General features: G+C 67.5%; 113 protein-coding genes (2 of these 113 only partly in view). 65 read left to right on the top strand and 48 right to left on the bottom strand.

What is annotated here, in order from left to right; all coding sequences use genetic code 11:
• Together zwf and edd are read right to left on the bottom strand one after the other, a co-directional pair.
• On the bottom strand, positions 1-1,139 hold the 5' portion of the coding sequence (gene zwf / locus ABNQ39_RS19070) for a glucose-6-phosphate dehydrogenase (RefSeq protein ID WP_376959835.1). Its footprint begins 382 nt before the window's first position; 1,139 of the gene's 1,521 nt are visible here — the first part of the coding sequence; it begins with the start codon at positions 1,137-1,139; its stop codon lies off the left edge, out of view.
• A gap of 137 nt (positions 1,140-1,276) precedes the next feature.
• Positions 1,277-3,115: a phosphogluconate dehydratase gene (edd, locus tag ABNQ39_RS19065; protein ID WP_376959834.1), complete on the bottom strand. Its 1,839-nt coding sequence runs from the start codon at positions 3,113-3,115 to the stop codon at positions 1,277-1,279.
• A gap of 320 nt (positions 3,116-3,435) precedes the next feature.
• On the opposite strand from edd, the gene ABNQ39_RS19060 reads away from it, so the two are divergent.
• The 10 genes from ABNQ39_RS19060 (at position 3,436) to pqqE (ending at position 9,916) form a co-directional block, all read left to right on the top strand.
• Entirely contained in the window at positions 3,436-4,272 is an 837-nt protein-coding gene (locus tag ABNQ39_RS19060) for an SIS domain-containing protein (protein WP_376959833.1), read from the top strand.
• Positions 4,273-4,538: 266 nt separating this feature from the next.
• Entirely contained in the window at positions 4,539-5,000 is a 462-nt protein-coding gene (gene pedF, locus ABNQ39_RS19055) for a cytochrome c-550 PedF (RefSeq protein WP_376959832.1), read from the top strand.
• A gap of 172 nt (positions 5,001-5,172) precedes the next feature.
• A complete protein-coding gene (locus tag ABNQ39_RS19050) occupies positions 5,173-5,532 on the top strand; it encodes a response regulator (RefSeq protein ID WP_376959831.1) in 360 nt (119 codons plus the stop codon).
• A gap of 98 nt (positions 5,533-5,630) precedes the next feature.
• Positions 5,631-5,822 carry a response regulator transcription factor gene (locus ABNQ39_RS19045; protein ID WP_376959830.1) on the top strand — a complete coding sequence of 64 codons (192 nt, stop codon included), beginning with the start codon at positions 5,631-5,633 and terminating at the stop codon, positions 5,820-5,822.
• Between the two features lie 122 nt (positions 5,823-5,944).
• Positions 5,945-6,433: a rhodanese-like domain-containing protein gene (locus ABNQ39_RS19040; RefSeq protein WP_376962629.1), complete on the top strand. Its 489-nt coding sequence runs from the start codon at positions 5,945-5,947 to the stop codon at positions 6,431-6,433.
• A 136-nt stretch (positions 6,434-6,569) separates the two neighbouring features.
• Positions 6,570-6,650 carry a pyrroloquinoline quinone precursor peptide PqqA gene (pqqA, locus tag ABNQ39_RS19035; protein ID WP_014249839.1) on the top strand — a complete coding sequence of 27 codons (81 nt, stop codon included), beginning with the start codon at positions 6,570-6,572 and terminating at the stop codon, positions 6,648-6,650.
• 117 nt (positions 6,651-6,767) lie between these two features.
• The gene (pqqB, locus tag ABNQ39_RS19030; protein WP_376962626.1) at positions 6,768-7,694 is read left to right on the top strand and encodes a pyrroloquinoline quinone biosynthesis protein PqqB; all 927 of its coding nucleotides are present in this window, start codon (positions 6,768-6,770) and stop codon (positions 7,692-7,694) included.
• The gene (gene pqqC / locus ABNQ39_RS19025) at positions 7,691-8,467 is read left to right on the top strand and encodes a pyrroloquinoline-quinone synthase PqqC (RefSeq protein WP_109048677.1); all 777 of its coding nucleotides are present in this window, start codon (positions 7,691-7,693) and stop codon (positions 8,465-8,467) included. The genes pqqB and pqqC overlap by 4 nt, the downstream gene beginning before the upstream one ends.
• Positions 8,464-8,760 carry a pyrroloquinoline quinone biosynthesis peptide chaperone PqqD gene (pqqD, locus tag ABNQ39_RS19020; RefSeq protein ID WP_376959829.1) on the top strand — a complete coding sequence of 99 codons (297 nt, stop codon included), beginning with the start codon at positions 8,464-8,466 and terminating at the stop codon, positions 8,758-8,760. Before pqqC ends, pqqD begins: the two co-directional genes overlap by 4 nt.
• A gap of 37 nt (positions 8,761-8,797) precedes the next feature.
• Positions 8,798-9,916, top strand: coding sequence for a pyrroloquinoline quinone biosynthesis protein PqqE (gene pqqE, locus ABNQ39_RS19015; RefSeq protein ID WP_376959828.1), 1,119 nt, complete (start codon positions 8,798-8,800; stop codon positions 9,914-9,916).
• A gap of 58 nt (positions 9,917-9,974) precedes the next feature.
• Here the strand turns inward: pqqE and ABNQ39_RS19010 are convergent, their stop codons facing one another.
• The gene (locus ABNQ39_RS19010; protein WP_376959827.1) at positions 9,975-10,151 is read right to left on the bottom strand and encodes a hypothetical protein; all 177 of its coding nucleotides are present in this window, start codon (positions 10,149-10,151) and stop codon (positions 9,975-9,977) included.
• 177 nt (positions 10,152-10,328) lie between these two features.
• Between ABNQ39_RS19010 and osmF the strand changes: the two genes are divergently transcribed.
• From osmF to ABNQ39_RS18985, 5 genes are all read left to right on the top strand, one after another.
• On the top strand, positions 10,329-11,261 hold the full coding sequence (gene osmF, locus ABNQ39_RS19005; RefSeq protein ID WP_376959826.1) for a glycine betaine ABC transporter substrate-binding protein OsmF: 933 nt from the start codon (positions 10,329-10,331) through the stop codon (positions 11,259-11,261).
• 9 nt (positions 11,262-11,270) lie between these two features.
• Positions 11,271-12,455, top strand: coding sequence for an ABC transporter permease (locus ABNQ39_RS19000; protein WP_376959825.1), 1,185 nt, complete (start codon positions 11,271-11,273; stop codon positions 12,453-12,455).
• Positions 12,452-13,411: an ABC transporter ATP-binding protein gene (locus ABNQ39_RS18995; protein ID WP_376959824.1), complete on the top strand. Its 960-nt coding sequence runs from the start codon at positions 12,452-12,454 to the stop codon at positions 13,409-13,411. The genes ABNQ39_RS19000 and ABNQ39_RS18995 overlap by 4 nt, the downstream gene beginning before the upstream one ends.
• On the top strand, positions 13,408-14,166 hold the full coding sequence (locus ABNQ39_RS18990; RefSeq protein WP_376959823.1) for an ABC transporter permease: 759 nt from the start codon (positions 13,408-13,410) through the stop codon (positions 14,164-14,166). Before ABNQ39_RS18995 ends, ABNQ39_RS18990 begins: the two co-directional genes overlap by 4 nt.
• A gap of 93 nt (positions 14,167-14,259) precedes the next feature.
• Positions 14,260-14,811: a hypothetical protein gene (locus ABNQ39_RS18985; protein ID WP_376959822.1), complete on the top strand. Its 552-nt coding sequence runs from the start codon at positions 14,260-14,262 to the stop codon at positions 14,809-14,811.
• Positions 14,812-14,830: 19 nt separating this feature from the next.
• On the opposite strand, the gene ABNQ39_RS18980 is transcribed toward ABNQ39_RS18985, so the two are convergent.
• The 4 genes from ABNQ39_RS18980 to ABNQ39_RS18965 are packed head-to-tail and all read right to left on the bottom strand — an operon-like array spanning position 14,831 to position 18,486.
• Positions 14,831-15,421, bottom strand: coding sequence for a PqiC family protein (locus ABNQ39_RS18980; protein ID WP_376959821.1), 591 nt, complete (start codon positions 15,419-15,421; stop codon positions 14,831-14,833).
• A gap of 29 nt (positions 15,422-15,450) precedes the next feature.
• A complete protein-coding gene (locus tag ABNQ39_RS18975) occupies positions 15,451-16,650 on the bottom strand; it encodes an intermembrane transport protein PqiB (protein ID WP_376959820.1) in 1,200 nt (399 codons plus the stop codon).
• The gene (locus ABNQ39_RS18970) at positions 16,611-17,168 is read right to left on the bottom strand and encodes an MlaD family protein (protein ID WP_376959819.1); all 558 of its coding nucleotides are present in this window, start codon (positions 17,166-17,168) and stop codon (positions 16,611-16,613) included. The genes ABNQ39_RS18975 and ABNQ39_RS18970 overlap by 40 nt, the downstream gene beginning before the upstream one ends.
• Complete coding sequence (locus ABNQ39_RS18965) at positions 17,161-18,486, bottom strand: paraquat-inducible protein A (RefSeq protein ID WP_376959818.1); 1,326 nt, start codon at positions 18,484-18,486, stop codon at positions 17,161-17,163. Before ABNQ39_RS18965 ends, ABNQ39_RS18970 begins: the two co-directional genes overlap by 8 nt.
• 359 nt (positions 18,487-18,845) lie before the next feature.
• Here ABNQ39_RS18965 and ABNQ39_RS18960 point away from each other — a divergent pair, with 359 nt between their 5' ends.
• From ABNQ39_RS18960 to ABNQ39_RS18900, 13 genes are all read left to right on the top strand, one after another.
• Positions 18,846-19,556, top strand: a complete 711-nt coding sequence (locus ABNQ39_RS18960; protein ID WP_376962624.1) for a GntR family transcriptional regulator — start codon at positions 18,846-18,848, stop codon at positions 19,554-19,556.
• A 65-nt stretch (positions 19,557-19,621) separates the two neighbouring features.
• Positions 19,622-20,452 (top strand): transporter substrate-binding domain-containing protein, encoded by an 831-nt coding sequence (locus ABNQ39_RS18955; RefSeq protein ID WP_376959817.1) that lies wholly within the window; start codon positions 19,622-19,624, stop codon positions 20,450-20,452.
• Positions 20,453-20,646: 194 nt separating this feature from the next.
• The gene (locus ABNQ39_RS18950) at positions 20,647-21,294 is read left to right on the top strand and encodes an amino acid ABC transporter permease (protein WP_376959816.1); all 648 of its coding nucleotides are present in this window, start codon (positions 20,647-20,649) and stop codon (positions 21,292-21,294) included.
• Between the two features lie 4 nt (positions 21,295-21,298).
• Positions 21,299-22,000 (top strand): amino acid ABC transporter permease, encoded by a 702-nt coding sequence (locus ABNQ39_RS18945; protein ID WP_376959815.1) that lies wholly within the window; start codon positions 21,299-21,301, stop codon positions 21,998-22,000.
• On the top strand, positions 22,000-22,827 hold the full coding sequence (locus tag ABNQ39_RS18940; RefSeq protein WP_376959814.1) for an amino acid ABC transporter ATP-binding protein: 828 nt from the start codon (positions 22,000-22,002) through the stop codon (positions 22,825-22,827). Before ABNQ39_RS18945 ends, ABNQ39_RS18940 begins: the two co-directional genes overlap by 1 nt.
• A gap of 279 nt (positions 22,828-23,106) precedes the next feature.
• Positions 23,107-23,742 (top strand): lysozyme inhibitor LprI family protein, encoded by a 636-nt coding sequence (locus tag ABNQ39_RS18935; protein ID WP_376959813.1) that lies wholly within the window; start codon positions 23,107-23,109, stop codon positions 23,740-23,742.
• A 252-nt stretch (positions 23,743-23,994) separates the two neighbouring features.
• Complete coding sequence (locus ABNQ39_RS18930) at positions 23,995-24,669, top strand: energy-coupling factor ABC transporter ATP-binding protein (RefSeq protein ID WP_376959812.1); 675 nt, start codon at positions 23,995-23,997, stop codon at positions 24,667-24,669.
• A complete protein-coding gene (locus ABNQ39_RS18925) occupies positions 24,669-25,319 on the top strand; it encodes an energy-coupling factor transporter transmembrane component T family protein (RefSeq protein ID WP_376959811.1) in 651 nt (216 codons plus the stop codon). Before ABNQ39_RS18930 ends, ABNQ39_RS18925 begins: the two co-directional genes overlap by 1 nt.
• 27 nt (positions 25,320-25,346) lie before the next feature.
• Complete coding sequence (locus ABNQ39_RS18920) at positions 25,347-25,895, top strand: biotin transporter BioY (protein WP_376959810.1); 549 nt, start codon at positions 25,347-25,349, stop codon at positions 25,893-25,895.
• A 22-nt stretch (positions 25,896-25,917) separates the two neighbouring features.
• Positions 25,918-27,396 carry a class I adenylate-forming enzyme family protein gene (locus ABNQ39_RS18915; RefSeq protein ID WP_376959809.1) on the top strand — a complete coding sequence of 493 codons (1,479 nt, stop codon included), beginning with the start codon at positions 25,918-25,920 and terminating at the stop codon, positions 27,394-27,396.
• Positions 27,393-28,562: a thiolase family protein gene (locus tag ABNQ39_RS18910; RefSeq protein WP_376959808.1), complete on the top strand. Its 1,170-nt coding sequence runs from the start codon at positions 27,393-27,395 to the stop codon at positions 28,560-28,562. The genes ABNQ39_RS18915 and ABNQ39_RS18910 overlap by 4 nt, the downstream gene beginning before the upstream one ends.
• A complete protein-coding gene (locus tag ABNQ39_RS18905) occupies positions 28,563-29,798 on the top strand; it encodes an MFS transporter (protein ID WP_376959807.1) in 1,236 nt (411 codons plus the stop codon).
• 283 nt (positions 29,799-30,081) lie between these two features.
• Complete coding sequence (locus ABNQ39_RS18900) at positions 30,082-31,257, top strand: calcium-binding protein (RefSeq protein WP_376959806.1); 1,176 nt, start codon at positions 30,082-30,084, stop codon at positions 31,255-31,257.
• A 58-nt stretch (positions 31,258-31,315) separates the two neighbouring features.
• On the opposite strand, the gene purT is transcribed toward ABNQ39_RS18900, so the two are convergent.
• Entirely contained in the window at positions 31,316-32,485 is a 1,170-nt protein-coding gene (gene purT / locus ABNQ39_RS18895; protein ID WP_376959805.1) for a formate-dependent phosphoribosylglycinamide formyltransferase, read from the bottom strand.
• 231 nt (positions 32,486-32,716) lie between these two features.
• On the opposite strand from purT, the gene ABNQ39_RS18890 reads away from it, so the two are divergent.
• On the top strand, positions 32,717-33,142 hold the full coding sequence (locus ABNQ39_RS18890) for a hypothetical protein (RefSeq protein ID WP_376959804.1): 426 nt from the start codon (positions 32,717-32,719) through the stop codon (positions 33,140-33,142).
• 22 nt (positions 33,143-33,164) lie between these two features.
• Here ABNQ39_RS18890 and ABNQ39_RS18885 read toward each other — a convergent pair whose 3' ends face one another.
• The 6 genes from ABNQ39_RS18885 to ABNQ39_RS18860 form a co-directional block, all read right to left on the bottom strand.
• Complete coding sequence (locus ABNQ39_RS18885) at positions 33,165-33,440, bottom strand: DUF5985 family protein (protein ID WP_376959803.1); 276 nt, start codon at positions 33,438-33,440, stop codon at positions 33,165-33,167.
• Positions 33,440-33,709 carry a DUF5985 family protein gene (locus tag ABNQ39_RS18880; protein ID WP_042702184.1) on the bottom strand — a complete coding sequence of 90 codons (270 nt, stop codon included), beginning with the start codon at positions 33,707-33,709 and terminating at the stop codon, positions 33,440-33,442. The genes ABNQ39_RS18885 and ABNQ39_RS18880 overlap by 1 nt, the downstream gene beginning before the upstream one ends.
• 102 nt (positions 33,710-33,811) lie before the next feature.
• Entirely contained in the window at positions 33,812-34,186 is a 375-nt protein-coding gene (locus tag ABNQ39_RS18875; protein WP_098737976.1) for a hypothetical protein, read from the bottom strand.
• 66 nt (positions 34,187-34,252) lie between these two features.
• Positions 34,253-36,655 (bottom strand): response regulator, encoded by a 2,403-nt coding sequence (locus ABNQ39_RS18870; protein WP_376959802.1) that lies wholly within the window; start codon positions 36,653-36,655, stop codon positions 34,253-34,255.
• Positions 36,652-41,436, bottom strand: coding sequence for a HAMP domain-containing protein (locus tag ABNQ39_RS18865; protein ID WP_376959801.1), 4,785 nt, complete (start codon positions 41,434-41,436; stop codon positions 36,652-36,654). Before ABNQ39_RS18865 ends, ABNQ39_RS18870 begins: the two co-directional genes overlap by 4 nt.
• Complete coding sequence (locus ABNQ39_RS18860; protein ID WP_376959800.1) at positions 41,433-42,578, bottom strand: HAMP domain-containing protein; 1,146 nt, start codon at positions 42,576-42,578, stop codon at positions 41,433-41,435. Before ABNQ39_RS18860 ends, ABNQ39_RS18865 begins: the two co-directional genes overlap by 4 nt.
• Before the next feature lie 238 nt (positions 42,579-42,816).
• On the opposite strand from ABNQ39_RS18860, the gene ABNQ39_RS18855 reads away from it, so the two are divergent.
• From ABNQ39_RS18855 to ABNQ39_RS18845, 3 genes are all read left to right on the top strand, one after another.
• Positions 42,817-43,230, top strand: a complete 414-nt coding sequence (locus tag ABNQ39_RS18855; RefSeq protein WP_376959799.1) for a hypothetical protein — start codon at positions 42,817-42,819, stop codon at positions 43,228-43,230.
• A gap of 134 nt (positions 43,231-43,364) precedes the next feature.
• A complete protein-coding gene (msrP, locus tag ABNQ39_RS18850) occupies positions 43,365-44,312 on the top strand; it encodes a protein-methionine-sulfoxide reductase catalytic subunit MsrP (protein WP_376959798.1) in 948 nt (315 codons plus the stop codon).
• Between the two features lie 2 nt (positions 44,313-44,314).
• The gene (locus ABNQ39_RS18845; RefSeq protein ID WP_376959797.1) at positions 44,315-45,073 is read left to right on the top strand and encodes a sulfite oxidase heme-binding subunit YedZ; all 759 of its coding nucleotides are present in this window, start codon (positions 44,315-44,317) and stop codon (positions 45,071-45,073) included.
• Here the strand turns inward: ABNQ39_RS18845 and ABNQ39_RS18840 are convergent.
• Entirely contained in the window at positions 44,985-45,662 is a 678-nt protein-coding gene (locus tag ABNQ39_RS18840) for a dienelactone hydrolase family protein (protein ID WP_376959796.1), read from the bottom strand. The genes ABNQ39_RS18845 and ABNQ39_RS18840 overlap by 89 nt on opposite strands.
• A 412-nt stretch (positions 45,663-46,074) precedes the next feature.
• Between ABNQ39_RS18840 and ABNQ39_RS18835 the strand changes: the two genes are divergently transcribed.
• The 6 genes from ABNQ39_RS18835 (at position 46,075) to ABNQ39_RS18810 (ending at position 52,514) form a co-directional block, all read left to right on the top strand.
• The gene (locus ABNQ39_RS18835) at positions 46,075-46,848 is read left to right on the top strand and encodes an amino acid ABC transporter substrate-binding protein (RefSeq protein ID WP_376959795.1); all 774 of its coding nucleotides are present in this window, start codon (positions 46,075-46,077) and stop codon (positions 46,846-46,848) included.
• Positions 46,849-46,955: 107 nt separating this feature from the next.
• Entirely contained in the window at positions 46,956-47,636 is a 681-nt protein-coding gene (locus tag ABNQ39_RS18830; RefSeq protein WP_428846402.1) for an amino acid ABC transporter permease, read from the top strand.
• On the top strand, positions 47,633-48,400 hold the full coding sequence (locus tag ABNQ39_RS18825; RefSeq protein ID WP_376962596.1) for an amino acid ABC transporter ATP-binding protein: 768 nt from the start codon (positions 47,633-47,635) through the stop codon (positions 48,398-48,400). Before ABNQ39_RS18830 ends, ABNQ39_RS18825 begins: the two co-directional genes overlap by 4 nt.
• A gap of 347 nt (positions 48,401-48,747) precedes the next feature.
• The gene (locus ABNQ39_RS18820) at positions 48,748-50,610 is read left to right on the top strand and encodes a right-handed parallel beta-helix repeat-containing protein (RefSeq protein ID WP_376962594.1); all 1,863 of its coding nucleotides are present in this window, start codon (positions 48,748-48,750) and stop codon (positions 50,608-50,610) included.
• A 186-nt stretch (positions 50,611-50,796) separates the two neighbouring features.
• Positions 50,797-51,216, top strand: a complete 420-nt coding sequence (locus ABNQ39_RS18815) for a CopG family transcriptional regulator (RefSeq protein ID WP_376962592.1) — start codon at positions 50,797-50,799, stop codon at positions 51,214-51,216.
• A 56-nt stretch (positions 51,217-51,272) separates the two neighbouring features.
• Positions 51,273-52,514, top strand: coding sequence for an extracellular catalytic domain type 1 short-chain-length polyhydroxyalkanoate depolymerase (locus ABNQ39_RS18810; RefSeq protein WP_376962590.1), 1,242 nt, complete (start codon positions 51,273-51,275; stop codon positions 52,512-52,514).
• A 52-nt stretch (positions 52,515-52,566) separates the two neighbouring features.
• Here ABNQ39_RS18810 and ABNQ39_RS18805 read toward each other — a convergent pair whose 3' ends face one another.
• The 7 genes from ABNQ39_RS18805 to ABNQ39_RS18775 form a co-directional block, all read right to left on the bottom strand.
• The gene (locus ABNQ39_RS18805) at positions 52,567-53,310 is read right to left on the bottom strand and encodes a TlyA family RNA methyltransferase (protein WP_376962588.1); all 744 of its coding nucleotides are present in this window, start codon (positions 53,308-53,310) and stop codon (positions 52,567-52,569) included.
• A gap of 95 nt (positions 53,311-53,405) precedes the next feature.
• Positions 53,406-54,437, bottom strand: coding sequence for a sensor histidine kinase (locus ABNQ39_RS18800; RefSeq protein ID WP_376962586.1), 1,032 nt, complete (start codon positions 54,435-54,437; stop codon positions 53,406-53,408).
• Between the two features lie 185 nt (positions 54,438-54,622).
• Positions 54,623-56,536, bottom strand: a complete 1,914-nt coding sequence (dxs, locus tag ABNQ39_RS18795) for a 1-deoxy-D-xylulose-5-phosphate synthase (protein ID WP_376962584.1) — start codon at positions 56,534-56,536, stop codon at positions 54,623-54,625.
• A 25-nt stretch (positions 56,537-56,561) separates the two neighbouring features.
• Positions 56,562-57,464: a polyprenyl synthetase family protein gene (locus tag ABNQ39_RS18790; protein ID WP_376962582.1), complete on the bottom strand. Its 903-nt coding sequence runs from the start codon at positions 57,462-57,464 to the stop codon at positions 56,562-56,564.
• Between the two features lies 1 nt (position 57,465).
• Positions 57,466-57,744, bottom strand: coding sequence for an exodeoxyribonuclease VII small subunit (locus ABNQ39_RS18785; protein WP_376962580.1), 279 nt, complete (start codon positions 57,742-57,744; stop codon positions 57,466-57,468).
• 174 nt (positions 57,745-57,918) lie between these two features.
• On the bottom strand, positions 57,919-58,848 hold the full coding sequence (locus tag ABNQ39_RS18780) for a histone deacetylase family protein (protein ID WP_376962578.1): 930 nt from the start codon (positions 58,846-58,848) through the stop codon (positions 57,919-57,921).
• Between the two features lie 205 nt (positions 58,849-59,053).
• Entirely contained in the window at positions 59,054-59,281 is a 228-nt protein-coding gene (locus ABNQ39_RS18775) for a sulfurtransferase TusA family protein (RefSeq protein WP_174473803.1), read from the bottom strand.
• Positions 59,282-59,617: 336 nt separating this feature from the next.
• Between ABNQ39_RS18775 and ABNQ39_RS18770 the strand changes: the two genes are divergently transcribed.
• Positions 59,618-60,007, top strand: a complete 390-nt coding sequence (locus ABNQ39_RS18770) for an ArsR/SmtB family transcription factor (protein WP_376962576.1) — start codon at positions 59,618-59,620, stop codon at positions 60,005-60,007.
• A gap of 72 nt (positions 60,008-60,079) precedes the next feature.
• Here ABNQ39_RS18770 and ABNQ39_RS18765 read toward each other — a convergent pair whose 3' ends face one another.
• Positions 60,080-60,472 carry a DUF423 domain-containing protein gene (locus ABNQ39_RS18765; RefSeq protein ID WP_376962574.1) on the bottom strand — a complete coding sequence of 131 codons (393 nt, stop codon included), beginning with the start codon at positions 60,470-60,472 and terminating at the stop codon, positions 60,080-60,082.
• A gap of 109 nt (positions 60,473-60,581) precedes the next feature.
• On the opposite strand from ABNQ39_RS18765, the gene ABNQ39_RS18760 reads away from it, so the two are divergent.
• On the top strand, positions 60,582-61,349 hold the full coding sequence (locus ABNQ39_RS18760; protein WP_376962572.1) for a glycosyltransferase family 2 protein: 768 nt from the start codon (positions 60,582-60,584) through the stop codon (positions 61,347-61,349).
• On the opposite strand, the gene ABNQ39_RS18755 is transcribed toward ABNQ39_RS18760, so the two are convergent.
• Entirely contained in the window at positions 61,340-61,567 is a 228-nt protein-coding gene (locus tag ABNQ39_RS18755; protein ID WP_376962570.1) for a hypothetical protein, read from the bottom strand. The two genes, ABNQ39_RS18760 and ABNQ39_RS18755, sit on opposite strands and share 10 nt — an antisense overlap.
• 186 nt (positions 61,568-61,753) lie before the next feature.
• On the opposite strand from ABNQ39_RS18755, the gene ABNQ39_RS18750 reads away from it, so the two are divergent.
• The 7 genes from ABNQ39_RS18750 to ABNQ39_RS18720 all read left to right on the top strand — a co-directional run bounded on the left by ABNQ39_RS18750 (position 61,754) and on the right by ABNQ39_RS18720 (position 69,491).
• Positions 61,754-62,119: a hypothetical protein gene (locus ABNQ39_RS18750; RefSeq protein ID WP_376962568.1), complete on the top strand. Its 366-nt coding sequence runs from the start codon at positions 61,754-61,756 to the stop codon at positions 62,117-62,119.
• A gap of 122 nt (positions 62,120-62,241) precedes the next feature.
• Positions 62,242-62,709 (top strand): hypothetical protein, encoded by a 468-nt coding sequence (locus ABNQ39_RS18745; protein WP_376962566.1) that lies wholly within the window; start codon positions 62,242-62,244, stop codon positions 62,707-62,709.
• Positions 62,710-62,863: 154 nt separating this feature from the next.
• Positions 62,864-64,051, top strand: a complete 1,188-nt coding sequence (locus tag ABNQ39_RS18740; protein WP_376962564.1) for a phosphoserine transaminase — start codon at positions 62,864-62,866, stop codon at positions 64,049-64,051.
• Positions 64,052-64,549: 498 nt separating this feature from the next.
• Positions 64,550-65,494, top strand: coding sequence for an SDR family NAD(P)-dependent oxidoreductase (locus ABNQ39_RS18735; RefSeq protein WP_376962562.1), 945 nt, complete (start codon positions 64,550-64,552; stop codon positions 65,492-65,494).
• A 187-nt stretch (positions 65,495-65,681) separates the two neighbouring features.
• Complete coding sequence (locus ABNQ39_RS18730) at positions 65,682-66,455, top strand: HNH endonuclease (protein ID WP_376962560.1); 774 nt, start codon at positions 65,682-65,684, stop codon at positions 66,453-66,455.
• A gap of 189 nt (positions 66,456-66,644) precedes the next feature.
• Positions 66,645-67,619: an aromatic amino acid exporter YddG gene (gene yddG, locus ABNQ39_RS18725; protein ID WP_376962558.1), complete on the top strand. Its 975-nt coding sequence runs from the start codon at positions 66,645-66,647 to the stop codon at positions 67,617-67,619.
• A gap of 78 nt (positions 67,620-67,697) precedes the next feature.
• Complete coding sequence (locus ABNQ39_RS18720) at positions 67,698-69,491, top strand: ABC transporter ATP-binding protein/permease (RefSeq protein WP_376962556.1); 1,794 nt, start codon at positions 67,698-67,700, stop codon at positions 69,489-69,491.
• Between the two features lies 1 nt (position 69,492).
• On the opposite strand, the gene gcvA is transcribed toward ABNQ39_RS18720, so the two are convergent.
• Positions 69,493-70,398 (bottom strand): transcriptional regulator GcvA, encoded by a 906-nt coding sequence (gene gcvA / locus ABNQ39_RS18715; RefSeq protein WP_376962554.1) that lies wholly within the window; start codon positions 70,396-70,398, stop codon positions 69,493-69,495.
• Positions 70,399-70,525: 127 nt separating this feature from the next.
• On the opposite strand from gcvA, the gene ABNQ39_RS18710 reads away from it, so the two are divergent.
• Positions 70,526-72,184: a thiamine pyrophosphate-binding protein gene (locus tag ABNQ39_RS18710; RefSeq protein WP_376962552.1), complete on the top strand. Its 1,659-nt coding sequence runs from the start codon at positions 70,526-70,528 to the stop codon at positions 72,182-72,184.
• A 78-nt stretch (positions 72,185-72,262) separates the two neighbouring features.
• On the top strand, positions 72,263-73,759 hold the full coding sequence (gene amaB / locus ABNQ39_RS18705) for an L-piperidine-6-carboxylate dehydrogenase (RefSeq protein WP_376962550.1): 1,497 nt from the start codon (positions 72,263-72,265) through the stop codon (positions 73,757-73,759).
• Positions 73,760-73,822: 63 nt separating this feature from the next.
• Here the strand turns inward: amaB and ABNQ39_RS18700 are convergent, their stop codons facing one another.
• From ABNQ39_RS18700 to ABNQ39_RS18690, 3 genes are all read right to left on the bottom strand, one after another.
• Positions 73,823-74,656 carry an anti-sigma factor family protein gene (locus ABNQ39_RS18700; protein ID WP_376962548.1) on the bottom strand — a complete coding sequence of 278 codons (834 nt, stop codon included), beginning with the start codon at positions 74,654-74,656 and terminating at the stop codon, positions 73,823-73,825.
• Positions 74,653-75,126 carry an RNA polymerase sigma factor gene (locus tag ABNQ39_RS18695; RefSeq protein ID WP_204562000.1) on the bottom strand — a complete coding sequence of 158 codons (474 nt, stop codon included), beginning with the start codon at positions 75,124-75,126 and terminating at the stop codon, positions 74,653-74,655. The genes ABNQ39_RS18700 and ABNQ39_RS18695 overlap by 4 nt, the downstream gene beginning before the upstream one ends.
• Before the next feature lie 209 nt (positions 75,127-75,335).
• A complete protein-coding gene (locus ABNQ39_RS18690) occupies positions 75,336-75,884 on the bottom strand; it encodes a tetratricopeptide repeat protein (protein ID WP_376962546.1) in 549 nt (182 codons plus the stop codon).
• A gap of 204 nt (positions 75,885-76,088) precedes the next feature.
• Between ABNQ39_RS18690 and ABNQ39_RS18685 the strand changes: the two genes are divergently transcribed.
• From ABNQ39_RS18685 to ABNQ39_RS18635, 11 genes are all read left to right on the top strand, one after another.
• Positions 76,089-77,147, top strand: a complete 1,059-nt coding sequence (locus ABNQ39_RS18685) for a type III polyketide synthase (protein WP_376962544.1) — start codon at positions 76,089-76,091, stop codon at positions 77,145-77,147.
• A gap of 11 nt (positions 77,148-77,158) precedes the next feature.
• Positions 77,159-77,704 carry an isoprenylcysteine carboxyl methyltransferase family protein gene (locus ABNQ39_RS18680; RefSeq protein WP_376962542.1) on the top strand — a complete coding sequence of 182 codons (546 nt, stop codon included), beginning with the start codon at positions 77,159-77,161 and terminating at the stop codon, positions 77,702-77,704.
• A gap of 238 nt (positions 77,705-77,942) precedes the next feature.
• Entirely contained in the window at positions 77,943-79,406 is a 1,464-nt protein-coding gene (gene atpD / locus ABNQ39_RS18675) for a F0F1 ATP synthase subunit beta (RefSeq protein ID WP_376962540.1), read from the top strand.
• Entirely contained in the window at positions 79,403-79,861 is a 459-nt protein-coding gene (locus ABNQ39_RS18670; RefSeq protein ID WP_376962538.1) for a F0F1 ATP synthase subunit epsilon, read from the top strand. The genes atpD and ABNQ39_RS18670 overlap by 4 nt, the downstream gene beginning before the upstream one ends.
• Positions 79,858-80,151: an AtpZ/AtpI family protein gene (locus ABNQ39_RS18665; protein WP_376962536.1), complete on the top strand. Its 294-nt coding sequence runs from the start codon at positions 79,858-79,860 to the stop codon at positions 80,149-80,151. The genes ABNQ39_RS18670 and ABNQ39_RS18665 overlap by 4 nt, the downstream gene beginning before the upstream one ends.
• A gap of 1 nt (position 80,152) precedes the next feature.
• Positions 80,153-80,467: an N-ATPase subunit AtpR gene (locus tag ABNQ39_RS18660; protein WP_376962534.1), complete on the top strand. Its 315-nt coding sequence runs from the start codon at positions 80,153-80,155 to the stop codon at positions 80,465-80,467.
• Entirely contained in the window at positions 80,464-81,138 is a 675-nt protein-coding gene (locus ABNQ39_RS18655) for a F0F1 ATP synthase subunit A (protein WP_376962532.1), read from the top strand. The genes ABNQ39_RS18660 and ABNQ39_RS18655 overlap by 4 nt, the downstream gene beginning before the upstream one ends.
• Positions 81,139-81,143: 5 nt before the next feature.
• On the top strand, positions 81,144-81,383 hold the full coding sequence (locus ABNQ39_RS18650) for a F0F1 ATP synthase subunit C (protein WP_012977203.1): 240 nt from the start codon (positions 81,144-81,146) through the stop codon (positions 81,381-81,383).
• Between the two features lie 24 nt (positions 81,384-81,407).
• Complete coding sequence (locus ABNQ39_RS18645; RefSeq protein WP_376962529.1) at positions 81,408-82,181, top strand: F0F1 ATP synthase subunit delta; 774 nt, start codon at positions 81,408-81,410, stop codon at positions 82,179-82,181.
• Positions 82,144-83,712, top strand: coding sequence for a F0F1 ATP synthase subunit alpha (locus ABNQ39_RS18640; protein ID WP_376962527.1), 1,569 nt, complete (start codon positions 82,144-82,146; stop codon positions 83,710-83,712). The genes ABNQ39_RS18645 and ABNQ39_RS18640 overlap by 38 nt, the downstream gene beginning before the upstream one ends.
• Positions 83,709-84,551 (top strand): F0F1 ATP synthase subunit gamma, encoded by an 843-nt coding sequence (locus tag ABNQ39_RS18635; RefSeq protein WP_376962525.1) that lies wholly within the window; start codon positions 83,709-83,711, stop codon positions 84,549-84,551. Before ABNQ39_RS18640 ends, ABNQ39_RS18635 begins: the two co-directional genes overlap by 4 nt.
• Here the strand turns inward: ABNQ39_RS18635 and xdhC are convergent.
• The 15 genes from xdhC to ABNQ39_RS18560 all read right to left on the bottom strand — a co-directional run bounded on the left by xdhC (position 84,502) and on the right by ABNQ39_RS18560 (position 103,718).
• Positions 84,502-85,371, bottom strand: coding sequence for a xanthine dehydrogenase accessory protein XdhC (gene xdhC, locus ABNQ39_RS18630; protein ID WP_376962523.1), 870 nt, complete (start codon positions 85,369-85,371; stop codon positions 84,502-84,504). The genes ABNQ39_RS18635 and xdhC overlap by 50 nt on opposite strands.
• 10 nt (positions 85,372-85,381) lie before the next feature.
• A complete protein-coding gene (gene xdhB, locus ABNQ39_RS18625; RefSeq protein ID WP_376962521.1) occupies positions 85,382-87,784 on the bottom strand; it encodes a xanthine dehydrogenase molybdopterin binding subunit in 2,403 nt (800 codons plus the stop codon).
• The gene (gene xdhA, locus ABNQ39_RS18620; protein WP_376962519.1) at positions 87,777-89,249 is read right to left on the bottom strand and encodes a xanthine dehydrogenase small subunit; all 1,473 of its coding nucleotides are present in this window, start codon (positions 89,247-89,249) and stop codon (positions 87,777-87,779) included. Before xdhA ends, xdhB begins: the two co-directional genes overlap by 8 nt.
• A gap of 222 nt (positions 89,250-89,471) precedes the next feature.
• Complete coding sequence (locus tag ABNQ39_RS18615; RefSeq protein WP_376962517.1) at positions 89,472-90,191, bottom strand: hypothetical protein; 720 nt, start codon at positions 90,189-90,191, stop codon at positions 89,472-89,474.
• A 105-nt stretch (positions 90,192-90,296) separates the two neighbouring features.
• Positions 90,297-90,998, bottom strand: coding sequence for a hypothetical protein (locus tag ABNQ39_RS18610; RefSeq protein ID WP_376962515.1), 702 nt, complete (start codon positions 90,996-90,998; stop codon positions 90,297-90,299).
• Between the two features lie 56 nt (positions 90,999-91,054).
• Positions 91,055-92,074, bottom strand: coding sequence for a cytochrome d ubiquinol oxidase subunit II (gene cydB, locus ABNQ39_RS18605; RefSeq protein ID WP_376962513.1), 1,020 nt, complete (start codon positions 92,072-92,074; stop codon positions 91,055-91,057).
• A 5-nt stretch (positions 92,075-92,079) separates the two neighbouring features.
• Positions 92,080-93,477 carry a cytochrome ubiquinol oxidase subunit I gene (locus tag ABNQ39_RS18600; RefSeq protein WP_376962512.1) on the bottom strand — a complete coding sequence of 466 codons (1,398 nt, stop codon included), beginning with the start codon at positions 93,475-93,477 and terminating at the stop codon, positions 92,080-92,082.
• 319 nt (positions 93,478-93,796) lie between these two features.
• On the bottom strand, positions 93,797-95,557 hold the full coding sequence (locus ABNQ39_RS18595) for a hypothetical protein (RefSeq protein WP_376962511.1): 1,761 nt from the start codon (positions 95,555-95,557) through the stop codon (positions 93,797-93,799).
• A gap of 320 nt (positions 95,558-95,877) precedes the next feature.
• Positions 95,878-96,504 (bottom strand): MarC family protein, encoded by a 627-nt coding sequence (locus ABNQ39_RS18590; RefSeq protein WP_246306991.1) that lies wholly within the window; start codon positions 96,502-96,504, stop codon positions 95,878-95,880.
• Between the two features lie 67 nt (positions 96,505-96,571).
• Complete coding sequence (locus ABNQ39_RS18585) at positions 96,572-97,264, bottom strand: DUF2161 family putative PD-(D/E)XK-type phosphodiesterase (RefSeq protein WP_376962509.1); 693 nt, start codon at positions 97,262-97,264, stop codon at positions 96,572-96,574.
• On the bottom strand, positions 97,261-97,581 hold the full coding sequence (locus ABNQ39_RS18580) for a CcdB family protein (RefSeq protein ID WP_376962507.1): 321 nt from the start codon (positions 97,579-97,581) through the stop codon (positions 97,261-97,263). Before ABNQ39_RS18580 ends, ABNQ39_RS18585 begins: the two co-directional genes overlap by 4 nt.
• On the bottom strand, positions 97,578-97,769 hold the full coding sequence (locus ABNQ39_RS18575) for a type II toxin-antitoxin system CcdA family antitoxin (RefSeq protein WP_376962506.1): 192 nt from the start codon (positions 97,767-97,769) through the stop codon (positions 97,578-97,580). Before ABNQ39_RS18575 ends, ABNQ39_RS18580 begins: the two co-directional genes overlap by 4 nt.
• A gap of 118 nt (positions 97,770-97,887) precedes the next feature.
• Complete coding sequence (gene scpA / locus ABNQ39_RS18570; protein WP_376962504.1) at positions 97,888-100,041, bottom strand: methylmalonyl-CoA mutase; 2,154 nt, start codon at positions 100,039-100,041, stop codon at positions 97,888-97,890.
• A gap of 132 nt (positions 100,042-100,173) precedes the next feature.
• Positions 100,174-102,174, bottom strand: a complete 2,001-nt coding sequence (locus ABNQ39_RS18565; protein WP_376962502.1) for an acetyl-CoA carboxylase biotin carboxylase subunit — start codon at positions 102,172-102,174, stop codon at positions 100,174-100,176.
• Positions 102,175-102,185: 11 nt separating this feature from the next.
• Positions 102,186-103,718, bottom strand: coding sequence for an acyl-CoA carboxylase subunit beta (locus tag ABNQ39_RS18560; protein ID WP_376962500.1), 1,533 nt, complete (start codon positions 103,716-103,718; stop codon positions 102,186-102,188).
• Between the two features lie 230 nt (positions 103,719-103,948).
• Between ABNQ39_RS18560 and ABNQ39_RS18555 the strand changes: the two genes are divergently transcribed.
• Both ABNQ39_RS18555 and ABNQ39_RS18550 read left to right on the top strand, forming a co-directional pair.
• Positions 103,949-105,397 carry a helix-turn-helix domain-containing protein gene (locus tag ABNQ39_RS18555; protein ID WP_376962498.1) on the top strand — a complete coding sequence of 483 codons (1,449 nt, stop codon included), beginning with the start codon at positions 103,949-103,951 and terminating at the stop codon, positions 105,395-105,397.
• A gap of 246 nt (positions 105,398-105,643) precedes the next feature.
• On the top strand, positions 105,644-106,522 hold the full coding sequence (locus tag ABNQ39_RS18550) for a response regulator (protein ID WP_376962497.1): 879 nt from the start codon (positions 105,644-105,646) through the stop codon (positions 106,520-106,522).
• A gap of 30 nt (positions 106,523-106,552) precedes the next feature.
• On the opposite strand, the gene ABNQ39_RS18545 is transcribed toward ABNQ39_RS18550, so the two are convergent.
• The 4 genes from ABNQ39_RS18545 to petA all read right to left on the bottom strand — a co-directional run bounded on the left by ABNQ39_RS18545 (position 106,553) and on the right by petA (position 109,847).
• Positions 106,553-107,104, bottom strand: a complete 552-nt coding sequence (locus ABNQ39_RS18545; RefSeq protein WP_376962496.1) for a DUF924 family protein — start codon at positions 107,102-107,104, stop codon at positions 106,553-106,555.
• A 113-nt stretch (positions 107,105-107,217) separates the two neighbouring features.
• On the bottom strand, positions 107,218-107,979 hold the full coding sequence (locus tag ABNQ39_RS18540) for a cytochrome c1 (RefSeq protein WP_376962494.1): 762 nt from the start codon (positions 107,977-107,979) through the stop codon (positions 107,218-107,220).
• Entirely contained in the window at positions 107,979-109,247 is a 1,269-nt protein-coding gene (locus ABNQ39_RS18535; protein WP_376962492.1) for a cytochrome b, read from the bottom strand. Before ABNQ39_RS18535 ends, ABNQ39_RS18540 begins: the two co-directional genes overlap by 1 nt.
• A 30-nt stretch (positions 109,248-109,277) precedes the next feature.
• Positions 109,278-109,847, bottom strand: coding sequence for a ubiquinol-cytochrome c reductase iron-sulfur subunit (gene petA / locus ABNQ39_RS18530; protein ID WP_098738145.1), 570 nt, complete (start codon positions 109,845-109,847; stop codon positions 109,278-109,280).
• A 271-nt stretch (positions 109,848-110,118) separates the two neighbouring features.
• Between petA and ABNQ39_RS18525 the strand changes: the two genes are divergently transcribed.
• Both ABNQ39_RS18525 and hemF read left to right on the top strand, forming a co-directional pair.
• Entirely contained in the window at positions 110,119-110,622 is a 504-nt protein-coding gene (locus ABNQ39_RS18525; protein ID WP_376962620.1) for a tRNA (cytidine(34)-2'-O)-methyltransferase, read from the top strand.
• Positions 110,619-111,518: an oxygen-dependent coproporphyrinogen oxidase gene (gene hemF, locus ABNQ39_RS18520; RefSeq protein WP_376962489.1), complete on the top strand. Its 900-nt coding sequence runs from the start codon at positions 110,619-110,621 to the stop codon at positions 111,516-111,518. The genes ABNQ39_RS18525 and hemF overlap by 4 nt, the downstream gene beginning before the upstream one ends.
• Before the next feature lie 29 nt (positions 111,519-111,547).
• Here the strand turns inward: hemF and ABNQ39_RS18515 are convergent, their stop codons facing one another.
• On the bottom strand, positions 111,548-111,895 hold the full coding sequence (locus tag ABNQ39_RS18515; protein WP_376962487.1) for a hypothetical protein: 348 nt from the start codon (positions 111,893-111,895) through the stop codon (positions 111,548-111,550).
• 139 nt (positions 111,896-112,034) lie between these two features.
• On the opposite strand from ABNQ39_RS18515, the gene ABNQ39_RS18510 reads away from it, so the two are divergent.
• Positions 112,035-112,435: the start of a DNA topoisomerase IB gene (locus ABNQ39_RS18510; protein WP_376962485.1), read on the top strand. 748 nt of this gene lie beyond the right edge of the window; 401 of the gene's 1,149 nt are visible here — the first part of the coding sequence; its start codon is at positions 112,035-112,037; the stop codon falls past the right edge of the window.

The following is a 112,435-nucleotide window of genomic DNA, read 5'->3' as shown; positions in this document are numbered from 1 at the left end:
GCCTGCAGCTCCCCTGCCCCTTGCGGGAAGATCGAATGGCGGATCGGCCGGAACTGGATGACGATCTCCGACATCTTGGCCGGCAGGCGCTTGCCGCTGCGCAGATAGAAGGGCACGCCGGCCCAGCGCCAGTTGTCGATCTCCAGCTTCAGCGCGACGAAGGTCTCGGTGCCGCTGCCGGGCGGAATGCCGGGCTCGTCGAGATAGCCGGGCACAGCACCACCTGCCACCGCACCGGCGCGATACTGACCGCGCACGGTGCAGCCACCGACCTCGTCCGCCCCGATGGCCTTGAGCGAACGCAGAACCTTCAGCTTCTCGTCGCGCACCAATTCCTGGGCGAGCGAGATCGGACATTCCATGCCGACCAGACAGACGAGCTGAAGCAGGTGATTCTGGACCATATCCCGCAGGGCGCCGGACTGGTCGTAATAGCCGCCCCGCTCCTCCACGCCGACCGTTTCGGCGACGGTGATCTGCACATGGTCGATGTGGTCGGCATTCCACAGCGGCTCGAACAGGGAATTGCCGAAGCGCAGAGCCAGCAGGTTCTGCACCGTCTCCTTACCGAGATAATGATCGATGCGGTAAATCTGCTGCTCGGTGAAGACGGCGCCGACGCGGTCGTTGATCTCCTGCGCCGAGGCGAGGTCACGGCCGATGGGCTTTTCCAGAACGACACGAAACTCCGGAGTGGCGAGGCCGAAGGCGCGCAGCTGATCGCTGACCGGACCGAACAGGCTGGGAGAGGTGGCGAGATAGAAGATGCGCACGGCATCGCTGCTGCGCGACGGCGGGTTGTTCAGCCGCTCCGCCAACTCGTCCCAACCATTGTCCGAGGTGGCGTCGACCGGGACATAGTCCAGCCGCTCCAGGAAACGGGCGACCAAAGCGGTATCGCGCTCGTCGGCCGGCACATGCTCGCGGATCGCTTCCTCCGCCTTGGCGCGGTAGTCGGACGGAGCCAGCGGGCTGCGCGAGACGCCGATGATGCGGCTGCCGTCGGCCACCTGCCCCGCTTTGTCGCGCAGGTAGAGCGCCGGCAACAGCTTGCGCAGGGCCAGATCGCCGGTGCCGCCGAACACCGTATAGTCGAAGGGAGGCAGTGCGGGGGCTGCACCGGTGGAGCGGGAGTGCATCTTCGGACCTCTCGACGTCGATGGCACGGTGCCTTTGGTCTGCCCGTGCGTCATGGTGCCACAGGGATGGGCCAGTCACAATGCGGGCCGGCACGGCCCGATGCCAGCCCACGGTTCCAGGATTCTGTCCTGCGGGATCACCCCAGCAGGTTGAGGACGGAGGCACCACTCTCCGCCGGGCCGGCATTGTTGCGGAACAGGGAGAACAGCTCCCGCCCGCAGCCATGGGAGGCATCCTCGCTCGGCGGCGGGGGGGCGCCGCGGCTTTCCCACTCAGCATCGTCGACCAGAGCGTTCAGCGCTCCGGCCTCGGCGTCCAGCCGCAGGATGTCGCCGTCGCGCACACGGCCGAGCGGACCGCCGCCCTTCACCTCCGGCGTGACGTGGATGGCGGCCGGCACCTTGCCCGACGCGCCGGACATGCGGCCATCGGTCACCAAAGCGACCTTGAAGCCCTTGTCCTGCAACACGCCCAGCGGCGGTGTCAGCTTGTGCAGTTCCGGCATGCCGTTGGCGCCGGGACCCTGGTAGCGTACGACGACGATCACATCACGGTCGAGTTCGCCGGCGCGGAAGGCGGCCTGGACGGCCTCCTGGCTGTCGAAGACGCGGGCCGGGGCCTCGACCAGACGATGCTCCGGCTTGACCGCCGAGATCTTGATGACGCCGCGGCCGAGGTTGCCGGTCAGCACGCGCAAGCCCCCTTCGGCGGCGAAGGGCGCCGCGGTGGTGGCGACGACCGACGGGTCGCCGCTCTGGTCGGTGGCGGCACGGGTCCAGGTCAGGGCACCGCCCTCGTCCAGTTCCGGCATGCTGCGGTACGGCTCCAGGCCGCCGTCGCCATGAATGGTGGAGATGTCGGTGTGGAGCAGACCGGCGTCGATCAGCTGACCGATGACGAAGGGCATGCCGCCGGCCTGATGGAAGCGGTTCACGTCGGCGCTGCCGTTGGGATAGACGCGGGCCAGCAACGGGACGACCGTCGACAGCTCCGAGAAATCCTCCCAGTTCAGCTCGATGCCGGCGGCGGCGGCGATGGCCGGGATGTGCAGGGTGTGGTTGGTCGAACCGCCGGTGGCCAGCAGCCCGACGATGCCGTTGACCAGCGCGCGCTCGTCGACGATGCGGCCGATGGGGGTGCCGGCGCCGGGGACGGTCATCGCCACCACCCGGCGGGCGGCGGCATCGGTCAGCGCGTCACGCAGCGGCGTGTTGGGGTTGACGAAGCTGGCGCCCGGCAAATGCAGGCCCATGATCTCCATCAGCATCTGGTTGGTGTTGGCGGTGCCGTAGAAGGTGCAGGTGCCCGGCGCGTGGTAGGACTGGGACTGCGCCTCCAGCAACTCCTCGCGACCGACCTTGCCCTGGGCATAGAGCTGGCGCGCCTTGGCCTTGTCGGCATTCGACAGGCCCGACGGCATCGGACCGGCGGGGACGAAGATCGTCGGCAGATGGCCGAAGGCAAGCGATCCGATCACCAAGCCGGGAACGATCTTGTCGCAGATGCCCAGGCACAGGACACCGTCGAAGGTTGCGTGGGAGAGTGCGACGCCGGTCGCCAGCGCGATCACGTCGCGGCTGAACAGCGACAGCTCCATGCCCTCGTAGCCCTGGGTGACGCCGTCGCACATGGCGGGCGCGCCACCGGCGACCTGCGCCACGCCACCGGCCGCGCGCACCAACTCACGGATCATCGCGGGATAGCGCTCGTAGGGCTGATGAGCGGAGAGCATGTCGTTGTAGGCGGTGACGATGCCGATCGACGGCTGCGTCTCGCCGCGCAGCGCCGCCTTGTCGTTCGCACCGCAGGCCGCAAAGGCGTGGGCGAGGTTGGCGCAGCCCAGACGTTGGCGGTGCGGCTTTCCACCGGCGTTTTCCAGCCGCGCCAGATATCCGGCACGGCGGTCGCGGCTGCGCTCCGCGATACGCTCCGTCACGCGGGCGACGACAGAATTCAGGGGGGCGGGCTTGCTCATGATCGCGTCTCGACCGTTTGTGGGAGGCGATGATTTCCGGAACGGACCATACGCCTGGGAGGAAGGGCTGTGAAGAAAAATTTTTTCATAAATGGGATGGCTCAGCTGGATTTCTCGCCATCCACGGCAAAATTCTTCATAGTGACGGCAGCGCCGCTCTGAATGCTGCCGCTTTCGCGATGGTGCGGCGGCTGGTGCCCCGCGAAATCGGCCTCCTTCCAGGGAAGTAACTTTACGCCATGACATCCCCGGTCAACAGCACAGCCGCCTCCCCTACACCATTGGATATCCTTGATGAGATCCGAAGGTTGCGAAGCGAGTTGAAACGGTCGGAAGGGCAGATCGCCGATCTGGTGCTGGCCGATCCGCGGCGGGTGCTCGACCTGAACGTCACGTCGCTGGCGCAGGCGGCAGAGGTCAGCGAGGCGACGGTGGTGCGTTTCTGCCGCAGCGTCGGCTGTGCCGGCTTCCCGGACTTCAAGCTGCGGCTTGCCAAATCCCAGGCACGCGATGCGTTGCGTGATGAGGTGCGCGGCGGCACACCCTATGTCAGCAAGGATGTCGCGCCGGACGACGATGTCGGAACACTGGCGCGAAAAATTTTTTCATCGAGCGCTGCGGCTCTGACTACGGCATCATCCACGCTGGACGATGAAGCGCTGGAGCGCGCCATCGCTCTCCTGGCGGGTGCGTCGCGGGTGTTGTGCGTCGGCACCGGCGGGTCGAGCGCGCTGGCCCAGGACGCGGCGCACAAGCTGCTGCGCTTCGGCGCCGACGCGCAGCCCTGCGCCGATCCGGTGCTGGCGCGCATGCTGCTGGTCAACATGACGGTCGGCGGGGTGCTGCTGGCGCTGTCCAACACCGGGCGCAGCGGGACGATCAACGAACTGGCGGCGGCGGCGCGGTCGCAGGGCACGGCAGTGGTGGCAATCACCGCGCCGCGGTCGCCTCTGGCCGCGATGGCGAGCGTGGTCATCGCCAGCCGCCCGGTGGAGGACACCGAGATGTACACGCCGATGGCCTCGCGGCTGGTGCATCTGACGCTGATCGACGTGCTGTCGACAGGGGTGGCGCTGCGGTTGGGCGATCCGGCGGTGCGGCAACTGGCGAAGGTGAAGGCGGCGATCAATGCCGGGCGGCTGCCGCCGCTGACCTGACGGCGGGCTCCCTGCGGATTTCCAGATAGTGCGGATTTCCAGAGGCTTGCCCTTTGCGTCATCCGACCATAGACCAAGCCGCCGCGGCGCAATTCCGACCTTGCTGGCGGGTCTCGTACCATCGTCGAATAATTAAGCGAACGAACGATTGCTATCCTCGGCCGCAATCCGGCCCTGCAACCGTCAAGCACCTCCATCAAACACGAAGTCTGCGGCGCGGCACAAAGCGGGAGCCAAAAGACGGATGCAGGAAGAGGACGCAAGAGATGACGCAGAGGCCCGCCAAGCCGCCCAACCGGTCCCGCCGGCTCGCCCCCTTCGTTGCGCTTGCGCTGGCCGGACTGTTGACGGCGGCGCTGTGCGGCCCGGTTCTCGCCCATGGCGACGTCGTCCCGCAGCCGGTGGACACCGCCGGGCTGGAGAAGCTGGGCGAGACATGGCGGGACAGCAATCCCTACCGCGGCAACCCGCGCGCCATCGAGATCGGCGCTTCGGCCTTCAACCAGAACTGCGCGCGCTGCCATGGGCTGGGTGCGGTGTCCGGCGGCATCGCCCCCGACCTGCGCTATCTGGAGAAGGGCGATGCCGGCGACGAATGGTTCAAGGAGCGCGTCATTAACGGCTCGATCCGCAACGGCGTCACCTACATGCCGAAATTCGGCGAGGCCCTGGGGCAGGAGGCGCTGTGGTCGATCCGCTCCTGGCTGGAAACCGTGCACGAGGAGTGACGGCACGCTCCAATCAAAGGGAAGTCCATCCGATGGCGGTGCGACATGTTCGCGCACAAAACAATTTGGGTCGTTCGCGTTGTTGCACCCGCCCATTTCGCTCTGACACAATGGAGGCGGGACGCTGTCCCAATCTTCATCTTTTCTGCCGCTGTGCAGGGAACCGCAGGCCATGACCCGGATCCTGATTGCCGATGACCATCCGATGGTGCGCGACGCTTTGCGCAGCGCGGTGCTCTATTCCTGCCAGGCCACCGACGTGATGGAGGCGGACCGGCTCGACAGCGTCATGCAGGCGCTGGAGGAACGGGGCGACCTCGATCTCGTGCTGCTCGACGTCAACATGCCGGGCATGAACGGCCTGGGCGGACTGCGCACGTTGCGCCAGCGCTTCCCGGCGACACCGGTCGTTGTCGTTTCCGCCCATGAGGAGCGCCGCTGGGTGCGCGAGGCGATGGAGAGCGGGCCGCCGGCTTCATTCCCAAATCGACCCCGCGCGACGCCATCGCCGCCGCCCTGCGCCAGGTCCTGAACGGCGAGCTTTACGTTCCTCCCCAAGCCGCGGAAGAGGCGACCGCCGACGAGGCCGAGGATGCCGAAACCGCGGAGATCGCACGGCGCATCTCCACCTTGACCGCGCAGCAGCTGCGGGTGCTGGAGCTTCTCGGCACCGGCAAGCTGAACAAGGAGATTGCCTTCGACCTCAGCATCACCGAGACGACGGTGAAGGCACATGTCTCGGCAATCCTGCAAAAGCTGAAGGTCTACAGCCGCACCCAGGCGGTGGTGATTGCCAACCGTGTGCTGGCCGACCGGCGGTGAGGGCCTGTAGACACTTACCCCCACCCCGCCCGGCGAGGGAGGTCGGGTGGGGTTCCAAACTCCCAGCAGTTACCGCTGTTCTTCTAACCTTCGCTCTCACCACTTCCGCCCTTGCCGCCGGGATTCCGCAGCCGGACGGCTACCGCCTGTCGGACTACCGCTCCCCCACGCCGGACGGGATCGCCGGGGCGGAGACGGTCGACACCCCAGCGGTGCAGGCGCTGCTGTCGCAAGGCCACCCCATCCCGGTCTTCGTCCAGCGTCTGGAGCGCAGCACACTGCCCGGCGGCCCCTGGCTGCAATCGAAGCCCTACCGGCAAATTCCCGGCAGCGTCTGGCTGCCCAATGTGGGGGTGGGCACCCCCGATCCGGCGACGCTGGCATGGTTGAAATTCCAACTGGACCGGCTGACCGGCGGCGACCGTTCCCGCGATCTTTTGTTCTACTGCCTGTCCGATTGCTGGCTGTCATGGAACGCGGCCAAGCGGGCGGTGTTGCTTGGCTATGCCCGTGTCCATTGGTACCCGACGGGCATCGACGGCTGGATGGAAGCCGGTCTGCCGACGGAGGAGGCGCATCCGCTGCCGCCTCCCGCTGCTCCCACTCCCTGATATCGGGGGCGGATCGGCACCGAAGGAGGTGGCGGATTACACCATGGTAGCATGGCGGCCCTCCGCCCCGGACCGCTACTCTTCATCTTGCCAACCATCCTGGTAAGCAACAGTCAGCAAGCAGGAGTATCACGCGATGAAGACCTGGCGCAAACCGAAGACCACCGAAATCGCCGTCGGCACCGAGATCAACGCCTACGCCTGCGCCGGCCTGTAAGCCGGACAAACCGGGGCCGGGGAAGCACGGCGTGACAGCTCTTCCCCGGCCCTGCCTTCCTTAGGGCCTTTTTCTCAAGGATCGCGCCCAAGACGCGCTCAAGACGGTGGCCATGAAATTCTCGTACTCGGTTCGGCAGCCGGCGGGGGCTTCCCGCAATGGAACTGCGCCTGCGAGGGTTGCCGCCGTGCCCGTTCCGGCGATCCGGCGGCCAAGCCCCGCACCCAATCGTCGCTGGCGGTGACCGCCGACGGCGAACGCTGGCTGCTGCTGAACGCCTCGCCCGACCTCGGCGCGCAACTGCTCGCCAACCCGCGGCTTCATCCCCGGAATGGCCTGCGCGGCAATCCAATCAGCGCGGCGCTTCTGACCAATGCCGACATCGACCATGTCGCCGGCCTGCTGACCCTTCGCAAATCCCATCCCTTCGCCGTCTATGCCACGCCGCGCGTCCATGGCGTGCTGGCCGGCAACAGCGTGTTCAACGTGTTGAATCCCGAGCTGGTCGCCCGCCGCCAGATGGCGCTGGGCAAGCCCTTCCAGCCCGCCGGGGCCGACGGCCGGCCGCTGGGGCTGGAGGTCGAGGCGTTCGCGGTGCCGGGCAAGGTGGCGCTCTATCTGGAGGACGTGTCGGCCGGACCCGGCTTCGGCTCCGTCGCCGAGGACACGGTGGCGCTGCGCATCCGCCCCAGCGACGGGTCCAGCGACGGCTTCTTCTACATCCCCGGCTGCGCCGGCATGCCGGGCTGGCTGGCCGACCGGCTGCACGGGGCGCCGCTCGTGCTGTTCGACGGCACCACCTGGACCAACGACGAGATGATCCGCAGCGGCACCGGGGTGAAGACGGCGGCACGCATGGGCCACATGCCGATGTCGGGGCCGGCCGGCAGCATCGCTGCCTTCGCGCCGCTGAGCGTCGCCCGCAAATACTACATCCACATCAACAACACGAACCCCGCCCTGCTTGAGGATTCGCCCGAACGGGCGGAGGCCGAGGCGGCCGGCTGGCGCATCGCCCATGACGGGCTGGAGTTGACCCTATGACTGAGCTGATGTCCCGCGAGGAGTTCCGCGCCGCGCTCTATGCCATCGGCGAGCGGCAATATCACGACCTCCACCCGTTCCATCAGCTGCTGCACGGCGGCAAGCTGCAAAAGGGGCAGATCCAGGCCTGGGCACTGAACCGCTTCTATTATCAGGTGTCGATTCCGCGCAAGGATCTGACAATCATGTCGCGCATGGACGATCCGGCGCTGCGCCGCGCCTGGTTGCAGCGCGTGCTGGACCATGACGGGCTGACCCAGACCGGCGAACTGGACGAGACCAAGGTCGGCGGCATCGAACGCTGGCTGCGGCTGACCGACGGGCTGGGGCTGGACCGCGACTATGTGAAGTCGCTGGAGGGTCTCCTGCCCGCCACCCGCTTCGCCGTGGATGCCTATGTCAATTTCGTGCGCGACCATTCGCTGCTGGAGGCGGTGGCATCCTCGCTGACCGAGCTGTTCGCACCGTCGATCCACCGCGAACGCATCGCCGGGTTCGAGCGCAACTACGCCTTCGCCAACGACAGCACGCTGTCCTATTTCCGCAAGCGGCTGGACGAGGCGCCGCGCGACGTGGAGTTCGGGCTGGACTATGTGCTGACCAATGCCCATACGGCGGAGCAGCAGCGGCAATGCCTGCGCGCGCTGCGCTTCAAGACCGAGCTGCTGTGGGCGCAGCTCGATGCCCTGCACCATGCCTATGTCACCCCCAACCTGATCCCGCCCGGCGCCTTCGTGCCGGTGGACATGGAACCGACACGGTACAGCCGGTGAACGCCGTCGCTTCCCACATTGCCGAGACCGACCGGCTGCGGCTGGCCCCCGGCGTCATGCTGCGCAACGACCGCCGCCGCGGCCAGTGGATGCTGATGGGGCCGGAGCGGCTTCTGGTGCTGGACGAGATGGCGCTGGCGGTGGTGCGCGCCTGCATCGGCGCGGAGGTCGCCGACGTGGCCGCCGGCATCGACCGGCTGACCGTGGAATACGACGCGCCGCGCACGGAGGTCGCCGCCGACGTGCTGGAGATGCTGACCGACCTGCGCAACAAGGGTTATGTCGTCACATGAGATGCCCCGGGAGGTGTGTCTCCAGGAGGTGTGTTCAATGAGCTGCGCCCTGCCCGCCTTCGCGGCATCTTCGGCCGCCGAACCGGCCCCGCCCTTCGCCGTGCTGATGGAGCTGACGCACCGCTGTCCGCTGCGCTGTCCCTACTGCTCCAACCCGGTGGCGCTCAAGTCCGCCAGCGCGGAGCTGGACACCGCCACCTGGAAGCGCGTGCTGGACGAGGCGGCGGACGTCGGTGCGCTCCAGGTGCATTTCTCCGGCGGAAAGCCCTGCGTCCGCAAGGATCTCGAGGAGTTGGTCGCCCACGCGACGGAAATCGGCCTCTACAGCAACCTCATCACCTCCGCCGTGCTGCTCGATCAACCGCGGTTGGAGCGGTTGCAGCGCGCCGGGCTTCAGCATGTGCAGATCAGCTTGCAAAACTCAGAGGCTGTTGGTGCAGACCGCATCGGCGGCTTCAAGGGCGGCCATGCCAAGAAGCTGGAGGTCGCGCAGGCGGTGGTCCGGCAGGGTATGGCGCTGACCATCAACGCGGTTCTGCACCGCCACAACATCGACCGGGTCAACGACGTCATCGATCTGGCGATGGATATCGGCGCCGGACGGATCGAAATCGCCAACGTGCAGTATTACGGCTGGGCGCTCGCCAACCGGGCGGCCCTGATGCCGTCACGTGAGCAGTTGCTGACGATGGACGCGGCGGTGCGCGGCCGGCTGCCCGAACTGGCCGGGCGGATTGTCGTCGATTACGTCGTGCCGGATTATTACGCCCGCCGGCCGAAAAGCTGCATGGGCGGCTGGGCGCGCCGTTTCATGAACGTCACCCCGCGCGGCCGGGTTCTGCCCTGCCATGCGGCGGAGACAATTCCGGGGATGACGTTCGAGACGGTGCACGACCGCAGCCTGTCCAACATCTGGCGGGACGGCCCGGCCTTCGCCCGTTACCGCGGCACCGACTGGATGCCGCAGCCCTGCCAGTCCTGCGACCACAAGGAGGAGGATTGGGGCGGCTGCCGCTGTCAGGCTTTGGCGCTGGCGGGCAGCGCCGATGCGACCGACCCGGTTTGCGAACTGTCGCCAGCCCATGCGGAGGTTGCCGTGCTGCGCGACCGCGACGCCGCGGCACTGGGGACGGAGTGGACCTATCGGGGACTATAGAGGCGTTCAGGGTTGGGGGAAGTATCGGCTTCGATCTTCCCCTACTTGACCGCCATCGTCACTTGTCGTTCCCCGACCCGCCCTTCTTGCCGCCACCATCCTGCTTGTTGACGGTCGCCCAAGCCCGGCTTTCCGCCTCATCTTTGGACACGCCGCGCTTCTCGTAACTTTCCTCGATATGCTCGGCTTTGCGCTTCTGCTTATCGGTGTATTTGTCCTTGTCGCCCTGGGACATCGGATCCTCCTGTTGGGCTGTGGGATGTTTCCCGCTCAACAGTGTCACCGGATGGGAAGTTCCTCAGGGAAATAGGCGAAAACTCATATCCGGGACAGGACAGACGGAAAGCGCGGCTTGCCGTAAGCGCAGCCGTCACCCATCCTTTTCCCAATGCTTTCAGGGGGAGGGTCCGGGGTGTTCACGATCTTCAACAAGAGCCGCGCCTATATGGGTGCGGCAATCCTGGCGGTCGGTCTCGTCGCCGGCACAGCACAGGCGGCTGATGCGGTCCGCGTCGGCTCAAAGCTGGATGCCGAAAGCGGACTGCTCGGCACCATGATCCTGCAGGTCTTGCAGGCGGGCGGCATCCCGACGGAAAACAGAATCCAACTGGGCCCGACCAAGATCGTGCGCGGCGCCCTGCTGTCCGGCGAGATCGACATCTATCCCGAATACACCGGCAACGGCGCCTTCTTCTTCAACGTCGACAGCGATCCGGTCTGGAAGAATGCCGGCGCCGGCTATGACAAGGTCCGGCAGCTCGACCAGGAGAAGAACAGCGTCGTCTGGCTGAAGCCAGCCCCGGCCAACAACACCTGGGCGCTGGCCGTGCGGCGCGATGTGGCCGACGCCAACAAGCTGAAGACCATGGAGGACTTCGCCAAGTGGGTCGGCGGCGGCGGCAAGGCCAAGGTCGCCGCGTCGGCCGAGTTCGTGGAGAGCCCGGCCGCCCTGCCCTCCTTCCAGCAGACCTACGGCTTCGCGCTCAAGCCCGACCAGATGCTGATCTTGGCCGGCGGCGACACCGCGGCCACCATCCGTGCGGCGGCCGAACAGACGTCCGGCGTCAACACCGCCATGGTCTATGGCACCGACGGCGCCATCGCGGCGCTCGACCTCGTCGTGCTGGCCGACACCAAGGGCGCGCAGATGGTGTATGAGCCGGCGCCGACCATCCGCGCCGCCGTGCTGACCGCCAATCCGAAGATCGCCGATCTGCTGAACCCGGTCTTCTCCAGCCTCGATGCCGAGACCCTGCGCGGGCTGAACGCCAAGATCTCGGTGGACGGCCAGGACCAGAAGCAGGTCGCCACCGACTACCTGAAATCCAAGGGCTTCCTGAAGTAAGCCGGCGACGTGACCAGCCGATTTCTCCTGCACAACCGCGTCGCCCTGCTGATGGTGCTGGCCGCGGCGGTCGCCACCATGGCCTTGCCCTTTCTCGGCTTCGCACCCAACCGCCTGCTGTCGGGACGGCCGGTGCCGCTGTGGGCGGCGGTGCAGGGGCTGGATGGGGCGGCGGCCCTGCTGCCGGGGTTGCTGCTGCTGGCGACGCCGGTCCTGCGGCCCACCCGTGCCGGGCTTGGCCTGACCGTCGCGGCGGGCGGACTGTTCACCGCCGGGCTGGTCTGGCTGGCGGGCGCGCAGGCGGCGGCACTGGCCCAGGGAGCGTCCGCAGCGGCGCGGACCTCCTTCGCCTCCGGCTTCTGGGTGATGGCGGCGGCGGGTCTGCTGACCGCCATCGACGCGGCGCGCCGGCTGGGGCTGGGCGCCATCGGCCGGATGGCCGTCGGCGGGGCGGTCGCCGCGCTGGTGGCGCTGCAACTGGCGTCCGGCCATCTCGACGCTCTGTCGATCCTCAAGGAATACGCCAACCGGCGTGAGATCTTCGCCGACGCCGTGCTGCGCCATGCCACGCTGGTGGTGGCGGCGCTGGTCCCGACCCTGCTGATCGGCATCCCCCTTGGCGTCGCAGCCCACCGGGTGCAGGCGGTCAGGCGCGCGGTGTTCCCGGTGCTGAATGTGGTGCAGACCGTGCCGTCCATCGCCCTGTTCGGTCTGCTGATGGCACCGCTGGCGGCGTTGGGCGCGATGCTTCCAGGGTCGGGGATCAGCGGGGTCGGACCGCTGCCGGCGGTGATCGCGCTGACGCTTTATTCGCTGCTGCCCATCGTCCGCAACACGGCGGTCGGGCTGGATGGCGTTCCCGCCCCGGTGCGGGAAGCCGCCAGGGGGATGGGTCTGACGCCGCGCCAGATCTTCCTGCGCGTCGACCTGCCGCTGGCGCTGCTGGTCTTCCTGTCGGGACTGCGCATCACCGTCGTCCAGGCGGTCGGCTTGGCGGCGGTGGCGGCACTGATCGGGGCCGGCGGGTTGGGCGCCATCATGTTCCAGGGGCTTTTCGCCAATGCGCTGGACCTCGTGCTGCTGGGCGCCGTTCCCGTCATTCTGCTGGCGGTGGCGGCCGATGCCCTGCTTTCCATCGGCATTGCCGCCGCCACCCACAGCATCGGCCTCCTGCCGGGAAAGAGTGCGCCATGATCGACTTTGAGCGGGTGACCAAGCGCTTCGGCTCCTGGACGGCGGTGGATGCCGTGTCCTTCACCGTGGCGGAAGGGGAATTCCGGGTGCTGATCGGGCCGTCCGGCTCCGGCAAATCGACGGTGCTGCGGATGATCAACCGGCTGATCCCCGCCGACGAGGGCGCCATTCGCATCGACGGCGAGGACATCGCGTCGCTGAAACCGGAAGAACTGCGCCGCCGCATGGGCTACGTCATCCAGTCGGTCGGGCTGTTCCCGCACTGGACGGTGGAACGCAACATCGCCACCGTCCCCGGCCTGCTCGGCTGGCCCAGGGCGCGGATTCGCGACCGGGTGACGGAGCTGCTGGAACTGCTGAATCTCGAACCCCGCCGGTACCGCGGCGCCTATCCGCACCAGCTGTCCGGTGGACAGCAGCAGCGCGTCGGCGTCGCCCGCGCCCTGGCGGCGGAGCCGCGCATCCTGCTGATGGACGAACCGTTCAGCGCGCTCGACCCGATCACCCGTGCCAGCCTACAAACGGAGCTGTCGGCCATCCACCGCCGCACCGGCACCACCGTGGTCTTCGTCACCCACGACATGGACGAGGCGCTGCGGCTTGGCGACAGCATCGCGGTGATGGACCATGGCCGGCTGATCCAGTGCGCCACGCCGCTGGACATCCTGACCCGCCCGGCCAGCCCGCTGGTGCGCGATCTCGTCGGGCGCGAGGAATGGGGGCTGAAGCGGCTGGCGGTGGAGACAGTCGGTGACCGCGCCCGCCGGCAGGAGAGCGTGACCGGCGAACCGCTGGCAGCGGAAACCCCGCTGCACCGCGCCCTGTCGGAGATGGTTGCCCGCGGCACTGAACGGCTGCCGGTGGTGGACGGCGACGGCCGGCCGGCCGGCGTGCTGCACCTGTCCGACCTCGTCCGCCCCGCCTCCGGCGGTGCGGCCCCCGGCGGCACCGCATGACCGGCGCCGGCATGGCCCCACGGGATTTCCTGACCGACCGGCTGATGCTGGGTCTGGTGGTGCTGGTGGCGCTGGTGCTGGGCATGCCGTCGCTGAAGCCGCTGTTCGCGACGCTGTTCCCCCGCCTGGACCGGCCGCTGTACGAGGCGGAGAGCTTCGTCAGCCTGACGCTCGACCACATGGCGCTGGTTGGCGCCTCCAGCCTCGCCGCGATCCTGCTGGGCGGCGGTGCCGGCATTGCCGTCACCCGTCCCTGGGGGCGGGAATTCCGCGGCCTGCTGGAAACCGTCGCCACCATGGGCCAGACCTTCCCGCCGGTGGCGGTGCTGGCGCTGGCGGTGCCGGTGATGGGCTTCGGCCCCGAACCGGCGCTGATCGCCCTGACGCTCTACGCCCTGCTGCCGGTGGTGGAGAACACGGTCGCCGGGTTGGACGGCGTCCCGGCCCCGGTTCTCAATTCGGCCCGCGGCCTGGGCATGGGGCCGGCGGAGATGCTGTTCCGCGTCGAGCTGCCGCTGGCCGCCCCGGTGATCCTGGCGGGCATCCGCACCGCCGTCATCATCAATGTCGGCACCGCCGCCATCGCCTCCACCGTCGGCGCCAAGACCCTGGGCCTGCCGATCATCGTCGGGCTGAACGGGTCCAACCAGGCCTATGTCATCCAGGGCGCGCTGATCGTCGCCGCACTCGCCGTGGTGATCGATGCCGGGTTCGACCGGCTCGCCGGCTGGCTGACCCGCTGGTCGCAACACTGACCTCGGACCGGAAACCGCCATGTATTGCGAATGACTTGCATTCGCATTTTGAGCGTCCTACTCTCCGCTGATCCACCCCAAGCGGAGTCCGCCATGTCCAGCATGCAGTTTCATCGCCGCGCCGCCCCTCATCGCGAGCGCTTCCAGGATCTGTGCGATGCAGAGACGCTGGTCGTCTCGGTGCTGCGGCTGTGGGCGGAACCTCTGCGCGAACCGGAGCGGCAGCATCCGCATTGGCAGGATGGAATGACCGCCGCCGGTCTGTCGAACGACGCGGCGGTGGCGTTCGACACGCTGATGCGCATCGTGCTCTCCGCCACCACCCGCCCGCTCGACCTCCATCGCCCGCCCTGCCCGGCCCTGGGCACCGACGAGGCGCTGCTGCTCGACATGTTGCGGCTGGCCCAGCAAGGGCTGCATGGCGAGGCCGGGGTGCTGATGAACGAATGGCTGTCGCTGACCGCCGTGCGCATGGCGATGGCGCCGCTCTGCGTCCTGGCCGCGGCCCTCGCCCGCGCCGGCCTGACGCTGCCGGACCCTGCGAAGACGCCTCCGATGCCGAGCCGTCCGGTGACCGCTCCCATCGACAGGTCACGGGACAGGCCGAGCCCCACCGCCGACCGCGGCGCCACCCTGCTGCACTGAGGCGGCGCTACGCGCCAGCCTAGCGCCGTAATCCCGCAGCGATGCGATCCGCCAGCTGGCCGACCGCCTGACTCATCGTACGAACCTGCGCATCGGCCTCTGCACCGCCGGACGGCACCTCGACAGTTTCGCGCGCTGGCGCGATCCTGCGCCCACCGGACCCGCTGCCGGGCGACAGGGTCCATTGCGCATCCAGAACCACACGCCCGGCGGCGTCGGCATCGAAGCGCAGCACGGTGACGGCCAGCACCGGCGTCCCCTCGGCCAACCCGCTTCCGGCAACCGGCAGCACCGTCGTCCCCGGCAACCGTGCCGCAAGATCCCCGGCCAGGGTGGAGCGCAGGCCATCGGCCAGCGGCTCCGCCCAGCGGTCATACTCCAGCGTCTCCACCCGGTTGCCGTCGATGCGGCGGACGATCTGCGGGCGGTCGATCAGCATCGGCAGGTCGAGCGAGCCCAAGGCCAGGGTCCGGATTGGCGTCGCTGCCGGCTGCGCCGAACCGGCCGGCGGGATCACCGCCAGCGTGTAGAGCCGGCTGTCCGGCGTCGACTGGCAGGCCGCCAGTACGAAAAGCGGCAACGCCAGCGCAGCATTCCGGAATCCGCGCATCACCTTCATCCCCTCTGCTCCCCGTCCCATTATTTCTTGCCCCGAAGCAGCGCTTCCGGGTGACGTTCCAGGTAGTCGGCCAGCACGCGGAAGGACCGCGCGGCGTCGTTCAACTGCCGCATCACGCCCGGCAGATCGGCCTGTCCGCTCCCACCGCCGAGCAGCCCGTTGGCGTTCTTCAGCGTTCCTTCCGCCGCGGTCGCCACCCCGCGCAGGCTCTTCACCAGCTGCGGCAGTTGCCGGTCGGCGTCGCGCATCAGCGCATCGGCGCTGCCCAGCGCCTTGGCGAGTGCGGCAAGCGACCGCGCGAGGTCCGGCGACCCGGCAAGCCCGCCGACCGATTGCAAGGTGCCGCGCAGGTCGGCGATCAGCGCATCCAGCGGCAGGGCGGAGATCTTCTCCATCACCACCCCGGCCGAGGCCATGATCAAATCGAGGTCGCTGGAGGCCACCGTCGGCAGTTCCGACCGCTCCGATCCCGGCGAGGGCGGCAGGCCGGGAGCGTAGTCGAAGGACACCAGCTTCTGCCCGGTGATCAGGTTGCCCGAGGCTAGCCGGGCCCGCAGACCCTTCTGCACCTGCATGGCGACCAGCTTGCGCACCGCCGCCTCGTCCATCGGTTTCCCATCTATCACGGCATAGGTCCGGGCGACCAGATCGGGTTCGAAGTCGATGTCGACGGGGATGTGCAGTTCCTCCTTGGCCTCGTCATACTCCAGCCGCACGGCGGCAACGTGGCCCACCGTCAGGCCGCGCATCAGCACCGGTGCACCGGCCTGGAGCCCCTGCACCGAACCGGGGAATTCCAGCCGGTAGCGCACGCGCAGCCGGTCGCGTGCCGCCGCGGCGGACGCCTGATCCTCGTAAAGCGTGAAGCTGGCCCAATCCAGCGACTGTGCCCCGGCCTCGGGATCGGGCGGGGTCTCCAGCACCACACCGCCCAGCGCCAGCGACTTCAGCAATTCCGTCTGGAACTTGATGCCGTCGGCCCCGGCGGAGAACTGGATACCCGATGACCGCCAGAAGCGGCTTCCCTCATGCACCAAGCCCTCGTAGGGGGCGCGGACGAAAATGGCCACCGACACGCTGCGGTCCTGCGGCGACAGGTTGTAGCCCATCACCTCGCCCACCTGGACGCCGCGGAAATAGACGGGAAAGCCCTGGGCCAGCGATCCCAGCTGCTCGGTCTTCAGGTTGAAGCTGCGGCCCGGCACGTCGGCGCGGACCACCGGCGGCTCGTCCAGCGCGTCGAACTCCCGCCGGTCGTCGCCACCGCCGGCTCCATCTCCACATAGGTGCCGGACACCACGGTGCTGAGCCCCGATACCCCGCCGAGGCCGAGGCGCGGCGCCACCATCCAGAAGCGGGTGCCGTCCTTCAGATGGCGGGCGGCGGTGCGGTCCATGCGCGCGGTGGCGATCACCTGCGACAGGTCATCGGACAGCCGCACCAATTCGATCACGCCCAGATCGACGTTCTTGTGCTTGATGCGGGTCCGCCCAGCCTCCAGCCCGTCGCCGGACTGGAAGGTGATGACGATCTGCGGCCCGCGCTCCTCGAACCAGCGCCAGCCGAGCCAGCCGGCGATCAGCGCCGCCACCAGCGGCAGCAGCCACAGGGGCGACAGCCGCCGGCGCGGCGGTGTCGCGACCTCGGGCGGATGGTTGGCCAGCGGATGGCCGGCAGACGGCTGGTTCTCCGGCGAATGGGGGTCCGGCCGGTCGTTGTCTCGGGTCTCGTCAGCCATGCCGCGTCATTCCAGCCTGTTCGTTCTGCGCCGCATCGGGCGCGCCCTCTTCCGCACGGTCCCACATCACCCGCGGGTCGAAGATGTGGCTTGCGATCATGGTCAGCACGACCACGCCGGCGAACGCGATGGCGCCGGGATCGGCGCGGACGGAGGCGACGGCGCCGAACTGCACCAGCGCCGTGAGGATGGCGATCATGAACACGTCGATGTTGGACCAGCGCCCGATGGAGTCGATGATGCGGTAGAGCCGCGTCCGGGCATGCAGCCTCGCGGCCGAACGCCGCCACGCGGCCAGGAGGAACCAGCCGAGCCCTGCCAGTTTCAGCACCGGCACGGCGACGCTGGCGACGAAGACCAGCAGGGCCAGCGGCCAAAGCCCGGCCTCCGCCAGCTCATGCACGCCGCTGAGGATCGTGCTGGGGGCACCCTGGCCGAAATTGACGACGGTCATCACCGGCAGCAGGTTGGCCGGGATATAGAGCACGGCGCCGGCGGACACCAGCGCCGCGGTGCGCTCCAGGCTGTTCGGTTCGCGCGGGTGCAGGCGGCTATGGCAGCGGGTACAGCGGTCCGGCGCCGGCCCATGGTCGCAGCCATGGACCCGCTGGCAGACGGTGCAGGCGACCCAGCGCCTGGGCGCCGGGGCATCGCTGGGCGGCACATGGTCGATCGCCTGCCAGACCCGGCGGCTGTCGAGCGCCAAATCCATCAGCGTGCCGGCCAGCACGAAGCCGCCCAGCGCCAGCCCGCCGGCCAGGAACTCCGCGTTGGCGAAGCCCTTCAGCCGCGAATAGCCGACCAGCAATCCAAGCAGGAAGACGTCCAGCATCGCCCAGGGCCGCAGCTTCTCGGCCCAGGCGAAGAGACGCGCGGTCTCCCGCACCTGGGCGGGAGGGCGCCCGTCATGCAGCCGTTGCAGCACGGCGATCACCGCCATGATGCGGGCGAAGGGGGCGGCCAGCACCAGCGCGCCGACCAGCAGCGACAGCGGCCACATGCCCTGGTCGGCCAAAATCTCGACGCCGGTGGTGACGAGGCTGGTGCGGTCGTTGCCCTGGATGTTCACGCCCATCAGCGGGTTGGCGGCGATCAGCAGCAGCATCAGGGCGCTGGCGACCGCCATCGGCAGCGCATGGCGAACGCCGCCGCGTCCATTCCGGAACAGCACCGCGCCGCAGCGCGTGCATTCGGCCCGGCGCCCCGGCGCCGGTAGGCGGACGCGGTGCAGGCGGCCGCAGTCGGGGCAGGCGACGAGATCGTCGCGACTCTCCGCCACCGGCACCATCAACCCTTCCTTGCCCGTTCCAACCGCCATGCACGCACGCGAACCTTCCAGCCGACGAAACCCGCTCTCCAATTGGCTTTTATCAGCGTTGGCGCAAGCCCCTGCGAAGCGGATAGGCGGAATTCCGCCGCATTGCAACATGGGCTGTGTCACGTTCGGGAATTCGCGATTGACCGAAAGATTATGTACATACATTATCGCCGAAACGTCACATCGCAACGCGGCGCGGAGAGCGGGGTGCGGGGTTGGCACGGCAAGGCCTGACCGGACAGAACCGCGGTAACGGACCGGCGTCCCCGCCGGAACATCCGTTGCAAGCCGGTCCGACTTAGGCAGGCCTCGCTCCGGACAGCGCCCCGAAGGACAGCACCCTCGACGGCCGCGGCCCCCTGTTCGACCAGATCAAGCGCGCCGTCGCCGGGCAAATCCTGCGCGGACGCTGGCAGGCGGGCCAGCGCCTTCCCAACGAGGCGGAACTGTCCAGCCTCTACGGCGTCTCCCGCCAGACCGTGCACAAGGCCATCGCCCTGCTGGCGCGGGAGGGCTTCCTGGTCCGCCGCCGGCGCGCCGGCACCTTCGTCGCCACCGGCCGCCGCGACCGCTTCGCCCTGCCCATCGAGGACATCGGCGACGTGGTGGCGCGGGATGGCCGTGTCTACGAATTCCGCATCCGCGACCGCAAGATTTTTCGCAACGGCGAGGGCATCCGCTGGCCCGACCTGCCTGACGGCACACCGATCCTGACGCTGGAATGCCTGCATTTCAGCGACGGCACGCCGATCCAGCACGAACGCCGGCTGGTCAATCTCGACGTCGTGCCGGAGGTGGTTGACGAAGCCTTCGATGTCGTGGCACCCAGCCGATGGCTGGTCGACCGGGTTCCCTGGTCATCGGCCGACCACACCGTGCGCGCGGTCAACGCGACGGCGGAGATGGCGGCCTTGCTGGGGGTGGAAGCCGGTGCGGCCTGCCTGTCGATACGGCGGCAGACCATGCATCTCAGCCGGCCGGTGACGCTGGTTCATTTCCTCTCGGTCGGTGACCGCTTCAGCCTCAGCGGATCGTCGATCACCGACAGCGCGACCGAGTTGAATTTGTAAACACAAAAGGACCGGTGACAGGCGCCGGCCGCAACAGGGGTGAGTTCACGATGGAGAGCAAGGCTATGGTTCGGACGATGTTCAAGACGGCGCTGCTGGGCGCCACCCTGCTGGTCGCCGGTGCCGCCGCCGGGACGGCGATGGCCGACACGCTGGCCGACGTGAAGAAGGCGGGCGTCTTCACCGTCGCCACCGAGATGCAGTTCCCGCCCTTCGATTTCCTTGAGAACAACGAGTACAAGGGCGTCGACAAGGATCTGTTCGACGAGGTGGCGAAGGAACTGGGCGTCAAGGCCAAGTACATGGACCTGCCCTGGACCAGCGTGCTGCCGGGCCTGGAAGCCAAGAAGTTCGATCTGGTTATCGCCCCGGTCACCATCACGAAGGAACGCGTGAAGCGCTATTCCTTCACCGTTCCGATTTCCGAGGCGACTGCCGCCCTGATGAAGCGCGCCGACGACAAGACCATCAACAAGCCGGAAGACATCGCCGGCAAGAAGGTCGGCGGCGGCAAGGGCACCTCGCAGCTGGCCCAGGTGAAGGAATTCGGCCAGACGCTGCCGACCCCGCCGGACGTCCGCGAATATGTCGACAGCAACCAGTCCTACGCCGATCTGGCCGCCGGCCGCGTCGATGCCTCGGTCAACTCGCTGCCGAACCTGAACTTCGCCGCCGCCCAGCGCAAGGAGACCTTCGCCGTCGTCCTGCCGCCCTTTGGCAAGCCGTCCTACTTCTCCTGGGTCGGCCGCCCCAGCGACGACGACAAGAGCCTGATCGAGGCGGTAAACGCCACCCTGGTCAAGATCCAGAAGGACGGCCGCATGGCCGCCATCCAGAAGAAGTGGTTCGGCGTCTCGCAGGAGCTGCCGACCACCGTTCCGGAACCGCAGCTCTAAAGGGGACGCGCCCGGACATCCCCCTCTCCCCCCCGGGGAGAGGGGCGGGGTGAGGGGGACGCGCGGCGTGGCTTTGCTCGGGATGCCGAGCGGTACACATCCCCCGTCATCCACGAAACGCATCCCCCTCACCCTAACCCTCTCCCCGGGGGGAGAGGGGACTAGGTCCGGCACCGCCGACGAAGGCCCAAGCGATGAAGTTCAGCGTCATCATCGACGCCTTTCCCTATCTGCTGGGAGCGGCCGTCACGACCATCTGGGTCTCCCTGCTCGGCGTGCTGCTGGGGCAGGTGATCGGCGTTGTCGTCTGCGTGGCGCGCCAGTCCGGCGGCCGGGCGGCCGACATCGCCGGCGGTGTCTATGTCAGCTTCTTCCGCGGCGTTCCGCTGCTGATCCAGCTTCTGCTGATCTACTACATGCTGCCGCTGATCGGCATCGACGTGCCGCCGCTGGTCGCCTCCATCGCCGCACTCGGCCTCGCGTCCGGCGCCTATGTGTCGGAGATCTACCGCGGCGCGCTGAACGCCGTCCCGCACGGCCAGTCGGAGGCGGCGCTGGCGCTGGGCTTCCCCGGATCGTCGATCTGGACGCGCATCCTGCTGCCGCAGGCTTTCCGCATCTCGGTCCCCGCACTGGTCAACGAGCTGATCCTGCTGCTGAAGGCATCCTCGCTGATCTCCGTCGTCGGGGTGGCGGAGCTGACGCGCACCAGCCAGACCATTTCGGCCAGCAACTACCGCCCGCTGGAGATCTATCTGGCGGCCGGCCTCATCTATCTGGCGATCAACGGCGCGCTGGCCCTGTTCGGCACGCTGGTCGAACGCCACCTGCAACAGGCCTGATCCGATGTTGGACCTTTCCCTTCTCGTCCAGTACGGCCCGGCGCTGCTGCGCGGCTTCGGCATCACCATCCTGTGCTGGGGCGCCGGCTGCCTCATCGGCATGGTGCTGGGCTTTGCGCTCATGCTGCTGCGGCAATTGCCGGTGAAGCCGCTGCGCTGGGTCATCCGCGCCTATATCGAGGTGATCCGCGGCACGCCCTTCCTGATCCAGCTGTTCCTGCTCTACAGCGGCGGCCCCTCCATCGGCCTGCGGCTGGAGGCGACGACCGCCGGCATCCTCGGCCTCGGTATCTACGGCAGCGCCTATTTCGCCGAGATCTTCCGCGCCGGCTATCAGGCGGTGCCGAAGGGGCAGGTGGAGGCGGCGCTCAGCCTGGGCATGTCCTACAGCTCCATCCTGCGCCGGGTGATCGTGCCGGCAATGCTGGTGTCGACCATCCCGGCCATCGTCAACATGATGGCGATCCTGACCAAGGAGACGGTGGTGCTGTCGATCATCACCGTGCCGGAACTGATGTACGAGATGCAGACGATGGCGGCGGAGACCTTCGCCACCTTCGAGACCATCCTGGGGATGGCGCTGTTCTACTGGCTGCTGGTGGAGGTGGTGTCGCGCCTGGGCCGCCGGCTGGAGGCACGCGTCACCCGTTTCCTGACCCACGCCTCGCCGCAAGGGTCGTCCGAGACTGCAACCGCGAGGGCGTGATGATCGCCGTTTCCCAAACCACCACCCCGTCGCGCGCCGCAGTCCAGGGCGACACCGTGCCGATGGTCTCGATCCGCGGCGTCGGCAAGAGCTTCGGCACCAACGAGGTCCTGCGCGACATCGACCTGACCGTCAACAAGTCGGAGGTCGTCTGCCTGATCGGCCCCAGCGGATCGGGCAAGAGCACGCTCCTGCGCTGCATCAACTTCCTGGAGGTCTACGACCGCGGCGAGATCCGCATCGAAGGCAAGCTGGTCGGCTACAGCGAGGACACGCCGCGCCGCCGCCTGTCCAACCGCGACCTGCGCGATCTGCGCCGCAACGTCGGCATGGTGTTCCAGCAGTTCAACCTGTGGCCCCACATGACCGCGCTGGAGAATGTGGCCGAAGCCCTGGTGCAGGTGCGTGGCATGGACAAGGCCGCAGCATCCGCCCATGCCCGCCGGATGCTGGACCGAGTGGGGCTGGCGGCCAAGGCCGACAGCTACCCCGCCCGCCTGTCCGGCGGCCAGCAGCAGCGCGTCGCCATCGCCCGCGTCATCGCGATGGAACCCCACCTGATGCTGTTCGACGAGCCGACCTCTGCGCTCGACCCCGAACTGGTGGGCGAGGTGTTGCAGGTCATGCGCGATCTGGCGGCCGACGGCATGACCATGGTGGTGGTGACCCACGAGATGGGCTTCGCCGCCAATGTCGCTGACAAAGTCGCCTTCCTCGACCGCGGCCGCATCGCCGCCTTCGGCACCCCGCGCGAGGTCTTCCACGAATCCGCCGAGCCGCGGGTACAGCAGTTTTTGCAGACCTATCACGAGCGCAACAGCTTCTGATTTCTGCGACATGTGGGATGCTGACCGGCCACCGGACTGACGATCCAATTCGCCAGATCGTTGTCCGTGGCTGGGTAGCCTGGCTGCGGCCCTCCGGTCGCGAAACATCTTCAAATCGGAATCGGCGACCATCCGACCGGAATGCGACAATTTCCTCAGCGGCAGGCAGATGAATGCTCTTGCCGCCGCACATGTATCTATAGTTGATCTAAGGCTCAGCCTTCTCCGCTTCTGTAACAGTTGCGTGAGCATGCACGCTCGTGACTCAATGAGGTCGATATGCGAGTTCTAATACTGACCGCTGCCCTGACTGTGATTGGCAGTGGCAGCAGCTTCGCGGCAAGCTTCGACTGCGGTAAAGCCAGCACACCTGTGGAAAAGGCGATCTGCTCCGACGAACGTTTGTCAAACCTCGACAGCGAGCTTGGCCGAGCTTACAAGGCTGCACTTCAGAACAGCACCGCTCCGGCGAATATCAAGACCGAGCAGAAGAACTGGATCGCGCAACGAAACCGTTGCACGGATATGATTTGTCTTTCATCGGCTTACCAAACGCGGTTGGCGGCCTTGAGCGCCCCGCAGCAAGCCGCCCCTGCAGGAGCAACTGTTTCCGGCACCTATAAAGCCCCTGGCGGAGAGCTTCTTGTTGCACAAGAATCTGTCAGCACCATCAAATTCAGCCTGAGCGCCATCTACAAAATGAATACGGGCGAAGTTGAGGGAGTGGCGATTCTCAACGGAAATCATGCAGTATTCGCATCGAATGATGAGAGTGTCTATGGAGACTGCAAAATTGACTTCACCTTTACGGAAGGTGCCGTCAAAGTGAAGCAAGACGGCATATGCGGCATGGGGTTCAATGTTAACGGAACCGGAAATTACAAACGCCAGAGCAAGGCAGCTCCCACCTTCTGATTTGCGATACGGCGCCGAAGTTCAATCGGTCCAGGAGGCGGTTTAAAGCGGTGCTGACTGACCGCGCCCCTCGGAGAGCCGATCATAGCGGACGACGAGGCGGCAGAATAGGGCGAGCGTGCCATCAGCCATGGACAGAAATCCGGCCCAGGCTGCCACGGCCACGCTCTCCCCTGGAACGCCGCCCGCAAACCCGCTAAGAACCTTTCGCACGCGCGACAGAACAGCAATGCGAAAGCCCGGTCTCCGTCGATGATCGAACTCCGGTCCGTCACCCACGCCTATGGCGACCGCCCCGTCCTGCACGACCTGTCGCTGCGGCTGGCCGAGCGGCGCATCGCCATTCTCGGCGGCAACGGCTCGGGCAAGAGCACGCTGGCCCGCCTGCTGAACGGGCTGATCGTGCCGGCAGCCGGCACGGTCACCGTCGATGGCCTGGATACCCGCGGCGACGGCCGGGCGGTGCGCCAGCGGGTCGGTTTCGTCTTCCAGAATCCCGACACCCAGATCGTCTATCCGACGGTGGAAGAGGACCTCGCCTTCGGGCTGAAGGCGCGCAAGCTGCCGAAGGACGAGATCGCCCGCCGCGTCGCCGGGGCGCTGCAGCGCTACAACCTCGACCGCTACCGACACCAGCCGGCCCACCAGATGAGCGGCGGCGAGAAACAGCTGCTCGCCATCGCCGGGGTGCTGGTGCTTGAGCCGGCCTATGTCATTTTCGACGAACCGACCACGCTGCTCGACCTGCGCAACCGCCGCAAGGTGATCGACCTGCTGCGCGGCCTGCCGCAGACTGTGATCGTCGTCACCCACGACCTCGACATGGTGAAGGATTTCGACCGGGCGCTGGTGCTGGAGGATGGCCGGATCGTCGCCGACGGCCCGCCGGCGGAAACCGTGCCGGCCTACATCGAGCGGCTCGGCTGATGCTGGGCCTCTACCTGCATCGGGAGTTGGTCGTTCACCGCCTGCCGGCAGGGGCGAAGCTCGGCGGCCTGCTGCTGGTGACCATCCTGGTGCTGGCCCTGCCCGGTGGCTGGGGAGCGCTGGCCGCCGGACTGATCGGCGCCGCGGTGCTTGTGGCGGCAAGGCTGCCGGCCGGGCGGGTGCTGGCGGAGTTGCGGGCGCCGGTGCTGATGCTGACCCTGCTGTTCGGCTTCCAGGCGCTGCTGGCCGGTGGCGGCTGGGAGGAGACGGCGGTCGCCGTCGCCCGCTTCGCCGCCCTGATCCTGCTGGCGACCCTGGTCACGCTGACCACCCGCGTCATGGACATGGTCGATCTGTTCGAGCGGCTGTTCGGCCTGCTGCGGCCGGTCGGGGTCAACCCGGCGAAGATGGCGCTGATGCTGGCCCTGACCATCCGCTTCATCCCGCTGCTGGGCGAACAGGTGCGCGAGGTGCGGATGGCCCAGCGTGCCCGCGGCGTGGAGCGCAACATAGCCGCCCTGTTCGTTCCGCTGCTGGTCAAGATCCTCACCATGGCCGATGATCTGACCGCCGCACTGGAAGCGCGCGGTTATGACCCGGTCGATGCCGGGACGAACGACAGCGAAACCAAAAACAGCATGCAACGATAACGTCACCAGCCGAAGGAAGCGTCCGCCATGTTGTCCACCCGCGACCTCGTCCTCTGCGCCCTGTTCGCCGCCCTGCTGGGCGGGCTCGGTATGGCGCCGCCAATTCCGCTCGGCTTCCTGCCGGTGCCGGTTACAGCGCAGACGCTGGGTGTCATGCTGGCCGGCACCATCCTGGGCGCCAAGCGCGGCGGCATCGCGGCATTGCTGTTCGTGCTGCTGGTCGCGGCCGGCCTGCCGCTGCTGGCCGGAGGTCGCGGCGGCATTGGCGTCCTGATGGGGCCGACCGGCGGCTTCGTGCTGTCCTGGCCGGTCGGCGCCTTCGTCACCGGCTGGCTGGCGGAGCGTTTCGCCACCACCGCCAACCCGATCCGCCTGTTCGCGGTCAGCGTGCTTGGCGGCATCCTGGTCGTCTATGCCGGCGGCATTCCCTGGCTGTGGCTGGTCGCCGGCCTGCCGATCGAAAAGGCCGTGTTCGGCACGCTGGCCTTCGTGCCGGGCGACCTAATCAAGGCCGGCATTGCCGCCGTCGCCGCCTCGGGCGTCCGCCGCGCCGGCATCCTGCCGATCCATGCCTGAGAGAGTGGTTCCGGAGCAGCCATTGACCGGCGGCCATTTGGGTGCGGACAATCTCGTCCGCCCCTTTGCGCTGGCCGCCGAACGGACGCCTGACCATCCGGCGCTGATCCTCGGCGACGAAACGCTGTCCTATGGCGCGCTGCTGGAGCAGGTGCGGCGGGCCGGTGCCGGTATGGCGGCCCTGTACCGGAATGGAAAGCCGCCGCGCGTGGCGCTCAGCCTGGGCAACCGGCCCGACCTGCTGGCGCTGTTCTTCGGCATCGTCGCGGCCGGCGGCATCGTCGGACTGCTCGACCCGAAATGGAGCGCCGCGCAGACCGCCGCCGCCATCGAGACCTTCCACCCCGATCTGCACCTGACGACCGAGACGGCCGCCACCTGGATCGCAGCGCAGCCGGCGGGCTGGAGCATCCCCGCCATCGATCCGAAGACGCCCTTCCTAGTCGGCTTCACCTCCGGCACCACCGGCCGGCCCAAGGCCTTCATCCGCAACCAGGGCTCCTGGCTGGCGACGCTGGAGGCGAGCCGGGTGGAGTTCGGCATCGGCACCGAGGACGTCATTCTCGTGCCGGGGCCGCTGGTCCATGGCCTTGGCCTCTATGGCGCGGTGGAGGGGCTGTCGGCCGGCGCCACGGTGCGGGTGCAGCCGAAATTCGACGGAGCCGACGCGGCAGCGCAGTTGGCGGAATGCGGCGTCACCACGCTGGTGCTGGTGCCGACGATGCTGGTCGGCATCCTCGACGCTGCCGAGCGCGACGGCCGACGCTTCCCCGCTCTTCGCCGGGTGGTCTGTTCCGGCGCCAAGCTGGCGCCCGCAGTGCATGACCGGCTGGCCGCCCTCTGCCCCGAAGCCGCCGTGCTGGAATATTACGGCGCGTCCGAGCTGAGCTTCGTCAGCCTGCGCTCGTCCCGCGAAGGCGCCCCCGCCGACAGCGTCGGCCGCCCCTTCCACGGGGTTGAGCTGAGCCTGCGCGACGATGACGGCCATCCGGTGGAGCGCGGTCGGCCCGGCACCGTCTGGGTGCGCAGCGGCATGCTGAGCGACGGCTATCTTGGTGTCACCGACGGCGCCGGCTACCACGAGCGGGACGGCTGGGGCACGGTCGGCGATTACGGCTGGCTCGACGGCGAGGGCTGGCTGCGGCTGGTCGGGCGGGCCGGCGACATGGTCATCACCGGCGGCCTGAACGTCTACCCGGCGGAGGTCGAAGCGGTCCTGCGCGCCCATCCCGCGGTGGCGGAGGCGGTGGTGTTCGGCCTGCCCGACCTCTATTGGGGCGACGCCTTGTCCGCCGTGGTGTGGTGGCGCGGGAACGCGCGCGCCTCGCTCGCCGACCTGCGCGGCTGGTGCCAGGACCGGCTGGAGGGCTACAAGGCGCCGCGGCGGGTCTTCGCCGCGTCCGACATGCCCCTGACCGGCAGCGGCAAGATCGCCCGCGCCGATGTGCGCGAACGGGCGAAGCTCGGCGGACCGGACGGCGGGCTGGAGGTGGTGGTGTGACCAGCCGCCCCATCATCGTCGCGGCCAGGCGGACCCCGGTCGGGCGCCTCGGCGGCAGCTTGCGCGAGCTTCCCGTCGAGGATCTCGCCGCTCCGGTCATCCGTGCCGTGCTGGCCGACGCCGGCCTCGATCCCGCGGAGGTGGATGAGGTTCTGCTGGGCAATGCGGTCGGTCCCGGCGGCAATGTTGCAAGGCTGTCGGCTCTGGCGGCAGGGCTGCCGGTGTCGGTGCCCGGCGTCACGGTGGACCGGCAGTGCGGATCGGGGCTGGAGGCGGTCAATCTCGCCGCCCGGCTGGTGCAGTCCGGCGCCTGCGACGTGGTCCTTGCCGGCGGGGTGGAGAGCACCAGCACCGCCCCGTGGCGCGTCGCCAAGCCGTCCAGCCTCTACCGCAGCCCGACCTTCTACGACCGCGCCCGCTTCGCCCCCGACGAGGTCGGCGACCCGTCGATGATCGAGGCGGCGGAGACTGTCGCCTCAGCCTACGGCATCGACCGCGCCCGCCAGGACCGCTACGCGCTGGACAGCCACCGCAAAGCCTCGGCTGCGCAGGCCGCCGGGCGCTTCGACCGCGAGATCGTTCCGCTGTATCTTCGCGACGGCCGCATCGTCGTCCTCGATGACTGCCCGCGCGCCGATACCAGCCTCGAAAAGCTGCAGGCGCTGCGGCCGATCCTCCGGCCGGACGGCACGGTCACCGCGGGCAACGCCTGCCCGGTCAATGACGGTGCCGCAATGGTGGCGGTGGTGTCGGAGCGGAAGTTCCGCGCGCTCGGGCTCACCCATGGGCTGGCGGTGGTCGACAGCGCCGCGGCGGGCGTGGATCCGAAGCTCCTCGGCACCGGCCCGATTCCGGCGGTGACCAGGCTGCTGGCCCGCAATCCCGGCCTGTCCGTCGCCGATATCGACCTCGTCGAGTTCAACGAGGCCTTCGCCGCCCAGGTGCTGGCCAGCCTGGACGCGCTTGGCATCGACCAATCGCGCGTGTCGGTCGGCGGCGGCGCCCTGGCGCTCGGCCATCCCTATGGCGCATCCGGGGCGATCCTGGTGACGCGCCTGTTCAGCGAAATGCTGTTCCCGGCTGCGGGGTTCACGCCCCGGCTGGGCCTCGCCACGCTCGGCATCGGCGGCGGGCTGGGGCTCGCCACACTTCTGGAGCCAGTTTGAATGACCAGCGCCCCTGCGGCCGGGGATAGTTTCCGGTCGGCCTTCCGTCACCGCGCCTTCGCCCTGTTCTGGAGCGCGCGGGTCTGTTCGATGCTGGCGATCCAGATGCAGGTGGTGGCGGTCGGCTGGCAGGTCTATGCCATGACCGGCAACCCGCTCGACCTCGGGCTGGTCGGGCTGTTCCAGTTCCTGCCCTCGCTGGCGCTGGTTCTGGTGGCCGGCCATGTGGTGGACAACAACGACCGCAAGACGGTCCTGTTCGGCGCCCTGTCGGTCGAGATGATCGCGGTTGCCGCCCTGTTCCTGCTGACCATGACGGGCGCCCTGTCGCCCCACGCCATCTTCGCCGTGGTGGCGCTGATCGGCCTCGCCAAATCCTTCGAGGGTCCGGCCAACCAGGCGATCCTGTCCGCGACCGTCCCGGTGGAGGATTTGCCCAACGCCGTGGCTTGGCAATCGTCGGGCGTGCAGGTGGCGCAAATCTCCGGCCCGGCGCTGGGCGGCCTGCTCTACATCGCCGGTCCGGCGGCGGTCTATGGCGTCAGCACGGCGATGCTGCTGCTGTCGGTCCTGCTGATCGCCGCCTGCCGACCGCGCCCCGTCACGATGACCAAGCGCGCCATGAGCCTGACCAGCATGCTGGCCGGCGCCGCCTTCATCCGCAGCCGGCCGGAGATTCTGGGCGCCATCTCGCTCGACCTGTTCGCGGTGCTGTTGGGCGGGGCGACGGCGCTGCTGCCGATCTATGCGCGCGACGTACTGCATGTCAGGCCGTGGGGGCTCGGCCTGCTGCGCTCGGCGCCTGCGCTGGGGGCGCTTGCCATGGCGATGGTCATCACCCGCTGGGGCGTGAAGCGCCATGCCGGGCGCTGGATGCTGATCGCGGTCGCCGGGTTCGGTGTCGCGACCATAGCCTTCGGCCTGTCGGCCGATCCGGTGCTGTCCTTCATCGCCCTGCTGGCGGTCGGCGCCACCGACCAAGTCAGCATGTTCGTCCGCCAGACGCTGGTCCAGCTGTCCACCCCCGACGAGATGCGCGGCCGGGTCGGCGCCGTCACCTCCCTGTTCATCGGCGCGTCCAACCAGTTGGGCGAGTTCGAATCCGGCAGCGTCGCAGCACTGATCGGCGCGGTTCCGGCGGTGGTGCTGGGCGGCGTCGGCGCAGTCGGGCTCGCCGGGCTGTGGGCGGCGATGTTCCCGGCGCTGCGGCGTGTGGACAGGCTGCTGGGACGGTAGTGGCAGGGGGCTGCGTCACGCATTGCTGCATATGACCATAAAGCGCCCTTCGACCCTAGATTTTTTAAATACTGAAGTTTATACTTAAAGGTGTGTCTAGCATGCGGCATTCTCAGTCCCATTCGAAGACCAGGGGGGGAGAATGGTGCCGCCGAAAAGCCACATCGTAAAGTCAGGCCAATTCCCGAACAGTCATACTCCCACCTTGTGGAAAAGTGAGCACTGAACAGGGCGACAGATTTCGGCCAGAGTTCGACGATAGAAATTCATAAAGGGATTCAAGATGAGCGTTGTTATCGGAAATGTCCCCATCAATTTGTCCGGAAGCGGAGATACCGCCGGGGTTATCTACGATAACTACTATCTTATTTCCCAAAGCCCTTCGCAAATATCTTTCCGCTACACGCTGAACAGCGTACCAGTAATGGACGTCTCCATTGGCGGAACTCTGAACATCACCGACTACAGTGCTTCGGGCAGGATAACGTCCCTGACGGCGACCCAGCCGAACGGCACACTCATGCTTTCGTTCAGCAATGCCAATCTGAGCTTTTCCAGCGTCTATGGCCTTGCAAACGCTCTGACTTCATCGACGATATTGTCGGGCAACGACCAGATCTTCGGTTCGGCCCAATCCGACACCCTCTATGGTTATTCGGGCAACGACTATATCGCCGGTGGTGGCGGGAACGATACCATCAATGGTGGCACTGGGGTCGACACCATCGACGGCGGCGACGGCATGGACATCGTCATCAGCAACCAGTATTACACTCCTGAGAAACTCATCGCCTTCAACGGGCAACTCGCCGTTCTCGACCGCAGCAATGGCACGGACCTGCTGACGAACGTCGAATACATCCGCTTCTACGACCGGACGGTGGCGCCCGCGAGCGCCACAGGCTTCGATGCTCTGGGCTATCTGGCGAGCAATCGCGACCTTGCCGCACTCGGCACGGATGAGGCGGCAGCGTTCAACCATTATGTTCAGAGCGGCTACACCGAAAGCCGTTCCACCAGCTTCGATGCGGTCGGGTATCTGGCGGCGAACCGGGATCTCGCTGCGGCCTTCGGGACGAACACCGTTGCCGCCACCCGGCACTACATCACCACCGGGCGGTTCGAAGGACGAAGCTCGTCCTTCAACGCGATGAGCTATATCGCGGCGAACCCGGACCTGATCCGCGCTTTCGGCGGAAATACCGCAGCCGCGGCCCTGCATTATGCCACCAGCGGACGGCTGGAGGGACGGGCCACGACCTTCAACGCCGCGGCTTATCTGGCGCGCAATCCCGATCTACAGCGTGCACTGGGCGGCAGCGAGACGGCGGCCACCGCCCATTACGTGGCGTTCGGCTATCGCGAAGGGCGCTCGACCACGCCGCTGACCACCACCGGACGGGCAGCATCGATGCTGGCATCCGATGCGCCGTCCACACTGCTGGGCGCCGCCACCTGAACATTGCCCCAGTGCGGGCGGGGCAGCCCTCCCCGCCCGCACTGGCCGGTAAAAAGCCTTACAGATACCGGATCGTCACCTTATCCGCCGCCTGCTTGGCCCGTGCCCGCGCATCGTCGGTGTCGGTGCCGGTCGCCAGCGCCACGGCCATGCGGCGGTTCTTGCGGGTGGACGGCTTGCCGAACAGGCGGACGTCGACCTCCTGCTCGCTCGAACCCAGGCGCAGCGCGTCCGCCAGTCCCTCGATGCGGAAATTTTCCGCCTCGCGGTCCGCCAGGATGACAGCGGAGGCCGACGGGGCACGACACAGGATGTTCGGGATCGGCAGGCCCAGGATGGCGCGGGCGTGCAGTTCGAACTCCGACAGGTTCTGCGACAGCAGCGTGACCATGCCGGTGTCGTGCGGCCGCGGCGACAGTTCGGAGAAGATCACCTCGTCGGCGGTGACGAAGAACTCGACGCCGAAGATGCCGTAGCCGCCGAGATTGTCGACGACGCGCGCCGCCATCGCCTTGGCATCGTCCAGCATCGCCTGCGGCATGGCGACCGGCTGCCAGGATTCCTGGTAATCGCCGCGCTCCTGCCTGTGGCCGATCGGCTCGCAATAGAGGATGCCGTCGCGGGTGCGGACAGTCAGCAGCGTGATCTCATATTCGAAGGGAACGAACTCCTCGACGATCACCTTGCGGCGGTCGCCGCGCATGTTCGCCACCGCATAGTCCCAGGCGGCCTCCAGCCCGGCGGCGTCCTGCACCGTGCTCTGCCCCTTGCCGGACGACGACATCACCGGCTTGACGACGCAGGGGAAGCCGGTGTGCTCCGCCCCGGCGCGCACCTCCTCCAGGCTCTCGGCATAGCGGTAGCGCGAGGTGCGCAGACCGAGTTCCGTCGCCGCGACCTCGCGGATGCGGTCGCGGTTCATCGTCATGGTGGCGGCACGGGCCGACGGCACGACACTGGTGCCGGCATCCTCGAATTCGTGCAGCACCTCGGTGCGGATCGCCTCGACCTCCGGCACGATGTAGTCGGGGCGGTGCTTGGCGATGGCGGCGCGCAGGGCGTCTGCGTCCAGCATGGAGAACACCTCCGCCCGGTCGGCGACCTGCATCGCCGGCGCGTTGGCGTAGCTGTCGCAGGCGATGACCTCGCAGCCCAGCCGCTTGGCGGCAATGACGAATTCCTTGCCCAGCTCCCCGGAGCCGAGCAGCAGGATCCTGGCGGTGAACATCGACGCACTCCCGATATTGGCGACAGCTGGCGATAGTGGCGACAGCTGGCCGACCATAGGGCTTCCGGCCAGCCGGGCCAAGCCCCGCCGTAAGCCTCCCGTATGCAGCAGCCAAGCGGAACCGGGGTTGCACAAATATTTCTAAAAAGAAATTATAATGGTAGTGGATGAAAAACTCCGCTCATGTGTTCATGCGTAAATGAACCCCTGTTTCGGGAGGCGACAATGGCAATGACCACACAAGCGGCGGCAAGGCGCGGGTTCTTCGGCGGCAGGACCCTGATGGCCGTCTGCCTGGCCGGCTCGCTGGCATTGCCGGGATGCGCCGGCAACGGCAACGACGACATGGCCGGCGCCCTGCTGATCGGTGCCGCGGTGGTCGGGCTGGGCGTGCTGGCCGCCACTGCCGGCGGCGATGACGACGATGGCGACAACAACCGCGGCCGGCATCAGCGCCATCGCGGCGGCTACGACAACAGCGGCTACTACGGCAATGGCTATGCGAGCGGCTATGAGGGCCGGGGCCGCGGCGGCTACAGCCGGTATGCCGGCAACGGCCAATGCGACGATTCGCGCTACCGCACCTCCAATGGCGGGCGGGCCGAAGCCGGGACCGACGAACGGGACTGCCGCCGCTTCGGTGACGGCCGCAAGTAAAGGGCGGCCGTCCGGATGCGGTTCAGCGCCGCCGCCCCTCCAGGTTCTTGCGGACGATGGCGCCGATGATCAGCAGGAAAGCCAGCAGGCGCAACACATAGACCCAGCTCTGCTCTTCGCGCTCCAGCCCGCCGAGCGCCAGGACGATCTGGTTCAGCGCCAGCAGCGAAAAGGCGAGCGCGAAGCTGACGAACAGCGCGTCCCTCGTCCGCCGCCAGAAGCCGAGGAAGAACAGCCCGGCCACCGCATAGAGCGCCGCAAGCACGCCGGTGAAGAAGCTGGAGGTGGTCGGCAGCATCACTCGGCATCCCAGATGAAGCCGTACAGCAGCACGCCCACACCGGCCATCGCGGAGAACTGGCGCAGAGGCAGCAGGTCGACCTGCGTCGGCAGAACGACGACGTCGATGAACAGCAGCAGATTGTTCACGGCCAGCCCGACAAAGCACAGCGTGCTCCACAGCAGAAGCCGGCTGCGGGACCGTAGGTAGCTGCGCAGCAGCAGGACCATGCACAGCAGGCTGGCGGCAAAGCACAGCAGATAGACTGCCGATTTCACGACATCCATGTCGTCTCTCCCACCCCGCTCTCCCCCTGCCGGGGACAGTACACATTCCTGACTATGAAGACCGCGGTCATCTCATTCATTGAGATCAATTCATCATTGGGATCAATCGTTGAGGCGGAAGCGGAAGGAATCGGCAAAGATCTGCACCTTGTTGCCAGGAGCCGCGAAGATCTCCCGGATGATGGCGGACGGACGGGTGGCGTAGGCCTGCTCGATCTCCTCCACCCACTGGTCCAGAAGCGGGGAAGCCGGGCGGTAGCGGTGGCGGCCGTCGGTCTGTGCCACCAGCAGGCCGGCACCGAGGAACCCGGCCAGCGCCTCCTGCACCACCACGTCGCTGCCACGCAACTCGCTGACCAGATCGCCATTCGACCAGTCCCGGTCGGGAGTCCGCCGCAGAAGAAGAAGAAGCTCCAACGCCCAGACGGACCGGATCGAACCTCGCAACAGGGTAAGCGCATCATCGGACAAAACCATGAACCAGAACCTGACCTGATATGCACAACCGGCGGCGTGGGGTAACGCCGCCCTCGATCCCCCTCATCACCCCCGGACGGCCTCCGCCGGGGCGAGAGGGGCCTGCGGATCCAGCGCGCGCCGCAGGGCACGGGCCAGATCGCCGTCACGGTACGGCTTGGACAGCGTTTCCGCCCGGCTCAGCACAGCCCCCAGAACGGCACCGGGATCGGCGGTGCCGCCGGCGTCGGTGGACGCGCCGGCCTCCGGTCCCGGCGCAGACGTTCCGTTGGCATAGCCCGAGGCGAACAGAACCCGAAGAGAGGGATGGCGGCGCAACCCCTCCAGCGCCAGTTCGCGCCCGTTCAGACCGCCGGGCATGACGATGTCGGTGAACAGAAGATCGACCGGCTGCCGGTCCAGCAGGGTCAGCGCCGCCTCGGCACCATCGGCCTCCAGCACGCGATACCCCAGCGCCGCCACCGCCTGCACCGCGACCGACCGCACGTCGGCGTCGTCATCCACCACCAGCACGGTCTCGCCACGACCGGCGAAAGCTTCATGGCCGTCATCCTCGTCCGCCGGCACGCCATGGGCGCTGTCCATCGCCGCCCGCGGCAGATCGAGGCGGAAAACAGTGCCGCTGCCGGGCTTGCTGTCGATGCCGATCAGCCCGCCCGATTGCTTGACGAAGCCATGGATCATGGCAAGGCCAAGGCCGGTGCCCTTCCCCGTCTCCTTGGTGGTGAAAAAGGGCTCGAACGCACGCTCCAGCACATGCGCCGGCATGCCGCATCCGCTGTCCGCCACCGACAGCAGGATATAGTCGCCGGCCGGCACCGACATGCCGTTTCCGGTCTGCGGCTCCGTAAACCGGGCGTTCGCCGTGCTGATCCGCAGAGTGCCGCCGCCGGGCATGGCGTCGCGGGCATTGATGACGAGGTTCAGCAGGGCAGATTCCGCCTGGGAGCGGTCGACCGAAGCGATCCACAGCGGCTCGGCATCGGCCGGCGGCGCTTCGATGGCGATGGCGACACCGCCGCCCAGCGTGCGCTCCATCAGCTCGCCCATGCCGGCGACCAGATCGCCAAGATCCACCGGTTCCGGGTGAAGCTGCTGGCGCCGGGCGAAGGTCAGCAGCCGCCGCGTCATGTCGGAGCAGCGCAGCGCCGCCTGCAACGCCATCTCCGCCCGCCGCGCCGCCTTCGGATCGTCGGCAAGGCCGGGGACCAGCCGCTCCAGGCTGCCGATCACCACCATCAGCATGTTGTTGAAATCGTGGGCGATGCCGCCGGTCAGCTGGCCGACCATCTCCATCTTCTGCGCGTGGGCGAGCTGGTGCTGGGCCTGGCGCGTCTCGGTCACGTCCATGATGGTGCCGAACAGCTCGGTCGGGCGGCCGTCCTCGTCGCGCACCACCACAGCCTGGTCCAGCAGATGGCGCTCGCCGCCGTCCGGCCCGCGCCAGCGATATTCCACCGTAGTCAGCCCGGCATCGTGGATCGACGCCAACTGGCGCAGCACGCGGTTGCGGTCATCCGGATGCAGACCGGATTCCCAGAAATTCGGATCCTCGATGAAACGGGCGGCGGGGCAGCCCAGCACCGTCCGCGTCGTGTCGGACAGGTAGCGGAACGGAATGCCCGGTGTCAGGTCGGCGGTGTAGAGCACGATGGGAAGCTGGCCCAGGATCAGGGCCTGCCGCTCCTCCGACCGGCGCAAGGCCTGCTCGGCCTGCCGCATCTCGCGCCGCACCCGCTCGTTCTCGTCCAGCAGGCGCTGCTTGGCCTCGACCTCGCGCTTGACCTCCTCCGTCTTGCGGTAGAGGTCGACGAACACCGACACCTTGCATTTCAGAATCTGCGGGTCGACCGGCTTGAACATGTAATCCACGGCGCCGGTGGCATAGCCGCGGAAGATGTGCGTCTCGTCCTTGTTGATGGCGGTCAGGAAGATGATCGGGATATGGCGCGACTTCTCACGCAGGCGGATCAGACCCGCCGTCTCGTAGCCGTCCATCCCCGGCATGTGCACGTCCAGCAGGATCAGGGCGAAGTCCTGGCGCAGCAGATGCTTCAGCGCCTCCTCCCCCGACCGGGCGAGCACCAGCTGCGCGCCCAAATCCTCCAGCGTCTCCCGCACGGCGAACAGGTTCCGCGGGTCGTCGTCGACGATCAGGATCGCGACGTCCGCCTTGTCGGGCTGCGGATGTGAGTCGGTGGTCATGGCTCCGCTTTCGCATCCCGCAGGAACGGCGGCCGGCGGTGGCGTCACAGTGGCGGGGGGAACGGCCGCAGGGGCAGCCAGCGCCGCTTCCGCCGCGGTTGCCGCCGACGGAATCGGCTGACGGACGGCGTCTCCGCCGGTCGGCTGGGCGCTGGCGGTGCCGAGCAGGCGCGAGCGGCGGGCCGCCGGCACCGGGCCGGTGGCCGGGGGGGCGAACGGCGCGCGACGCACCGCCCGAACAGGCTGCAATTTGCGCCGGGTCATGCCTGCACCCCACCGCGCTGTTGCTGCCGGTTGTGCTTGGCGGTCCAAATCCGCAGCAGCGACAGCAGATGGTCGATGTCCACCGGCTTGGCGATGTAGTCGGTCGCGCCGGCTTCGATGCACTTGTCACGGTCGCCCTTCATCGCCTTGGCGGTGACGGCGATCATCGGCAGCGCCCGGAACTCGTCGATGCTGCGGATCGTGCGCATGGTCTCATAGCCGTCCATTTCCGGCATCATGATGTCGACCAGCACCACGTCGACGCCAGGGTCGGCACGCAGCCGCTCGATGCCCTCGCGTCCGCTTTCGGCATGCAGGACCTCGATCTTGTGGGCCTCCATCACGCTGGCCAGCGAGAAGATGTTGCGGATGTCGTCGTCGATCACCAGCACCCGCTTGCCGGCCAGCGACGGGTCGTGCTGGCGCAGGTCCAGGATGCTGCGCCGCTTCTCGTCGGGCAGCCGGTCGACGGCGCGGTGCAGGAACAGCGCGGTTTCGTCCAGAAGCCCGGCCGGCGAGCGGGCGCTCTTCAGCACCACGGTTTCGGCCAGCCGGCGCAGCCGCGCCTCGTCCTCCGCCGCGATGTCGGCGGCGACATAGATCACGACCGGCATCCAGGCGAGCGTGTCACGGGTGCGCAGCCATTCGATCAGCTCGAAATCCACCGTCACCGGACCGGCCAGGGTCGGGCTCGACAAATCCAGCACCATGCAGTCGAAATGGTCGGCGCTCAGCGCCGCCATTGCGGCCTCGATCGAGGTGACGGTGTGCGTCTCCACATCGCCGTTGCCGATCAGGGCGGCGACGCCGCCTGGCTGCGGGCTGTCCTTCTCCACCACCAGAAGCCTGCGGTGGTCGCGCTCCCGGAAGCTCTTGACCCGGTTCAGGGCGTCGAAGATCGCCTCACGCTCCACCGGCTTTTCCGAATAATCGAAGGCGCCCATCGCCAGACCGCGCCGCCGCTCGTCCTTGGCGGAGATGACGTGGACCGGGATGTGCCGGGTCTGCGGGTCGCGCTTCAGCAGGTCGAGCAGCGCCCAGCCATCCATGTCCGGCAGCCCGATGTCGAGCAGGACGGCGTCCGGCCGGTATTTGCGCGCCAGCGGCAACGCCGCAGAACCGCCGCTGGACAGGATGGTGCGGAAGCCTTTCTCGCGCGCCAGATCGATCAGGATGGAGGCGAAGGTGTTGTCGTCCTCCACGATCAGCACCACCGGCTCACCGGGACGCAGGCGCTCGCGGTCGTCGCCGGCCGGCTGCTGCATGTCCAGGAGCGCCAGCCCCTCCTGCGGGCCGGAGGCCACCACCGGGCGGGTCGCCGTCTCGGTCCGCTTGGGCAGCAGCGCGGTGGGCGGCATGGCGGCGCTGGCCGCGGCGATGACGGGCGTGCCGAGCTGCGCGGCCGGTTCGGCAACGATGTCGTAGCTGCGCGGGACGAACAGCGTGAAGGCGCTGCCCCTGCCCGGCGTGCTGGCGACGCGGATCTCGCCGCCCAGCAGACGGGCGATCTCGCGGCTGATCGACAGGCCGAGGCCGGTGCCGCCATATTTGCGGCTGGTGGTGCCGTCGGCCTGCTGGAACGCCTCGAAGATGATGCGCTGCTTGTCCTCGGGGATGCCGATGCCGGTGTCGATGACGGTGAAGGCCAGCACCGAGGACGCGGCGTCCAGCGTCGGATGGGCGGCACTCCACCCTTCCGTCGCCTGGGCGACCCGGAAGGTGATGCCGCCGCTTTCGGTGAATTTGAAGGCGTTGGACAGCAGGTTGTTCAGCACCTGGGCCAGCCGCTTCTCGTCGGTCTGGATGCTGGCGGGCAGCGCCTCGTCCATCTCGATGGCGAAGTCCAGCTTCTTCTCTTGCGCCAGTTGCGAGAAGGTGCGCTCCACATGGTTGCGCAGGTCGCCCAGCACGACCTCACCGATCTCCAGCGTCACCGTGCCGGATTCGATCTTCGACAGGTCGAGGATGTCGTTGATCAGGCCGAGCAGGTCGGAGCCGGCGGAGTGGATGGTGCGGGCGAACTCCACCTGACGGTCGGACAGGTTGGTGTCGGGGTTGTCGGCCAGCAGTTTCGACAGGATCAGCAGACTGTTCAGGGGCGTGCGCAGCTCATGGCTCATGTTCGCCAGGAACTGCGACTTGTATTTGGAGGTCAGGGCAAGCTGTTCGGCCTTTTCCTCCAGCGCCGCCTTGGCGAACACGACCTCGCGGTTCTTGCGCTCCACCTCGATGTTCTGCTTTTCCAGCTGCTCGGCCTTCTCCTCCAGCGCCTCGTTGGTGGTGGTCAGCTTTTCCTGCTGGGCCTTGAGCAGCTCTTCCGACTTGCGCAGCGAGGCAGCCTGCTGCTCCAGCCGCTCGTTGGTGGTCTTCAGCTCCTCCTGCTGGCTCTGCAGCTCGGTGGTCAGGCGCTGCGACTGCTTCAGCAGCCCTTCGGTGCGCATGTTGGCGGCGATCGTGTTCAGCACGATGCCGATGCTCTCGGTCAGCTGCTCCAGGAAGCTCTGGTGCGTCTCGCTGAAGCGGCCGAAGCTCGCCAGCTCGATCACCGCCTTCACGTCGTCCTCGAACAGCACCGGCAGGACGATGATGTTCAGCGGCGGCGCCTCGCCCAGGCCGGAACTGATGGCGACATAGTCGCGCGGCACGTTGGTCAGCAGGATGCGCTTCTTCTCATAGGCGCACTGCCCGACCAGACCTTCCTTCAGGTGGAAGCGGTTGGACAGGTTCTTGCGTTCCTTCAAGGCGTAGCTGGCGACCAGCTCCAGCAGCGGCTCGTCACGGTCGCGGGTGGCGACATAGAAGACGCCGTGCTGGGCGTTCACCAGCGGCGCGATCTCCGACAGGATCATGTTGGAGACGGTGACCAGATCGCGCTCGCCCTGCAGCATGCGGGTGAATTTGGCGAGGTTGGTCTTGAGCCAATCCTGTTCCGCATTCTTCAGCGTCGTGTCGCGAAGGTTGCGGATCATCTCGTTGATGTTGTCCTTCAGCGCCGCGACCTCGCCCATCGCCTCGACGGTGATGGAGCGGGTCAGGTCGCCCTTGGTCACCGCGGTAGCGACCTCGGCGATGGCGCGCACCTGGGTGGTCAGGTTGGCCGCCAGCTGGTTCACATTCTCCGTCGAATCCTTCCACAGACCGGCGGCACCCGGCACACGGGCCTGACCGCCCAGCTTGCCCTCGATGCCCACCTCGCGCGCAACGTTGGTGACCTGATCGGCGAAGGTCGCCAGCGTGTCGATCATGCCGTTGATGGTGTTGGCCAGCGCCGCGATCTCGCCCTTGGCGTCCACCGCCAGCTTGCGCTTCAGGTCGCCGTCGGCCACCGCGGTGACGACGCTGGCGATGCCGCGGACCTGACCGGTCAGGTTGGCCGCCATCATGTTCACATTGTCGGTCAGGTCCTTCCAGGTGCCGCCGACGCCCTCGACCTTCGCCTGACCGCCCAGCTTGCCTTCCGAGCCCACCTCGCGCGCAACGCGCGTCACTTCCGAGGCGAAGCTGTTCAGCTGGTCCACCATCGTGTTGATGGTCGATTTCAGCTCGAAAATCTCGCCCTTCACATCGACGGTGATCTTCTTCGACAGATCGCCCTTGGCGACCGCGGTGGTGACTTCGGCGATGTTGCGGACCTGACCGGTCAGGTTGGCCGCCATCATGTTCACGTTGTCGGTCAAATCCTTCCAGGTGCCGGCAACCCCCTTCACCTGCGCCTGACCGCCCAGCTTGCCCTCGATGCCGACCTCGCGCGCCACGCGGGCGACTTCGGAGGCGAAGCTGTTCAGCTGGTCCACCATCGTGTTGATGGTCGATTTCAGCTCGAGGATCTCGCCCTTCACATCGACGGTGATCTTCTTCGACAAGTCGCCATTCGCGACCGCCGTCGTCACCTCTGCGATGTTGCGCACCTGCCCCGTCAGGTTGGTCGCCATCGCATTCACGTTGTCGGTCAGATCCTTCCAGGTGCCGCCGACGCCCTTCACCTGGGCCTGCCCCCCCAGCTTGCCTTCCGAACCCACCTCGCGCGCAACGCGCGTCACTTCCGAGGCGAAGCTGTTCAGCTGGTCCACCATCGTGTTGATGGTCGATTTCAGCTCAAGGATTTCGCCTTTCACGTCGACGGTGATCTTCTTCGACAGGTCGCCATTCGCGACCGCCGTCGTCACCTCCGCGATGTTGCGCACCTGCCCCGTCAGGTTGGTCGCCATCGCGTTCACACTGTCGGTCAGGTCCTTCCAGGTGCCGCCGACACCCTTCACCTGGGCCTGACCGCCCAGCTTGCCTTCCGAACCCACCTCGCGCGCAACGCGCGTCACCTCGGACGCGAAACTGTTCAACTGGTCCACCATCGTGTTGATGGTGTTCTTCAACTCCAGGATTTCGCCCTTCACCGGCACGGTGATCTTTTTCGACAAATCGCCATTCGCGACGGCGGTCGTCACGTCGGCGATGTTGCGCACCTGACCGGTCAGGTTCGCCGCCATCAGATTCACGCTGTCGGTCAGGTCTTTCCAGGTGCCGCCGACGCCTTCCACCCGCGCCTGACCGCCCAGCTTGCCTTCCGAGCCCACCTCGCGCGCAACGCGCGTCACCTCGGACGCGAAGCTGTTCAGCTGATCCACCATCGTGTTGATGGTCGATTTCAGCTCAAGGATCTCGCCCTTAACGTCGACGGTGATCTTCTTCGACAGGTCGCCCGTTGCGACGGCGGTCGTCACGTCGGCGATGTTGCGAACCTGACCGGTCAGGTTCGCCGCCATCATGTTCACGCTGTCGGTCAATCCTTCCAAGTGCCGCCGACGCCCTCCACCTTGGCCTGACCGCCCAGCTTGCCTTCCGACCCCACCTCGCGCGCCACGCGCGTCACTTCCGAGGCGAAGCTGTTCAGCTGGTCCACCATCGTGTTGATGGTCGATTTCAGCTCCAGGATCTCGCCCTTCACGTCGACGGTGATCTTCTTCGACAGATCGCCCTTGGCGACGGCCGTCGTCACCTCCGCGATGTTGCGGACCTGACCGGTCAGGTTTTCCGCCATCATGTTCACATTGTCGGTCAGATCCTTCCAGGTGCCGCCGACGCCCTCGACCTTCGCCTGACCGCCCAGCTTGCCTTCCGACCCCACCTCACGTGCCACGCGCGTAACTTCCGAGGCGAAGCTGTTCAGCTGGTCCACCATCGTGTTGATGGTCGATTTCAGCTCAAGGATCTCGCCCTTCACGTCGACGGTGATCTTCTTCGACAGGTCGCCCTTGGCGACCGCGGTGGTGACTTCGGCGATGTTGCGGACCTGACCGGTCAGGTTCGCCGCCATCACGTTGACGTTCTCGGTCAAATCCTTCCAGGTGCCGGCAACGCCCTTGACCTGGGCCTGACCGCCCAGCTTGCCTTCGATCCCCACCTCGCGCGCCACGCGCGTCAGTTCGGTGGTGACGGTGACGAGCTGGTCCACCATGGTGTTGACGTTGCGGGCGGTGCGCAGGAACTCACCCTGCAACGGCCGGCCCTCGATCTCCAGCGCCATGGTCTTGGACAGGTCGCCCTTGGCGACCGCGCCGATCACGCGGGCGATTTCCGTCGTCGGCTGGATCATGTCGCCGACCAGCGTGTTGATGCTGTCGACGCAGGTTTCCCACCCGCCGGACGCATTGTTCAGCTTGGCGCGCTGGCTGATGCGGCCTTCCTTGCCGATGGCGACGCTGAGTTGGCTGACCTCGGTGGTCAGGTTCTGGTTCAGCTCGACCACGTCGTTGAAGGCGGCGGCGATTTCGCCGTCGATTTCGGTGAGGTCCAGCGGCAGCCGCACGGAGAATTCACCCTTGCGCAATTGCCGCAGGGCCATCAGCAGAACCTTCGGATCCAACGCGTCCGCCGTCTCGACCATCGCCGTCATGCCGTTCCCCAATCCGCGCGCCGTGCCCACCATGGACCGCGCTCCGCCCATCCCCAGGACCGCTTCACTGCGCGGTCGAAGAAAACGTAGGCCAACACAACCGGGATTCCGAACGTCCGCACCGACAGTGTGCGCACTCCATCCTCATCCGGAGCGTGACTGCGCAGTCCTACAGCCCCGCACGATGAAGTAAAGGCTATTCGGGTCAACTTGGCCTTTCGTAGGCATTCCGCCTTCCGGCATAAGGACTATGCCTATAACTTAGGATGAAGTGAGCATTTTCTTGAGCTTAGCGGGCCTTGTCACCGGCTTAACTCAGCTGAATGTCCTTTATGCGAAGCTCAGGCTTCGGAACGATTCGATGCCGCGCATCGTTATGGATCCAGCCATGGCGGGACATTTCGGCGCCGGCCGCCTTCCGCAGGGCAAGACGACCCGACACATCACAGCCTGGGGCTTGGCGATGACTCTTTGGACATTTTCCATGCAGGCTTCGATGTGCTGCATGCTCTCTTGGATGCGTGCCTGCCAGCAGGGTGCTGCCTTTGCTCATTCCTTTACCGGAATGCCGCTCCTGCCCCCGCCGCGCCCACCGGCCGACGTGCTTCCCTTTCCCACACGGCGCATGGCGCGTGGTGGCGGCTTCGGCGGTCCGGCCGTGGTGATCCCGCTCGGCCGGCGCTGATCGCGCAGCGCGCAGCGCGCAGATTAGTTCACCCAGCAGATCCGTTCACGCAATTGTGTAGACCCTGTGATTTGCCGACGGCCAGCCGCAGCCCTATGGTTAGTGGCAGGAATGGTCCGTTCGGGAGAGGGTCGATGCTGTTCAAGTTTCCCACCGCGTCGCAGGCACGCGAAGACGAGGTGACGCCGCGGGAGCTGTTCCTGTCGCGCCGCAGCCTGATCGCCGGAGGCGCCGCCGCCATGGCGCTGGGCAGCCTGCCGGTATGGAGCGGCAGCGCGCTGGCAGGCCCCTTCCAGGCGGCGGCCACGATCAAGCCGGCCGATCCGAAGTTCGATCCGACGACTCCGATGAAGTCGGCCACCACCTACAACAACTTCTATGAGTTCGGCACCGGCAAGAGCGATCCGGCCGAGAATGCCGGCACGCTGAAGACCCGCCCCTGGGAAATCGCCATCGGCGGCGAGGTCGGCAAGCCGATGACAATCAGCATCGAGGATCTGCTGAAATTCCCGATGGAGGAACGCGTCTACCGCCTGCGCTGCGTCGAGGGCTGGTCGATGGTGATTCCCTGGGTCGGCTTCCCGCTGGCGGAACTGTTGAAACGAGTGGAGCCGACCGGCAACGCGAAATACGTCGCCTTCCAGACCCTGAACGACCCGAAGCAGATGCCGGGGCTGCGCTCCTGGGTGTTGGACTGGCCCTATACCGAAGGTCTGCGGCTGGACGAGGCGATGCATCCCCTGACCATGCTGGCCGTCGGCATGTATGGCGAGGTGCTGCCCAACCAGAACGGCGCCCCGATCCGGCTGGTTGTGCCGTGGAAATACGGCTTCAAGTCGATCAAATCGATCGTCAAAATCTCGCTGGTGAAGGACCAGCCGGCGACCGCCTGGAACAAGTCGCAGCCGCGTGAGTACGGCTTCTATTCCAACGTCAATCCGGAGGTCGACCATCCGCGCTGGAGCCAGGCGACCGAGCGGCGGGTCGGTGAATTCTCGCGCCGCAAGACCCTGCCCTTCAACGGCTATGGCGAAGAGGTCGCGTCGCTCTATGCCGGCATGGATCTGAAGGCGAATTACTGACCATGGCCGCCCCCCTCGCCTCCGCCGGCGGCGTCGATCTGCGCGCCACCGCGAACGCCGCCCTCACCTCGCGCTGGGCCAAGCCCGTCGTCTTCACCCTCGCCCTGGTTCCGCTGGTCTGGACCGTCTGGCTCGCCTACACCGGCGAGCTGGGGGCGGAGCCGGTGCTGGAAAGCGTCAAGGCCAGCGGGCTGTGGGCCTTGCGTTTCCTGCTGATCGCGCTGGCGCTGACACCGCTGCGCATGCTGACGGGGGTGGCCGGGCTGGCGCGGTTCCGGCGGATGCTGGGACTGTTCGCCTTCTTCTATGCAGCCGTCCATTTGTCCACCTATGTCGGGCTGGACCAGTTCTTCGACTGGCCGGCGATCTGGAAGGAGATCGTCAAGCGGCCCTACATCACGGTCGGCATGGGGGCCTTCCTGATCCTGACGGCGCTGGCCGCCACCTCAACCGACGGCATGGTGAAGCGGCTGGGCGGCAAGCGCTGGCGCGCCCTGCACAAGGCCGTCTTCGTCGCCGGGCTGGCCGGCTGCCTGCACTTCATCATGCTGGTGAAGGGCTGGCAGACGGCGCCGCTCGTCTATGCGCTGATCTGTATCGGGCTGCTCGCCTTCCGCCGCTGGCCGATCCGGTTCGGGCAGCGGAAGGATGGACGGCGGAAGGAGGTCCCGGTCAGAACACGGCCCGCAGCAGCCCCACGGTCCGGCGAAGCGCCAGCACCGCACTTTCCGGATGGAAGCTCCCCCGTTCGTCGCAGTTGAAGCCGTGGCCGGCCGGATAGACATGCACCGGCACCCACGGATAGCGGGCCTTCACCCCCTCGGCGACCGACAGCGGGATGGCGTGGTCCTGCTCGCCGAAATGCAGCAGGGTCGGAACCCGCGGCGCGCTGTCCAGCGTCTTGCCGATCTCGCCGCCGTAGTAGCCGATGGCGGCGCGCACCGGCAGCGCCGCCGCCGACGCCCAGGCGATGCTGCCGCCCCAGCAATAGCCGACGATGGCTGCGGCCCCGTCACCGCCGAGATGGGCCAGCGCCGCAGCGATGTCCTGCAAGGCGTCGGCGGTCGCCACCGCCCCCTTCAGCGCGATGCCCCGCTGAATGCCGGCATCGTCATAAGGCAGTTCGACCCCGCGCTCTGCCCGGTCGAACAGGTCGGGCGCCACGGTGGTGAAGCCCTGCTGGGCGAAGCCGTCGCAGACGTTGCGGATGTGATGGTTGATGCCGAAGATTTCCGGAGCCACGATCAGGCGCCCGATCTCCTCGCCCTTGGCCGGCGCGCGATAGGCGCGCATCCGGTGGCCGTCCGCCGCCGTCAGTTCGATCCAGCCGGCAGCCGTTGCGTCACTCATGTCCTGACCCCTCATCTTGGGAGACCGTCCAGGCGGCCATTGCCGATGATCATAAGGGGATGAAGCGTTAGGGCAACTGGCGACAGGGCAGCGTGGCGACCCGATGGTCATATCCGCCACCCCGTTCGCGTTACCGCTCTGACGACAGTCGGGCCGCCACCTTCCCCGATGCCAGCTCAGGAATCATGGCAGAGGGCCTGCACCGGCCAGCGCCTATTTCCCGCCGGAACCCGAATGCGGTACGCAGTATATACAGTTATTATATGCTAAATTCATATGATATTCCCTTGTTATGGAATATTCATTCATGTAGCGTGACCCGAGCCGTCCAACGCCGGAACCAGCGTCGGCCGCACCGTGCCGAAGGCGGCAAACCAACCCAACCCATTCAAGAAACACCGGGCATCAACCGATGAAATGGCTGAAATCGCTTCTCGTCGCCGGCCTTATGCAGGTCGCCGCCGTCTCCGCCGCCCACGCTCAGGCCGACCTGGACCGCATCAAGGCCGACGGCCTGCTGAAGATCGGCACGGAGGGGACCTATGCCCCCTTCACCTACCATGACGCCTCGGGCGCGCTCGTCGGCTTCGATGTGGAGATCGGGCGCGAGATCGCCAAGCGCATCGGCGTGAAGGCCGAGTTCCTGGAAGGCAAGTGGGATGGGCTGATCGCCGGCCTGGACGCCCGCCGCTATGACGCCGTCATCAATCAGGTCGGCATCACCGAGGCACGCAAGGCCAAGTACGATTTCTCCGACCCCTACATCACCAGCCGCGCCGTGCTGATCGTGAAGGGCGACAACAGCGCGATCAAAGGCTTCGCGGACCTGAAGGGCAAGAAGTCGGCCCAGTCGCTGACCAGCAACTTCGGCAAGCTGGCCGAGGCGTCCGGTGCGCAGTTGGTCGGCACGGACGGCTTCGACCAGTCGATCCAGCTGGTGCTGAACGGCCGGGCCGATGCGACGGTCAACGACAGCCTGTCCTTCCTGGATTTCAAGAAGCACAAGCCCGACGCCAACGTGAAGATCGCCGCGACGCAGGACAATGCCGACCAGTCCGGCATCATCGTCCGCAAGGGCGAAGCCAAGCTGGTCTCAGCCATCAACGAGGCGCTGACGGCCATGAAGGCCGACGGCACCTATGGGACGATTTCGCAGAAGTATTTCGGCGCCGACGTTTCCAAATGATGTTCTCAGACTAGTTTCCCGTCTCACGTCAACGCCCGCCACAATGCCCCCAGCCCCATCCGGGCCGGGGGCATTGTCGTTCCATCTTCACGAGAGGCACCTTCACCGTGCTGCACTGGCTTACCCTGATGGCGGACTCGCTTCCGTCGCTGCTGTGGGCGGCGCTGGTCTTCACCGTTCCGCTGACGCTCGCCTCCTTCGCGCTCGGCCTGGTCGTTGGGCTGGTGGCGGCGGTGGTCCGGCTGTTCGGGCCGGCTCCGCTGGCCGCCATCGTCCGCTTCTATGTCTGGATCATCCGCGGCACGCCGCTGCTGGTGCAACTGTTCCTGATCTTCTACGGCCTGCCCAGCGCCGGCATCGTGCTGGATGCCTTTCCGGCGGCGCTGATCGGGTTCACGCTGAATGTCGGCGCCTACACCTCGGAGATCATCCGCGCCGTCATCGGCTCGGTGCCGAAGGGCCAATGGGAGGCCGCCTATTCCATCGGCATGAGCTGGTCGCAGGCGATGCGCCGAACCATCCTGCCGCAGGCCGCCCGCGTCGCCGTGCCACCGCTGTCCAACAGCTTCATCTCGCTGGTGAAGGACACCTCGCTCGCCGCCGCCATCACCGTGCCGGAGCTGTTCCAGGCCGCCCAGCGCATCGTCGCCACCAGCTACGAGCCGCTGATCCTCTATGTGGAGGCGGCGCTGATCTACCTCGCGCTCAGTTCCGTCCTATCGGCGTTGCAGGTTCGCTTGGAAAAGCGGCTCAACCAGTATGGCGGTTTCCTGGAGGCCAAGTCGTGATCCGGCTGTCGAACATCGAAAAGCGCTTCGGCGACCTCACCGTGCTGAAGGGCGTGTCGGTCACCGTGGCCGAAGGCCGCGTCACCGCCCTGATCGGTCCGTCCGGCGGCGGCAAGAGCACGCTGCTCCGCTGTATCAACCTGCTGGAAATTCCGACCTCCGGCACTGTGCGCATCGGCGAGGAGGAGCTGTCCTTCCAACCCGGCGGCAAGCCCGGATGGAAGGACATCCAGCGGCTGCGCGGCCAGACCGGCATGGTGTTCCAGAACTTCCAGCTCTTCCCGCACCGCACCGCGGTCGAGAATGTGATGGAAGGGCTGGTGACCGTGCAGAAATGGCCGGCGGAGAAGGCGCGCGACCGTGCCATGGCCCTGCTGCGCAAGGTCGGCATGGACCACAAGGCCAATGCTTGGCCGGCGACCCTGTCGGGTGGGCAGCAGCAGCGTGTCGCCATCGCCCGCGCGCTCGCCCCGTCGCCCCGCGTCCTGCTGTGCGACGAGCCGACCTCGGCCCTCGACCCCGAGTTGTCGGACGAGGTGGTGGAGGTGCTCGGCACCTTGGCGGCCGAGGGCACCACCATGGTGATGGCGACCCACGATCTGCGTCTCGCATCGCGCATTGCGCATGAGGTGGTGTTCCTCGACGCCGGACAGGTGGTGGAATCCGGTCCGTCGCAAACGCTGTTCACCCATCCGACCCGCGAACGCACCCAGCGCTTCATCGCCACACTGACCCAGCAGGGACAGCAGGGGGAAGGCGTTTAAAGGACGTCAGCGGGGGTCCAGAGAAAACCAGCGGCGGGCAGAATTCGATAGGGAAAATCTGCCTCGCCAACCTCAACCGGATCGTTTTCCAAGCATCCCGACAGACAGCCGTTATTCAAGGCTCATCATTTCCCAGAGAAATGAGGGAACTCCACCGTCAGCGGTGGCACCACATACTGAATGAAGACAGGTTTATGCGTATTATACCCAAAGATACTTTATCTTTGGTCGCAGTATTATAACGGATTTTACCCCTTATTCGTCGAATCCATGAAAAATGCCTCACTATTGCCCCAGCCAACTTGACCATCTTGGCGCCGCATCAAAACCGCTAAGGATACGGACCAATGGCCACGACCTCCGGGAACTCGACCATCACGGTGAGCGCGAAGGGCACCCTCAACGCGCATTTCAACCTGCTGGTCGACGGCAAGAAGATCGGTGAGGGCACCACGGATGCCACGGCCAAGGATTTCGTCTTCAAGACGGACATCGTCGAGGGCCAGGGCCACAAGGTGCAGGTCCAGTACGACAATGATGGCATCTTTCACGGGACCGACCGCAACCTGATCGTCGACGGGATCACGATCAACGGCAAGTCGGTCCTGCCGACCGACGACCATGTTAGCTATGACAAGGGCGCCCTGGACGGCCACGATGTCGCCAACGGTCAGGCCGGCATGTGGTGGAACGGCACGCTGGTCGTCGATGCCGACAAGAGCTATTTCCCCACCTCCAGCGTGACGCCCCCCACCATCCCGCCGGTCAGCGAAGTGCCGTCGACCGAACCGACGCCGTCCACGCCAGCGCCGACCGTCCCGAAGCCGACCGATCCGGGATTCTATGTCGCCACCAACGGCAAGGACAGCTGGTCGGGCAAGCTGGCGGCTCCGAATGCGGACGGGACCGACGGTCCCTTCGCCTCGCTGCAAAAGGCGCAAGCCGCCATGCGTGCCGACCCCAACATCGACACCACCTACATCCGCGGCGGCGACTATCACCAGAACGGGATGTGGCTGGACGGCCAGGATTCCGGCGTGACCTTCACCAGCTACGGCAGCGAGAAGGCGGTGATCCACGGCGGCTCCAACGCCAGCGTGTCCTTCGGACTCGGCGGCGCCAAGAACGTCACCATCGAAGGCCTGACCTTCGCCGATGGCGTGGTGGGCGGCCACTATGTCTTCGCCGACAATGCGTCCGGCCTGACCTTCGCAAACAATGCGGTCAAGGGCGGCGGCTACGGCATCACGGTGCAGAACAGCGCCGACAGCAAGGTCATCGGCAACCAGTTCGACAGCACCGGTGCGGAAGCCATCTTCGTCAAGGCCGGCTCCAACTCCACGGTCGTCTCCGACAACCACATCACGCACCCGAACGCCGCCGACCGCGGCGATGCCGGCATCTGGATCAACGGCAGCTCGGACGTGCAGGTCACTCACAATCTCGTCGAGGATTCGCCGGAGAAGGCCATCGCCGTCGGTTCGGTCCAGACGGACGGCAGCGATGCCACCCATCGTGTCACCATCGCCAACAACAAGGTGGTCGACGCCAATCTGGAGTCCAACGACGGCGGCGGCATCTATCTGATCAACCGCCAGCAGGATCTGACCGACCACACCGTGGTCAACAACGAGGTGACCGGCACCACCGCGACCAACCCGAATGGCGACGTCGCCAGCTGGGGCATCTATCTGGACGACTGGACCAGCGGCGCCACGGTGAAGGGCAACATCGTCCACGGCAACATCGGCGGCGTGTTCCTGCATGGCGGCTGGGACAACAAGGTCACCGAGAACGTGATCGCCGACAACAGCGGCGCCCAGATCGGCCTTCAGCAGCCGGTCGCCTGGAGCGGCTGGCAGGGCCACCAGATGAGCGGCAACGACATCTCCGGCAACGTCGTCGATGTCCGCGACGGCACTGCCGTCCACATCTACGGCCCGGCCAATGTCGGCAACATCCACAACAACTTCTACAGCAACCTCGACGCCTCCAAGGACATGTTCGACGTCTGGCCGCAGGTGATGTCGGGCGGCGGCAAGGGCGATCTGGCGGAATGGAAGGCCGCCGGCTACGACAACGGTTCGGTGCAGCTGGACCCGAGCTTCGTCAATCCTGGTGCGCACGATTTCAGCCTGGCATCGGACTCCGCGGTGTACGGGCTGGGCTTCGACCATATCCCGACCCACGACATCGGGCTGCTCGGCTGATCGCAGCCGGTCGCATCCGGGCAGAACGATCCGATCAAGCGCGGTCCTTCGGGACCGCGCTTTTTTCTTGCCGCCTTTGCGGCTGACACTGGGCAGCAGTCTGCTGAATTGGTGGGCGCGCTCTTGAATAAGCCACCCGCGCCATCTATTTACCATCCACACGGATGGTGATTGGATGGCAAAGCGATGGCTGAGACCGAACAGAGTTTGAAGCCGAAGACCGGCGACAGCGAGAAGATCACGATCAATCTCGGCTATGTCGACCTTGGCCACATCGACCTGCTGGTCGAGGAAGGGTTCTATTCCAACCGCACCGACTTCATCCGCACCGCCATCCGCAATCAGGTCGACCGGCACGCCGATGTCGTCCGACAGACGGTGGCACGCAAAAGCGTCGATCTCGGCCTGCGCCACTTCACCCGGGCGGATCTCGAGGCGGCTCAAGCGGCGGGACAGATGCTGGATATCCGTGTCCTCGGCCTCGCCACCATCGCCCAGGACGTGACTCCCGAATTGGCCCGTTCCGCCATCGCCTCACTGAGTGTGCTGGGCGCGCTGCATGCGCCGGCCGCGGTCAAGGCGGCTCTCGCCGACCGCATCCGCTGAAAGTCTTTCGGCGCGGGCCACCGCCTGCGCCCGATGCGAACCAGGAAAGTATGGACATGCGCCACACCAACCCACCCGGCATGCTTCCCGGCATGGCCGAAGCTGCCCGCCTGACCAGGGCCGGCAAGCTCGGCGAGGCGACGACCCTCCTCCAGCGCTTGCTGCGAGGAGAAGGCAAGGGCGAGCAGGCACCCGCACCGGCATCGGACACGACCGCACCTGGGACCACCCTGGAGGGGGAGTTCGTAAGGCTCGACCCCACGCCATCGGCAAAGGACGCCGGCCCGCAGCCCGCCAACGACGGCGGGAGGCAGAGGTCCGGAGCCAAGCCACGCACCGGACTGGGCGAGACCCTGCGCGGCCTCGCCGCACGCTTCGCCCCGAACGGTCTTCATGGCGGCGCCCCGCGTCCGGCACCAGACCCACTGCCAGATGGGGCATCCTTCGCAACGCTTTCGTACAGCGGGCCGGCCGGGACACGGGCCTACAAGCTCTATGTGCCAGCCGCGGCAGGCGACGGACCGTGCCCGCTGGTGGTGATGCTGCACGGTTGCACACAGTCACCCGACGATTTCGCCGCCGGAACCCGGATGAACGCCTTTGCCGAGCGGCACGGCATCCTCGTCGCCTATCCCGAACAGCCGGCTTCGGCCAACGCACAGCGCTGCTGGAACTGGTTCAAGCCGGAAGACCAGCGGCGCGACCAGGGCGAACCGTCGCTGCTTGCCGGCATCACGCGACAGATCATGCGTGACCATCGGGTCGATCCGGAGCGAGTCTACATCGCCGGACTGTCGGCCGGCGGTGCAGCCGCGGCGACCATGGCAGCGGCCTATCCGGATCTCTACGCCGCGGTTGGCGTGCATTCCGGCCTGCCGGCTGGTGCCGCGCAGGACCTGCCATCCGCCCTCGCCGCGATGCGCCAGGGCGGCAGCCGAAGCCCGGGAGCGGCGATGCAGGGCAACCGCAGGGTGCCCACCATCGTCTTTCATGGCGACCGCGACCATGTCGTCCATCCCAGCAACGGCGACGGCGTTATCGCACAGGCCACCGCCGGCTCCAACCTGCGGTCGGAGATGCAGCAGGGTCAAAGCCCGGGCGGCCACGCCTACAGCCGCAACATCCTCCGCGATCCCGATGGGCGGCCCCGGTGCGAGCACTGGACGATCCATGGCGCCGGGCACGCCTGGGCCGGCGGTAGCCCGTCCGGCTCCTACACCGACCCGCAAGGTCCGGACGCGACGGCGGAAATGCTGCGCTTCTTCCTGGACCATCGGCTGGAGACCTCCCCGCGCTGAACGGGGCCGCAACCGACAGACCCGCCGGCGCGACAGGGCTTGGCGAGCGGACTCAGCCCCGGTCCTTCACCGCGCCGATCAGGAACTCCCTGTTCCCTTCCGGCCCGGTGATCGGGCTTTCGGTGATGTCCAGCACCCGCCAGCCCGGCAGCGCGTCCAGCCAGCCGCGGATGCGGTCGCAGACCTCCTGGTGCAACTCTGGTTCGCGCACGACGCCGCCCTTGCCGACACGTCCCTTGCCGACCTCGAACTGCGGCTTGATCAGCGCGACCAGCCGGCCGCCCGGCACCACCAGATCGAGCGCGGCCGGCAAAACGATCTCCAGCCCGATGAAGCTGGCGTCGCACACCACGAGGTCGATGGGATCCGGGATTTCGGTGGCGGTCAGGTGGCGGGCGTTGGTCTTTTCCAGAACCGCCACGCGCGGGTCGGTGCGCAGCTTCCAGGCCAACTGGCCGTGGCCGACATCGACGGCATAGACCTTGGCGGCCCCGCGGGTCAGCAGCACATCGGTGAAGCCGCCGGTGGAAGCGCCGACATCGACCGCCGTCAGGCCGGTGGGGTCGATGGCGAAGACATCCAGCCCTTTGACCAGCTTCAACCCGCCGCGCGACACCCACGGATGGTCCTGCCCCTTGACCGCCAGCGGGGCCTCCGCCGCGATCTGGTCGCCGGCCTTGTCGATGCGCCTGGTATCGGAATAGACCAGCCCAGCCAGGATCAGCGCCTGCGCCTTGGCACGGCTTTCCGCCAGCCCGCGCTCCACCAGCGCCACATCAACCCTCACCCGTGCCATGCCGCCGCCCTTCGCAATCCTGCAAAGGCGCATTCCTGACGCGGAACGGCCGGAAGGGCAAGCCCCGCTTCCTGGGAGCAAACGTCAGGCAAGGATCAGGCGGGCGGGAACTCCACCACCACACGGGTGCCGTAGGGGCTGCTGTCCGCCGTCAGTTTGCCGCGCAGCTGGCCGACAAAGGCACGCACCACCTTAAGCCCCAGCGTGGTGGCGCGGGACAGGTCGAGGCCGGGCGGCAGGCCGGCGCCGCGGTCGACCACCTCCAGCCGGATGCTACTCCCGTCGCCACGGCCAAGCCGCACGTCGATGGCACCGGGCGTGCCGGAGGGGAAAGCATGGCGCGCCGCGTTGCTGACAAGCTCGCTGACGATCAGGCTGAAGGGAATCACCGCCTCGGTCGGCATTTCGGTGGCGTCGGCGGTGACCTGAACGCGGTGGGCGCCGGGCAGCGTCGCCTCAAGCTCCTGGCACAGCTCGCGCAAATGGACCGCCATGTCGATGGTACCGGCGCGCAGGGAGCCGTGGGTGCGCTGATGGGCCTGGGTGACGATGCCGACACGGCCGCCGGCGCTCTGCAAGGCCCGCCGCACCTCCGGATCCTTGCTCGACAGGGTCTGAAGGGTCAGCAGGCTGGAGACCAGCTGCAAGGTGTTTTTCAGGCGGTGGCTGACGTCGCGCAGGCGGCGGTCATGCTCGGCCACCGACTCCGGCGTCTCCTCCGCTGTGACGATCAGGGCGCGGACGACGCCGTTGACGCCCAGCATCGGGGTGACGCGGACATCCCAGAAACGTTCCCCCTCGGTCGAGCGGTCGCCGGCGGCGCGGTTGCGCTGTGGCTGTCCGGTCCGCCGCGCCTCGGCGAGCAGGGAAGCCGCCAGGGCCGGGAAGCGCTCCGTCAGGCCGGACCCTGCAACAACGCCCAGCGCCCGGAACGCGGCGTTGGCGAAGGCACAGCGATCGGTATCCCCCTCCACCAGAGCGGTGGGCGTCGGCGTCTGATCCAGCAGACAGCGCAGCATCGCAGGATCGTCGATGCCGGCACCGCCGGCCGCAACGTCGGTGCCGACCACCCGTCCCGCTCCCGGATCGGTGCCGAACTCCGCGTTGCGGAATGCCGTGACCGCCATGATATGCGCCATCGCCCCTGACCCCGTAGCCGTCCTGCCGCTGGCTCCTCCCTCCGGTGTCGGCGGGCTACCATTTCAGCTTCGACATTGTAAGGCGTGGCTCGCGCTCCGCACCAGTCCAACAACCCGAAACCTTGCTAGACAAATGGCATTACGACGTTCGGAAGGCGTAATGCCAGTGAGGGTCAGGCGCGGGCGGCGGCGCTTTCGATCCCCAGCGCCTGGAGCGCGGTGTGGACGATGTGCTGGGCGCTCAGGCCGGCCGTCTCATACTGCTTGGCCGGCGAGTCATGGTCGAGATAGGCGTCCGGCAAAACCATCGGCCGGATTTTCAGCCCGCCGTCGAGCAGCCCGGCCGTCGCCAGGAATTGCAGCACGAAGCTGCCGAAGCCGCCGACCGATCCTTCCTCGATGGTGATCAGCACCTCATGCTCCAGCGCAAGGCGGCGAACCAGATCCTCGTCCAGCGGCTTGGCGAAGCGGGCGTCGGCCAGCGTCGTCGAAAGACCGCGCGCCGCCAGTTCCGCTGCCGCGCGCCGGGCCTCGCCCAGCCGGGTGCCATAGCTGAGGATGGCGATCTTGGTGCCTTCCTGAAGAATGCGGCCCTTGCCGATGGGCAGGATGCTGCCACGGTCGGGCAGTTCCAGCCCCACACCCTCGCCGCGCGGATAGCGCAGGGCCGAGGCGCGGTCGTCGATGGCGGCCTGGGTCGCCACCATGTGCATCAGTTCCAGCTCGTCCGCCGCCGCCATCAGGACGATGTCGGGCAGGCAGCCGAGATAGGCGGTGTCGAACGACCCGGCATGGGTCGCCCCGTCCGCCCCCACCAGACCGGCGCGATCCAGCGCGAAGCGCACCGGCAGATGCTGCAGCACCACGTCATGGATGACCTGATCGTAGGCGCGCTGGAGGAAGGTGGAATAGATGGCGCAGAAGGGCTTGAATCCCTCCGTCGCCATGCCGGCGGCGAAGGTCACCGCATGTTGTTCGGCAATGCCGACGTCGAAGCAGCGGTCGGGGAAGCGCTCCCCGAACAGGTCCAGCCCGGTGCCCGACGGCATGGCGGCGGTGATGCCGACGATGGTCGGGTCGGCCGCCGCCTCGGCGATCAGGCTCTGGGCGAAGACGCGGGTGTAGGTCGGCGCGTTGGACTTCGGCTTGGACTGGGCGCCGGTCACCACGTCGAATTTGGCGACGGCGTGCAGCTTGTCGGCAGACTCCTCCGCCGGGCCGTAGCCCTTGCCCTTCTTGGTGACGACGTGGATCAGCACCGGCTTGTCGTCGTCGGCGTCGCGGACGTTCTGAAGCACCGGCAGCAGATGGTCCAGATTGTGCCCGTCGATGGGGCCGATGTAGTAGAAGCCCAGCTCTTCGAACAGGGTGCCGCCGGTGACCATGCCGCGGGCATATTCCTCCGCCCGGCGGGCGGCGTTGCGCAGCGGGCGCGGCAGCTGGTCGGCGATCTCCTTCGCCAGATGGCGCAGGGACAGATAGGGCTTGGACGAGATCAGCCGCGACAGGTAGGCACTCATCGCACCGACGGGCGGGGCGATGGACATGTCGTTGTCGTTGAGGATGACGATCAGACGCGACTTGGTCGAGGCGGCGTTGTTCATCGCCTCATACGCCATGCCGGCGCTCATCGAGCCGTCGCCGATCACCGCGATGACGTTGCGCTGCTCGCCCTTGATCTTGCTGGCGACCGCCATGCCGAGGCCGGCGGAGATGGAGGTCGAGCTGTGGCCTGCACCGAACGGGTCGTATTCGCTCTCCGACCGCTTGGTGAAGCCGCTCAAGCCGCCGCCCATGCGGAGCGTGCGGATGCGGTCGCGCCGCCCGGTCAGGATCTTGTGCGGATAGCACTGGTGCCCGACGTCCCAGATCAGCCGGTCGTAGGGCGTGTCGAAGACGTAATGCAGCGCCACCGTCAGCTCGACCACCCCCAGACCGGCGCCGAGATGACCGCCGGTCACCGAAACGGCATCCACCGTCTCGGTGCGCAACTCGTCTGCGAACTGGCGGAGCTGCTCGGGCTTGAGGGCCCGCAGCTTGGCTGGCGTCGGACAAAGGTCGAGCAGCGGGGTCTTGGTGGCGGTCACGTCGTGATGGTCCTCAAAGCTCTGGTCAGGCGCGGCGCGCGACGACGAAGTCGGCGACGGCCTTCAACATATCGGCACGCCCATCGAAAATGTCCAAGTGCTGCGAAGCCTGATTGGCAAGCATTTCCGCCTGGGCCCGGGCACGGTCGCGGCCGAGGATCGACACGAAGGTCGCCTTGCCCGCCTGGGCGTCGCGGCCGACGGTCTTGCCGGTCTCCTCCGCCGTGCCCTCCACATCCAGCAGATCGTCGACGATCTGGAAGGCGAGGCCGAGATCGTGGGCATAGGCACGCAGGGCGGTGCGCTGCGGCGGGTTCGCCTTGCCCAGGATACCGCCGGCCTCGCAGGAGAAGGCGATCATCTCGCCCGTCTTCATGCGTTGCAGCCGGGTGGTGGTCCCCAGGTCGAACGTCTCATGCTCCGCGATCAGGTCCAGCATCTGGCCGCCGACCATGCCGTGGCCGCCGGCCGCCTTGGCCAGCGCCGTCACCAGCTGGCAACGGATGTTGGGGTCCTCGTGCGTCGCCGGATCGGCCAGTACCTCGAAAGCGAGCGTCAGCAGGCCGTCGCCGGCCAGGATGGCGGTCGCCTCGTCAAACTGGCGGTGGCAGGTCGGCCGGCCGCGCCGCAACTCGCCATCGTCCATCGCCGGCAGGTCGTCGTGGACCAGCGAATAGCTGTGGACCATCTCCACCGCCGCGGCGGCGCGGATGGCGCAGTCCGGGTTCACCCCGAACAGGGCGGAGGACTGCATTACCAGGAAGGGGCGCAGCCGCTTGCCGCCGTTCAGGCAGCCATAGCGCATGGCTTCGAACACCCGCGCCTCGGCCAGGTCGGTGGTCGGCAGCAGGGCGCCGATCTTCATCTCGACGGCCTGGGCGATCTCCGCCATGGCGGACTTCAAATCGGATTGGGAAATGGTATGCACGTCAGTCGATCCGGGCGGGTTCGGTGCCGAGGGAGCCGTCGGCGCTTACGGTGATGCGGTCGATCTTGGCCTGCGCCTCGCGCAGCTTCATCTCGCAATGGCGCTTCAGCGCCGTGCCCCGCTCGTAGGAGGAGATGGCATCGTCGAGCTTGCCGCGGCCTTCCTCAAGCTGGCGGACGATCCGCTCCAGTTCGGCGAGCGCATCCTCGAAACTGAGGGCGGCGATGTCGGGCGGAATGGGAACAGAAGCGGCGGAAGGGGGCATGTCGGGCAGAACCATCGATGGAACCTCAAGCCCGCGAAGGTATGCCCCGCCCTCGTCCGGCGCAAGGCCCGAGGCACTCCCGTACCCCGGCCCTTGCGGACTATGTTCGGCCGCTGGGCAGCCTATGCGTTCGGGCAGAACTACCCCTTTCGGGAGACAACGGCCGCCCTCCCGCGGGGAAGGCTCCGGTCAGCAGTACATCAGTTCCCGCACATGGGCCGCACTTGCCGAGGCCAGGGCGCGAAGGTTGTAGCCGCCCTCCAGCACCGAGACGATCCGTGCGCCGCAATGGGTGCGGGCCAGTTCGCCAAGCTTGCGCGTGGCCCAGACGAAATCGTCGTCGATCAGGTGCAGGCCGGCCAGCGGATCGCGCGAATGGGCGTCGAACCCGGCCGAAATGATCAGCAGGTCCGGCTTGAAATGGTCGATGGCCGGCAGGATGACGTGCGTCATCGCGTGGCGGAACTCGGGCGATCCCGCCATGGCCGGCAGCGGCGCGTTGACGCAGTTGCCGTATTCGCCCGTCTCGCCGGCATCGCCGGTGCCGGGATAGAGCGGCGACTGGTGGGTCGAGCAATAGAGCATGTCGGGGTCGAACTGCAGGATGTCCTGCGTGCCGTTGCCGTGATGGACGTCGAAATCCATCACCGCCACGCGCTGCAACCCATGGACGGCGCGGGCATGGAAAGCGCCGACGGCGGCGTTGTTGAACAGGCAGAAGCCCATCGCCTTCTCCCGCTCCGCATGGTGGCCGGGCGGGCGGACGGCGCAGAAGGCGTTGCGCGACTGGCCGGTCGCGACCGCATCGACTGCGGCGCAGACGGCGCCTGCCGCGCGCAGCGCCGCCTCCCCCGATCCGGGCGAGACGACCGTGTCGGCATCGACGCCCGCATGCTCCACATCGGGGATCAGGGACAGCACGCGGTCGATGTGCGACTGCGGATGCGCCCGCAGAAGCTGTTCAACCGTGGCGCGCGGCGCCTCCTGCCGTTCCAGCATGTGGAACTCCTCCGTCTCCAGTGCGGCGAGCACGGCGCGCAGGCGGTCGGAGCATTCGGGATGACCGAGACCCGTGTCGTGCTCCAGGCACGCCGGGTGGGTAAACAGGGTGGTGAACATCGATTTTTCGGTCGTTATCGTTGGTTTTCGGGCGATACAGGCGGCGTTTCCGAAAACCATTCTTCCCGCATCGCTAATGAAAGTACAGGCTGAATCCAGGACGATTCGTCACAGCCCACTTTCGGGAGCGGAGGCAATCCGTGACACGGCAAGATTGGGGTACAAACGGATGCGATGCCGGTGGCGCAGCGACCGGCCGTTCGGGTCAGGCCGCCCGCTCGATGACGAAACGCAGGATGCCGTCCTCCTCCACGACCGACAGCAGGCGGTTGCCCGTCGCCTCGCAGAAGGCGGGAAAATCCTTGCGGGCACCGGGATCGGTCGCCTCCACCGTCAGCGTGTCGCCGACGGCGATGGCCTTGATCGCCTTGCGGGCGCGCAGGACGGGAAGCGGGCACTGCAAGCCCTTGGTATTCAACGGATGGTCGGTCATGGCAAAAATGCTACCCGACTCGCCATGCGCTGTCACGATGCATGGTGGGAGGGCTGCGGCGCCCAATGCGGTTGATTATCGATCACAACCGGTGGCTGATACAGCCCCATCTGTTTTGCTTCGCGATGCGAGAAAAAGCCGGAGCACAGTGAGGATCGCGACGCTCAAGCCTACGGTGGCACCAAGCAGCGGCATGTTGCGCATGCTGGATTCCCACAGGTGGACAAATCCCGCGGGGTACGAATATACTAGGATACGAGCATTTTTCTTTGCCAAGCCGCGCAACGACGGCTCGGGCGCGAAACGAATCGGAACGGACAGGGCGACGGTAGAGCGATGAAGATCGAGGATTTGCAGGCCAACGCCCGCCGGGCGAGTGCGCTGTTGAAGGCAATGTGCAACGAGCGGCGCCTGCTCATCCTGTGCCATTTGAGCCAGGGCGAACGGTCGGTGGGCGAACTGGAGGATCTGGTCGGCCTCAGCCAGTCGGCGCTGTCTCAGCATCTCGCCCGCCTGCGCAACGACAATCTGGTCCGCACGCGGCGCAGCGCCCAGAACATCTACTACTCGCTGAACGGGCATGAGGCGCAGACCATCATGACCACGTTGCACGGCCTCTACTGCACGCAGGCCGCCGAGGATGTCGCCGAAACTTCGGATGAGGAGGAGCACGACATCGACCAGACCACCGACCGTTCCGACCTGCGCGCCGCCGCGGCCGGCTGACCGGCTGAGACCGACCGGGCGCCGCCGATCAAGCGCCGCCGTTCAAGCACTCTTGACTGTAAGCTGCGCGCCTCAGCCGCGCGTCCGCAGCGCCGCGGCCGCCAGCGCCACCCAGCCCAGCATGAGGCACCATCCGCCGGCCGGCGCCGTCATCGGCACCGGCAGCGGACCGACCGTCGCCAGCGCATAGAGCGTGCCGCAGAACAGCAGGATCCCGGCGACGAACAGCCAGCCGGCGATCCGCAGAGCCAGCCCTCCCTTACTGCCGCCCCCTATCCGCCCACCCAGCGCCACCAGCAGGACGAGCGCCAGCGCATGGGCCATCTGGTACTGCCCAGCGATGCGGAACCATTCCTGGGCCTGCGGCTGGGCGGCCAGCGCGTGGCTGGCATAGGCGCCGGTGCCGACCGCCACGGCGCCATTCAGCGCGGCGAAGACGATCCAGATGCGGTCGATCAGTCCCAAAGGGTGTCCTTCCTGTCCTCGCTCCTCCCCGCCCATGTGCAGGGCCGGGGGGCGGTGCTATCTTGTCGCCTGTCTACACGCAGGCCCTGCGCCCGAGCAAGAAAGCACGATGTCCTCCCCTGCATCCGCCCCCCTGGTCAGCGCCCCCCTGGTCAGCATTGTCACGCCCACCTGGCAGCGGGAGGAGTTTCTGCCCCGCCTGCACGCCTGCATCCGGGCGCAAACCCATGGCGAGATCGAGTGGCTGGTGTTCGATGACAGCCCGCGTCCCTCGGCCTATCTGAAGCCGCTGGCAAATCCGCGGCTGAAGTATTTCTATTCTCCCAGCCGTTACGCCATCGGCGAGAAGCGCAACATCCTGGCCGAGCATGCCAAGGGATCGGTGATCGTCCACATGGACGACGACGATTTCTATGCACCTGCCTATGTGGAGCGCATGCTGGGTTGGCTGGAGCAGGGATACGATCTCGTCAAGCTGTCGGGCTGGTTCCTCTACAGCGTGCCGCACCGGCGCTTCGGTTACTGGGACACGGCGCGCGGCGGATCGCATCATCGCTGGGGCCGGCAGACTTGCGGCTATGTCGAGGCACCGGATGCCCCTTTCTCGCCCGACAATCTCGATGGGTACGGCTTTTCCTACGCCTACCGCCGGCCGGTCTGGGAGACTGTGCGCTTTCCGGCGGTGAACGCCTGCGAGGACGCTCCCTTCGTGAAGGCCGCCCGCGAACGCTTCCGCGTCGGCGCTTTTCCGGATGCGGAGGGGCTATGCCTGCACACGCTGCATGCCCGCAGCACCAGCCTGTGCCTGCCGCAGTACGAGCTGCCGCCGCTGCTGGTCGAGCGGCTGTTCGGCCTGGAGGCGGCCGTCTACACCTGAACGTCGAGGAACATGCCGCGGCGGTAGTTGCGCGGCAGGGTCAGCACGCCGTTGACCACCAAGGCGGCGAGTTCGCGCAGGGTCGGAACCCGCTGCCGCCCCTGCTGGACGACGCCTTCCGCCCGGGCGCGCGCACCGGATGCGGGGACGCGCCCGCCACCGGAGTCGGGGCGGATCGGATCGTTCGAACGGTCGCCGGTGCGTCGGGTCTCTACCATGCCCGATCATTTACCATAAATGCCCCGACCGGAAAAGAGCGGGCCGCGGTGACATTCGCGGCCCATCCCTCATAACCAAAGCAATAGGACGAAATCTTTTGCGGCCGGGTGGAATGAAAGCGGGAGCGGCGACGTTCATCGGCTCATGAGGGGACAAGATACCCCCGACACCAGGAGGACGCCGGAATGACTGGCCGCATTGGTACTGGATTGAAAGCCGTGGTTCTGGGCGCTCTGGTCGCCGGATCGATGCTGGGTGCTTCCATCAGCACCGCCGCTGCCCATGATGGCGGGCGTGATGGTTGGCGGGGCGATCATGGCCGCGAATGGCGTGGTGGGCCGCCGGATTGGCGCGGCGGCTGGGACCGCCCGCACCATCGCCACTGGCGGGAGCGCGGCGGCTATTACGCCCCGCCCCCAGTGATCTACGCGCCGCCGCCCGTGGTTTACGCGCCGCCCCCGCCGCCGCGGGTGATCTATGCCCCGCCGCCGGTCGTCTATGCGCCACAGCCGATGGTTCCGGGCTTCGGCCTGAGCGTCAACATCCGCTGATCCACCGCTGACCGCAAACCGGCACCAAAAAGGACGGCTTCCGGCGGAGCGCCCACCGCATTATGGTGCGCGCCGTTCGGTAAAGCCGCCCCGCCGGGGCGCAGCAGCCAGGGAGACGGCATTTGCGGGTTCTTAGTGTGTGCGCCGCGGTGGCGGGCAGCCTTTCGATTGCCTGCGGGATCGCGACCTCCGCCAGTGCGGCGGAGCCGCGCCTGATGGCGGCGCTGGGCAACACTGTGCTGACGATGACCGACATTGGGCCGAAGCACACCCAGGTGGCGGTGAACGACAAGCCGGTGTTCGACGACAAGGAGAGCGACCTGCTGTCCTTCGTCGGTGCCTATTCGATGAAGGACCGCTGGATCGCCCTGTTCCAGTCCGACACCGGCGCCAAGGACTGCCCGACCCGCTTCCGCATCCTAGAGGTCGGCGGCCCGCAGCCGACGGTCTCCTACCCCTTCGGGTCATGCAGCGACGCCGCCCAGGTCACCATCGACAACGACACCCTGACGGTTTCCATGCCCCAGCCGGGTGGCGGGGCGGACGCCGCCTGGACCTACCGCAACGGCAGGATCGGCCGCAGCAAATAGGCGGCAACCGGTACGGGACCTGCGGCCGAGGCCATGCTGGGTCCCGTATCCTTCGCCACACCCTCGATTGACGACGACAGTCGCAGCTTTTAAGGTCCGGGCCTCCGCACATTCCCGTTCCGGGACAGGAAGTTCGCCCCAGAAAGTTCGTCCAATGACTGCCAGCAGCGCCAGCCGGCCCAGCCGCCGGCCCAACACTCCGCTCTTCTCCTCGGGTCCCTGCGCGAAGCGTCCGGGCTGGTCGCTCGATGCGCTGGACGGCGCGCTGCTCGGCCGCTCCCATCGCTCCAAGCCGGGCAAGGCCAAGCTGAAGGAGGTCATCGACCTCACCCGCGCGGCGCTCGGCATCCCCGGCGACTACCGCATCGGCATCGTCCCGGCCTCCGACACTGGTGCGGTGGAGATGGCGCTGTGGTCGATGCTGGGCGCCCGCGGCGTCGACATGCTGGCCTGGGAAAGTTTTGGCAAGGAATGGGTCACTGATGTCGCCAAGCAGCTGAAGCTGCCGGACGTCCGCAACCTGATCGCGCCCTATGGGGAACTGCCGGACCTGTCGACGGTCGATTTCAGCCGCGATGTCGTCTTCACCTGGAACGGCACCACCGCCGGCGTCCGGGTGGCCGATGGCGACTGGATCGCCGACAACCGTGAGGGGCTGACCATCTGCGATGCCACCTCGGCCGCCTTCGCAATGGCGCTGCCCTGGCACAAGATCGACGTCGCCACCTGGTCCTGGCAGAAGGTGCTGGGCGGCGAGGCGGCGCACGGCATGCTGGTGCTGAGCCCGCGCGCGGTGGAACGGCTGGAGAGCTTCCAGCCCGACCGGCCGCTGCCGAAGATCTTCCGCATGACCAAGAACGGCAAGCTGATCGAAGGCATCTTCGAAGGCGACACCATCAACACCCCGTCGATGCTCTGCGTCGAGGATGCCATCGACGGCCTGCGCTGGGCCCTGTCGCTGGGCGGCCTGACCCAGCTGATCCGCCGGTCGGAACAGAATCTGCGCATCGTCGCCGAATGGGAGGAGGCCAGCAGCTGGGCCGGCTTCCTGGCGAAGGATCCGGCGAACCGCTCCTGCACCTCGATCTGCCTGCGCTTCACCGATCCGGAGGTGACCGCCCTGTCGGAGGAGGCCCAGGCCGCCTTCGCCAAGAAGCTGTCCGCCCTGCTGGAGAAGGAAGAGGCCGCCTTCGACGCCGGTTCCTACCGCGATGCGCCTCCCGGCCTGCGGCTATGGGGCGGCGCCACGGTGGAGAATGAGGATATGGAGGCCGTTCTGCCCTGGCTCGACTGGGCCTTCGCCACCGTGAAGGCCGAGACGTTCGGTCCCAAGCAGGGCTGACGCCGGAACGGGCATAGTCCGGCCAAGCGCAAGCCGGACTGTCGTCCACAGCATCTTCCGCAGCCGTCGAACGGCCCCGCCGTGGCACAACCGCCACAGCGGGGCTTTTCGCGTGGGCTGGCATTGTGCTTTGCAGCAAAGGATCCGGCCAGCCAACCGTTCGCACACAGCAGCATTTCTGCACCAGTGTGACCGACGTGACTCGCGTTCGAACCTCACGAGCTTGACCATGGTTATCCACAGAACCGTGGACAAGATGGTGGATAACCCTGTTGAACCGTCGGTCCCGCCTGTCCGGAAACTGTCATGGAGGAAGTGCGGCCGATTCGCCCCCGCCGTCGCCGGACGGGCGGCGCCGCTTCCCCTGTTGGGGCCCCACCCTATCCCGAAGATGGTCTGGCAAACCGCCGGTTGTGTCCCGACTCTTGAAGGGGATTTCCGGCGAGCCCGCTGCACTGCGGCAAAGCCGGTGCAACGAAGGAAGGGCTTGGACCGACCATGGCGCACTACCTCATCACCGGCGGCTGCGGTTTCATCGGCTCGCATCTGGCAGACCGGCTGCTGGCCGACGGGCATCGGGTGACGATCCTCGACAACCTGTCGAGCGGCACGCTGGAGAACAAGCCAAGCGCCGCAAAGCTGGTGGTGGGCGACGTGGCCGATCCCGACGCGGTGCGCGAGGCGATGGCCGGCGATGCCGGCGAGGGGGTCGACGGCGTCTTCCACCTTGCCGCCGTGGCGTCGGTCCAGAAATCGCGGGAGCTGTGGGCGGAAACCCACCGCACCAACCTGTTGGGCACCGTCACCGTGTTCGAGGCGGCGCGCGACGCCAAGCGCGGCGGTCCGATCCCGGTGGTCTACGCCTCCTCCGCCGCCATTTACGGCGACAACAGCAACACCCCGTTGAATGAGGACGAGTTGCCGCGCCCGCTGTCCGCCTATGGCGTCGACAAGCTGGGATGCGAGATGCATGCCCGTGTCGCCTGGGCGATCCAGGGGGTGCCGACGGTCGGCTTCCGCTTCTTCAACGTCTACGGTCCGCGCCAGGATCCGATGTCGCCCTATTCCGGCGTGATCTCCATCTTCGCCCGCCGGGTCGCCCGCGGCGAGGATGTGGAGATCCATGGCGACGGCCAGCAGGTCCGCGATTTCGTCTTCGTCGGCGATGTGGTGCGCATCCTGGCGCTGGCGATGGAGCGGCGCTTTGCCGGGGCGCAGGTCTACAACCTCTGCACCGGCCGCGCGACTTCGCTGGTGATGCTGCTTGAGGTGTTGCAGGAGCTGTGCGGCAGCAAGGTCCGCCGCCGTCACACCGAAGCGCGGGCCGGCGACATCCGCGTGTCGATCGGCGACCCGTCGCTGCTGCGCTCTACCTTCGACACTGTGTGCCAGGTCGGCCTGCTCCAGGGATTGAGCGCCACCCTGACCGGCCGCATGCCTTGAGGTTGGATCCGATACCGGGGTATGAGGGGCCGATTAGAGTGTGATCGGTTCAAGCGGAATCGCTTGAAGCGTGAATCACACGGAAAACCAAAAGCTTAGAGTTGTCTGCTGCTTCAATAAGCATCAGACAACTCTAAACCTCGTCTCCCGCCCCGGGAGAGGATGCCGCCATCAGGATGAGCGAACCATGGCCCGCCGCCGATCCCTTCCCATCCGGGCGCTGCTGATCGTCCTCGCGATCCTCGCCATCGTTGCGGTGGCCGAGCGGCTCCACATCATCCCGCCCGGCACGCTCGACCGTCTGCTGGGCGAGGAAACCCACCGCCCCCGCCAGCCGCGCAAGCAGGAACCCGCCGAACCGCCACCGCCGGTCGTCGCCCGACCCGCCGACCGGATCGACTACGCCGAGGTCGCCCGCCAACTCGACGGCATCCGGGTGGAACCCGAAAGGCGCAAGGGCTACCAGCGCGAGGAATGGCCGCACTGGCTGGCGCTCGACGGCGGCTGCCTGAATGCCCGCGAGAAGGTGCTAATCCGCGACTCCCGCCGCCCGGCAACACTCGATGCCAAGGGCTGCGGCGTGAAGTCCGGCGACTGGCTCGATCCCTACACCGGCGAGCGCTACACCGACCCGCAGATGGTCGACATCGACCACCGCGTGCCGCTGGAGGAGGCCTATGCCAGCGGCGGCTATGACTGGAGCCGGGAGAAGCGCGCCGCTTACGCCAACGACACCAGCGATCCGCTGACCCTGCTAGTTTCCAGCCGAGAGGCCAACCGCGCCAAGGGCTCCAAGGGGCCGGAGGAGTGGCTGCCGCCCAAGCGCGACGGCATCTGTCTCTATGTCGCCGACTGGGTCCTGGTGAAGGCGCGCTGGAGCCTGACCATGGATGAGCGGGAACGGGTGACCGTCGGCAACATCCTCAACGACTGCCGCGCTTCGGCCGGACAGCAGCGCTGACGCAGCCCTGCCCGTGCCGACGTGCTGGAGCCCTGCCGTCGCCCATCGGGCGACTGCATGATGTGCCGGTCGTCGTCCACAGCCTGCACCGCTGGCCCGCCGGCTGGGCCGGTTGACGGGAATCGGGTGACAAGACGTCGCTCCCGACAGCCATTGCGGGCGGCTGACCCATAGGCTATGCACCCCCGCATGAGTGCCGACACCCTTCCCGATTCCGCCCCGCCCAGTTCTGTTCTGTCCCGGTCATCCGCCGCCACGCCATTGATGGCGGAGGTGCGGCGCGCCACCGGCATCGGCTCCATCGCGATCCTGCTTTGGGCGACGGCGGCGCTGCTGACCGCGATGTCCAGCGCCATGCCGCCGCTTCAACTGGTGGCGGTCACCTTCGGGCTGGCCTTCCTGACCGGCAGCAGCGTCGCGGCTGTGCGCGGCCGCAGCGTGATCGGTGCCCTGCGCCAGCCGCTGCCCGTCTGGCTGGTCGGCGTCGGCGGACTATTCGGCTATCACGCCTGCCTGTTCCTTGCCTTCCATCTGGCCCCATCGGCGGCGGTGGAGGTCAATCTCATCAACTATCTCTGGCCGCTCTGCATCGTCCTGTTCTCCGCCCTGCTGCCAGGGGAGCGTCTGAAGGCCACCCATGTGGCCGGCGCGCTGTGCGGGCTGGCCGGCACCGCGCTGATCGTTTCGGGCAGGGGCGGCGGGCTGCACCTGGACGCCGGCACCCTGGGGGGCAACCTGCCCGCCTACGGTGCGGCCCTGGCGGCGGCGCTGATCTGGGGGGCCTATTCGGTCCTGTCACGCCGTTTCGGCTCGGTTCCGACCGAGGCGGTCAGCGGCTTCTGCCTCGTCACCGCCCTGCTGGGCCTGATCGGGCATCTGCTGTTCGAGGATGCCACCGTCTGGCCTCAAGAGGCGCTGGGCTGGCTGGTCCTGCTGGCCCTCGGCATCGGGCCGGACGGGCTGGCCTTCTTCGTCTGGGACCATGGAATGAAGCGCGGCGACATCCGGGCGCTGGGCGTGCTGTCCTATGCCGTGCCGCCGGTCTCCACCTTGCTGCTGATCCTGTTCGGGCAGGCCAGCGGCGGCTGGGCCGTCTGGGCCGCCTGCGCGCTGATCGCCGGCGGGGCGCTGATGGCGAGTTGGGACATGATCCGCGGCAAGTGACAGCGATTTCATGCCCCAGCCGCGGCAAAGGGTGGTAATCGGCAAGCATCGTCCCGGCCGCTTGCGAGTGCCCAACCAATGCCCGCGCGTGCGTATTCCCCACCGTCCTCTTCCGGACGCCTGTCCGTCGCCCGTCAATTCCTGTCCGATGTCTGGCGGCTGACCAAGCCCTATTGGTCGTCGGAGGAGAAATGGGCGGCACGCGGCCTGCTGGCGGCGATCGTCGTCCTCAATCTGGCGGCGGTGTTCATGGAGGTCTGGTTCACCCAGATCAACGCCGACATCTTCGATGCCTTGCAGGAGAAGGACCAAGCCGGCTTCATCCAGGCCCTGCTGGTGTTCGGCGGGCTGGCGCTGGTTTTCATCGCGGTGGCGGTCTATCGCCTCTACCTGAACCAGATGCTGCAAATCCGCTGGCGCCGCTGGCTGACCAAGCGCTATCTCGGCGACTGGCTGGAGAACCAGACCTATTACCGCCTGCAATTCGCCAACACCGGCACCGACAACCCCGACCAGCGCATCGCCGAGGATCTGCGCAGCTTCGTCCAGCTGACGCTGAGCCTGTCGCTGGGCTTCATGACCAATCTGGTCTCGCTGGTCTCCTTCCTCGCCATCCTATGGAGCCTGTCCGGATCGGTCACCATCCCCTGGCTCGGCATCGACCTGCCCGGCTACATGGTGTGGGTGGCGCTGGTCTATGCCGTGGGCGGCACCTGGATCACACACAAGATCGGCAAACCGCTGGCCCGTCTCAGCTTCGACCAGCAGCGGTACGAGGCCGACTTCCGCTTCTCTCTGGTCCGCCTGCGCGAGAATGCCGAGAGCGTCGCCCTGCAACAGGGTGAGGTGCAGGAGGCGCTCGGCTTCGGCGACCGTTTCGCCCGCGTCGTCGCCAACTGGTGGTCGCTGATGCGCACGCAGAAGCGGCTGGTCTGGTTCACCTCCGCCTATGGGCAGATCGCCATCATCTTCCCGCTGCTGGTCGCCGCCCCGCGCTATTTCAGCGGTGCCCTGCCGCTGGGATCGCTGATGCAGACCTCGCAGGCCTTCGGGCAGGTGCAGGGGGCGATGTCCTGGTTCATCGACGCCTATGTGAACCTCGCCGACTGGCACGCCACCACCAGCCGCCTGACCGGCTTCCACCACGCTGTGGCGACCGTCCGCGCCGGTGCCCGCGACCATGCCGGGGTGGAGCGCATTGCGGCGGCTGACGGCGCCCTGACGCTGGACGGGCTGGCGCTGACCCTGCCGGACGGCGGTACGCCGCTGGTCCACGCCGATCTGACGGTGCAGCCGGGCGAGTCCCTTCTGATCACCGGTCCGTCGGGGTCGGGCAAGAGCACCCTGCTGCGCGCCATCGCCGGCATCTGGCCCTTCGGCCGCGGCCGGATCGCGCTGCCGGGCACCGTTATGGCCGGAGGCGGCACCATCGCGGCCAACGGCAGCATGGTCCTGCCGCAGAAACCCTACCTGCCCATCGGATCCCTGCGCGCCGCCGTCACCTACCCCGCCACTCCCGACGCCTTCCCGGACGAGGCGGTGCGCGAGGTGCTGGACGCCGTCGGCATGGCCGGCTTCGCCGACCGTCTGGCGGAGGAGGACCACTGGTCGCAACGCCTGTCCGGCGGCGAGCAGCAGCGCATCGCCATCGCCCGTGCCCTCCTGCACAAGCCCGACTGGCTCTATCTCGACGAGGCGACCTCGGCCTGCGATCCGGAGACGGAGGAGCGGCTCTATGGCCTGCTGCGCGCCCGCCTGCCCGGCACGACGCTGGTCAGCATCGGCCACCGTCCCAGCCTCGCCGCTTTCCACAAGCGGCGGATGACCGTCCGGCGCAACGGAGACGGGGTCGGAGAACTGGCGGCGGTGTGAGCTACGCCTGAGGCTGCTCCCCCCGCGCCTCCGACAGCAGCCATTGCCGGAAGGCGGCGAAGGGCGGGTGGTTGCCCTTGCCGCGGGGGTGGACGAGGTAATAGGCCCGCGCGCTGCGGTGGGGCCGGTCGATGGCGGGGAGCAGGGTGCCGTCGTCGAGCTCGGCACGGACCAGCAGGGTCGGCAGCAGAGCGACGCCCAGCCCGGCCTCCGCCGCCTGGGCGGTGGTGGCGAACTGCTCGAACACCATGCCGGCGCCGGGCCGCGGAGGCAGCCCCTGGGCCGACAGCCACTCGTTCCACGCATCGGCGCGCGTGCTCGTGTGCAGCAGCGGCAGGGACAACAGGTCCCCCGGCTCCGCCACCGGATGCGCCTTGAGGAAGGCAGGGGAGCAGACCGGCAGCACCTCCTCGTCCAGCAGATGGTCGCAGACGGCGTCGGGCCAGTCGCCGAAGCCGTAATGGATCGCCGCATCCAGATCGTGCAGGCGGAAATCGAAAGGCGCCAGCTTGGTGGTGAAGTGGATCGTCACCTGCGGGTGCGCCGTCTGGAAGGCCGGCAGCCGCGGCACCAGCCAGCGCGTGCCGAAGGTTGGCAGGATGGCGAGGTTCAGCACGCCGCCCTTGGGTGCTGCGATGGTCCGCACCGTGGCCGCCGCGATCTGGCGCAGCGCGTCGCGGATCGGATCGGCATAGAGCGCCCCGGTCGGGGTCAGCGTCACCCGCTGGCCCTTGCGGATGAACAGGGCGGTGCCGATCTGGTCCTCCAGCGCCTTGATCTGCCGGCTGACCGCCCCTTGCGTCAGCGACAGTTCCGCCGCAGCAGCGGTGAAGCTGCCGGTACGGGCCGCCGCCTCGAAGGCGGACAGCATGCTCATGGACGGAAGAAGGCGGCGCTGCAGATCCATGACGACCTCATTACCAAAGCTCATGACGTGTGGAAAGAAAGTCGTTTGCGCCCTGGCGCGCGGCACGGCACGCTCGGTATCCTGGAGATCCAGAAAATTCCCATAGGCAGGGCGGGGCGGGGTCGCGATGAAGACCGGTGGTCAGTTGATCGTCGAGGCGCTGGAGGCGCAGGGCGTGCGGCGGGTGTTCGGCGTGCCGGGCGAGAGCTATCTCGCCGTGCTGGACGCCCTGCACGACAGCCCGATCGAGATGGTCGTCGCCCGCCACGAAGGCGGTGCGGCGATGATGGCGGAGGCGCAGGCCAAGCTGACCGGCCGCCCCGGCGTCTGCCTCGTCACCCGCGGTCCCGGCGCCACCAACGCCGCCTCCGGCATCCATGTCGCCCAGCAGGACGAAACCCCGCTGGTCGTGCTGGTCGGCCAGATCGAGCGCGGCATGCGCGGCCGCGACGCCTTCCAGGAGGTGGATTACGGCAAGCTCTTCGGCGGCATGTGCAAGTGGGTCGCCGAGATCGACAGCGCCGACCGCGTGCCGGAGATGATCTCCCGCGCCTTCCACACCGCGATGGCCGGCCGCCCCGGCCCGGTCGTGCTGGCCCTGCCGGAAGACACGCTGACGGAAACCGCGGACGTGCCCGTCGCCCCGCGGGCGGAGACGGTCGATGGCGCCCCCACGCCGGCGCAGGTGACGTCCTTCGGCGCCCTGCTGGCCAAGGCGGAACGTCCGCTGCTGGTCGTCGGCGGCTCCCGCTGGACCGAGGAGTCGGTCGCCGAACTTCAGCGTTTCGCGGAACGGCTGGCCCTGCCGGTGGCCGTGACCTTCCGCCGCCAGATGCTGTTCGACCATTGCCACCCTCTCTATGCCGGCGACATCGGGCTGGGCATCAATCCGAAGCTTTCGGCGCTGGTCAAGGACAGCGACCTGCTGATCCTGCTGGGCGACCGCTTCTCCGAAGTGCCGTCGCAGAGCTACGACCTGCTGGGCATCCCCAATCCGGGCAAGGCGGTGGTCCACATCCACCCCGGCGCCGAGGAGATCGGCCGCGTTTATCGCCCGACGCTGGGCATGGTCGCCACGCCGGCCGCCTTCCTCGAGGCGATGTCGGGGCTCGGCGTGACGGCCAAGCCCGGCTGGGCCGCCCGCGCCGAAGCGGCCCACGCCGCTTACGACGCCTGGAGCACCCCGCCCGACGCCATCCCCGGCGACGTTCAGATGGGCCGCATCATGGCCTGGCTGGACGAGCGGCTGGAGCATGACGCCATCTTCACCAACGGCGCTGGCAACTATGCCACCTGGATCCACCGTTTCCACCGCTTCCGCCGTTTCGGCACCCAGGCCGCGCCGGTCTGCGGCTCGATGGGCTACGGCCTGCCGGCCGCCATTGCAGCCAAGCTCCAGCATCGCACCCGCGATGTCCTTTGCTTCGCCGGCGACGGCTGTTTCCAGATGACGGGGATCGAGTTCGGCACCGCCGTGCAGGAGGGCGCCGCCGTGATCGTGCTGGTCGTCGACAACGGCATGTACGGCACCATCCGCATGCATCAGGAACGCGAGTATCCCGGCCGCGTGTCCGGCACCCGACTGCGGAATCCCGACTTCGCCGCCTTCGCCCGCGCCTATGGCGGCCATGGCGAGACGGTGGAGACCACCGAGCAGTTCGCCCCGGCCTTCGAACGCGCCCGCGCGTCCGGCCTGCCGGCGATCATCCACATCAAGCTCGACCCCGAGGCCCTGACCCCCAGCCGGACGCTTTCCGAGATCCGTGCAGCGGGCAAGGGAAAGTGATCTGAGAGAATACCCCCTCTCCCGGCATGGGACAGGGAACATCATATGCCTCGCTTTTTGACCCAAGGAGCCACCCCGGTGCAGCACAGCGACATCCTCTCCCGTTTCGGCCTGACCTCCAGCGGAGCCGGGCTGACCGCCCGTTCGCCGGTCGACGGCGCCACGCTCGCCACGGTGGCGGAGACCGCGCCGTCGCAGGTTTCGGACATCGTCGCCAACGCCGCCCGCGCCTTCGAGGCGTGGCGCTCGGTGCCGGCCCCGCGCCGCGGCGAGCTGGTCCGCCTGCTGGGTGAGGAACTGCGCGCCGCCAAGGAGGATCTGGGCCGTCTGGTTTCGCTGGAAGCCGGCAAGATCTACCAGGAAGGCCTGGGCGAAGTGCAGGAGATGATCGACATCTGCGACTTCGCCGTCGGCCTGTCGCGCCAGCTCTACGGCCTGACCATCGCGTCGGAGCGTCCGGGCCATACGATGCGCGAGACCTGGCACCCGGCCGGCCCCTGCCTCGTCATCTCCGCCTTCAACTTCCCGGTGGCGGTGTGGTCGTGGAACGCGGCGCTGGCCCTGGTCTGCGGCGACCCGGTCGTCTGGAAGCCGTCGGAAAAGACCCCGCTGACCGCCGCCGCCTGTCAGGTGATCTTCGAGCGCGCCGTCGCCCGCTTCGGCGATGCCCCGGCCAACCTGTCCCAGATCGTCCAGGGCGGCCGTGAGGTCGGCGAGGCGCTGGTCGCCCACCCCGGCTTCCCCATCGTCTCGGCCACCGGCTCCACCCGCATGGGCCGTGAGGTCGCCAAGGTGGTGGCGGAGCGCTTCGGCCGCTCGATCCTGGAACTGGGCGGCAACAACGCCATGATCGTGGCGCCGTCGGCCGACCTCGACATGGCGCTGCGCGCCATCCTGTTCTCCGCCGTCGGCACCTGCGGCCAGCGCTGCACCACGCTGCGCCGGCTGATCGTCCACCGCTCGGTCAAGGACCAGCTGCTGCCGCGCCTGAAGGCGGCCTACGCTTCCGTGTCGATCGGCAGCCCGCTGGAGAGCGGCGTGCTGATGGGTCCGCTGGTCGATGCCGACGCCTTCAAGGCGATGCAGCGCGCGCTGGAGTCCGCCAAGGCCGAGGGCGGCTCGGTGGCCGGCGGCGAGCGCACGCTGACCGACCGCTTCCCCAATGCCTATTACGTCACCCCCGCCATCGTCGAGATGCCGGCCCAGACCGAGGTGGTCCGGCACGAGACCTTCGCGCCGATCCTCTATGTCCTGACCTACGACACGCTGGAGGAGGCCATCGCGCTGCAGAACGCCGTGCCGCAGGGCCTGTCCTCCTGCATCTTCTCCACCGACCTGCGTGAGACGGAGCGCTTCCTGTCGGCCGCCGGGTCCGACTGCGGCATCGCCAACGTCAATATCGGTCCCAGCGGTGCGGAGATCGGCGGCGCCTTCGGCGGCGAGAAGGAGACCGGCGGCGGCCGCGAGTCCGGGTCCGACTCCTGGAAGGCCTACATGCGCCGCCAGACCGCGACGGTGAACTACTCCTCCGCGCTGCCGCTCGCCCAGGGCATCAAGTTCGAAATCATGGGCTAAGACTTTTCCGGCCGGGACGGAGTCGCCATTGGCGAGCCTGTCCCGGCCGGATCGGCACGCGTATCAGATAGCCAGCCGCCCCCGGACCGCTTCGGCCTTGGCCGTCAGATCCTGGGGAGGCAGCCGGCCGATCAGCAGGGCGGCATGGTCCGGCCCGGTCCAATAGGCGATGGACAGCCCGCCGCGCATTTCCTGCTCAACCCCGCGCACGGTGCCGGGACGGCGCAGGATGCAGAGCGCCAGCGGCCCACTGCGCGGATCGAGATAAGTGATCTGGGCCAAGGGCATGTCGTCGTAGGATAGAATTTGCGCCCGGCGGAATTCCGCTCCGGCGACCTCCACCGCCTCGGGCGTCAGGGACAGGTTGAGCGGCCGGTTCAGGGTGGCGAGCTGTGCCGACTGGGCATCCCGGCCGGGTGTGGTCCCGCCCAGCGTTTCCCGTGTATACAACCCGATATATTGGGCGACCACGCCATGCCAGTGGCGCTCCCGGTCCGGCCCGCCGTCATCGTCGGCCAACTCGTCGCCGTCGCCGGTTCCGAACAGCCGGACCAGAAGCCGGTCGCCCAGCACGCCCGCCGCCACCGACGCGGCGATGGCGCCGAACAGACGGCGGCGTGTCAGCGGAACGACCGCGTTGGCGGCAACCGGCGGCACGGCCATTCCGTCGAGCATGCGCTGCAGATCCGCCGTCGGGGCGGCGTCCAACAGGGGCTGGAAGGCCTCGCCGAAGGGCAGGCTGGCGCGGGAAAGATGCTCCACCCTCGCGGCGACCGCCGGATCGCGCTCGATCAGGTCGAGCAGGCGGGCACGATGCGGCTCCTCCAGTTCGCCGTCGATGAAGGCGGTCAATTCCTCGTCGGAGGGCATCGCGGACTCGTCGTTCTCTCCGGTCATTTCGCCGCTCCGTCGCTCATCCTGTCCGCAAGCTTCGCCCGCGCCGCCGCCAAACGGCTCATCACCGTTCCGACCGGCACGTCGAGAACAGCGGCGACCTCGCGGTAGGTCAGGCCCTCCACATAGGCGAGGAACACCGCCGCCCGCTGCGCTTCCGGCAGATCGCCGACCAGCCTCATCACTTGGCCTGCCAGAACCTTCGCCTCGGTCTCGCGCGCGCCGTCGACCTCCAGGCTCGTCTCCGCCTCTACGGTCCCCTGGCCGAAACGGACCCGCCGTGCCCGGACCTCGTTCAGCCAGACCGAATTCAGGATGGCGAACAGCCAATGGTCGATGCGGGAGCCGGGCTGGAACTGGCCGTGCCGCTCCAATGCCCGCAGGCAGGTCTGCTGCACCAGATCGTCCGCCCAGTCGCGCTGCCGCGACAGGACGAAGCCATAGCGCCAAAGGCGCGGCAAGGTGACGGACAAGCCGTGCCTGACTTCCGCTTCGCTTGCGATCTCACCGCTCCCTCGCATGGCATCCGGGCCGATCCGATCCTTTCGGCGCTGTACCGGCCGCGACCAACCATATGCCTCACGGCCGCTCTCGACGATAGCCATCATCCGCCTTCCCGGTGACTGGACAAAGCGGCGGGAACGCCCCCTGCATGGGGAGGGAAGCGTCCCCGCCGGTGGCGTCAGCCCCTGGCCGGCGCGGCGATGGCCTCTTCCAGGTCGCGGTACTCCTCGCATCCTGTGCCGCAGATCGCGCGGATTGCCGCCAGCTGCTCCCGCGCCAGATCGGAGCGCCCCTTGAGCATGTAGGCTTCCCCCAAATATTCCCTGACCTTGGCGTAGGAGGGGTCGGCCGCCACCGACTTCAGGTAATAGCCGATGCCCTCGTCGACGCGGCCCAGCTTGCGGGTGGCATAGCCGCGGTAATTCAGCACGACCGGGCTGTCCTGATTGCGTGCCGTCGCCAGAATGTCCAGCGCCTCCTGATAGCGCTCCGCCTTCGCCAGCGAATAGGCGTAGTCGGCGATGTTGTCGTCGGTGAGGTTGGCGCCGCTCTGCTTCACGCATTGCTTCGTCTTCTTGTCATAGACCTCCCCCGGCTTGCAGGTCGGGGTGGTGTCGTCGCCCATGGCACGGGCGGAGACGGGGGCCAGCAGGCCGGTGCCGAACACGGCGGCGCACAGCAGGCCGGCCAGGACGGTGCTTCCGGCCTTGGCGTGAACGCTCATCATGACTTCTCCTGGAATTCGGGGGGACGGTTCGCCGTATCGCGGCGCTGGCGGACAACACGCCACCCCCGGCGGCTATTCGGTCGCAGATAAGTTTTTTCGGGCCCTCGGCGGCAGCGAATAGACGGCCCCACCGGCGTGTTCCCCACCCGCCGCGCCGCCAGCATCCCGCTTGCGGCCGCGATGTCCTGAATGGAGCCGCCCCCCGTGTTCCCACCCGTGGCTTTGCTTGGCTTGGGCCTCGGCCTGCCGCCCCATGTCCTGTCCCAGGAGGAGGCCGCCCTCCTCACCACCCGCATCTTCGGCGACCGGCTTGCCGGCTTTCCCCAGTTCGAGCGGGTTTTCGCCAACACCGGCATTGCCCGGCGGCACTGCGCCCGTCCGGCCGACTGGTACGCCACCCCCCATGGCTGGAGCGACCGCATGGCCGCCTACCGGCAGGCGGCCGAGGCCCTGTTCGTCCAGGCGGCGACCGCGGCCCTGGCGGATGCCGGCGTCGCTCCGGCGGAGGTCGATTGCGTGGTCGTCTCCTCCTCCTCCGGCTTCGCGGTGCCGAGCCTGGACGCGCAGCTCGCCGAAGCCATGGGCTTCCGGCCCGACATCGAGCGGCTGCCGCTGTTCGGGCTCGGTTGTGCCGGCGGCGTGGCGGGGCTGGCGACCGCCGCGCGGCTGGCGGCGCCCACCGGCCGCACCGTGCTGTTCGTGACCATGGAGCTGTGCAGCCTCGCCTTCCGGCAGGATGACGGCAGCCGCGCCAATCTGGTGGCGACCGCCCTGTTCGGCGACGGTGTCGCCGCCTGTGTGCTGCGCGGCGGTGCGGATGAGCGCGCCTTCGCCGTCATCGACGGTGCCGGCCAGCATCTGTTTCCGCGGTCGCAGGACATCATGGGCTGGCGCATCGACGATGGCGGCTTCGGCATCGTGCTATCGGCGGCGCTGCCGCAATTCCTGCAAGCCCATCTCCGCCCCGCCCTTGCCCGGCTGCTCACCCAATGCGGTGCGGAGGAAGAACGGATCGGCCGCTTCATCTGCCATCCCGGCGGCACCCGCGTGCTGGCGGCGCTGGAAGAGGTGCTGCGGCTGGAGACCGGCAGCCTCGATCATGAACGGGCGGTGCTGGCCAATCACGGCAACATGTCAGCCCCCACGGTGCTGTTCGTGCTGGATCGGGCGCGCCGGGCGGGGTTGCCGGACCGGGCGGCGCTTCTGGCGCTCGGCCCCGGCTTTGCTGCCAACCTGATCACGATGCGGCGGGGGCCGCAATGACGGCGCAGGCCATGACAGTTCCGATCGTCGTCATGCTGCTGATGACGGCGCAGCGTCTCAGCGAACTGGTCATCGACCGGCGCAACCGCGCGGCGTTGCTGGCCGAAGGTGCGCGGGAACATGGGCGCGGCCATTACCCGGTGATGGTGCTTCTGCATGTCGGGTGGCTGGCCGGCCTCTGGAATGCCGCCCTGGGAGGCCCGCTGTGTCTTCCGGGAACGGCGGGCATCGTGCCCGTCGAGCCGGTCTGGCTGGCGGTCCTCCTCGCCATGCAGACGCTCCGCCTCTGGGTGCAGGCGACGCTGGGGCGGCGCTGGACCACCCGGATCCTCGTGCTCGACGGAGTGCCGCCGGTCCGCACCGGCCCCTACCGCTTCACCAACCATCCCAACTATCTGGCGGTCGCGGTGGAGATCGCCGCTCTTCCGCTCGCCTTCGGCATGGCCGGCTACGCCCTTCTCTTCTCCCTCCTCAACGCGGCGATGCTCGCCGTGCGAATCCGGGCGGAGGACCGGGCACTCGGTCGAAGACAGGGGGCCGCTCTCCGCGCCGGTTAAGACAATTTGTGGGTACAGGGTTTGATTTGACGCAATGCCGCAACGCGGCGAAGGGGTCTATCCTTGGGTCTGGTGGTCGATCTGGTTGACGTGTTGCCCTCCACCCCGACGGCGCCGCTCCCCGGCGCCCCTTCCCCCGGCCAACGGGGGAAGGCAGGGTGGGGCTTCTTTCCGCAGCGTCACCGTCGCCCGCGCCATCCTGTACGGTTCCCATCCTGCCCAACCGGCCGGAGTGACCATGTCCGTTCAGTCTTCCGCCGAAACGCCATCCGCCGACCGTTCGTCCAGCCCGGATCCACAGCGGGAGCCGGGAGAGGTGGTCGCCGTCCGCGGTTCCGTCATCGACCTACGCTTTGCCGAAGCGGCCCTGCCGCCGCTGTTCGAGGCGGTGGAGATCCTGTGGGACGGTCCGGAGCGGCTGGTGGCGGAAGTGCAGAGCCATCTGGACGCCCGGACCGCCCGCGCCATTGCCCTCCAGGGCACCTCCGGCCTGCGGCGCGGCACGCCGGCACGCCCCACCGGCGGCCCGCTGACCGCCCCGGTGGGCAAGGCGGTGCTCGGCCGCCTGCTCGACGTGATGGGGCTTGCGCGCGACGACGGGCCGGAGCTGCCGCCCGGCACGCCGCGCTCGCCGATCCACCGCCAGCCGCCGCCGCTGGCCCGCCGCAGTCCGCGCCGCGACCTGATGGAGACCGGCATCAAGGTGATCGACCTGCTGGCCCCGATGGCCCGCGGCGGCAAGGCGGCGATGTTCGGCGGCGCCGGGGTCGGCAAGACCGTGCTGGTGATGGAACTGATCCGCAAGATGGTGGAGCGCCACACCGGCATCTCCGTCTTCGCCGGCATCGGCGAACGGTCCCGCGAGGGGCAGGAGCTTTGGGAGGAGATGAAGCGGTCCGGCGTGCTGGACCGCACCGCACTCGTCTTCGGCCAGATGAACGAGCCGCCGGGCGCACGCTGGCGCGTCGGCCTGACCGCCCTGACCATCGCCGAGCATTTCCGCGACGAGGAGATGCTGGACGTGCTGCTGCTGATGGACAATGTCTTCCGCTTCGTCCAGGCCGGTGCCGAGGTGTCGGGCCTGCTGGGCCGCCTGCCGTCCCGCGTCGGCTATCAGCCCACGCTGGCCAGCGAGATCGCCGAGCTTGAGGAGCGGGTTGCTTCCACCCCCGGCGCCGTGGTGACGGCGATCCAGGCGGTCTATGTCCCGGCCGACGATTTCAGCGATCCGGCGGTGGCGGAGCTGTTCAGCCATCTCGACAGTTCCATCGTGCTGTCGCGCGCCATGGCGGCGGAAGGGCTCTATCCGGCGGTCGATCCGCTCGGCTCCACCTCCAGCCTGCTCGACCCGCTGGTGGTGGGCGAGGCGCATTACCGGCTGGCGGAGGAGGTGCGCAAGACCATCGCCCATTACCGCGAATTGCAGGACGTCATCGCCCTGCTGGGAATGGAGGAGCTGAGCGCCGCCGACCGGCTGGCCGTGCGCCGCGCCCGCCGTTTGCAGCGTTTCCTGACCCAGCCCTTCCTGGTGACGGAGGCCTTCACCGGCCATGGCGGCGTCAGCGTGCCGCTGGAGGAAACGCTGAAGGGATGCCGCGCCATCCTCGACGGCCAGTGCGACGACTGGGCCGAGAGCGCCTTCTTCATGACCGGCACCCTGGACCAAGTCCGCGAGCGCGACCGCGCCGGGAGGACAGGATGAACGACCTTTCCCTCATCGTCACAACTCCAACCTCCGTCGCCGCGACGCTCACCGGCATCCGCCATCTGCGGGCGGAGGACGCCAGCGGCGCCTTCGGCATCTGGCCCGGCCATGCCGATCTGCTGACCGCCCTGGCCATCTCCGTGATCAGCTGGCGCACCGCCGACGGCCGGGAAGGCCATTGCGCCGTGCGCGGCGGGGTGCTGACCATCCGCGGCGGCGCGCAGATCGCGGTGGCGACGCGCGAGGCGGTGCCGGGCGACGACCTGCGTGCGCTGGAACGCGACGTGCTCGCCCGCTTCCGCCGCACCGTGGAGGAGGAGGGGGAGGCCCGCTCCGGCGCCCGCCGCATGCATCTGGCGGCGGTCCGCCACATCCTGGCCTATCTGCGGCCGGACCGGCGCCCCACGGGTCCATTCGCACCCACTGCGGACGGCGGGGAGGACAGGCCATGACCGATGATTTGGACCCCGACGACAAGGATCCGCTTCCCGGCAGCGTCCGCCGTCACCGTGAACGGCGGGAGCATTGGCGGCGCGAGGGCGAACGGCCGATGGGCCGCAACCTCGCCCTGATCGGGGCGCTCGGCTGGCTGGTGATCGTCCCGACCCTGGCCGGGCTGTTCGCCGGACGCTGGCTCGACGAGCGGGCCGGCGGCGGGATCTTCTGGACGGCGGCACTGCTGGTCGCGGGCGTCGCGCTCGGCGGCTGGCTCGCCTGGAACCGCATCGAACAGGAACGCTGAGATGACAGTGCCGTTCTATCTGCTCCCCATCCTTGCCGGGGCACTGGCCGGCCTGATGCTCGGCACCCTGTTCTTCCGCGGGCTGGCGGCGACGGCGCGGCTCTATGCGGTGGGCGGAGTGCGGCGGGCGATGCCGCTCTATCTGCTGCGGCTGGCCGGCGCCACCGCCGGCTTCACCATCGCCGCGGTCTGGGGCGGGGCGGAGGCATTGCTGGCGATGCTGGCCGGCTTCCAACTGGCGCGCAGCGTCGTGGTCCGGCGCGAGCGGCGGATGCAGGAGGGAGCGCTGGAGGGACCGAAGGAGAGGATGCCATGACCGAGTCCCCGCTGACGACGCGGGTCGTCTTCCTGCTGGGCCCGGTCCCGGTGACGCTGCCGGTCGTCGTCACCTGGGGACTGATGGCGGCGATGGCGCTGGGCTCCGCACTCGCGACCCGGCGGCTGCGGGTGGAGCGGCCCGGCCCGGTGCAGACCGTGCTGGAGCTGGTGGTGGAGACGCTGCGCCGGCAGATCGCCGAGACGATGCAGACCAACGCCACGCCCTTCCTGCCGCTGCTGGGCACGCTGTTCCTCTATCTGGCGGTCGCCAACCTGTCGGGGCTGGTGCCGGGGCTGAAGGCGCCGACCGCCTTCCTGGAAACGGCGGCGGCGCTGGCGCTGATCGTGCTGCTGGCCTCCCAGGCGCTGGGCATCCGCCGGCGCGGCCTGTGGAACTATCTGAAGGGCTTCGCCCACCCCACCCCGCTTCTGCTGCCGCTGAACCTGCTGTCGGAGCTGACGCGCGCCTTCTCGCTGTCGATCCGCCTGTTCGGCAATGTGATGAGCGGGGAGTTCGTCATCGCCATCGTGCTGTCGCTGGCCGGGCTGTTCGTACCGGTGCCGCTGATGGCGCTGGAGCTGCTGCTGGGCCTCGTCCAGGCGTACATCTTCACCATTCTCGCCGCGGTCTTCATCGGCGGCGCTGTCGGAACCATCGAGAAGGGGTAGCAACCATGGACGTCCATGCCATCAGCATCCTGGGTGCGGCACTGGCGGTGTCGGTCGGCGCCATCGGCCCGGCGCTGGCCGAGGGCCGTGCCGTCGCCGCGGCGATGGAGGCCATTGCCCGCCAGCCGGAGGCCGCCAACACCCTGTCGCGCACCCTGTTCGTCGGTCTGGCAATGATCGAGACGATGGCGATCTACTGCCTCGTCGTGGCGCTGCTTCTGCTGTTCGCCAATCCGTTCGCCTGAGTGCCGCAACCCTTGAGGTCCGTCATGCACATCGACGGTTGGACCCTTCTGCTCCAGGCGGTCAATTTCCTGATCCTGGTCTGGCTGCTGCGCCGCTTCCTCTACCGGCCGGTCCTGGCGGTGATCGCCGAGCGGCAAGCCGCCACCGAGCGCGTCCGCAGCGAGGCCGAGGCCGCGCGCCAAGCCGCCGAAACCGCGCGCCGGAGCCTGGAAGACCAGCGCACCGCCCTGCCCGCCGAGCGCGACCGTCTGATCGCCGCCGCCCGCGCCGCGGCGGAGGCCGAACGCGCCGCCCTGCTCGATAAGGCCAGGGGCGAGGCCGACCATGCGCTGGAGGAAGCGCGCAGCCGGCTGGCCGAAGAACGGGCACAGGCGCTGGAGGCTTTGCAGCGCCATGCCGCCGATCTCGGCATCCGTCTGGCGAGCCGGCTTCTGCGCGACGCTCCGGCCACTGCCTTGACCGTCCCGCTGCTGGACGAGGCCTGCGCGGCGGTGGAGGCGTTGAGCGCGCCGCAACGCCATGCCCTGGCCGATGGGATCGACCCGGTGCCGGTGCGGCTTGTCATCGCCGCTGTGCTGGCGGAAGCCGACACCGCCCGGACGCGCGACCGGCTGGCGGCGGCGCTCGGCCGGCCGGTGGAGCTGGAACCGGTCGAAGACCCGTCGCTGATCGCCGGGGTGGAGCTGCATTTTGCCCACAGCGTCGTCCGCCGCAGTTGGAAGCAGGCGCTGGCCGAAGCCAAGCAGGAGATGACGCGTCATGACTCCGCAAGACACAGTGCCGACGCCGTCGCTTGAGGAAGCGCTCGACGCCTGGATGCCGGGCACGCTGCGCCGGCTCGATGGGCTGGAGACGGCTGCGCGACTGGAATCGGTCGGGCGCGTGGAATCGGTGGGGGACGGCATCGCCCATGTCTCCGGTCTGCCCGACGTCCGGGTCGACGAACTGCTGCTGTTCCCCGGCGGAGTCGCCGGGCTCGCCATGGATTTGGACGGGCAGATCGGCTGCGTCCTGCTGGGCGATGCGGCGGAGGTCATGGCCGGCGGCACCGTCCACGGCACCGGGACGGTGCTGCGCGTACCGGTCGGTGACGGGCTGATAGGCCGGGTGGTCGATCCGCTCGGCAACTCGTTGGACGGCAACTCTCTGGAGGGTGGCCCGCCGGTTGAGGCCGAGCGCTGGGAGCCGGTGGAGCGCCCCGCCCCGACCATTGCGGAGCGGGCGGCGGTGTCCGAACCGCTGCTGACCGGCACCGCGGTGATCGACGCCATGTTCCCGCTCGGCCGCGGCCAGCGCGAGCTGCTGATCGGCGACCGCGCCACCGGCAAGACCGCCATCGCGGTGGACGCCATCCTCAACCAGACGGATGGTGACGTGTTCTGCGTCTATGTCGCCGTCGGCCAGAAGGCGTCGGGCGTCCGTGCGGTCATCGAGGCGGTGCGCCAGGGCGGGGCGGCGGCGCGCACCCTGTTCGTCATCGCCGCCGCCGATTCCGCCCCCGGCCTGCAATGGCTGGCGCCCTATGCCGGCTTTACCATGGCCGAGCACTTCCGCGACAGCGGCCGCCACGCCCTGGTCATCGTCGACGATCTCTCCAAGCATGCGGCGGTCCACCGCCAATTGTCGCTTCTGCTGCGCCGCCCGCCGGGACGGGAGGCCTATCCGGGCGACGTGTTCTACCTGCACAGCCGCCTGCTGGAGCGTGCCGCCAAGCTCAGCCCGGCCAGGGGCGGCGGGTCGCTGACGGCGCTGCCCATCGCCGAGACCCAGGGCGGCAACCTGTCGGCCTACATCCCGACCAACCTGATCTCGATCACCGACGGTCAGGTCTGCCTTGACGCCAAGCTGTTCTACGAAGGGCAGAAGCCGGCGGTCGACATCGGCCGCAGCGTGTCGCGCGTCGGCGGCAAGGCGCAGCCGTCGGTGCTGCGCGCTCTGGCCGAACCGCTGCGGCTCGATTACGCCCAGTTCTTGGAGCTGGAAGTCTTCACCCGCTTCGGCGGTCTGGTGGACGAGCGGACGCGCAAGGCGGTGGCGCATGGCCAGCGCATGCGCGCCTTGCTGGCCCAGCGCCACCTGTCGCCCCGGCCGCTGGCGGTCCAGGCGGCGCAGCTGTTGGCGCTCGCCGACGGCACGCTGGACGGGCTGCCGGTGGAGGCGATCCCCCGCTTCCAGGCGGTGCTGGCCGGGTTGGTCGCCGCCCGCCCGCCGAAGATCGGCGAGGCGCTGGACGACGCCACCAAGACGGCGCTGCGCGACCTGATCGCCCAGGCCGCCGCCCAAGCCACCGCCGCGCTTGGCGGAGAGACGGGCGGAGGGACGCCATGAGCGAGCGGCTGGCCGATGTCGAGGCCCGGCGGGCCAGCGTGCAGGAGCTGGAGGCGGTGACCGACGTCATGCGCTCGCTGGCCGCCATGCGGCTGCAGCAGGCGCTCGGCACGCTGGCGGGAACCCGCGCCTATGCCGAGGTCATCGCCGGGGCGCTGGCCCAGGCGGCGGCCCTGCTGGACGATGCGCCGGTCCAGTGGCCGACGGACGGGCAGCACGGTCATTCGGCGCTCGTGCTGTTCGCGCCGGAGCATGGCTTCATCGGCGCCTTCGCCGAACGGCTGGTCGATGCCGCGCTGGCCGCCCCGGACGGCTGCGCGCTGTGGGTGGTGGGCCTGTGCGGCGCCGCCCTGCTGGAGGAGCGCGGACGCCCGCCGAAGTGGAGCACGGCGATGGCGACCAACACCGATGGCGTCACCGCCACCGCCCGGCGCATCGCCGACGCGCTCTATAGGGCGGCAGCGGAGGGGCGGCTGGGCCGGGTGGAGCTGCTCTATGGCCGGACCGACGCAGGCGCCCCGCCGGAACCGGTGCGCCGGCCGTTGCTGCCGCTCGGGCTACCGCAGGATGGCGCCCGGCCGGTGCCACCGCTGATCAACATGCCGCCCCGCGAGCTGACCGCCCGGCTGGTGGACGAGTATGTCTTCGCCCTGCTGGCCGATGCCGCGATGGAGAGCTTCGCCGCCGAGAATGCCGCGCGCCTCTCCACCATGATGACGGCCCGCCACAACATCGAGACCACGCTGGACGGGCTGACCGCCACGGCGCGCCACCTGCGCCAGGAACAGGTCACGAATGAGCTGATCGAGCTGGTGTCGGGGGCGGAGGCGATGGGGTGAGAGGGGGGCCGAGAGGGCGCGCGAAGGCCACCAGCAGCTCCGCCGCGACGAGGGCCGCGATCACCTCCGGCCGCTTGTCGCCGGTCAGCGCGGTGCCGATGGGGCAGGTCAGCCCCGCCAGGGCGTCCACCTCCCGCCCGCGCGCCCGGAACCAGCGTTCGAACTTCGCGCGCTTCGTCGCCGAGCCGATCATGCCGACATAGGCCGCATCGCCGCGCCGCAGGGCCGCCTCGGCGATCTCGAAGTCCAGCGCGTGGCTGTGGGTCAGCACCAGATAGCCGGACCCGGACGGGGCGTTCGCCAGCGGGTCGAGCGGGCTGTCGGTCAGGATGCGCTCCACCCCGGCAGGGATCGTCTCGGGAAACTCCTGCGCCCGGCCGTCGATCCACAGCAGGCGCAGCGGCAAGGGCGCGAAGGCCGTCGCCATGGCGCGTCCGACATGGCCGGCGCCGAACAGCAGCAGGGTCGGCCGCGCCGCCCGCGCCCGGCGTTCGAGTTCCTCCAGGGCGGCGACGGTGCCGGCGTCGGCGCGCTCCAACCGCAGCACCACATGCCCGCCGCAGCACTGCCCGGTCGCCGGCCCCAGCGCAAGGTCGAGCGTTTCGGCGTCGCTGCCCTCCTCCAGCATCCGCCGCGCCGTGGCGATGGCGGTCCATTCCAGCCGGCCGCCGCCGACGGTGCCGGCACAGGCCTCCCGCCCCACCAGCATGCCGGCCCCTTCCTCCCGCGGGGTGGAGCCGCGCGCCTCGGCGACGGTCACCAGAACGGCGGGTTCATCGAGGGAGAGCCAGCGCGCGAGGGTGGCGGAGAGTGGCGTCATGGTTGGGGCGTCATGGTCGGGAAGACGCAGCCCGCTCCCGCAATGCTGCGATGCAGGCCAGCACCCGTTCCGGCGTGGCCGGCGCGTCCAGCCGCGGGCAGAGCCGGTGCCCGGCGAGGCTGGCCACCGCGTCGGACAAAGCGTGGAGGACCGACATGCCCAGCATGAAGGGGGGCTCGCCCACCGCCTTGGAGCGGAAGATGGTGTCCTCGCGGTTCGGCGCGTTCTCCAGAAGCGCCACGTTGAAGATGCGCGGGCGGTCGGAGCAGGCCGGGATCTTGTAGGTGCTGGGGGCATGGGTGCGCAGGCGGCCCTGCCCGTCCCACCACAGCTCCTCCATGGTCAGCCAGCCCATGCCCTGGACGAAGCCGCCCTCGATCTGGCCCTTGTCGATCACCGGGTTCAGCGAGCGGCCGCAATCGTGCAGGATGTCCACCCGGTCGACGACATATTCGCCGGTCAGCGTGTCTACCGTCACCTCGGCGCAGGCGGCGCCATAGGCGAAATAATAGAAGGGCGTGCCGCGCCCGGCGGCGCGGTCCCAATGGATCTTCGGCGTCTTGTAGAAGCCGGTGGCCGACAGCTGCACCCGCGCCATGTAGGCCGCGCGGACCAGATCGGCGAAGCTCATGTCGCGGTCGTCGACCCATACCCGGTTGCGCTCGAACCGCACCGAGTCCGGCGCCACCCCCCAGTTCTCGGCCGCGAAGGCGACCAACCGCTCCTTGATGGTGCGAGCCGCCGCCTGGGCCGCCTTGCCGTTCAGGTCCGAGCCGGAGGAGGCCGCGGTGGCCGAGGTGTTGGGCACCTTGCCGGTGTTGGTGGCGGTCGGGCGGATGGTGGCGATGTCGACCTGCAACTCCTCCGCCACCACCTGGGCGACCTTGGTGTAGAGCCCCTGCCCCATCTCGATGCCGCCATGGTTCAGCTGGATGCTGCCGTCGGTGTAGACATGGACCAGGGCGCCGGCCTGATTGTAATGGCTGGCGGTGAAGGAGATGCCGAACTTCACCGGCGTCAGCGCCAGCCCCTTGCGCAGGATGCGGCTGCCGGCGTTGAAGGCGCTGATGTCCTCCCGCCGCCGCCAGTAGCCGCTGCTCTCCTCAAGCTGCGCCACCAGTTCGGGCAGGATGTTGTCGGTGACGGTCTGGTGATAGGGCGTCAGGCTGCGGCCGTCCGTGTCGGGATCGCTGCCGTAGAAGTTCCGCTTGCGGATCTCCAGCGGGTCCTTACCCAGCGCATAGGCGATCTCGTCGATCACCCGTTCCGCCGCCACCATGCCCTGCGGGCCGCCGAAGCCGCGGAAGGCGGTGTTGGACACGGTGTTGGTCTTCAGCGGCAGGGAGGCCAGCCGCGCCGCCGGATAGAAATAGCCGTTGTCGGCATGGAAGAGCGCGCGGTCGGTCACCGGGCCGGACAGGTCGGCGGCATAGCCGGCGCGGGCGGCGAACAGCATGTCCACCCCCTGGATCAGCCCGCTGCCGTCGAAGCCGACGCGATAGTCGATCTCGAAATCATGGCGCTTGCCGGTGATCTGGAAATCGTCGTCGCGGTCGGGGCGCAGCTTGGCGGCGCGGCCGGTCCGTCCGGCGACCAGCGCGGTGCAGGCAGCGAACAGGTTCGACTGGGTCTCCTTGCCGCCGAAGCCGCCGCCCATGCGGCGCACCTCGACCGTCACCGCGGCGCTGGGCAGGTCCAGCACATGGGCGACGATGTGCTGCACCTCGGTCGGGTGCTGGGTCGAGACGTGGATCAGCACCTCGCCATCCTCGCCCGGCACCGCCATGGCGATCTGGCTTTCCAGATAGAAATGCTCCTGCCCGCCGATGGCGAGCCGTCCCTCCACGCGGTGCGGTGCCGCGGCCAGCGCCGCGTCGGCATCGCCGACCCGGAGAGTCATCGGCGGGGTCACCAAGGTCTGTTCGCCGTCGCGGGCGGCGGCGATGGTCAGGATTGCCGGCAGATCCTCGTACTCGACCACCGCCAGCTTGGCGGCGCGGCGGGCCTGGTCGCGGGTCTCGGCGGCGACGGCGAAAATCGGCTGGCCGACATGCTCGACCAGGGATGAGGCGAACAGCGGCTCGTCATGCTTGCCCATGCAGCCGATGTCGTTGACCCCCGGCACGTCTTCGGCGGTGAAGACCGCCACCACGCCGGGGGCCTGCCTGACCGGCGACAGGTCGATGGCGCGGATGCGCGCATGGGCCCGGCTGCTGAGGCCGAGATAGACATGCAGCAGCCCGGCCGGCTCGGCGATGTCGTCGACATAGACCGCCTCGCCGCTGACATGCTTGTGGGCGCTCTCGTGCCGGCGGGAGTCGTGGACGGCACCCTCGATGCGGTCCGGAATGCGGTCCGGGGTGGCTGCGGGGGCGATGGGGGTCGTGATGTCAGGCGCCATGGAATCAGGCATGTGCAAGCCTCCGGTCGCCGACCAGACGGGTCTCCGCCGCCGGGTCGCTGGTCTCGACATACAGCTTCATCAGCAAATTCGCGGCCACCGTGGAGCGGTAGGCGGCACTGGCCCGCCAGTCGGACAGCGGCGCATAGTCTCCCGCCAGCGCCTCCATCCCCAGCCGGACGGTTTCCTCGGTCCAGTGGCGGCCCAGCAGCACCGCTTCGGCCCCGGCGGCGCGTTTGGGGGTGCCGGCCATGCCGCCGAAGGCGATGCGGATGTCGGCCACCCGGCCCTCGCCGTCGAGCGTCAGGCGGAAAGCGCCGCAGACGGCGGAGATGTCCTGGTCGAAGCGCTTGGCGATCTTGTAGGCACGGAACCGCTCCCCCGCCGCCGGCTTGGGCAGGATCACCGCCTCGACGAACTCGCCCTCGCGGCGGTCCTGCTTGCCGTATTCGAGGAAGAACGCCTCCAGCGGCAGTTCGCGCGTCTCCTCACCGCGCCGCAGCCGCAGCGTGGCGCCGCAGGCGATCAGGGCCGGCGGGGTGTCGCCGATGGGGGAGCCGTTGGCGATGTTGCCGCCGATGGTGCCCATGTTGCGCACCTGCTCCGCCCCGATGCGGCGGATCAACTCGCCGAAATCGGGATAGAGCGCGGCGATCCGCTCCGCCGCGTCGCTGTAGGTGACGCCGGCGCCGATCACCAGCGCGTCGCCGCGGTCCTCGATCCGCCGCAGGGCACGGACCCGGCCGGTGTAGACCACCGTCGCCAGCACACGCTGGAACTTGGTCACCCACAGCCCGACGTCGGTCGCCCCGGCCACGATGGTGGCGCCGGGATTGTCGAGCAGGAGCTGCGCCAGCTGCGGCACGGTGGCGGGGGCCAGGAACCGGCGCCCGGCGGCGCCGACGCTGAGGATTTCCTCGTCGCGCAGGGCCTTCAGCTTTTCCGCCATCGCCGCGCGGTCGGCGAAGCGGTCCGTAACGCGGTCGCCGATCTCGTACATGGCGTGGGCGGCGCGGACGATGGGCTCGTAGCCGGTGCAGCGGCAGAGGTTGCCGGCCAGCGCGTCGTCGATCCGCTGGCCGTCGGGCCGCTCCTCGTTCAGGTACAGCGCCAGCAGCGACATGACGAAGCCCGGCGTGCAGAAGCCACATTGCGAGCCATGGCAATCGACCATCGCCTGCTGCACCGGATGCAGCGCGCCGTCCGGTCCCTTCAGATGCTCCACGGTCAGCAGCCGGCAGCCGTCCAGCGTGGCGAGGAAGCGGATGCAGGCGTTCACCGCCTCGTAGCGCAGAGTGTCGCCGTCCAGCCGCCCGACCACCACGGTGCAGGCGCCGCAATCGCCCTCCGCACAGCCTTCCTTGGTGCCGACCCGCCGTTCCGACAGACGCAGCCAGTCGAGCACCGTCAGGGTGGGATCGACCGCGTCGATCTCCCGAAGCTCGTCCCCGAGATAGAAGCGGAGGCGCTGGCGCATGGCTGCTCCCGTTGAACTGGTGACGATGTGACGCAGTATTTCACTGACGTTAACTCTGTCACCAGATCGGCAGCGCGGGAAAGAGTTTCAAACGATTTGCAAAAGAGCGGCGGGGCAAGGGCCTCCTTGGGGACGATGCGGACCGTAGCTGGCGGGGGGCCGGTGGGAGGGGTGGAACAGCGTGGAACGGTTTCCGGCGGATGTTCCATCCTGCCCGCCGGTCTACCGGTGGCGCGGCAGAGCGGTTGGGCAAGGCGACAGCTTATAAGCCCTCTCCCCCCTGGGGAGAGGGTTGGGTGAGGGGGGCAGCGCGGACGGAACGACCGCGCCAGGGGATTGCCAAGGGGCAGCATGCCCCTTGGCGGCGCGCGGATCGCGCGCCGGCCCCCTCACCCTCCCCACGCCTGCGGCGCGGGTCCCCTCCCTCTCCCCGGGGGAGAGAGGGCAATCGGCAGCGTCCTCGCACAAATCGCCAGGGATGTCGTCCTTGAGTTCGGGGACGGGCTGACGAACCGGTTGCGTGGTTTGCCGCTTGGAGGCTGGGGCATCGAGACTGGCGAACAGCCCCAGCTTCTCGGCCAGCCAGCGCACGGTGGACGGATCGCCGGAGGAAACCAGCCGCTCGATCTGCTCGACCACCAGACTGCGCAACGAGGAGAGGCGCAGGTCGGCCTCGCGGTTCAGCGCCTGCCGCTCCCACCACACCCTGTGACGGAAATCCTTGGAGCCGTAGTAAGCGCGCCAGAGGGTGGTGCGGCTGCATCCCATGGCACGGGCGACATAAAGGAAGCTGCTGCCGCGCGCCAGCATGCCGGCGGCCATGATCCACTGCTCCTCATGGAACTGCGAACCGGGGACCAACGAGCCTTCGGACGGCACCGGCGGCTCCTCCGCCCACACCGGGAACTGGTCGTTTGCAAGGGTACGGCTGTCGAGGGCCATGGCGTCTCTCCGCAGGCAGGGGGGAACCCTGCAGAGATTATAGGAATTATTTCTTGCATCGGTGGATTTTGTGCAAAACGGGAACGGAGGCTGCCCCCGGCGCCCCTACGCATTCCCCTCCGGCGTCATCCCGGCCAATCCCCCGGCCGCGCCGCCGGCGGCGCGCACCGACGCCCCAGCGCCGCCTGCGGCGCGCACCGACGCCAGCGTCAGCGCATGCCAGTAGAGGTCCAGCAGGGCCGCCGGCATGCCGCCCTGCTCATGGCCCTCCATCGGCAGGATAGCGGCGGCATGGGCCAGCGCCGCGGTGGCGGCATTCGGGCTGCGCGACACCGCGTCGCCCAGCAGCCCCAGCGTCTGGCCCAGCGCCGCGGCGTCGAAGCGCAGCAGGGCGGGCGGCACGGTGATCTGCGCCTCGCCGCCGCGCAGACGGCCGATGGCGATGTAGACATGCAGCAGGTCGGGCCGCTCCTCCGGCCGCAGCAGGGCGGCGACGATGCGGTTGCCGGTCAGCGGGCCGGTGCCGTCGAACTCGTACATGGCGGCGCGCTCGCCCTGGCGGGTGGCGGCAAGGCCGGCGAGGCGGGCGGTCAGCGGTTCGCCCGCGCGGCGGTTGGCCTCGTCGAACAGAGCGGGGTGGCTGCCGCCCTCGCTCAGCACCACCAGCGGCGCGTCGGTCGCGGCGGCGGCTGCCAGCAGGCGGGCCAGCACGGCGAAGGGATCGCCGCCCGGCGCATCCGCCTCCGCGTCCAGCAGGCCGGCGCCACGGCGCAGCATGGCCTCGGCGAAGCTGATGTCGTTGTCCATGGCGGATCCTTCTCCCATCCGAAGGCGCCCTTTTTAGGCCGGGGCGCCCTCTCCGCTCAATGGTATCCGAAGGCCCCCGTCACCTTTCCGCGAAAAACCCAGTAGGAATAAGCGGTGTAGCCGAGGATCGACGGGATCAGGAAGGCCATGCCGACCAGCAGGAACACCTGCGTCTTGGGCGGCGCCGCCGCCTCCCACACGGTGACGCCGGGCGGGATCAAATGCGGCCACAAGCTGATGGCGAGGCCGAGGTAGGACAGGGCGAACAGCGCCATCGACAGCACGAAGGGCGCCACCTCGCGGCTGTTGTCGATGGCCCGCCACAGGGCGAAGGCCAGCACCGCGGTGACGATGGGCACCGGCGCCAGGAAGAACAGGTTGGGCAGCGAGAACCAGCGCAGGGCGATCTGCGGCAGCAGGAAGGGCGTCCACAGGCTGACCGCGGCGACGCCGACGAGAACCACCAGCATCAGCCGCCGCGCCATGCGGAAGCACCAGTCCTGCAACGGCCCGATGGTCCGCCAGATCAGCCAGGTCGCCCCCAGCAGCGCATAGCCCACCACCAGCGCCGCCCCGCAGAACAGGGAGAAGGGGGAGAGCCAGTGCAGCATGCCGCCGACGAACTGCCGCTCATAGACCGGGATGCCCTGGATGAAGGAGCCGAGCACGACGCCCTGCGCGAATGTGGCCAGCAGCGATCCGACGAAGAAGGAGCGGTTCCACCAGTGCCGGCCCGCCCGCGCCTTGAAGCGGAACTCGAAGGCGACGCCGCGGAAGATCAGGGCGATCAGCATGACCAGCAGCGGCAGGTACATCGCCGGCAGGACCACGGCATAGGCGATGGGGAAGGCGGCGAACAGGCCCGCCCCGCCCAGCACCAGCCAGGTCTCGTTGAAGTCCCAGACCGGCGCCACCGTGTTCATCATGGTGTCGCGGTCCTCCTCCGTCGGGGCGAAGGGATAGAGGATGCCGATGCCGAGGTCGAAGCCGTCCATCAGCACATACATGAACACCGCGAAGCCGACGATCCCGACCCAGATCAGGGTCAGCAGGCTTCCTTCCGCAATTTCCTGCATGGGGCTCACTCCGCGGCTTCGATGGAAGAGTCGGCGGCCGACAGCGGGCGCTTCGGGCTCTGCGCCTCCGGCGGCGGCTTCGCGTCATGGACATGGGTCGGTCCGGCGCGCAGCAGGCGGATCAGGTAATAGGTGCCGGCGCCGTAGATGAGGGTGTAGGCGACGACGAAGGAGACCAGCGAGACCAGCGCCGCCTCGGTGGTCAGGGACGGGGTCACCGCGTCGGCGGTGCGCAGATGGCCGTAGACGACCCAGGGCTGGCGCCCGATCTCGGTGGTGAACCAGCCGGCCAGGATTGCGACGAAGCCGATCGGCATGCAGCCGACCAGGATGCGGTTGAACCAGTCGCTGCTGTAGAGCCGGCCGCGGACCCTCAGCACCAGATGCACCGCCGCCACCGTCAGCATCAGGAAGCCGATGGCGACCATCAGGCGAAAGGTCCAGAAGACGATGCGCGGGTCGGGCCGCTCGTCGGCCGGGAACTGCTTCAGGCCGGGAACGCTGCCGTTGAAATCGTGGGTCAGGATCAGGCTGGACAGGGCCGGGATGCCGATCTCCAGACGGTTGGTCTCCGCCTCCACGTCGGGGATGGCGAAGAGGACCAGCGGGGCGCGCGGACCGCCTTCCCAATTGCCTTCCATCGCCGCGATCTTGGCCGGCTGATGCTCCAGCGTGTTCAGCCCATGCTCGTCGCCGAGGAAGATCTGCAGGGGCGCCAGCACGGTGATGAGGGCGAGCGCCATGCCGAGCCCCAGCCTGGCATGGTCGAAATGCCGGCGCTTCAGCAGGTAGAAGGCGCTGATGCCGGCGACGACGAAGCTGGTGGTCAGGAACATCGCCGTCACCATGTGGGCGAGGCGGTAGGGGAAGGACGGGTTGAACACCACCTGCCACCAGTCGGTGACGAAATAGCGGCCGTCCTTGATCTCGAAGCCGGCCGGGGTGTGCATCCAGCTGTTGGCCGACAGGATCCAGAAAGACGACAGCAGCGTGCCCAGCGCCACCAGGCAGGCCGCCATCAGGTGGATGCCGCGCGGCACCCGGTCGCGCCCGAACAGCAGGATGCCGAGGAAGGCGGCCTCCAGGAAGAAGGCGGTCACCACCTCGTACTGGATCAGCGGGCCGAGGACGTTGCCCACCGTGTCGGACCAGCGGCTCCAGTTGGTGCCGAACTGGTAGGACATGACGATGCCCGACACCACGCCCAGGCCGAAGGACAGCGCGAAGATGCGGGTCCAGAACTCCGACAGGCTGCGGTAGATGCCCTTGCCGGTGCCGACCCACAGCGCTTCCAGAAGCGCGATCCAGCAGGCGAGCCCGACCGTGAAGCTGGGGAACAGGATGTGGAAGGAGATCGTGAACGCGAACTGAATCCGCGACAGGATCAGCGGGTCGAGGTCCATGGCCGCCGCCTCTGTCATTTGGGCGCGTGGAAAGCCTCACGCCGGACAGATGCCCGGCGTCGGCGGTGGTAAGCCCCCATGTGGAGCGGCGATCAGCACTGGAAAAGGGATCATGACCGGAAGGGCTTGTCCGCCCCCGCCAAAGGGGTGCCAGTCCATCGCCCCAAGTACAAACCGGGCTTGGTTTTGATTATCTTTCGGAGCCGGTTTCAGGCCTTTTCGACGGCCCGGACGGCGGACTCTCCCGGCAGGCAGACAGAGTATCCCAGCGAAACGATAGACCGGATGCCCCGGCGTTTCGCTGGGATCGACCGAGGATTTACTGGTTGAAATTGCTCAGAAGTGCGGGTTGAACCGAGAATGCATCGGTCGGATCGGGTGTCTTGACATTACGGCCGAGTGAGAAGCTGAAGTTGCGGCCGGTGTTGTTCGCAAAGCCATGGCAACCGGCACAGCCACCCATCTGCATGGGCTTTGAAAGGAAGCCCAAGTTTCCGCCTTCGAACGGGAAAAGCTGTGTGTTGTAGTATTCGACGAGGGTTCCTTTCGGACCGGCAACCACGTTGCTCGGGGCACCGTTGACAAGATTTCCCGTAAAATTAGCCAAAGAGTAATCTGTCTCCAGCACGGCATTGGCAAGGTAGAACGATGCGGTGGTGCTGACATTCGGGAGGTTCATGCTGGCGCCGTCGACTGGAACCGGCTGCACATTGATCAGCTTGTAGTACTGCCAAACGCCTGCTGCATCTTTGCCCGCACTCATCATCGCAGCATGTGCAGTTTCGTTAGCGGCCACGATTTCGTCAGACAGAGCATGCCAGCGCCGGTCAAGACAAATGTTGCCCCCCGAAGGCAATGCGGTCCGCTGGGGGTTCTCGCGGAAAAACAGGCGCTGGCCAGGATTGTCGCAGTAAGGTCCCAATGCCTTCACCACCGGATTGAGCTGCTGGGGATCCGACGTCAACTGAGGCGTGGTGGCCGCTGCCGGCATTTGCCCGAGCGGTTTGCCGTTCGGATCTTCCGTTGGCTTCCCGTCGCTCGTGAGAATGTTGTCTGCCTGTTCGAACGTCGACCAGATGACCCAAGGCGCGTTGGGAGGGAATGTGATCACATGCATCCCGACGAGACCCCAGACATCCTCGCGATAGCAGGGATTTCCCTGGTCGTTCTTCTCATAGTAGCGAACCGGAGCCGTGCGAAAACGTCCCGACGTCACCTCATTGTTCGTCAGCGGACGCCAAGCCGACTTCACGAAGACACCAGGTCCAACCTGCTCCGCATTGGCAGGTACAAAATTCACATAGGGATCGTCAGGCTGCTTGTTCTCACCGGTCTTGCTTCGGTTCTCAATCGCCGTGATTGCATTTCCCAGCGCATTGTTCAACGGTGTGGCCGCCCCCGTGGAATTCCACCAATATTTGTTGGAGACTATATTCTGAAATACCGGCAGATTCATCTTCACTGCGTAACGGATCAATTGGGGGCTTTTATTAAACCCTTTGGGATCCTTGTCGGAAAGCGTACCGGCATAAGTCTGATTGTTTCCGATCTGACTGGTTTCATCCAGCGGCACAAAAGCGGGCACCGCTGTCGGAACCTGCCCGGAGCAGGCCGGCAGAAGGCCATCCTTGGTACCGGTCGTCACCGGATCATAGTAATAGGCCGGGCTTTGCTCATAACCATAATCCGGCCCGTTCGTCGGCTTGTTTCCGGCATCGAGGACGACGCCATGAGGAGCCTGTGAAGCAGAGCCGTTGCCAGGGTAAAGCTCAACTTTGGCCCTCATTGTCTCCCATGCCGTCGGGCCGGAGAGATCTCCAAAGCTTTTCGCCGGATCTGGTTTCCCACGGCTACCGGTCGCGGCTGGCCAGTTCAGGGCTATGAAGGCTTCCCAGGCATAGGCAGCCGTCGGCGCCAACTCCGCTCCACCTGTCTTGCCGTTGATGCAGGGAGTTGGAAAAGTCGATGAAACCGTTACCGTGGTCGGGCAGCTTCCACCTTCCGCTTTTGCAGCCATAGAAAAGGCGCAGGACACCAAAAGAGCGAGCGTAAATGATGCATGATTGATCTTCAACACCACGAATCCTCCTTCAGGCGCAACCCTATGAGCGTACATTAGGGAGATTTGCACTTTTTAGGTATATGACAAAGCACTATAACAACTTATCAAATATATGTCCGATTTCGTTTCTATATTTAATTTTTGAAATACTTCCAAACTCCCTTCGCTTTGGAAGCAATCTTACCAAGCTCATGCCGTTAAGGGTTTGATTAAGAATCATACAAATGCACCAATGGGACCTGAACTCCGACGAAAATGGACAAAGTGGTTCCGTCCGAATGCTTTAGGAGCCGGCTTGAGTTCACAATTCAGAATGACCGAGGCTTTGTGCCATCCGATCAATGCGGTGGATAGACCGCGGTGATGCCGGAAATCACCGTCTGCGCGGCCAGCGCCGCCAGCACGATGCCGAGCACCCGGCTGACCGTGTGGATCACCGTGCGGCCGAGCAGCCGCCCGACCCGGTCGGCCCCCAGCAGGATCAGCGTCACCCCGCCGATCACCGTCGCCGCCGCCCCCAGCACGCTGACCTGTCCCGCCGCCGTGGTGCCGACACGGTCCATCAGCAGCAGGATCGAGGTGATGGCGCCGGGACCGGCGATCAGCGGCACCGCCAGCGGGAAGACGGCGATGTCGTGCGCGTCCTCGTCGGTCATCGCCTCGCCGGTGTCGCGCTCCTTGCGCTCGGAGCGCTTGGCGAACAGCATCTCGAAGGCGATCCAGAACAGGAGCGCACCGCCGGCGATGCGGAAGGCCGGCATCTCGATGGACAGGGTCTGCAGCACGACCTTGCCGAAATAGGCAAAGAAGACCAGCACGACGAAGGCGATGGCGGTGCCGCGCAGCGCGATGATCCGCTTGTGCCGGTCGTCGAAGCCGCGGGTCAGCGCGATGAACAGCGGCACCAGCCCCGGCGGATCGACGACGACGAAAAAGACGACGAGATTGCTGATGTAGTCCGACAAAGCGGGCTCCAGCCTGATGGGATCGTGGATTGGGTGGCGACGATCATAGGCTTGGCGGTGCGGGGTGTCACGCCTCCGCCAGGGCATGGGCGAACGCCTCGACCCCCTGCACGCCGGCCGGGGTCAGGCCGTAGGTGCCGCGCCCGACCCGCTCGAACCAGCCATAGACGTTGCGCAGCAGCATCGGCCCGACATCCTTGGGCGCGCCGGCCTTGCGCAGGGCCGCGACGGTCAGCGGCCCGCCGCGCAGCAGGCGGGCGACGCGCAGCGCGTCCTGGCGGTAGGCGGTGACGATGGCGACGCGGGTGGAGCCGCCGCGGTTGGGATCGCCGACACGGCGGGCATGCTCGCCGAGCAGGCGATGGGTGCGCTTCTTGTCCTTGCGCGGGGTGTAGGGGATGGGGTCGAGCAGCACGGTGACCTGCCGCCCCTCGGCCAGACCCGGATCGACCATCAGCAGGCCGAGCCCGAGCCGCCGGCAGAGCTTCTTCACGTCGCCGTCGAGGGGAGACGGCCCGGTCGCCTTGCGCCCCGGCTGCGGAACGGCGAGATAGACGCTGTCGCTGACCGCCAGCCGGTCCACCCCCTGGAGCACGAGGTCGAGGGTGAAGCGCTTTTTCAGCTCGACGATCACCGGCGGCTCGTCCCCGCGCGTGGCGACGAGATCGCAGCCGCGGATCTCCGCCTTCACGTCGTAACCCTGGGCTTCGAGGAAGGCTTTGACGGGGGCGTAGAGGTCGGTTTCGGCGGTGACGGTCAAAAGTCGCCTGTCAGGACATCGATGGCGCGGCGGATGTCGGAATGGGCATCGGATGCGGACGCGACGACAGCGCCAATTTGCCCAACGGGCAAAGCGATGATCTGCGGCGTCATGACGACGAATTGCTCGTCACCGACCATGATCAAGGGCATGATCTTGGGAATTGGAGCTTCAACTTCGGACGACCGCATCAACGGAACGGCCACACGGGTTCTGTTGATGCCGACATAATCACCCTGAACGATCAGGATATAGGGAATCGGGTGATTTTTCTTTCCCTTCGCCGCCGGATTGAGGCAAACGTCGAGAAATCTCATTCGAAGTTCCGGTACTCTTCACCGAAGAGACCAAGCCGGTCCACCAACGCATCGTAGGCGGCAAACGCCGCCCGATTGTCTTCCACCCATTTCTTCTTTTCGGCATCCATGGACGACACAGGGGATGCGTTTTCCAGCGTATCGGAAACGGGAGGCTCATTCTTCTTGGCTGAATCGATCCTGGACATCGAACGGCTCCCGACCATGTACACTGACCTAAGGATAGTGCCGCTGCTCGATCCTGTCCAGTTCAGGGCCGCCCGAAACAGGGGCGGGAGGAGCCTTCGCCCTTCCCGCCACCGCTCATCACGCCGCCGTCTTCTGCTTGCGCAGGATGCCGAGGATGTCCGACGCCGCCTTCGGGATGTTGGTGCCCGGACCGTAGATGGCCGCGGCACCCGCCTTGTAGAGGAAGTCGTAGTCCTGCGGCGGGATCACGCCGCCGCACACCACCAGGATGTCGCCGGCGCCCTGGCGGCGCAGCTCCTCGATCAGCTGCGGCACCAGCGTCTTGTGGCCGGCGGCCTGGGACGACACGCCGATGACGTGCACGTCGTTCTCCACCGCCTGCCGCGCCGCCTCGTCCGGGGTCTGGAACAGCGGGCCGATGTCGACGTCGAAGCCGATGTCGGCGAAGCTGGTGGCGATCACCTTGGCGCCGCGGTCGTGGCCGTCCTGGCCCATTTTCACCACGAGGATGCGCGGCCGGCGGCCTTCGTCGGCGGCGAAGGACGCCACCTCCTCCTGGATCTTCCTGAAGCCCTCGTCGCCCTCATAGGCCGAGCCGTAGACGCCCGACACCGAGCGGATGACGGCGACATGGCGGGTGAAGGCCTTTTCCAGCGCGTCGGAGATCTCGCCGACGGTGGCGCGGGCACGGGTGGCCTCGACCGACAGGGCCAGCAGGTTGCCGGTCTTCGCCGCGGCGGCCTCGGTCAATGCCGCCAGCGCCGCCTGGCATTTGGCCTCGTCGCGGGTGGCGCGGATGTGCTTGAGGCGGGCGATCTGCGATTCGCGGACGGCGGTGTTGTCGATGTCCAGCACGTCCACCCCCTCAGGGTTCTCCGGACGGTACTTGTTGACGCCGACGATCACCTCCTCGCCTCGGTCGATGGCGGCCTGACGGCGGGCGGCGGCCTCCTCGATCAGCAGCTTGGGCATGCCGCTCTCGACCGCCTTGGTCATGCCGCCCATCTCCTCGACCCGGCCGATCAGCTCCAGCGCGGCGGTGGCGAGGCTGTGGGTCAGATGCTCGATATAGAAGGAGCCGCCGAGCGGATCGACCACCTTGGTGACGCCGGCCTCCTCCGCGATGATCAGCTGGGTGTTGCGGGCGATGCGGGCCGAGGTCTTGGTCGGCAGGCCCAGCGCCTCGTCGAAGGCGTTGGTGTGCAGCGACTGGGTGCCGCCCAGCACCGCCGCCATCGCCTCGATGGTGGTGCGGATGACGTTGTTGTAGGGGTCCTGCTCGGTCAGCGAGACGCCGGAGGTCTGGCAATGGGTGCGCAGGGCCAGCGAGCGGGCGTCCTTCGGCTGGAACTTCTCCTGCATCAGGGAGGACCACAGCAGGCGCGCGGCGCGCAGCTTGGCGATCTCCATGAAGAAATTCATGCCGATGGAGAAGAAGAAGGACAGGCGCGGCGCGAACTTGTCGACCGGCAGCCCTTTGGACATCGCGGCGCGGACATATTCCAGCCCATCGGCGATTGTGAAGGCCAGCTCCTGCACCGCCGTCGCGCCGGCCTCCTGCATGTGATAGCCGGAGATCGAGATCGAGTTGAACTTCGGCATGTGCTGGGAGGTGTACTCGATGATGTCGGCGATGATCCGCATCGAGGGTTCGGGCGGGTAGATGTAGGTGTTGCGGACCATGAACTCCTTGAGGATGTCGTTCTGGATGGTACCGCTCAGCTTGTCCTGGCTGACGCCCTGCTCTTCCGCCGCGACGATGTAGCCGGCCAGGATCGGCAGCACGGCGCCGTTCATGGTCATCGACACCGACATCTTGTCGAGCGGGATGTCGGCGAACAGGATTTTCATGTCCTCGACGCTGTCGATGGCGACGCCGGCCTTGCCGACATCGCCGACGACGCGGGGATGGTCGCTGTCATAGCCGCGGTGGGTGGCGAGGTCGAAGGCCACCGACAGGCCCATCTGGCCGGCCTTGAGGTTGGCCTTGTAGAAGGCGTTCGACTCCTCCGCGGTGGAGAAGCCGGCATATTGCCGGATGGTCCAGGGCTTCACCGCGTACATCGTGGCGCGCGGGCCGCGGGTGAAGGGGGGGAAGCCCGGCAGCGTGTCCAGTTCCAGCCCTTCCAGGTCGGCGGCGGTGTAGAGCGCCTTGACGTCCAGCCCCTCCGGGGTTTTCCAGACCAGCTTGGAAATGTCGCCGTCGGCGCCGAGATCCTTGGCGGCCAGCTTGTCCCAGTCGGCAAGGGTCTTCTGCGGGAACTCGGTCATCGACGCCTCCTGATGGCTTCTTATGGCGCAGGTAATGTTGGCAGTGCGGTCCCCCCGATGCCCCCCATCCGGCATCCGGATGGGGGGCAGGGGCGACGCTTCCTCTCGATTGCGTTTCTTATTCTTATACGGTTACGCGAATTCCACGATCTTCTGATCGACCGCCAGGCTGCTGCCCGGCGCCGCGTGGATTTTCGCGACCGTCCCGTCCTGCGACGCGCGCAGAATGTTCTCCATCTTCATCGCCTCGACCACGGCCAGCACCTCGCCGGCCTTGACCTCCTGGCCTTCCGACACCGACAGCGACACCAGCAGTCCCGGCATCGGCGACAGCAGGAACTTCGACATGTCCGGCGGCGCCTTGACCGGCATCAGGGCGTCCAGCTTGGCCGCCTTCGGCGTCAGCACCTTGACGATGGCCTGCGACCCGCTGTGGTGCAGGCGATAGCCGATGCCGACACGGTCGATCTGGACGCAGACATGCCGGCCGTTCACCGTGCCGCGGAACAGCGGCTCGCCGATCTGCCAATCGCTCCGCACCGTGTGGTGCGTGCCGCCGACATCGACGGTGTAGCCGATGCGCTGCGGGCCACTTTCAGCAGGGTGCAGGTGAACCGGATGCTGGGTGCCGTCGAGCACCACCACCCAGTCGCCGCGCACCGTCACCTTGTTGCCGGGCATCTTGCCGGAGATCTGGTTGTCGCGGTCGTTCAGGCTGCGGTGGATCACCGCCGCCACCGCGACCAGCACCGCCGGGTCTTCCGGCGGCAGGTCGGAAGCGTGGAAGCCGTTCGGATATTCCTCGGCGATGAAGTTGGTGGTCAGCCGCCCGTCGACGAAGCGCTGGTTCGCCATCAGCGAGGCCAGGAACGGGATGTTGTGGCTGACGCCGCGGATGTAATACTGGTCCAGCGCCTCGCGCATTTCGCCGATGGCCTCGTCGCGCGTCTGCCCCCAGCTGCAGAGCTTGGCGATCATCGGATCGTAATACATCGAGATCTCGCCGCCCTCGAACACGCCGGTGTCGACGCGGACATTCGGGCCGGCGGCCGGCGGCCGGTAATGGGTCAGGCGGCCGGTGGAGGGCAGGAAGTTGCGGAAGGGATCCTCGGCATAGACGCGCGCCTCGACGGCCCAGCCATTGAGTTGCACGTCCTCCTGGCGGAGCGTCAGCTTCTCGCCGGCGGCGACGCGGATCATCAGCTCGACGAGGTCGAGGCCGGTGATCAGCTCGGTGACCGGATGTTCGACCTGGAGGCGGGTGTTCATCTCCAGGAAGTAGAAGTTGCGCTCGGCATCGACGATGAATTCCACCGTGCCGGCCGACTTGTACTGCACCGCGTTGGCCAGTGCGACGGCCTGCTCGCCCATCGCCTTGCGGGTGGCGGCGTCGAGGAAGGGGCTCGGCGCCTCCTCGATGACCTTCTGGTGGCGGCGCTGGATCGAGCATTCGCGCTCGTGCAGGTACAAACAGGTGCCCTGCCCATCGGCCAGCAGCTGGATTTCGATGTGGCGCGGCTGCTGGATGTACTTCTCGACGAAGACGCGGTCGTCGGCGAAGCTGGAGCGCGCCTCGTTGGTGGCCGACCGGAAGCCCTCGCGCGCCTCCTCATCGTTCCAGGCCACGCGCATGCCCTTGCCGCCGCCGCCGGCCGAGGCCTTGATCATCACCGGATAGCCGATGTCGCGGGCGATGGTCACCGCCTCGCTGTCGTCGGCGATGACGCCGAGATAGCCGGGGACGGTGGAGACGCCGGCGGCCTTGGCCAGCTTCTTGGACTCGATCTTGTCGCCCATCGCCTGGATGGCGTGGGCGTCCGGACCGATGAAGGCGATGCCGGCAGCCGCCAGCGCCTCCTGGAACTCGCGCTTTTCCGACAGGAAGCCGTAGCCGGGATGGACGGCCTGGGCGCCTGTCCGCTTGCAGGCATCCACGATCCTGTCGATCAGCAGATAGCTCTGGGCGGACGGGGCGGCGCCGATGTGGACGGCCTCGTCGGCCATCTCGACATGCAGCGCGTTCCTGTCGGCGTCGGAATAGACCGCGACGGTCTTGATGCCCATGCGGCGCGCCGTGCGGATGACGCGGCAGGCGATCTCGCCACGGTTGGCGATGAGGATCTTCTCGAACATGCTGCCGGCCCTCACAGCGGAATGTTGTCGTGCTTGCGCCAGGGGGTCTGGAGCTGCTTGTTCTTCAGCATGGACAGCGCCTTCGTGATACGGCGGCGGGTTCCGTGCGGCATGATGACGTCGTCGATGTAACCGCGCGACGCGGCAACGAAGGGATTGGCGAACTTCTGCCTGTACTCTTCCGTACGCGCCTCGATCTTCTCGGCGTCGCCGATGTCGCTGCGGAAGATGATCTCAACGGCGCCCTTGGCGCCCATCACCGCGATTTCAGCCGACGGCCAGGCATAGTTGAGGTCGCCGCGCAGATGCTTGGACGACATCACGTCGTACGCGCCGCCGTACGCCTTGCGGGTGATGACGGTCACCTTCGGCACGGTCGCCTCGGCGTACGCGTACAGCAGCTTGGCGCCGTGCTTGATGATGCCGCCATATTCCTGGCTGGTGCCGGGCATGAAGCCGGGGACGTCGACCAGGGTGAGGATCGGAATTTCGAAGGCGTCGCAGAAGCGGACGAAGCGCGCCGCCTTCTTGGAGCTGTCGATGTCGAGGCAGCCGGCCAGGACCATCGGCTGGTTGGCGACGATGCCGACCGTGGAGCCGTTCATCCGGGCGAAGCCGATGAGGATGTTCTTGGCGTATTCCGGCTGGAGTTCGAAGAAGTCGCCCTCATCGACGATCTTGAGGATCAGCTCCTTCATGTCGTAGGGCTTGTTCGGGTTCTCCGGCACCAGCGTGTCGAGCGAGAAATCCTCGCGGTCGAGCGGATCGGCGCAGGGGCGGACCGGCGCCTTCTCGCGGTTCGACGACGGCAGGAAATCGACGAAGCGGCGCAGCTGGAGCAGAGCCTCGACGTCGTTCTCGAAGGCCAGATCGGCGACGCCCGACTTGGTGGAGTGGGTGACGGCACCGCCCAGCTCCTCGGCGGTCACGACCTCGTGGGTGACCGTCTTCACCACGTCGGGGCCAGTGACGAACATGTAGGAGCTGTCCTTCACCATGAAGATGAAGTCGGTCATGGCCGGCGAGTACACCGCACCGCCGGCGCATGGCCCCATGATCAGCGAAATCTGCGGGATGACACCCGAGGCGTCGACGTTGCGCTGGAACACCTCGGCATAGCCGCCGAGCGAGGCGACGCCTTCCTGGATGCGGGCGCCGCCCGAATCGTTCAGGCCGATGACCGGAGCGCCGACCTTCAGCGCCTGATCCATGATCTTGCAGATCTTCTCGGCATGCGCTTCCGACAGCGCGCCGCCGAAGACCGTGAAGTCCTGGCTGAAGACGAAGACGAGGCGGCCGTTGACGGTGCCGTGGCCGGTGACCACGCCGTCGCCCGGAACCTTCTGGTTTTCCATGCCGAAGTCGATGCAGCGATGTTCGACGAACATGTCGAACTCCTCGAACGACCCTTCGTCGAGGAACAGCTCGATCCGCTCGCGCGCGGTCAGCTTGCCTTTGGCGTGCTGGCCGGCGATGCGCTTCTCACCGCCGCCCAGCCGCGCCGCGGCGCGCTTGGACTCCAACTTGGCCAGAATGTCTTGCATCGGGCGTTCCCATTATGTGGCATCGCAGTGACGGTCCCTGCCCCGGCGCCTAGCGACGCACTCATTCACCGGAACGCCGCGGATTATTCACAAACTTCGCAGCGCTTCAAACAGCCTCTTCGCAAAAACGTGCGAAGTTGCGAAGCCCTTTGCAAGTGCCGGTTTGCGCTTGCTAAGATTGCGAAGAACGGCTGATTTCCAAGGCCGGCGCCGGGCAGGAATTTATACGCATGCAAAAGAAGCTGTTCCTTGGCTACAAGCTGCGCCGCCTGCGCGAGCAGCGCGGCCTGACCCAGGCGTCGCTCGCCAAGACGCTGGAGCTTTCCCCCAGCTATCTCAACCAGTTGGAGAACAACCAGCGCCCGCTGACCCTGCCGGTGCTGATGCGGATCGCCGCCACCTTCGAGCTGGAGCTGTCCGCCTTCCTGGAGGACGAGGACAGCCGGCTGGTCTCCGACCTGCGCGAGGCGCTGGCCGACCCGCTGTTCGCCGGAGCGCCGCTGACCGCGGCGGAACTGCGCAGCGTGGTGGGGTCCAGCCCGGAACTGGCCCGCCGGGTGCTGAGCCTGCATCAGGCCTATCAGAAGCTGCATGAGCGGGTGCAGTCGCTGACCGACAGCCTGTCCAACAGCGAACAGGGCGACAGCTTTGCCGGACCGCAATTCCCCTATGAGGAGGTGCGGGACTATTTCCATTACTGCAACAACTACATCGGCCCGCTGGACGAGGCGGCGGAGCGGCTGTGGGACACCGAGAAGATCCATTCCGGATCGCTGCTGAACGAACTCGCCGCCTATCTGAAGCGGCGCCACGACGTGCGGGTGAAGATCGTCGCCGACGAGGCGGGCGACACCGCCATGCGCAGCTATGACGCCACCACCGGCACGCTGCGGCTGTCGGCCCTGCTGACCAGCTCCAGCCGCGCCTTCCACATGGCGAACCAGATCGCGCTGCTGGAGTTCGGCGACCAGATCGACGAGCTGGTGGAACAGGCGAAATTCTCCAGCGAGGATGCGCGGTCGATCTGCCGGGTGGGGCTGGCGAACTATTTCGCCGGGGCGCTGGTGCTGCCCTACCGCGCCTTCGCGGCGCAGGCCCGCGCCCTGCGCCACGATGTGGAGCAGTTGCAAAGCCGCTTTTCCGCCAGCTTCGAGCAGGTCTGCCACCGGCTCTCCACCTTGCAGCGGCCGGGCGCCCGCGGCCTGCCCTTCTATTTCGTGCGGGTCGACATGGCCGGCAACATCACCAAGCGCCATTCGGCGACGCGCTTCCACTTCGCCCGCTTCGGCGGCGCCTGCCCGCTGTGGAACGTGCATGACGCCTTCGCCCAACCCGGCAAGATCCTGGTGCAGTTCGCCCAGATGCCGGACCGCACCGCCTATATCAGCATCGCCCGCACGGTGACCAAGCGCGGCGGCGCCTATCTGAAGCCGTCACGGCAGTTCGCCGTCGGGCTGGGCTGCGAGGCCAGCCACGCCCCAGAGCTGGTCTATGCCGCCGGCATCGACATCACCGACATGAAGGCGGCGGTGCCCATCGGCGTCAATTGCCGCCTGTGCGAGCGCACCGACTGCCAGCAGCGCGCCTTCCCGCCGATCGGCAGCGAGCTGCGGGTGAACGAGCATCACCGCAGCTTCGTGCCCTACCTGTTCAATCCGCCGGACACGCCGTCCGGCTGAACGCCCTGCCGCTCTCCCGGACATCGCTGCCATACAGCCACGCCTCCGGCGCCGGTCGACGCAGCCTGGGATTACCCAAGTATGTCCCAGCAGAATAACGCTCTTTTCCGCGCGCGGCTGGCGAAACGATGCGGCGCTGGCCCGCAACTTGCTGAGAATTGGTCGCAAGATCGGCCGGATCGCGGACCTCGGTCCTTTTCTGACCCGATCGATGCAAGCTGCTTTGCATTTTGCCAATGGCGGGCCATGAACGGTGACATTCTGCATCACGCCCCCCACCACAGGGGGACGGCGTTCGCTCCGGAAGCGATGGCCCGCATGCTGGCGGTTTCCACCACGGCCCTGGCGCAGGGGCGGGGGATCACCCTGGATGTCGGGGTTCTGACCGGCACGCCGCCGCGCCTGATCGGCAATGCCGAGACCGTCAGCAGCCTGTGCAACGCGCTGGCGGCGAGCGCCATCGCCAGCGCCGCGCCGGGCCGGCTCGGCCTGCGGCTCTCGGCTCTGCCGTCCGGCGAGGACTCGGTCGTCTTCCGGGCGGAGCTGCATGGCCGGTACGAGGTGAAATGCGAGGACGGCTTCAGCAAGGATTTCATGCGGCGGCTGCTGGCGGGCCTGGGCGCGCAGATGAGCATGACCGAGGAGGCCGACGGATCGCGGCGCGCGGTGCTCGACATGCCGGCGGCCCTGCCCTCCCGCACCACCGACGGCGAGCTGCTGATGAACTGGGCGCGGTCACGCGGCGGCCGGCTGCTGGTGGTGGACGACAGCGCCACCAACCGCATGGTGGTGGCCGGGCTGCTCGCCAAGGCCGGCTTCTCGGTCGAGACCGCCAATGGCGGGGCCGAAGCGGTGGAGGCGGTCGCCCAGGCGCCGGTGCCGCCCGAGGCGGTGCTGATGGACGTGGCGATGCCCGACATGGACGGGGCAACCGCCACCGCCACCATCCGCCGGATGGGCGACGACCGGGCGCGCATCCCGATCATCGCCGTCACCGCCAACGCCCAGCCCGAGGACCGCATCCGCTGCCTTGCGGCCGGGATGAACGACTATCTGACCAAGCCGGTCCGCCGTGCCGACCTGCTGGGCGCGCTGGAGCGCTGGCTGGCGCCCCAGCCTGCTTGATGTCGCTGCCGGCTTGAGGAATGCGCCCCCTCAGAAGGAGGAGTCGGGTTCCTTGAGGAACGCCTCCTCCTCCGGCGTGCTCGCACGGCCGAGAAGGGCGTTGCGGTGGGGGAAGCGGCCGAAGCGCGCGATGATATCGCGGTGGCGTTCGGCATAGCGGATCGTCGTCTCGTCGCCCACCCGCTCGGTGAACAGCGCGACGGAGCGGTCCTGGCTGCCGATGTCCTCGTGATGCTCGAAGGGCAGATAGAGGAAGGTCCGCTCGTCCTCGTTGCATTCCAGGTCGAAGCCGTTGGCGACGGCATGGTCGCTGACGGCCCGCGCCTTGGCGTCGGTGGCGAAGGCGCGCGGGTCGTCGCGGAACATGTTGCGCGGCACCTGATCGAGCAGCACGCACAGCGCGATGCAGCCGTCGACATCCTCCATCCAATCATCGTAGTCGCCGCGGGCCGCCGCCTCGTAATGCGGGCCCAGCGTGTCGGCCACCGCGCGGTCGAAGCTGGCCGACCTGCGGAACCAATAGGGCTTCATCGCCTCGTCGAACCAGAAATCGACGATCTCGTCGATCAGACTGTCCACCATTGTCTTCTCCGCCTTGCCTTGCGTCGCCCGACGACACGCTCCCCCAAACAGGAACAGGGCGCCCGAAGGGGCGCCCTGTCCAGATACCAATTGCCTCAGCCAAGCCGTCAGGCTCAGTGCAGCGTGCTCCACAGCTTGCGCTTGGCGGCATACATCAGGCCGGCCAGCACCAGCAGGAACAGGATGACCTTGACGCCCATCTGCTTGCGGGCATCGAGGTGCGGTTCCGCGACGAAGGTCAGGAAGGTCGCCACGTCGTGCGCCTGCTGCTCCACCGTCGCCTTGGTGCCGTCGGCGAAGGTGACGCCGTCGGGCTGCAGGATGTTCGGCATGCCGACCTGATGGCCGGGGAACACCTTGTTGTAGTTCATGCCGGGCATCACATGGACGTCGGCCGGCGGCTCCTCGAACCCGGTCAGGAAGGCGTAGAGGTAATCCTCGCCGCCGACGCGGGCCTTCGCCATCAGCGACAGGTCCGGCGGCAGGGCGCCGTTGTTCGACGCGCGGGCCGCCTGGTCGTTGGCGAACGGCGACGGGAAGCGGTCGGCCGGCAGGCCCGGACGCATGAACATCTCGCCCGCGTCGTTCGGGCCGGCCTGCACCTCATAGCTGGAGGCGATGCCCTTCAGCTCGTCTTCCTTGAAGCCGATGCCGGCCAGCGTGCGGATCGGTACCAGACGCATGGAGTGGCAGGCCGAGCAGACTTCCTTGTAGATCTGGAAGCCGCGCTGGGCCGCCGCCTTGTCGATGGTGCCGAAGATGCCGGCATGCGGCCAGGTCTGCTTGGGGATGTGCACGCCTTCGGCGGCCTGAGCGGCCCCGGCGATGCCGAGAGCCAGCGCCGCCGAGAGGATTGCAGTCTTCAACGCGCGCATCAGGCCTTCTCCATCGGCTTGGCATGGGCGCCGGCGGCGATGCTGCCCCCGCCCTTCAGAATGGACTCGGAGATGCTGTTGGGAAGCGGACGCGTGCGTTCCAGCTTGCCCAGCACCGGCAGCAGGACCAGGAAGTGGAAGAAGTAGTAGAAGGTGCCGATGCGCGCGATCAGCAGCCAGGAGCCCTCGGCCGGCATGGCGCCGGCATAGCCCAGGATCAGGGCGTCGATGGCCAGGATCCAGAAGAACTGGCGGTAGACCGGGCGGAACTTGCAGCTGCGGACCTTGGAACGGTCGAGCCACGGCAGGAAGGCCAGCAGCGCGATCGAGCCGAACATCGCCAGCACGCCGCCCAGCTTGTCCGGGATCGCGCGCAGCATGGCGTAGAAGGGCAGGAAGTACCATTCCGGCACGATGTGCGCCGGGGTCACCAGCGGGTTGGCCGGGATGTAGTTGTCCGGATGGCCCATGTAGTTCGGCATGAAGAACACGAACACCGCGAAGATAATCATGAAGATCACCACCGCGAAGCCGTCCTTCAGCGTGACGTACGGGTTGAACGGAACGGTGTCCTGCGGGCCCTTCGGATCGATGCCGAGCGGGTTGTTCGAGCCGCAGACATGCAGCGCCGCCGTGTGCAGGATCACCAGACCCAGCAGGACGAAGGGCAGCAGGAAGTGCAGCGCGAAGAAGCGGTTCAGCGTCGGGTTGTCGACCGAGAAGCCGCCCCAAAGCAGCGTGACGATGGGGTCGCCGACGATGGGGAAGGCCGAGAACAGGTTCGTGATGACGGTGGCGCCCCAGAAGCTCATCTGGCCCCACGGCAGCACGTAGCCCATGAAGGCGGTGCCCATCATGACGAGGAAGATGATGACGCCGAGGATCCACAGGATCTCGCGCGGGGCCTTGTAGGAGCCGTAATAGAGCGCGCGGAACATGTGGATATAGACGGCGATGAAGAACATCGACGCGCCGTTGGCGTGCACGTAGCGGATCAGCCAGCCGTAATTCACGTCGCGCATGATGCGCTCGACCGAATCGAAGGCCAGCGAGGTGTGGGACGAGTACTGCATCGCCAGGAACAGGCCCGTGGCGATCATGATCATCAGCATGATGCCGGCAATCGCACCGAACGCCCACAGATAGTTGACGTTCCGCGGCATCGGGTAGTGGTTGTACTCGTGATCCAGCATCGTGAAGATCGGCAGGCGGCTGTCGATCCAGTTCACGAGCGGATTCTTGAACTTGGTGGCTTGAACCTGAGCCATCTCGGGGGTCTCCAGAACCGTTGGGCCGCGTTAACCGAGCCGGATCTTGGTATCGCCGGTGAAGGCGTACGTCGGAAGGACAAGGTTGGCGGGGGCCGGGCCCTTGCGGATGCGCCCAGCGGTGTCGTAGTGCGAGCCGTGGCAGGGGCAGAACCACCCGCCGTAGTCGCCGCGCGGATCGGTGACCTTCTGCCCGAGCGGCACACAGCCCAGATGCGTGCAGATGCCGATGACGATCAGCCATTCAGGCTTCTTCACGCGGGCATCGTCGGCAACCGGATCGCGCAGGTCGCCAAGATTGACCTTCTTGGCGGACTCGATCTCCTCGGCGGTGCGGTGGCGGACAAAGACAGGCTTTCCGCGCCAGGTGACCGTGATCGCCTGACCTTCGGCCACGGGGGCCAGATCGACGTCGATGGAGGCAAGCGCCAGGGTGTCAGCCGCCGGGTTCAGGCTGTCGATGAAGGGCCAGGCAGCCGAGGCCGCCCCGACGACACCGACCGCACCGGTGGCAAGATACAGAAAATCGCGGCGGGAACCCCCCTCGCCGCTGGAGGCCGCGTGGCCACCCGTCCCGGGCGGATGCGTGGTCTGAGCCATAAGCCTGTTTCTCCTCAAGGCATGCCCGACGCCCTTTGCCCGCGCCGGACGACCGATGGACCATTTTTATGCATGACACGGCACGCCCGCCCGCCGAAGGAAAAACCCTCAGGCATGCCGCATCGGTCCGGAGTGGGTATCTCCAGCTTCTGCGCTGCGGTATACCGTCGCGTCGACATCTTGGAAAGTCCTTGGCCGGGAGACAATTTGTCGCGTGTACAGGGGCAAGAACATTTGTATGCAAAACAAACACTTCGAGGCAAGGCCCGCGTTGCGCCTTGTGCTGTTCGAACCCGACATTCCGCAGAACGCCGGAACCCTGATGCGACTCGCAGCCGGGCTGGGGGTGGCTCTGGATCTGATCGAACCCTGCGGTTTCGTTCTGGATGACCGGCGGTTGCGCCGCGCCGGGATGGACTATCTCGACCATCTCGACTGGACCCGGCACAGCTCGTGGACCGCGTACCGCGCGGCTCCGCAGGGCGGCCGGCTGGTGCTGCTGACCACGCGGGCGGCGATCCCCTACACCGATTTCCGCTTCGCCCCCGGCGACCGCCTGCTGGTCGGCCGCGAGAGCGCCGGCGTGCCCGACGAGGTGCATGACGCCGCCGACGCCCGGCTGGTCATCCCGATGGTGCCGCCCGCCCGCTCCTTGAACGTTGCGGTCAGCGCGGCAATGGTGTTGGGTGAGGCCTTGCGGCAGACTGCCGCATGGGATGGGCGGCAGCCTGCCGCGCTCCGCTCCGATGCTCCCGCACAGCCGGAAACGCCATGACAGCCGCACCGACCGCCGCAACGACTGCCGACTCCAGCACCGTCGAAGAGCGCAAGGCCCGCGCCGCCGCCTGGTTCAAGGAGCTGCGCGACCGCATCTGCGCCTCCTTCGAAGCGCTGGAGGACGAGCTGACCGGCACCCATGCCGACCTGCCCCCCGGCCGGTTCGAGCGCAAGAGCTGGAGCCGCCCCGACCATGGCGGCGGCGAGGGCGGCGGCGGCACCATGTCGGTGATGAAGGGCCGGGTGTTCGAGAAGGTCGGGGTCAACATCTCGACCGTCCACGGCACCTTCAGCCCGGAATTCCGCGCCAACATCCCCGGCGCGGCCGAGACCGGCGAATTCTGGGCGGCGGGCATCAGCCTGGTCGCGCACATGCGCTCGCCGCTGGTGCCGGCGACCCACATGAACACCCGCCACATCGTGACGACCAGGGGCTGGTTCGGCGGCGGCGCCGACCTGACGCCGATGATGGAGGACGAGCGGGACACCGCCGACTTCCACGCCGGCCTGCGCGCCGCCTGCGACCGGCACGACCCCGACTATTATCCGCGCTACAAGGAGTGGTGCGACCGCTATTTCTTCCTGCCGCACCGGGGCGAGGCGCGCGGCGTCGGCGGCATCTTCTTCGACAACCTCGAGTCGGGCGACTGGGAGGCCGATTTCGCCTTCACCCGCGATGTCGGCACCGCCTTCCTCGACAGCTACGCCGCCCTGGTCCGCCGGCACATGAACCGGCCCTGGACTGCCGAGCAGCGCGAACACCAGCTGGTCCGCCGCGGCCGCTATGTCGAGTTCAACCTGCTCTACGACCGCGGCACCACCTTCGGCCTGAAGACCGGCGGCAACACCGAGGCGATCCTGATGAGCCTGCCGCCCGAGGTGAAGTGGCCGTGACGGTGAGGGGCTGAGCTTAGCGGCCCGGTCTAACGGCGCTGTCCCATCTGGAGCCAGGGCGCCCAGGCCTGCCGCACCATCTCGCCCCACAGCCGCATCGGCGCCATCCACAGATCGGCCGCGGCCGACCCCATCGGGTTGGCGCCGCCTTGCCCGGTCCGCTGGCCGGTCCGCGCACCGAAGGCAGGGCCGGCCAGCAGCAGCGGGTTCATCATGGCGGGGGCCAGCATGCCGGCGACGGCGTCGAAGGACGGCGTGGCGCGCAGTTGGATGGCGATGACCTCCGCCCCATCCTCCCCGGCCTCGCGGTGGCGGATCTGGATTTCCAGGTTCGGCAGATGGGCGGTCAGAATCGTCTCGTCCGGCTTGCGGTCCATGGTCTGGCGCTCCAATCGGATTCGGGTCGGGATATCGCGGGGATCTTGCGTCGCAACACTACGGTTTTTGCAACTGCGAAGAAACCCTCTCCGAAGGGGGTAGCGGAAACCAACGCCCATTCCGGCCGTTGTTGGCCTTATGGACAGCCCCCTCCCCCCGCCCGATGGCGCCACATCCGATGCCGCATCCGATAAGGACGGCCCCTCTCCCGAACAGGAAGCCGCCTGCGCCGGGCTGAGCTATAGCGCCGACGAGACGCCGGGCATCCGGCGGCGGCGCTACGGCAAGGGCTTCCGCTTCCTGTGGCCCGACGGCACCCCGGTGACGGAGGAGGACACGCTGGCGCGCATCCGCAAGCTGGCGATCCCGCCGGCCTACAAGGACGTCTGGATTTGCCCCGATCCCGACGGCCATCTCCAGGCGACCGGCCGCGACGCCAAGGGGCGCAAGCAGTACCGCTACCACCAGCGCTGGACCGAGCTGCGCGAGGGCACCAAGTTCGGCCGCATGGTGGAGTTCTGCCACGCCCTGCCGAAGCT

Source organism: Azospirillum sp. A26 (assembly GCF_042604635.1).
Classification (GTDB): domain Bacteria; phylum Pseudomonadota; class Alphaproteobacteria; order Azospirillales; family Azospirillaceae; genus Azospirillum; species Azospirillum palustre.
The sequence above is the reverse complement of the archived record's forward strand: the minus strand, read 5'-3'. Positions and strand labels throughout refer to the sequence as shown.

Coding starts and splice junctions, on each gene's coding strand:
- edd (WP_376959834.1), bottom strand. CDS start 3,115: ATGAGCAAGCCCGCCCCCCTGAATTCTGTCGTCGCCCGCGTGACGGAG.
- pedF (WP_376959832.1), top strand. CDS start 4,539: ATGACGCAGAGGCCCGCCAAGCCGCCCAACCGGTCCCGCCGGCTCGCC.
- ABNQ39_RS19050 (WP_376959831.1), top strand. CDS start 5,173: ATGACCCGGATCCTGATTGCCGATGACCATCCGATGGTGCGCGACGCT.
- pqqA (WP_014249839.1), top strand. CDS start 6,570: ATGAAGACCTGGCGCAAACCGAAGACCACCGAAATCGCCGTCGGCACC.
- pqqC (WP_109048677.1), top strand. CDS start 7,691: ATGACTGAGCTGATGTCCCGCGAGGAGTTCCGCGCCGCGCTCTATGCC.
- pqqE (WP_376959828.1), top strand. CDS start 8,798: ATGAGCTGCGCCCTGCCCGCCTTCGCGGCATCTTCGGCCGCCGAACCG.
- ABNQ39_RS19010 (WP_376959827.1), bottom strand. CDS start 10,151: ATGTCCCAGGGCGACAAGGACAAATACACCGATAAGCAGAAGCGCAAA.
- ABNQ39_RS18995 (WP_376959824.1), top strand. CDS start 12,452: ATGATCGACTTTGAGCGGGTGACCAAGCGCTTCGGCTCCTGGACGGCG.
- ABNQ39_RS18990 (WP_376959823.1), top strand. CDS start 13,408: ATGACCGGCGCCGGCATGGCCCCACGGGATTTCCTGACCGACCGGCTG.
- ABNQ39_RS18985 (WP_376959822.1), top strand. CDS start 14,260: ATGTCCAGCATGCAGTTTCATCGCCGCGCCGCCCCTCATCGCGAGCGC.
- ABNQ39_RS18980 (WP_376959821.1), bottom strand. CDS start 15,421: ATGCGCGGATTCCGGAATGCTGCGCTGGCGTTGCCGCTTTTCGTACTG.
- ABNQ39_RS18970 (WP_376959819.1), bottom strand. CDS start 17,168: ATGGCTGACGAGACCCGAGACAACGACCGGCCGGACCCCCATTCGCCG.
- ABNQ39_RS18965 (WP_376959818.1), bottom strand. CDS start 18,486: ATGGCGGTTGGAACGGGCAAGGAAGGGTTGATGGTGCCGGTGGCGGAG.
- ABNQ39_RS18955 (WP_376959817.1), top strand. CDS start 19,622: ATGGTTCGGACGATGTTCAAGACGGCGCTGCTGGGCGCCACCCTGCTG.
- ABNQ39_RS18950 (WP_376959816.1), top strand. CDS start 20,647: ATGAAGTTCAGCGTCATCATCGACGCCTTTCCCTATCTGCTGGGAGCG.
- ABNQ39_RS18945 (WP_376959815.1), top strand. CDS start 21,299: ATGTTGGACCTTTCCCTTCTCGTCCAGTACGGCCCGGCGCTGCTGCGC.
- ABNQ39_RS18940 (WP_376959814.1), top strand. CDS start 22,000: ATGATCGCCGTTTCCCAAACCACCACCCCGTCGCGCGCCGCAGTCCAG.
- ABNQ39_RS18935 (WP_376959813.1), top strand. CDS start 23,107: ATGCGAGTTCTAATACTGACCGCTGCCCTGACTGTGATTGGCAGTGGC.
- ABNQ39_RS18930 (WP_376959812.1), top strand. CDS start 23,995: ATGATCGAACTCCGGTCCGTCACCCACGCCTATGGCGACCGCCCCGTC.
- ABNQ39_RS18925 (WP_376959811.1), top strand. CDS start 24,669: ATGCTGGGCCTCTACCTGCATCGGGAGTTGGTCGTTCACCGCCTGCCG.
- ABNQ39_RS18920 (WP_376959810.1), top strand. CDS start 25,347: ATGTTGTCCACCCGCGACCTCGTCCTCTGCGCCCTGTTCGCCGCCCTG.
- ABNQ39_RS18905 (WP_376959807.1), top strand. CDS start 28,563: ATGACCAGCGCCCCTGCGGCCGGGGATAGTTTCCGGTCGGCCTTCCGT.
- ABNQ39_RS18900 (WP_376959806.1), top strand. CDS start 30,082: ATGAGCGTTGTTATCGGAAATGTCCCCATCAATTTGTCCGGAAGCGGA.
- purT (WP_376959805.1), bottom strand. CDS start 32,485: ATGTTCACCGCCAGGATCCTGCTGCTCGGCTCCGGGGAGCTGGGCAAG.
- ABNQ39_RS18890 (WP_376959804.1), top strand. CDS start 32,717: ATGACCACACAAGCGGCGGCAAGGCGCGGGTTCTTCGGCGGCAGGACC.
- ABNQ39_RS18885 (WP_376959803.1), bottom strand. CDS start 33,440: ATGCTGCCGACCACCTCCAGCTTCTTCACCGGCGTGCTTGCGGCGCTC.
- ABNQ39_RS18880 (WP_042702184.1), bottom strand. CDS start 33,709: ATGGATGTCGTGAAATCGGCAGTCTATCTGCTGTGCTTTGCCGCCAGC.
- ABNQ39_RS18875 (WP_098737976.1), bottom strand. CDS start 34,186: ATGGTTTTGTCCGATGATGCGCTTACCCTGTTGCGAGGTTCGATCCGG.
- ABNQ39_RS18870 (WP_376959802.1), bottom strand. CDS start 36,655: ATGACCCGGCGCAAATTGCAGCCTGTTCGGGCGGTGCGTCGCGCGCCG.
- ABNQ39_RS18860 (WP_376959800.1), bottom strand. CDS start 42,578: ATGGTGGGCACGGCGCGCGGATTGGGGAACGGCATGACGGCGATGGTC.
- msrP (WP_376959798.1), top strand. CDS start 43,365: ATGCTGTTCAAGTTTCCCACCGCGTCGCAGGCACGCGAAGACGAGGTG.
- ABNQ39_RS18845 (WP_376959797.1), top strand. CDS start 44,315: ATGGCCGCCCCCCTCGCCTCCGCCGGCGGCGTCGATCTGCGCGCCACC.
- ABNQ39_RS18840 (WP_376959796.1), bottom strand. CDS start 45,662: ATGAGTGACGCAACGGCTGCCGGCTGGATCGAACTGACGGCGGCGGAC.
- ABNQ39_RS18835 (WP_376959795.1), top strand. CDS start 46,075: ATGAAATGGCTGAAATCGCTTCTCGTCGCCGGCCTTATGCAGGTCGCC.
- ABNQ39_RS18820 (WP_376962594.1), top strand. CDS start 48,748: ATGGCCACGACCTCCGGGAACTCGACCATCACGGTGAGCGCGAAGGGC.
- ABNQ39_RS18815 (WP_376962592.1), top strand. CDS start 50,797: ATGGCTGAGACCGAACAGAGTTTGAAGCCGAAGACCGGCGACAGCGAG.
- ABNQ39_RS18810 (WP_376962590.1), top strand. CDS start 51,273: ATGCGCCACACCAACCCACCCGGCATGCTTCCCGGCATGGCCGAAGCT.
- ABNQ39_RS18805 (WP_376962588.1), bottom strand. CDS start 53,310: ATGGCACGGGTGAGGGTTGATGTGGCGCTGGTGGAGCGCGGGCTGGCG.
- ABNQ39_RS18800 (WP_376962586.1), bottom strand. CDS start 54,437: ATGGCGGTCACGGCATTCCGCAACGCGGAGTTCGGCACCGATCCGGGA.
- ABNQ39_RS18785 (WP_376962580.1), bottom strand. CDS start 57,744: ATGGTTCTGCCCGACATGCCCCCTTCCGCCGCTTCTGTTCCCATTCCG.
- ABNQ39_RS18780 (WP_376962578.1), bottom strand. CDS start 58,848: ATGTTCACCACCCTGTTTACCCACCCGGCGTGCCTGGAGCACGACACG.
- ABNQ39_RS18775 (WP_174473803.1), bottom strand. CDS start 59,281: ATGACCGACCATCCGTTGAATACCAAGGGCTTGCAGTGCCCGCTTCCC.
- ABNQ39_RS18770 (WP_376962576.1), top strand. CDS start 59,618: ATGAAGATCGAGGATTTGCAGGCCAACGCCCGCCGGGCGAGTGCGCTG.
- ABNQ39_RS18760 (WP_376962572.1), top strand. CDS start 60,582: ATGTCCTCCCCTGCATCCGCCCCCCTGGTCAGCGCCCCCCTGGTCAGC.
- ABNQ39_RS18755 (WP_376962570.1), bottom strand. CDS start 61,567: ATGGTAGAGACCCGACGCACCGGCGACCGTTCGAACGATCCGATCCGC.
- ABNQ39_RS18750 (WP_376962568.1), top strand. CDS start 61,754: ATGACTGGCCGCATTGGTACTGGATTGAAAGCCGTGGTTCTGGGCGCT.
- ABNQ39_RS18740 (WP_376962564.1), top strand. CDS start 62,864: ATGACTGCCAGCAGCGCCAGCCGGCCCAGCCGCCGGCCCAACACTCCG.
- ABNQ39_RS18735 (WP_376962562.1), top strand. CDS start 64,550: ATGGCGCACTACCTCATCACCGGCGGCTGCGGTTTCATCGGCTCGCAT.
- ABNQ39_RS18730 (WP_376962560.1), top strand. CDS start 65,682: ATGGCCCGCCGCCGATCCCTTCCCATCCGGGCGCTGCTGATCGTCCTC.
- yddG (WP_376962558.1), top strand. CDS start 66,645: ATGAGTGCCGACACCCTTCCCGATTCCGCCCCGCCCAGTTCTGTTCTG.
- ABNQ39_RS18720 (WP_376962556.1), top strand. CDS start 67,698: ATGCCCGCGCGTGCGTATTCCCCACCGTCCTCTTCCGGACGCCTGTCC.
- gcvA (WP_376962554.1), bottom strand. CDS start 70,398: ATGGATCTGCAGCGCCGCCTTCTTCCGTCCATGAGCATGCTGTCCGCC.
- ABNQ39_RS18710 (WP_376962552.1), top strand. CDS start 70,526: ATGAAGACCGGTGGTCAGTTGATCGTCGAGGCGCTGGAGGCGCAGGGC.
- ABNQ39_RS18700 (WP_376962548.1), bottom strand. CDS start 74,656: ATGACCGGAGAGAACGACGAGTCCGCGATGCCCTCCGACGAGGAATTG.
- ABNQ39_RS18690 (WP_376962546.1), bottom strand. CDS start 75,884: ATGATGAGCGTTCACGCCAAGGCCGGAAGCACCGTCCTGGCCGGCCTG.
- ABNQ39_RS18680 (WP_376962542.1), top strand. CDS start 77,159: ATGACAGTTCCGATCGTCGTCATGCTGCTGATGACGGCGCAGCGTCTC.
- atpD (WP_376962540.1), top strand. CDS start 77,943: ATGTCCGTTCAGTCTTCCGCCGAAACGCCATCCGCCGACCGTTCGTCC.
- ABNQ39_RS18670 (WP_376962538.1), top strand. CDS start 79,403: ATGAACGACCTTTCCCTCATCGTCACAACTCCAACCTCCGTCGCCGCG.
- ABNQ39_RS18665 (WP_376962536.1), top strand. CDS start 79,858: ATGACCGATGATTTGGACCCCGACGACAAGGATCCGCTTCCCGGCAGC.
- ABNQ39_RS18660 (WP_376962534.1), top strand. CDS start 80,153: ATGACAGTGCCGTTCTATCTGCTCCCCATCCTTGCCGGGGCACTGGCC.
- ABNQ39_RS18655 (WP_376962532.1), top strand. CDS start 80,464: ATGACCGAGTCCCCGCTGACGACGCGGGTCGTCTTCCTGCTGGGCCCG.
- ABNQ39_RS18650 (WP_012977203.1), top strand. CDS start 81,144: ATGGACGTCCATGCCATCAGCATCCTGGGTGCGGCACTGGCGGTGTCG.
- ABNQ39_RS18645 (WP_376962529.1), top strand. CDS start 81,408: ATGCACATCGACGGTTGGACCCTTCTGCTCCAGGCGGTCAATTTCCTG.
- ABNQ39_RS18640 (WP_376962527.1), top strand. CDS start 82,144: ATGACTCCGCAAGACACAGTGCCGACGCCGTCGCTTGAGGAAGCGCTC.
- ABNQ39_RS18635 (WP_376962525.1), top strand. CDS start 83,709: ATGAGCGAGCGGCTGGCCGATGTCGAGGCCCGGCGGGCCAGCGTGCAG.
- xdhC (WP_376962523.1), bottom strand. CDS start 85,371: ATGACGCCACTCTCCGCCACCCTCGCGCGCTGGCTCTCCCTCGATGAA.
- xdhB (WP_376962521.1), bottom strand. CDS start 87,784: ATGCCTGATTCCATGGCGCCTGACATCACGACCCCCATCGCCCCCGCA.
- xdhA (WP_376962519.1), bottom strand. CDS start 89,249: ATGCGCCAGCGCCTCCGCTTCTATCTCGGGGACGAGCTTCGGGAGATC.
- ABNQ39_RS18615 (WP_376962517.1), bottom strand. CDS start 90,191: ATGGCCCTCGACAGCCGTACCCTTGCAAACGACCAGTTCCCGGTGTGG.
- ABNQ39_RS18610 (WP_376962515.1), bottom strand. CDS start 90,998: ATGGACAACGACATCAGCTTCGCCGAGGCCATGCTGCGCCGTGGCGCC.
- cydB (WP_376962513.1), bottom strand. CDS start 92,074: ATGCAGGAAATTGCGGAAGGAAGCCTGCTGACCCTGATCTGGGTCGGG.
- ABNQ39_RS18600 (WP_376962512.1), bottom strand. CDS start 93,477: ATGGACCTCGACCCGCTGATCCTGTCGCGGATTCAGTTCGCGTTCACG.
- ABNQ39_RS18580 (WP_376962507.1), bottom strand. CDS start 97,581: ATGAGATTTCTCGACGTTTGCCTCAATCCGGCGGCGAAGGGAAAGAAA.
- ABNQ39_RS18575 (WP_376962506.1), bottom strand. CDS start 97,769: ATGTCCAGGATCGATTCAGCCAAGAAGAATGAGCCTCCCGTTTCCGAT.
- scpA (WP_376962504.1), bottom strand. CDS start 100,041: ATGACCGAGTTCCCGCAGAAGACCCTTGCCGACTGGGACAAGCTGGCC.
- ABNQ39_RS18565 (WP_376962502.1), bottom strand. CDS start 102,174: ATGTTCGAGAAGATCCTCATCGCCAACCGTGGCGAGATCGCCTGCCGC.
- ABNQ39_RS18560 (WP_376962500.1), bottom strand. CDS start 103,718: ATGCAAGACATTCTGGCCAAGTTGGAGTCCAAGCGCGCCGCGGCGCGG.
- ABNQ39_RS18555 (WP_376962498.1), top strand. CDS start 103,949: ATGCAAAAGAAGCTGTTCCTTGGCTACAAGCTGCGCCGCCTGCGCGAG.
- ABNQ39_RS18550 (WP_376962497.1), top strand. CDS start 105,644: ATGAACGGTGACATTCTGCATCACGCCCCCCACCACAGGGGGACGGCG.
- ABNQ39_RS18545 (WP_376962496.1), bottom strand. CDS start 107,104: ATGGTGGACAGTCTGATCGACGAGATCGTCGATTTCTGGTTCGACGAG.
- ABNQ39_RS18540 (WP_376962494.1), bottom strand. CDS start 107,979: ATGCGCGCGTTGAAGACTGCAATCCTCTCGGCGGCGCTGGCTCTCGGC.
- ABNQ39_RS18535 (WP_376962492.1), bottom strand. CDS start 109,247: ATGGCTCAGGTTCAAGCCACCAAGTTCAAGAATCCGCTCGTGAACTGG.
- petA (WP_098738145.1), bottom strand. CDS start 109,847: ATGGCTCAGACCACGCATCCGCCCGGGACGGGTGGCCACGCGGCCTCC.
- hemF (WP_376962489.1), top strand. CDS start 110,619: ATGACAGCCGCACCGACCGCCGCAACGACTGCCGACTCCAGCACCGTC.
- ABNQ39_RS18515 (WP_376962487.1), bottom strand. CDS start 111,895: ATGGACCGCAAGCCGGACGAGACGATTCTGACCGCCCATCTGCCGAAC.